Genomic DNA, 112006 nt, shown 5'->3' with positions numbered 1-112006 from the left:
GATCATCACCTTCGGTACGCTGCAGGCGCGCGGTGTGCTGCGCGACGTCGGCCGCGTCCTCGAAATGCCCTACGGGCAGGTCGACAAGCTGACGAAGCTGGTGCCGCAGAACCCGGCCAACCCCGTCACCCTGGTCCAGGCCATCGAGGGCGAGCCCAAGCTTCAGGCCGCGATGGAGGAGGAGCCCGTCGTCGCGCGGCTGATGCAGATCGCCAAGAAGCTCGAGGGCCTGCACCGCCACGCCTCGACCCACGCGGCGGGCGTGGTCATCGGCGACCGGCCGCTGGAACAGCTCGTGCCGCTCTACCGCGACCCGAAGACCGGGATGCGGGTGACCCAGTTCAACATGAAATGGGTCGAGGCGGCGGGCCTCGTGAAGTTCGACTTCCTCGGCCTCAAGACCCTGACCATGCTGCGCTGCTGCACCGACCTCCTGGCGCAGCGCGGCATCATCGTCGATCTCGCCTCGCTGCCCCTCGACGACTCGGCGACCTATACGCCGATGAAGCGCGGCGAGACGGTGGGCGTGTTCCAGGTGGAATCCGCCGGCATGCGCAAGGCGCTGGTCGAGATGCAGGCCGACCGGTTCGAGGACATCATCGCCCTCGTGGCGCTCTACCGGCCCGGCCCCATGGCCAACATCCCGGTCTATTGCGAGCGCAAGCTCGGCCGCGATGCCGGCAACGAGGCGAGCTGGTACCCGCACGAGAAGCTGGAGCCGATCCTCAAGGAGACCTTCGGCATCATCGTCTACCAGGAGCAGGTGATGGAGGTGGCCAAGCTTCTGGCCGGCTACTCGCTCGGCGACGCCGACATGCTCCGCCGCGCCATGGGCAAGAAGATCAAGGCCGAGATGGACGCCCAGCGCGACCGTTTCGTGAAGGGCTCGGTGGAGCGCGGCCTCACCGAGGCCAAGGCCAACGAGATCTTCGACCTGCTGGCGAAATTCGCCGATTACGGCTTCAACAAATCGCACGCCGCCGCCTACGCGCTGCTGACCTACCAGACGGCCTATCTCAAGGCGAATTACCCGGTGGAGTTCCTGGCCGCCGCGATGCAGCTCGACATCGACGTCACCGACAAGCTCGCCGAGTTCCGCCAGGACGCCCAGCGCCTCGGCATCCCGGTGGACCCGCCCTCGATCAACACCTCGGGGGTCAATTTCGAGGTCCATGACGGGCGCATCGGCTACGCGCTCGCCGCCATCAAGGGCGTGGGCCGGGCCGCCGTCGAGGCCGTTGTGGAAGCACGCGGCGACACGCCGTTCAAGGACCTCGCCTGCCTGGCGCGCCGGCTCAACCCGCGCCTCATCAACAAGCGTACCCTGGAAAATCTCGTGGCGGCCGGCGCCATGGATTGCATCGAGGTCGACCGCGCGCGGGCCTGCGCCGCCGTCGAGCCGATGATGAAGCTGGCGCAAGGGGCGGCGGAGGCGGCCAATACGGGTATCGTCGACATGTTCGGCGGCATCGCTTCGGCCGACGTGACCCTGCGGGTGCCCACCTACGAGCCCTGGCCCATGGCCGAGAAGCTGAAGAAGGAATACGAGGCCATCGGCTTCTTCCTCTCGGGCCATCCGCTCGACGAATATGCCGGCCTGCTGGAGAAGCTGCGCGTCCAGAGCTGGGCCGAGTTCTGCCGCTCGGTCCGCGCCGGCACGTCGAGCGTCGGCAAGGTCGCCGCTTCCGTCCTCGACCGGTCGGAGCGCCGCACCAAATCCGGCAACAAGCTCGGCATCGTCACGCTCTCGGACCAGACCGGGCATTTCGAGGCGATCATCTTCCAGGAAGGCCTCGGCCAGTACCGCGAGATCCTGGAGCCCGGCCGCCCGCTTGTGCTCCAGATCCAGGCCAATCTCGAAGGCGAGGATGTGCGCGCGCGCATCGTCACCGCCGAGCCTCTCGACGAGGCGGTGGCACGCCACCAGAAGGGCATGCGCGTCTATCTCCGCGACGAGCGCCCCATCGTCAGCGTGCAGCAGCGCCTGCAGGTGCGCGGCGAGGGCGAGGTCTCGCTGATCCTCCTCCTCGACGGCGGCGACCGGGAGGTCGAGGTCAAGCTCCCCGGCCGCTACCAGGCGACGCCGCAGATCGCGGGTGCCCTCCGCGCTGTGCCCGGTGTGGTGCAGGTCGAAGTGAACTGACGGGGTCAGCCTCCCGAGGGGAGGGGCCCGTCGAACGTCTCGCGCGCCGTCTCCACCGCCGCGAGGTTCTGCTCGGCCCAGATCCACACGCCGCAGAAGGCGGCGCCGAGGCTCTGGCCGAGTTCCGTCAGCCGGTACTCCACCTTGGGCGGCACCACCGGATGCACGGTGCGGATCACCAATCCGTCCCGCTCCATGTGGCGGAGAGTCTGAGTCAGCATCTTCTGGCTGATCGTGCCGATCGAGCGGCTGAGTTCGGTGAAACGAAGCTCGCCCCTCTCTTCCAGGATTTCGAGGACCAGCATCGTCCATTTATCGGCGACGCGGCCGATCAGGTCGTGGACCAGCGCCTCGACGCGCGGATCCGCGTCGGCGGGTGGGGGCGGGGCCGCCATGTCACGCTCTCCTTTTGGTAAGTACAAATCTTTTTGGTGCCTTCTACCCATCGGAGAGTAGGCGCGGCATCTGTTTGGGACAACCAGGAGGGATGTCCCATGAAGACGAGCGGCAACACCATTCTCATCACCGGCGGCGCATCGGGGATCGGCCGCGAACTGGCGGAGCGTTTCCAGGCCCAGGGCAACACGGTGATCATCGCCGGCCGCCGCCGTGATCGGCTCGATGCGGTCACGGAGGCCAATCCCGGCATGGTCGGCTATGTGCTCGATGTCGAGGACAAGGCCGGGATAGACGCTTTCGCCGCGACGGTGATCGCCGCCCATCCCGACCTGAACGTCCTGATCAACAATGCCGGGATCATGCTGTTCGAGGATCTCACCCGGTCCCGCGATCTGGCGGATGCCGAGGCGATGGTGACCACCAACCTGCTGGGGCCGATCCGCCTCACCAACGCGCTGATCGACCATCTGGCGACCCGGCCGGACGCGGCGGTCGTCAACGTCTCGTCGGGCCTCGCCTTCGTGCCACTCGTCTCGACCCCGACCTATTCGGCGACGAAGGCGGCGATCCATTCCTACACGGTCAGCCTGCGGGACGCCCTAAAGGGCAGGGTCGAGGTCATCGAGCTCGTGCCGCCCGCCGTGCAGACGGAACTCACGCCCGGCCAGTCGACGCGGGAGGGATATATGCCCCTCGGGGAATTCATGGACGAAGTAATGATGCTCTTCGCGACGCAGCCGACCCCGCCGGAAATCCTGGTGGAACGCGTGGGATTCCTGCGCTTCGCGGAAAGCGAGAAGCGGTTCGAGCAGACCCTGGCTACCCTGAACGACGTCGCCAACACGGCGCGCGCGGAGCAGCACTGACGCTCCGCAGCGGCCATGCGAGCCGGCTTGCCGATCGGAAAGACGCGGCGGGAAACATCCGCCGCGTAACCGCGTCTTAATAATACCTTCAGCATGGTCGAGATCAGGCTGGACCCGGTGCTTGCCCAACAAGACCCGGCATGACGCAAGCTGGCGTTGCGGTTCGGTGGCACGCTTCGATGACGAGAACTCTCTTGCGCCTGTCGGTTTTCGTCATCCTCGCGATCCTGGTCTTCGTGACGCTGTCGCCGATCGGGCTCCGGCCGGTCGTCACCTCGGCGAATGTCGAGCGGATGAGCGCATACGCCCTGTTCGGCTTCCTCTTGATCCTGGCCTATCCCAAGCGCTGGTATCTCGGGCTCATGACCGGAATGGCGGTGGCCGGCCTCCTCGAATTCGGCCAGGAATTGTCGTCGACCCGCCATGCGCGGTTGAGCGATTTCCTCGTGAAGGCAGTCGCAGCCGCGTTCGGCAGCGTCGTCGCTTACCTCGTCCTGGCCGCCTATGCCCGGTTCGAGCGGCCCTCGGCCTCCCGCTGACACAGGTGCCTGACGTGGATGTCTGCAACGATCCCGGTTTCCATACGCTCCTGACCGGGAGTTTCCGCCGTGCCGTCGGCCGGTCGCTGGTGCCCGAGTCTGGGGGCGACGCGGCCTGGCTCCATGCCGAGGCCCCCTTCGCGGTCCTGGCCCATGATGGAGCAGAGGACCCGCGTTTCATCTATGCGAACCTGACCGCTCTGCGCATCTTCGGCTACGAGAAGGACGAGCTCATCGGGTTACCCTCTCGCTTCTCGGCCGAGGCCCCGGAACGCGCCGAGCGTCAGCGCCTGCTCGACGCCGTCACCCGTGACGGGTTCGTCGCCAATTATGCCGGCATCCGCATCCGCAAGGACGGAACCCGCTTCCCGATCCGCGACGCCATCGTCTGGCAACTCGTGGATGAGACCGGTCTGCTGCACGGACAGGCCGCGACCTTTTCTGTCTGAGAGGGTTCCCTTGGTTCGACAGGTATCGACGAGCGGAGACCGTGACGTTTTTCTTCACTTCCACGACCTCGTCCTGAGGCACTGCGATAGCCGCCTCGAAGGAGGGCTCCAGAACCCGCTACGCGAGCCGGGGGCTCCTTCGAGGCCTTCGCTGCGCTTCGGCACTTCAGGATGAGGTGGCGGGCGGGACCGTGATCGCATCGCTATCCTCGCCGAGGGTCATGAGGGCGGCATTGCCGCCTGCCGCCGCGGTGTTGATGCTGACGCTGCGCTCCCGGAGAAGCCATTCCAACGAGTAATCGTCGGCTCCTTTCTCCAGTTCGTCCGGCGACACGGCGAGGACTGGGATGATGGCGCCCGGCAGCGCGGCGGCTCTCCGCGTTGCCGCGAGGGTCGCATCCGCCCCGCCCTCGACCAGGATCGCCGCGCAGCCCATCGCCTCCGCCTTGGCCGAGATGTCGAACTGGCGCCGCAGGGCGCCGGGCAGCATATCGAGCGCAGGTCGCAAGGCGGCAGGCATCTGAAGCCGGATCGCGTTGCCGGTGGCGAGGCAGGCCGCGATCTGTGCGAACAGCCCGGTTCCGCTGGCCGGCAGGCACAGCACCGTGCCGCGCGGATGCAGGCTGTAGCGGTTGCTCTCGCCCACTGGGCTGGGCAGGGCGATGTCGAGCCCGAGGAGGCTCCGTTCGGCATAGGCGTCGCAGCGCGCCGCTTCCCTCTCCCTGCCCGCCGCCGACAGGGCGTCGCGCAGGGACGCCAGCGCCTCGGGCATGGCGGCGGGCCGCCGGACGAGGCCGGTCTTCGCTGGCGCCGAAGCCAGGAGGCGGTGGAGATAGAGCGGTCCGCCGGCCTTCGGTCCCGTCCCCGACAGGCCTTCGCCGCCGAAGGGCTGAAGGCCGACGACGGCCCCGATGAGGTTGCGGTTGACGTAGATGTTGCCCGCATGGACCCGGTCCACGAGGCGCGAGACGGTAGCGTCGATCCGGCTATGGACGCCGAAGGTCAGGCCGTAGCCGGTCCCGGCGATGGCATCGACGATCCGGCCGAGATCGTCGCGCCTGATACGCAGGACGTGGAGGATGGGGCCGAAGACCTCGCCGGACAGGTCGTCGAGACTGTCGATGGCGATCAGGGTCGGGGAAACGAAATGGCCGGTCGCGCGGGAGGGCGGCAGCGCGACCCGATGCACGGCGTGGCCGCGCTCCCGCATCCGCGCCACATGTTCTTCGATCACCTCCCGCGCAGCCTCGCTGATGACCGGCCCGATATCGGTGGCGAGCCGGTCAGGATTGCCGATCGTCAGTTCGGCCATGGCGCCTTCGAGCATGGCGAGGATGCGGTCGGCCACCTCCTCCTGAAGGCAGAGCACGCGAAGCGCCGAGCAGCGCTGGCCGGCGGAATTGAAGGCCGACATCACCACATCGGCGACGACCTGCTCCGGCAGGGCGGAGGAATCGACGACCATGGCGTTCTGGCCACCCGTCTCGGCCACGAACGGAATCGGCCGTCCATCCGGTCCGAGCCGCCTGGCGAGTTCGGCCTGGATCGCCTTGGCGACATCGGTCGAGCCGGTGAAGAGCACGCCGTGGACCCGAGGATCGGCCACGAGGCGCGCGCCGATCGCACCGTCTCCCGGCAAGAGACCGAGCACGCCGTCCGGAATTCCCGCCTCGATCAGGATCTCCACGGCGAGCCCGGCCACCAAGGGCGTTTCCTCGGCTGGCTTGGCGAGGACGGCATTGCCGGCGGCGAGCGCCGCCGCGACCTGACCGATGAAGATGGCGAGGGGGAAGTTCCACGGGCTGATACAGGCGACGACGCCAAGGGGCGGATGAGTCGCGGGATCGAATCCCGCTGCCTGCGCTGCGTAATAGCGCAGGAAATCCACCGCCTCGCGGATCTCGCCGACGGCATCGGCGAGGGTCTTGCCGGCTTCCCGGATCAGCAACCCGAGGAACGCGTCACGCCGCGCCTCGATCCGGTCCGCCGCCGCGTTCAGGATACCGGCCCGCCGCGATGGCGCCGTCGTCTCCCAGGCGCTGAAGGCTGATGTCGCACGTGCGATGGCGGCGTCGACGATCTCCGCCTCCGCCTCGATCACATGGCCGACGATGTCGTTCCGGTCGGCGGGGTTGAGTACGGCGCGTTTCGTGCCGTCATACCCATCCGTCGGAACGGGCCGACACAGGCGGGGTGTCCCCGCACCCGCCCGCAGGCTCGCACCGAGGGACGCGAGCACGTCCTCGTCGGACAGGTCGAGGCCGCGCGCATTCACGCGGCTCGGGCCGAAGAGATCGCGCGGCAGGGCGATCCCCGGATGGCCCGATCCCGGCGGTACGACCCGGCGGGCCAGCTCCAGCGGGTTGGCGACGAGTTTGCCCACCGTCACGGCGGGATCGGCGATCCGGTTGACGAAGGAGGAGTTTGCTCCGTTCTCCAGCAGGCGCCGGACGAGATAGGCGAGCAACGTGTCGTGCGAGCCCACCGGCGCATAGATCCGGCATGGCCGGTCGAGGATCGCGCCGCCGACCACCTCCTCGTAGAGCGCTTCGCCCATGCCGTGCAGGCACTGGAACTCGTAGTCGCCGGGCTGAAAATCTTCCCCCGCCATGGCGACGATGTCGGCGAGCGTGCGGGCATTGTGGGTCGCGAATTGCGGGAATACCGCGTCTCCGGCCGCCAGAAGCCGCCGCGCGCAGGCGAGGTACGACACGTCGGTATGGAGCTTCCGGGTGAAGACCGGGAAACCGTCGAGCCCATCGACCTGGGCGCGCTTGATCTCCGAATCCCAGTATGCGCCCTTGACGAGGCGGACCATGAGGCGGTGTCCGCTCCGCCGTGCGAGATCGATGACGACGTCCAGCACGGGGAGCGCGCGCTTCTGATAGGCCTGTACGACGAAGCCGAGCCCGTCCCAGCCGGCAAGACGCTCGTCCATCGCCAGGGCTTCGAGGAGATCGAGGGAGAGGTCGAGCCGGTCGGCCTCCTCGGCATCGATGTTGAACCCGACATCGTGGCGGCTGGCCGCGAGGGCGAGGTCCGTCAGCCTCGGCAGCAACTCGTCCATCACCCGCTTGCGCTGGGCACGGGCATAGCGCGGGTGCAGCGCTGAGAGCTTGACCGAGATGCCCGGCCCATCGAGAGGACCGCGCCCGGCCGAGGCCATACCGATCGCCGCGATGGCGCCGGCATAATCCGCCCTATAGCGGGCGGCATCCACTGCATTCACCGCCGCCTCGCCGAGCATGTCATAGGAATAGCGGAAGCCTTTCTCCTCCTTCTGCCGGCTATTGCGGAGCGCTTCGGCGATGCTGCGGCCGGTGACGAACTGGCCGCCGAGCATCCGCATCGCCAGATCGACACCCATGCGGATGGCCGGCTGGCCCGCCCGACGCAGGACGCCCGTCAGCGCCGCCGTCAGGCCGGCCTCGTCCTCGACGCCGACCACCCGCCCCGTCAGCGCGAGGCTCCACGCGGCTGCACCGGCGAACAGCGAGGTGGGATGGCCGAGATGCGACCGCCAATCGCCATGTCCGATCTTGTCGCGGATGAGGGCGTCGCGGCTCGCCGTATCCGGAATGCGCAGAAGTGCTTCGGCGAGGCACATCAGGGCGACGCCTTCGGCGCTCGACAGGCTGAACTCGCGCATCAGCTGCTCGACGGGCCCGCGGGCGCCTTTCTCGCGCAAGGCCGCGACGAGGCGCCCGGCCAGATGCGTCGCCGCGGCATCCTCCGACGGACTTTGATGCACTTCCGCCATCAAGGAGGCGACGCATTGGGATTCGGAACGGCGATGGGCGGCGCGGACCCTGGCCCGGAGCGCTCCGAGCGGCGCGGCGGGACCCTCGAATTCAGAGAAAGCCAGCCTACGATCGGGCGGCAGCGGCGTCGGAGGTGGGCATTTGCTCATGGTATGAGGCTCATGGGTCGAAGCCTTCCCGCTGCTGCCCCCGGGCGATCACCGATATCCGGCATCTCCTCGATGGAAGATGCACCGGAATTCGCCCGTGCACACCTGTGCGGAGCGACCTTGCCGATGCAGACCAACGAGGCCGCGCCTGCGTAGTTTCCGGGCGGGTCGCCGGCCCTCTCTTCCACCTCGAAATCAGCGATGCGGGAAGGAGGGACCCGTTACCGCGTGGCGACGCGCAGCTCCGCTTGCTGTCGATACGCGGCCTCCAGGCGCTCGGCCACGAGATGCTGCAAGCGCCAGAGATGGTCGTCGAGAATGCCGGCATCCGCGCAGGCCTGTGCCGTGCGGAACAGATATTCCGCACTCGGGCCGAGATGCCCTGCGCCGGTGGCGATCCGGTCGGCGATCTCCTCCTCCGCGAGGCGCCCGGTATAGCGGTCGCTGGCGCGATTGACGACGAAGGTCAGGGCGCTGACCGGCCCGGTCGGGGTTTCGACGACGACCCAGCGTCCCGCATAGCCTCCGCCGCGCATCTCCCGGCGCCAGACCGGCATCAGGGTCTCGACCGGATCCGATCCCCTCAGGCGAAACACGATTCCGCAGCAGATGCCGCCCCGGTCGAGGGCAAGGACGAGGCCCGGCCGTTCGCGGCTCCCGCGAAACCGCCGCTGCAGCAGGCAAAAGCGCCGGTGATAGCCTCTCACCGTGCCGACGCGCCGCTCGGCCACGGCGAATTCCGGCTGCCAGATCAGCGAACCGTAGCCGAACACCCAGAGCCCTCCATTCTCCGTCGGCCGGTGCCGGAGCATCCTGTCGAGGCCGGGCGCGAGGTCGAGATCGCTGATGAGATGCAGGGCGCTCGCATCGTCGGCGACCGGAGTCGGATGGGCACGGGCGATGAGGTCGAGGGTCAGCGAAAGGGGGCGATGCCGCATGGTTGGTATCGGAGCATCACCGGTCTGTCCGGGCAACCCGTCCGGCGCGGGATGGTCGTCAACCGCTCACATTCCCGATTGCCTCCAATTCCTTGAACGGCTCCGTCCGGTGGCCCTCGCAGACCTCCTCGACATCCTCGAGGATGCTGAGCTTGCCGGCCTCCTCCCGAATGACGACCTTGGCTTTTTCGCCCTTGAGGAAGCGGCGGCCCATCATCCTGGCGGACACACAGTAGAGCGTGCGTCCGTCGTCCTGGAACGGTCCCGCGATGCGGCTGTGCTCGAAACGGACCGGGATCACCGAGATCGAACCGAAGCCGCTCTGGCGAAGTGCCAGGGCGGCCACCCGCTCGCGCATGGTGAAGCTGGCAACGGCAGCGGGAGCCGGTTCACGCCGCCCGCATCCAGCGAGCGTGAGGGCGAGGAATGCCATCGCCGCGACAGTGACCATGGATCGCGGCAGCAACGGGCCGTTACGGGCGATGCCATGTCGGGAGAGTACCATGGGAGGGGAGCACCTAACGGCGGAACCCGAAGCGTAGCGTTTGACACGCTGCGCGGGAATATATGGATCACCACAATCCAGCGCGTTTCTCGATGCCGTCGGCCCGTTTCCAACGCATTCGCCACGCCTTAATGAGAGGGCCATGCAATGGACCGATGACGGCGTGGTGCTGGGGCTGCGCAAGCAGGGCGAGACGGGAATCGTCCTCGAAGTCATGACCGCGTGCCACGGCCGCCATCTCGGCCTCGTCCATGGGGGGCGTTCGCGGCGGATGCAGCCGGTGCTCCAGACCGGCAACCACGTTCGCCTCACCTGGCGCGCGCGTCTCGACGAGAGCCTCGGCGCCTTCGCGGTGGAGCCCCTCGAATCTTCGGCGGCGCGGCTCATGGGCTCGGGGCTCGCCCTCTACGGAGTGACCCATATGGCGGCGCTTCTCCGTCTGCTGCCCGAGCGCGATTCCCATTCCGCTCTCTACGAGGCGGCCCGCGTGCTCATCGCCCATCTCGACGACCGGGTGATCGCCCCCCTCCTGATGGTACGGTTCGAGCTCGCGATCCTGGCCGAGCTCGGCTTCGGCCTCGATCTCACCGCCTGCGCGGCCACGGGCGGCAACGATGCGCTGGTCTACGTCTCGCCGAGGACCGGGCGGGCTGTCAGCGCCTCGGCCGGGGAGCCCTTCCGGGACAGGCTGCTGGCTCTGCCGGGCTTCCTTCTCGAGCGGGAGAAGGGCCGGGGCGGCTCCATCTCGCCGGACGAGAGAGATGTAGCCAATGGATTTACCTTGACGGGGTATTTCCTCGACCAGCACATCTGGGGACCCCGCGCCATCGCCCCTCCGGCAGAGCGGGCGCGATTCGTTGCGTTGGGGACGCAGAGCGATTAAGTTCCGTTCTCGTTATGTTCTGATATGGGCCATGTCCGGCCCGGGAGTTCGTCATGGGCCAGCCCTTCGATCCACCGTCGGGATCCGACGGTATCGAGAGCGTCGAACTGAAGTCGGCGCTCGAAGAGCGTTACTTCGCCTATGCGCTCTCCACCATCATGAACCGCGCGTTGCCCGATGCCCGCGACGGCCTCAAGCCGGTGCATCGGCGCATCCTCTACGGCATGCGGCTGCTCCGGCTCGACCCGAACACCGCCTTCAAGAAATGCGCGAAGATCGTCGGCGACGTGATGGGCGATTTCCATCCCCACGGCGACCAGGCGATCTACGATGCGCTGGTGCGCCTCTCACAGGATTTCGCGCAGCGCTATCCGCTGGTGGATGGCCAGGGCAATTTCGGCAATATCGACGGAGATGGCCCCGCCGCCTATCGCTACACCGAGGCGCGGCTGACGGAGGTGGCGCGCCTGCTCCTCGACGGGATCGACGAGGACACGGTCGATTTCCGGCCGTCCTACAATGGCGAGAAGGACGAGCCCATCGTCCTGCCGGCGGCCTTCCCGAACCTGCTCGCCAACGGCTCCCAGGGCATCGCGGTGGGCATGGCCACCTCGATCCCGCCGCACAACGCGGCCGAACTCTGCGACGCGGCGCTCTATCTCATCGGCCATCGCGAGGCGACGTCGGCCCAGCTCCTCACCTTCGTGAAAGGGCCCGATTTTCCCACCGGCGGTATTCTGATCGACAGTGCCGAGTCGATCGCCGAGGCCTACCGTACCGGGCGCGGCGGTTTTCGCGTGCGGGCTCGCTGGGCGAAGGAGGATACGGGGCGCGGCACCTGGAACATCGTCGTCACCGAGATTCCGTACGGCATTCCCAAGGCCCGGCTCATCGAGAAGCTGGCCGAGCTGCTGCAGGAGAAGAAGCTGCCGCTGCTGGCCGACGTGCGCGATGAATCGGCGGAGGACGTCCGTGTCGTGCTGGAGCCGCGCTCGCGCAGCGTCGACCCGGTGATCCTCATGGAATCCGTGTTCCGGCTCACCGAGCTCGAAGCCCGCATCCCCCTCAACATGAACGTCCTGGTGGGCGGTCTCGTCCCGCGCGTGATCGGGCTCGCCGAGGCCCTGCGCGAATGGCTCGACCATCGCCGCGTCGTCCTCCAACGCCGCTCGCGCCACCGCCTCGGGCAGATCGAACGCCGCCTCGAAATTCTCGGCGGCCTTCTCATCGTCTATCTCGATCTCGACGAGGTGATCCGCATCATCCGTGAGGAGGACGAGCCGAAACCGTCCCTGATGAAGCGGTTCGAACTCACCGAACTCCAGGCCAACGCCATCCTCGACACGCGCCTGCGCTCGTTGCGCAAGCTGGAGGAGATGGAGCTCAAGCGCGAACTCGATACGCTGACCAAGGAGAAGGACGGGATCGAGGAACTGCTCGGCTCCGAAAAGATGCAATGGTCGGACATCACCAAGCAGATCCGGGCGGTGAAGAAGACCTTCGGGCCCGAGACCAAGATCGGAGCTCGTCGCACCACCCTTGAGAACCCGCCCGACACCGCCGGGATCGATTTCACCTCCGCCATGGTGGAGCGCGAGCCGATCACCGTCATCGTCTCGGCCAAGGGCTGGATCCGCGCCCTCAAGGGGCATGTGGCCGATCTGTCGGGCGTCGCCTTCAAGGGCGATGACGCCCTCAAGATCTCGTTCCTCAGCGAGACTACGGCGAAGATCCTGGTCCTGGCCTCCAACGGCAAGGTGTTCACCCTGGAAGCGGCGAAGCTTCCGGGCGGACGCGGCTTCGGTGACCCGATCCGCTTGATGGTGGATTTTGACGACGGCGCCGAGATCGTCGCCGCCTTGCCGTATCAGCCAAGCGGCAAGCTCCTGATCGCGGGCTCGGATGGGCGCGGTTTCCTCGCCCCCGCCGACGCGCTGGTGGCCAATACCCGCAAGGGCAAGGGCATCATGGGGCTCGACGAGCCGGCCCAGGCCATGCTGCTCGTGCCTGCCAGCAGTGGCGATCATGTCGCCGTCTGCAGCGCCGACCGGCTATTGCTGGTCTTCCCGTTGTCGGAATTGCCGGAACTGTCGCGCGGCAAGGGGGTGCGCCTGCAGCGTTGCCGCCAGAGCACGCTCACCGACGCCCATGTCTTCACCCTGGCCGAGGGCCTGCCCTGGCGCGACAGTGCCGGTCAGGAGCGACTCGCCAACGCGGCACTGCTGGAGAAGTGGATGGGCCACCGGGCCGAGGCCGGCACTCTGATGACCCGCAGCTTCCCGAAATTCGAGCGGTTCGGGAGGTAGGTGTCCGGGAGGGGCGAGATTCTGTGGGGTCTCGGGTGTTCCGGGACCGCTCAGCGTATCCCCGGGACCAAGACCGCAGGAGCGATCTCGCAAAACGAGACGGCACCTTCGGGGAGATAGCTTTGCCTACGGGTGGCCCGGCATATTCGAAGCAGGGGCCGCCTTTTTCGTAAGGCTCAGCGGCGGCGGAACTGGCCGCGGATCGGCGGGCGCGGACCGGAGGAACGCTCGTCCTTGTGACGGAACACGAGGCGGCCCTTCTCGAGATCGTAGGGCGACATCTCGACGGTGACACGGTCGCCCGCCAGAGTCTTGATGCGGTTCTTCTTCATCTTGCCGGCCGTGTAGGCCACGATCTCGTGGCCCTGGTCGAGCTGCACGCGGTAGCGTGCGTCCGGCAGGATCTCGATCACGAGACCGTCGAACTGCATCAACTCTTCTTTCGCCATCCACACTCTCCAGCCGGAACGCCAGAACGGGGCATTCCGGGACACCAAAAACATAGCCGTTCGGCAAAACGCTGCGGGCGGCGGGTCCGATCCCATCGGATGCGCAACACCGGCGAGCGTCGGCGAGACATAATGTTCGCGCGTTCCGTAAGCAAGCTTTTACCGCCGTGAACGGTATCCCGTCGACAGAAAAGCACATCCTGTCCTGAGACCGGGAAATCTTCGTTGGTGCTTCAACTGCCCGGTCATCCTCTCGGCTCGTCCCAATCCGAGGCGACAGCTGCCTCATCGGGTTGGCGGCAAGGCGCCACTTTTCGCCCGGATCAGGGCGTCACGACATTGCCGGCGTAGTCGATACGGCCGTCGGGGGTCTTCCTCCAGACCTGCAGCTGGTAGCCGGGCGCTTTGGTCTGGCCTTTGTCGTCGAATGCGACTTCGCCAAGGGCGGTCTTCAGCGGCGCACCGCCATGGAGGAACGCCGCGACTTTGCGGCCCTCATTCGATTTGGCTTGCTCGACGGCCTGTCTGAGGAGCTCGACGGCGGCATAGCCCTGCGCCGCGACCATGTCGGCCTCCGGACTCCTCGGCTTGGCCGCCGCTCCCTTGGGCTCCGGCAGCTTTCGCGGTTCGGGGGCAAGGGTCATCACGGTCCCCTCGGCGCCGGGACCGGCCCCGGCGGCGAACTCCTTGTCGAGCAGTCCATCGCTGCCGACGAGGGGAATGGCCAGACCCGCTTCCCGCAGGGAACGGATCAGCAGCCCCGCTTCCGGCGCAAGGCCACCGAAATAAACGACCTCGATCCGGGCGCGCTTCAGGCGGGCGACGAGGGCGGAGAGATCCTTGTCGCCGCGGCCGAGGCTTTCGAAAGCGCTCTCCGCCTGTCCATTCGTTTTGAGACTGCGAGCGACGTCGTCGACGAGACCCCGACCGAACGTGCTCCTGTCATGGACGAGGCCGATACGCCGCCCTCTGAAACGCTCGAGGAGATAGCCCGCCGCGATCGGCCCCTGCTCTGCATCGCTGCCGCCGAGGCGAAAGACGTTCCAGGCTCCACGCGTGGTCAAGGCGGGCCAGGCGATGCCGACCGTCACGGCGACGATCCCCGCTTCCTCGTAGACCGGCAGCGCCGATGCGGCCACGGCGGCATTCAGCGGCCCGATAACGAGGGGCACGCGATCGGCGGCGAATTTCCGCGCGACGGCCAGCCCCTGCTTGCCGTCGCCGGCATCGTCGGCAACGACGAGAGCAAGCTTCCGGCCCGAGGCTCCCGTCGCGCGGTTGAGATCCGCCACCGCTTGTTCGGCCCCTGCCCGGAGGCCCTGCCCGAAGGCGGCGTCAGGCCCGGTCAGGGGAAGCGAGAGCCCGATCCGGATCGGCGCCTGCGCGGCGTTCTGCGCCACGGCGCCGGACGGTGAGAGGGCAAGCACAGCGAGTGCGGCCGAGGGGAGAAAGGGTCTCATGGAACGGGGCCCGGAGGATTGGCGAGTAGAGGGCCCGATCTTCATAGCGCGCGCCAGCGGATTTGGCGCGGCCTGAAGCGCGCGTGCGCCCCGGCGACGAGACGCCTCCTCCGTGCTCGTCCGCACGTTTCGGAGATGGGACGTCCGGCAGGCATGGCATGGGCTTCGCCTCCGCATTGTGCCATCCGCGCCGGAGCTTATCTCCCCGAGGCGGCGTTGCGTGAGTGCCGTCATGCTCGAAGACGCGCAGCGCGCGGAGTGTCCCATGCTCTCCACCGAAACCGATATCCTCAACGCGGCCGAGTCGTGGCGCCGTAGCGGGCGCGGCGTGGCGCTTGCCACCGTCGTCGAGACCTGGGGCTCCGCGCCTCGCCCGGTCGGCAGCCACCTCGTCGTCGACGAGGGCGGAAACTTCCTCGGCTCGGTCTCTGGCGGCTGCGTCGAGGGGGCCGTCATCACCGAGGCACTGGATGCCATCTCCGATGGACGGCCGCGGGTGATCGAGTTCGGCGTTGCCGACGAGACCGCCTGGCGGGTGGGATTGTCCTGCGGCGGGCGCATCCGCGTCTTCGTCGAACGCATCGACTGAAGCGGCGCCATGCAACTCGATTCTCTCCGTGCCCTCAATGCCGAGCGCGCCGCGCGCCGCGCCGCGCTGCTCGTCACCGACCTCGATGACGGCAGCCAGCGTGTGGTCCGCGAGGCCGAGATCCCGGCCGATCCCCTCGCCGACATCCTGGCGCGGCGCCTCGCCTCGGGAAAGAGCGGCCTCGTCGAGGTGGAGGGGCGGCAGCTCTTCCTCACCGTCCAGGCTCCCAAGGTCCGGCTCGTCCTCATCGGGGCAGTGCATATCAGTCAGGCTTTGTGCCCGATGGCGGCGGCGATCGACCTTTCGGTAAGCGTCATCGACCCGCGAACGGCCTTCGCCACGCCCGAGCGTTTTCCTGAGGTTTCCCTCGTGCCGCTCTGGCCGGACGAAGCCCTCGCAGGCCCCGTGCCGCCCCTCGACCGCTATTGTGCCGTCGCCGCCCTGACCCACGATCCGAAGATCGACGATCCCGCGCTGATCGCGGCCCTGAAGGCCGAGTGCTTCTATGTGGGCGCCCTCGGCTCGCGAAAGACCCATGCCGCGCGGGTCGAACGCTTGTCGCAGGCGGGGTTCTCGTCGGAACAGATCGGGCGGATCGAGGCGCCGATCGGCCTCGATATCGGTGCCGTGAGCCCGGCCGAGATCGCCGTCTCCATCCTGGCGCAGGTCGTCTCCACCCTGCGCGGCGCCGATCCGCGCGCTACCAAACCCGGAGTTCCCGCGTGAAGTTCGGTTCGGTCGCGATCTCGCAAGCCGCGGGGCTCATCGCGGCCCATACTCTGCGGGCCGACGATGTGATCGTCCGCAAGGGGCGGCCGATCGGGAGTGAGGATGCGCGCCGTCTCGGTGAGGCCGGCCTCGACAGTGTGGTGGCGGTGACCCTGGAGGCGGGCGATGTCGGCGAGGACGAGGCCGCCGCCCGCCTCGCCGGCCGGGTCGCGGGGGCTGGCCTTTCGGCAAGTCCCGCTTTCACGGGACGCTGCAATCTCCACGCGGAGGTGCCGGGCCTTCTGATGATCGACCGCGCCGTCATCGACGCCGTGAACGGGGTGGACGAGGCGATCACGCTAGCGACCCTGTTGCCTTTCCGGCCTGTCATCCCCGGCGAGATGGTGGCGACCGTCAAGATCATCCCCTACGCCGTCTCGGCTTCCGCCCTTGAGCGCGCGTGTGGGATCGCGACGCCCGAGGCACTGACGGTCATCCCCTATCGCCGCCGCCGGGTCGGCGTCGTCTCGACCCTGTTGCCGGGGCTGAAGGAGACCACCATCGCCAAGACCCTGCGCAACCTCGAGCGCCGGCTGGCGCCGACCGGGGCCGGGATCGTCTCGGATATCCGGGTGTCGCACGAGGCCGGTGCCATGGCCGCCGCCCTTCGCCAGACCATCGCCCCCGACGAGGCCGATCTCGTCGTTGTGTTCGGCGCTTCGGCCATCGCCGACCGGCGCGACGTCATCCCCGCCGGTATCGAGGCGGCGGGCGGTGAGGTGGAGCATTTCGGCATGCCCGTCGATCCCGGCAACCTGCTTCTGGTCGGCCGTATCGGCGACGTCCCGGTCATCGGTGCGCCGGGATGCGCGCGCTCGCCCGCAGAGAACGGGTTCGACTGGATTCTCCACCGCCTTCTCGCCGGCCTCGTCGTCAGCCGGGCCGATATCGTCGGGCTCGGTGTCGGAGGCCTGCTCATGGAGATCGTGTCCCGTCCGCAGCCTAGATCAGGCGAGGAAAGCGCGCTGGACGAGGGTATGGCGGACGATGCCTGATCGGATCGGCATCGTCCTCCTCGCCGCCGGGCGGGGGACGCGTTTCGGCCAAGCGTCGAAGATGCTCGGCACCCTCGACGGCAAGCCACTCGTGCGCCACGCGGCCGAGTCAGCGGTCGCGGCGAAACTCGGGCCCGTGGCGGTCGTAATTGGCGCGCATGGCGCAGCAATCCGGCAGGCACTCGCCGGCCTCGACCTGCGGTTCATCGACAACCCGGCCTATGCGGACGGGCTGTCGACCTCCCTGCGGTGCGGGCTCGACGCCCTGCCGGAGCCCGCCGGACTCATCGTGATGCTGGGGGACATGCCGCGTGTCCGGCCGTCCCACCTCGCCACCCTGGCCGCCGCCTTCCTGGCTGCCGATCCGGTGCCCGCCGCCATCGTCCCGGTCCATCTCGGCGTGCGCGGAAACCCGGTTCTCCTGAATCGCGCGCTCCTCGCGCCCGACCTCGCCTCGCTCACCGGTGACCAGGGTGCCGGCCGTCTCCTCGCGGCGCGGACGGACATCGCCGAATGGGAGATGGATGCCGCCGTCACCTTCGACATCGACACGCAGGCCGCCCTGATCGCTGCCGCCGGTGCTTGATCAGGAGGCCTTGCCCGACCGCTTCGCCTCGTTCCGGCACCGGTCGGAACAGTAGCGGACCTCGTCCCAGACACGTTCCCATTTCTTGCGCCAAGCGAAGGGCTTGCCGCAGGCGGCGCAGACCTTGGTGGGCAAATCCGCCTTCTTGCGCATGCGTGGCATAGGATTTTTGTCCTATCGCCCGAGCTGCCCGACATCCGCGACGGCGACCGGGCTCCAGCGGGTGATCTGGATGAAGCCGTCGCGCGCGGCGATCACCACGTGGCGGCGGTAGCGGTGGACGATCGTTCCCGGCGCATGGCGGTGCGGCTCGCGCCAGCCCTCCGCCGCCGCCACGAAGATGGAGTTGTCGCCCAGCCGCGCAATGGTCTCGATGGTGCCGAAGGCCCGCATCCGCCGCAGGATCGCCTCGACGTCGGTACGGAAATCGAGGGTCCTGTCCGCATCGGTGGCACGGGCCCAGTAGGAGCCTTCGCCCTGGGGCTGGGCCGCCTGCCAGCGCGCCGGCAGGTCACGCGCGATCGGTCCCGAGGCGAGCCGCCGGGCGGCGATCTGGCATCGGGCCAACAGGGTCTCATGGGTCTCCTGCGGCGCCATCGCGAAGGTCTCCTGCGCGAGGATGTCGCCTGTATCGAACCCCTCCTCGGCCAGCACATGCGCAGTCACGCCCCAGCTGTCGCGTGCATCGGTGATCGCCTTGAACAGGGGATAGGGGCCGCGCCCCACCGGCAGGGGCGAGGGATGGAAGTTCAGGGCGTAAGCGGCCCGGTTGCGCCAGCCCTTGATAAGCCAGGGGTAACCGGCCACCACCAAGGCCCAGTCCGTCCCGTGGGTCTGCGTCAGGGCATCGAGATCCGCGAGCTTGATCCGGGAAAGCTGCATCGGGATGCGATGTCGGCGGCTCTGGGCCACGACCGCCTCGTTGTGATCGTAGAGCCCGTCGCAGGGCCGGGTGAACAGCTTGATCGGAGTCCATCCGGCTTCCACCAGCGCTTCGAAAACGCCTCCGAGGAAATCGATGCCGGCGAAGGCAAACTTCATGAACATCCCCGGGGCGTGGTTGCGAGACGTGCGACTCTACGGATGGGGCCTCACAGGCTCCACGGCAGCATGATCCGCCTTACCTAACCGATCCGGCAGGGAATGGGAGCGGTCATGAACCGGGTTGTGATCTACGGCGGAACCGGCGGCATCGGCATGGCCACGGCGCAGGCCCTGCGTAAGCGCGGTATCCCGCTCCATCTCGCGGCACGGGATCCCCAGCGCCTCGAAGACGCCGCCGCCCGTCTGGGAGACACGACCTTCACGGCCGGCGACGTCACTGACCCCGCCCATTTCACCACGGTGACGCAGGAAGCGGGCGGTTTGCTCGCAGGCCTCGTCTACGCGGTCGGGACGATCAACCTGAAGCCGCTGGCCAAGCTGACCGCCGACGACGCGGTGACGGATTTCAAGCTCAACGCCCTCGGCGCACTTCTCGCTCTCCAGGCCGCGGCGCCGGCGCTGAAAGCTGGTGCAGGCGAGGCAGGGGCGGGCGTCGTCCTGTTCTCCACCGTGGCGGTGGCACAGGGCTTTCCGGCCCATGCCTCTGTCGCCATGGCGAAGGGAGCGGTCGAGGGTCTCGCCCTGTCCCTCGCCGCCGAACTCAGCCCTCAGATCCGGATCAACGTCGTCGCCCCCTCGCTGACGCGCACGCCGCTCGCCGCCCCGATCACCGGCAACGAGACGCTGGCCGCCGGGATCGCATCCATGCACGCCCTCCAGCGCCTGGGCACGCCGGACGATATCGGCGCGCTCGCCGCCTTCCTCGTCTCGGCGGAAGCCGGGTGGATCACCGGCCAGATCATCGGCGCGGATGGCGGCCGCTCGGCCCTGCGTACGAAGGGGTGACCCACCAACGCACGCTCCGCTTCGTTCTCGGCGATCAGCTTCACCGCCGCGTTTCCTCGCTCACCGATCTCGACCCGCACTCCGACATCGTTCTCATGGTCGAGGTGTGGGAGGAGGCGACCTATGTCCGCCACCACAAGCAGAAGATCGCTTTCCTGTTCTCGGCGATGCGCCATTTCGCGGCCGATCTGGAGGCCGAGGGCATCACCGTCGACTATGTGCGCCTCGATGCGCCGGGCACTACCGGCTCGTTCACCGGAGAACTCCAGCGAGCGGTCGCGCGGCACGAACCCGACAGGATCGTCGTCACCGAGCCCGGCGAGTGGCGCGTCTGGGAGATGATGCAGGGCTGGCGTGATGACCTGCCGATGCCCGTGGAGCTTCGCGAAGACAACCGTTTCCTCTGCCCGCGCGCGGATTTCGCACGCTGGGCCGAGGGACGGCACGCTTTGCGGATGGAGACGTTCTATCGCGGCATGAGAAAGCGCACCGGCCTCCTGATGAAGGACGGTGAGCCGATCGGCGGTCAGTGGAACTTCGACCACGACAACCGGAAGAAATTGCCACGCGGGCACCGCCCCCCGGAACGCCCGGGCTTCGCGCCCGATGCGATCACGTCCGAGGTCATCGCCCTGGTCGCGGACAGGTTCGCCGGGCATTTCGGCGATCTCGATGCCTTCCGCTGGCCCGTCACCCGCGCCGACGCCATCGTCGCTCTGAAGCACTTCCTGGCCGAGTGTCTTCCGCGTTTCGGCGATTACCAGGATGCGATGAAGTCGGGCGCGCCGTTTCTCTACCATGCGCTGATCTCGCCGGCATTGAATGCGGGCCTGCTCACGGCGGGGGAGGTCTGCCGGGAAGCGGCCCGCGCCTATGACGAGGGAGCAGCGCCGCTCAACTGCGTCGAGGGCTTCATCCGCCAGATCCTCGGATGGCGCGAATACGTCCGGGGGCTCTACTGGGCCAGGATGCCGGCCTATGCCGAGACCAACACCCTCGGCGCCAAGCGTGATCTGCCCTGGTTCTACTGGTCGGGCAAGACGCGCATGAACTGCCTTGCGCAATGCGTCGCCGATACGCGGGCCCATGCCTACGCCCATCACATCCAGCGGCTGATGGTGACGGGCAATTTCGCCCTGCTGGCCGGTATCGAACCGGCGCAGGTGGAGGAATGGTATCTCGTGGTCTATGCCGATGCCTACGAATGGGTGGAGTTGCCCAATGTCCACGGCATGGTCCTGTGGGCCGATGGCGGCGTCATGGGCTCGAAACCGTATGCGGCCTCGGGCGCCTACATCAACCGGATGTCGGATTACTGCCGGGGCTGCACCTACGACGTCGCTGCCAAGTCCGGCGAAAGTGCCTGCCCGTTCAACTACCTCTACTGGAACTTCCTCATCGAGAACGCGGATCGCCTAGCGGGGAACCCGAGGATGGCGATGCCCTACCGTACCCTCGACGGATTGGGCGAGCAGCGACGGGAGGAGATCACGACTGACGCGGCCCGCTTCCTGGCCGGCCCGGAGATGCGTCCCGCCCCGCCCTGAATCTCACCAGGGCTGCCAGACGGCCAGGGTGACATAGGGGCTTCCCCCGCCATCGGCTTCGGTCTGGTAGCCGAGCGAGGCGCGGAAACTCACGTCGCCGATGCGAAAGTCGGTGGCGTGGACACCGATCCCGAACTTCGAGTAGCCGCTTCCATCCAGATAGAAGGTAGCCTCCGGGCCGAGATAGGTCCCCCACAGGCCATGACCCCAGGCGAGCCGGCCCCAGGCGCTCTGGCGTGTCGAGCCGAGGATCGCAGTGGCGGTGAGAAGAGTGGTTTGCGTCGGCCGCGCCCAGACCTCCCCGTGCAGCCTGATGCCGTAGCGGTCGGGCAGAACCAGCGTGCCGACGACGTTCCGCTCCACTTCGATGCTTCCCTCCGGACCAGCGAAAGCGGCGACCACGCCCCAATCGCGGAACCATTGGTATCCGGCAAGCACAGCTCCGAGCGCCGTAAGGCGGGTCTGATCCGTGGAAATGCCCCGTATCGTCGGGCCGCGTTCGGCCCTCGCCCCTGCGCCGCCGCTCGCGAGGATAGCGAAGCCGTCCCGATCGCGCCCGTCGAACGTGATCTTCGCGCCCGCCGTGATGAAGGGGGATGCTCCGGCATCGAGGCTGCCGAAGATCAGTGCCGAGATCGAGCCATCTTCCGCTTGAGCCGGGTTCGAGACAAGGCCACAGCAGAGTGCGGCGCAGCACATGAGCATCGGATGAGCCGAATGCAGTGATCGTCTCGTCGATCTGGCCGGTCGTCCCACGTCCCTTCTCGCTCCGTATTACCGGAGGGCAAATGTACGACATCCTATGAGAAGTTGTACTGGTTCGTGAATATTGGACTGTGGGTCGTGCGCGTAGGCCACCCAAGCCGATTTGCGAACAAGCGCCGTTTTGCTTTTGTTCTATTTGATAAAACTTCAGGATGTATTTTCTTAATTTTAGGTTGCGGGGTGTCCGTGGTCGATCTGCCGGTATGTTCGGTCCGCCTCGGCAATGGTGGACCCGCGATGCCGCATGGAGGTCAAAGCTGATTCGGTTGGCGTCGGGCGGGGACTAGGATAGAGCCCGCGGCAGGACCGTCGCCAAAGGCCGAGTTTCTTGTCACCAGCTGCTCGAACGTCCGAAGTTCTCACGGTGCTCGCGGCACAGGAGACGGATCGCTTGACCATCGGCGACATCGTCGCGGTGCTGAAGGACCGTGCCTTCGCCCTGCTCATCGTCATCCTCGGCCTGCCAAATTGCCTGCCGATGCCCCCGCCGATCCCCTTGGTCTGCGGCCTGCTGCTGTTGCTCGTGGCCGTTCAGATCACGGCGGGGATGTCGTCGCCTTGGCTGCCCCGCGCGCTCCTAAGCCGCTCGATCGCCCGGAGCGACGTTGAGCGGGCCGCCAAGCGAGCGGTGCCGCTGCTCCGGCGCCTGGAACGCTGGTCGCGTCCGCGCATGAGCCTGTTCGAGACCGGCCTCGGCATGCGGACGGTAGGGCTGATCCTCCTCACCCTGTCGCTCGCCCTCGTGGTGGCGGCGCCTCTTGTGGGACAGATCCCCCTCGGTCTGGCCATTTGCCTCGTCGGCCTTGGCCTCGTCGAGCGGGATGGCCTGCTGGTCGTCATGGGTCTCGGCGTCGGTGCCGTCGGCGTGCTTCTGAACGCCGGCTTCGTCTACGCCATCGTCTCGGGCCTCATGAGCCTCTTCAGCGTGTAGACTTTTATCAGGTATCCCTGACCCCGACCCATGGTCGGGATCAGGGAGGTCCGGCGGACGGCCGCCGCCGCGCAGTCGCGCGGGCGGACCTCGATGAGTCGGGCTCATCGAGGTCCGGTGCTAGCCTTCGAGGTGGCGCGGCTTGAACAGGCGCCAGACGAGGCCGCCTCTCGGTCCGAACAGGAGCGAGGCGAGGTAGAGGCTTCCCGCCGCCAGGACGATCGCCGGGCCGGTCGGAAGGTCGGCGCGATACGAGGCGGTGAGGCCCGCGAAGCTCGACACCATCGCCACCAGCATCGCCATGGGGATCAGGCCCGACAGGTCGGCGGCCCAGAACCGCGCGGTGATGGCGGGCAGCAGCATCAGCCCCACCGCGAGCAATGTCCCAAGCGCCTGGAAGCCTCCCACGAGGTTCATCACCACGAGGCCGAGGAAGGCGTAATGCACCGGCCCGCCGGCACGGCTGACCGTGCGCAGGAACAGCGGGTCGACACATTCCATGACGAGGGGGCGGTAGAGCGCAGCGAGGGCGAACAGCGTCACCGTAGCGATCCCGCCCAGAAGCAGCAGCGCCGGGTCGTCGAGGGCCAGAACCGTCCCGAACAGGATGTGCAGGAGATCGATCTGCGAGCCGCGCAGGGAGACGAGCAATACGCCGGCCGCCAGGGAGATCAGGTAGAAGGCGGCGAGACTCGCATCTTCCTTGATCGAGGTCGTCCGGGTGACGATGCCGGCGAGCAGTGCCACGAACAGACCGGCGGCGAGGCCCCCGATGGTCATGGCCGGCAGGGACAGGCCGGCAACGAGGAAGCCCACCGCCGCCCCCGGCAGGATCGCGTGGCTCATGGCGTCGCTCATCAGGCTCATGCGCCGCAGCATGAGGAAAACCCCGACCGGCGGGGCCGACAGAGAGAGGGCGAAGCAGCCGGCCAGCGCCCGGCGCATGAAGCCGAACTCGATGAAGGGACCAAACAGGAGATCGATCACGCGGCGTGTCCGTGGTCGTGACGATGATCGTGCGCGTGACCATGGGGATGATCGTGAGAGTGATCATGCAGGTCCCCGCCTTCGGAAGGGGGTGGTGCGTGGTGATGCCCGTCGCCGCGCCCGCATATGGCGGCGTCCTCGTCCCAGGCCTCGGACAGGGCCTGCGCGCGCGCGAGGTTCTCCCGGGTCAGCACCGTCTCCGTGGCGCCCCAGGCCACCGGCTCGCGGGCCAGTAGCAGCGTCGTTGGAAAATGTGCCTTGACCTGATGCAGGTCGTGCAGGGCCGCGACGATGGTGCGTCCCTCCCCATGCCATCCGCGGATCAGGGCGATCAGATCGGCCGTGGTGCGCCCGTCGATCCCGGTGAACGGCTCGTCGAGGAGGATGATGCGAGCGTCTTGGACGATGAGCCGCGCGAACAGGGCGCGCTGGAACTGACCGCCGGACAGGGTGCCGATCAGCCGGTCCTCGAAGCCGAGGAGGCCCACGGCCGAGAGGGCGCTGACCAGCGTCCGGCGGTCAGGGAGCGCGCTGCGCCAGAAGCCGAGGCGCCGCCAGCGTCCCATCGCCACCAGATCGAGGACGCTCAACGGAAAGCTGCGGTCGATCTCGCCGGCCTGGGGCAGGTAGGCGATGGCATCGGCACCACCGGGCCGGTCGATCCGTCCGTCGAGGCAGCGGATTTCACCGACGATCCCCTTGAGCAGGGTCGATTTTCCCGCGCCGTTGGGACCGACAAGCGCGAGAAGGGCTCCGGCGGGAATAATCCCGTCCAGATGATGCACGGCGGGATGGCGATCGTAGCCGAGCGTCAAACCACGCAAGGCGATGGCGCCGGGCGGAGCGGGGGCGTGTGTCATCGTTATCCCATGGCCCAGACGATCGCCCCCCAGACCAGCCCGGACAGGATCGCGGCGAGGACCAGTCGCGAGGCGGCCCCGGCCTGGAACAGGGAACGACGGGGGGAGGGTTTGATCTGGGGAGGACGCGTCACAGCGGTTCGGGTACCAGGAAAGGGCCAGATTTGTCCGAACGGGGGCGGCGAACTATCTCTGGTGCTGATACACTGTAACATCGCATCAGTTCAACGTGCCGGACCATATCGACCGGCGATCAGGGGAGGATGGCGTGCACGACCATAGTGCCGTCCACGAGCATGCCGCCTGCTGCGGCAATGCCACAGACACGCTCGCACGGGCGGAGCGTCTCTGCGCCGAGCGCGACCTGCAATTCACGCGGCTGCGGCGGGACGTCCTCGAGGCGGTGGCGTCCGAGGCGAAGCCGCTCGGTGCCTATGACATCGCGGAGCGTCTCAGCGGGCAGGGGCGCCGGGTCGCCGCGGTCTCGGTGTACCGTGCCCTCGATTTCCTCACCGAGAACGGCCTCGTCCACCGCATCGCCAGCCGCAACGCTTTCGTCTCCTGCGGCCACCAGCACGGGGACGGTGCCGGGCTCGTCTTCCTGATCTGCCGGACCTGCGGCAGCATCGACGAGACGACCTCGCCGGAAGTGGACGACCAGCTCGACAGGACTTTGGCGAAGGCCGGCTTCAAGCCCTCGAGCCGGATTCTCGAAGTCGAGGGCGAATGCGGTTCCTGCTCCGGTCGTGAGCCGAGCCCATAGCGACCCGATGCATGGGGCTCAGCGGGCGTTGCGATAGGCCCTGCGCGAGACGACCGTCTGGATCATGATCTGGATGTCGAGCCAGACCGACCAATTGTCGATGTAATGCAGATCGTGGTTCACGCGCCGCTCCATGTCGAGATCGGTCAGGGTCTCGCCGCGCAGACCGTTCACCTGTGCCCAGCCGGTGATGCCGGGCATCACGTTGTGGCGACGGGCATATTGGGCGATCCGCCGTTCGAAGCTGCGATCGTGGGCGAGGGCGTGAGGACGCGGACCCACCAGGGACATCTCCCCCATTAGGACATTGATGAGCTGGGGCAATTCATCGAGGTTCGTCCGGCGTAGGATGGCGCCGATCCGGGTGATCCGTGAATCGTGGCGGGTCGCCTGTCGGAAGACGGCGTTCTGCTCCGTCTTCATGCTGCGGAACTTGAACACGCCGAACGCCTGCTGGTTGAAGCCGTAACGGCGCTGGCGGAAGAAGACCGGCCCGGGGCTGTCGAGCTTGATCAGCAGGGCAATGGACGCCAGCAGCGGTGCGAGCAGGAGCAGCGCGATGGCGGCGAGGACCATGTCGAGGCCGCGCTTCAAAGCGATCTCGGTGAAGCTGAGCGGCCGGCGCCCGATATTGATGCCCGACAGCCGCCCGACCCGCGCGAGCTTGAGATCAGGGAAACGGTCCATCACCGAGCCGGGACGTAGGTGGAGGGCGGCCGGCACGCGCAGGAACGCCTCGGTGCAACGCTCGATATCCGCCGCATCCGTCCAGGGAACCAGAATGAAGACGTCGTCGGGCCGCAGGAAGCGCACCACCGACACCGCGAGGTCGAGATCCTCCGCCATCTGGCTCTGGCGCACCGAGGCGTCCTCGCGTGGATCGACCCGCCGCAGGTAGCTGGTTCCGACCACGCGCAGGTTCAGGGCTTCTGCGTCGTTATTGGCGTGGAAGCTGGCGATGTCATCTTCGAACCCGACGAGATGGATGCGATTGATCGACGGCGAGCTCGGGCTTGTGGTCTGCCGGATCAGGCCCACGACGACGAGACGGGACAGGTAGAGGGCCGGCAGACCGGCCAGGAAGAAACCGATGGCCGTGGCGCGCGAGAACTCGGTCGTGGTCTTGGTCGCGAAGCCGACGACGAGAACGATCGCCCAGGCGGCCAGCCAGAGGCTCGCCATGCGGCGGCGATGGGGGCCTTGGGTGAGCTGGGTCTCGATCCTGTACTCGTCGCGAACGAGATTGGTCAGAAGTACGAAGACGGCCACCAGGGCCCCCAGCTGGAAGCTCCCGGTCATTCCCGTGGTGATCTGCTGGTCGAACGCGAACTCGTAGTAGATCGCCTCTACCAGATAGGCGGTGACGATGATCGCCGCGAGGTCGGAGGCGGCTAACGCCATGGACAGGCCGAACCGGAGCGTACCTCCCCACCGTCGCGGAAGGACCGCCGCCCAGGCATCACGCCGAGCGCTCTGAGCCGAGGGCAGGCTCTCGTAGATTTCGGGAAGACGTTGCTGGAACATCTGGGACGCCGTGTACCGAAGGGAGACCAGGATCGTGCCAGAACGGGTCAGTATCCCGTCCGGCCAACCTTATCTCTGCCAGGTCCGCAAAGCTCGGACCCGGTGGCGCCGTGCCGGAACTGCCGCCTCGCCCGGAGGGGCGGTCACTTGAGGAATTGTCGTGCGCCCGAGGCTCGCTCGGCCTCGATATCTCCCTCGCGCCGACTCGGCATTTGGGTGGTCTCATCGACCTGAACGGCGGCTTCCAAGTAAAAAACTCATCCTGCGAAGCCGGAAGACCGCTTTGTCGACGGCAGGACCAACTCGCGCAGCCCCGCAAGCGGATTGCCGCCGATACAGATGGGCCGGCAGGCGATTGCAGCGCCTGCCGCGCGGTGCAGCTTTACCTTGGCCAAGCGAAGGAGGTGCATGCAAGGTCTGGCGGACCTACCCGTCGTGTGCTGGTGCACCATATACTTCAGACCGCGTGAGCCGGAGGATGCAGCAGCGAGGGAGGGCGATCAGGCGACGGTTTCGGGATGTGTCCGGGACGAGGATCCGTCCTCCGTCTTGGCCAAGGTCTGGATGGGCTCGAAGCCCTCGAATTGGGGATGGCCGAGATAGAGAGGTTTCGTCGAGGGTGCCCGGCTATGCGCCTTTCGAAACTGCTCTGACCGGGTCCAGGCTTCAAAAGCCGATTTGGAGGCCCAAACGGTATGGGATGCATAAAGGACATGGTCTTCATAGGCTGGGCCGCGAAGCAGCTGGAACTCTACGAAGCCTTCCATTTCGCCAAGTTGGCTATCACGACCGAGCCAGACCTGTTCGAACTCTTCCGTTGCGTCGGGGACGACCTTGAATCGATTCATAGCGATGAACATTGAGGACCTTCTTCGTCAGGCCAGTCCGAGGGTCGACCGGCCGCCTGGGGTGCTATCCTAGGCCTTAAGAGGCGGATTAAAAAATAATATGAAAACGATTAATTTTCATCTAAATAGTGCTTTTTGCGTCATTGGCATCATGAGTTAGAAGAGCGGCTTCATTTCATTTGCGTCGGGGCTTCACTGGGCGACCGTCGTTTGCATGGGCAAATTTGTGGTCACTCTTGCCATCCTTGCCTCATTTGTGGTCAAGCTGTTTTCGCGCATGCTTGATCCTATCGTACCGATGGTGTTCTTTGGATGTTCCAGGACATTGCCGGCCCTCCCGGGGCGGACCGTGAAGATGATAGACTCACATTCGTGTGACCCTTAACCCTTCCGAATGAGTCGCGTGGCAGATGGCGACTTGGTTGGGGATCGAAACAGCCGGCCAAGACCGTATTGAGCACTGAAACGAGTGATGATGCCCAAGCAAACCACCGACGTCGACCGCCTAGTTGGGTTGCGAATCACCGCCTTGCGTAAGGCCCGCGGCCTGAGCCAGACCGCGCTCGGAACCGCCGTTGGCGTAACGTTCCAACAGGTCCAGAAGTACGAAAAGGGGCAGAACCGGGTCGGTGCCGGGCGTCTCCGCGAGATTTCCCGCCTTTTGGAGGTTCCGGTCTCGGCGTTCTTCGAGGAAGACGATGCGGGCGGAACGCAATCCGAAGTGTTCGGCTTCCTGAGCGCTCATGGGGCGATCGAGCTTCTTCAAGCCTACGCGTCCATTGAGGACGACCAGCTTCGGCGTGATGTTCTGGCACTCGTCCGGACCGCAGCAAAGATGGGAAAACGTTCAGAGCTCCCCGTCGCTGTTTGAACGTTTTTCCATCATCCAATGAGATGGAAGAAACTTCCGGACACGTGACCGCATCGGTGGCCGGCCATCCCTTGCGAAACGCCTTCCGCGTCGGTCACCGCCGCTAAGGCGATGTCTTCGCCCGGTGGAGGTGTGAGCTCGCTCGCATAGTGAAACTCGTGGCCGACGAGGCGTGAACCCGCTCTTCCGAGGGCGCCGTCGCCGACGAGCGTCGCCACGCGGTAGCCCAGATGCAGTCGCCGCACCTTGTAGGAGGTCGCGACCGGAAGCAGATCCGCCATCGCATGCGTGACGCCGGCCGCGTCTTCCAGGCTGCGTCCAAGGACCATGTAGCCGCCGCACTCGCCATGAACGGGATTGTGTTCGGCAAAGCTCCGGAGGCCGATCAGGAACCGGCCCGCCGCTGCCAGTTTCCCGGCATGAAGCTCAGGATATCCGCCCGGTAGCCAACAGGCGTCACAGCCCTCCGGGGGCGCCTCGTTGGAAAGGGGTGAGAAGGCGACCAGTTCGGCGCCGGCGGCGCGCCAGCCCGCCTCCATATGCGGATAGAGAAACGAGAAGGCCTCATCCGATGCGATGGCGATGCGCTGTCCCGGAGGAGGGGGCAAGGCGGCATCCGACACGTCCGGCAGGCGTCCCGACGCGGCCGCGAAGATGGCGTCGAGGTCGAGACCGGCCTCCGCCAGATCGGCGAGGCGGTCCAGCCGCGCGGCGAGGTCGCCCGTCTCGCGAGCCTGGACCAGACCGAGATGACGCTCGGGCAGGGAGAGGGTCGCGTCGCGCATGAGCACTCCGAGGACCGGGATGCCGACCCGCGCGAGACCGGCCTCGACCAGACGCCGATGGCGGGCGCTGGCGACCTTGTTCAGCACGACGCCGGCGATGCGGATGCGGGGATCGTAGCGGGCGCAGCCGAGTGCCACGGCGGCGGCCGATTGGGCGGCCCCCGAGACGTCCACGACTAGCAACACCGGCCAGCCATAGCGGGCTGCGATGTCGGCATTGGCGCCGGTTCGCCCTTCGCTGGCGACGATGCCGTCGAACAGGCCCATGGAGCCTTCGGCGATGACGATATCGGCGCCATGGCCCGCCATCGCCGCCACCGAATCGAGCATGGCATCCGGCATGGCGAAGCTGTCGAGATTGACGCTGGGATAGCCCGTGGCGGCCTGGTGAAAGGCCGGGTCGATATAGTCCGGCCCGCATTTGGCGCCGCGCACGGCGAGACCGCGCCGGGCGAGCGCCCGCATCAATGCCAGCGTCACGGTGGTCTTGCCCGAGCTCGACCGTGGGGCGGCAACGAGAAGGCCGGGCGGATGCGATCGGTCCGTCTTCGTCATGACTCGACTCCGGGAGCCGGCTGCCCCGTGGGACGGAATCGCCGGTCGTAATCGGTGGAGTAGAGCGCGCTCTCGCGGAACTCGCTGGCCGCGAGGGCCGGGCCGACGAGGATCAGCGCCGTCCGATCGAGACCGGCGGCGCGAGCATCCTCCGCGATGGTGGTGAGGGTACCTGAGATGACGCGTTCGTCCGGCCAAGTGGCCCGGAACACCACGGCGGCGGCGCAATCCGCCCCGTAGAACGGCACGAGCTCGGTCACCACGGTCTCGATCACGTGGATGGAGAGGTGCAGGGCCAGGGTCGCGCCGGTGGCGGCGAAGGCTTGGAGCGTTTCGCGCTCAGGCATGGCGCTGGCGCGGCCGGAGGTCCGGGTGAGGACCACCGACTGGGCTAGGCCCGGCACGGTGAGTTCGCGCCGGAGCAGGGCGGCGGCGGCGGCGAAGGAGGGCACGCCCGGGGTCACCGTGTAGGGAATGCCGAGGCGGTCGAGGCGGCGGGTCTGTTCGGCCAGCGCGCTCCAGATCGAGAGGTCGCCCGAATGCAGCCGCGCCACATCTTGCCCGGCTTCGTGCGCGGCGGTGATCTCGGCCACGATCGCGTCGAGGTCGAGGGGGGCGGTGTCGACGATGCGGGCGTCGGACGGGCACCAGGACAGGATCTCCGGCGCCACCAGCGAACCGGCATAGAGGCAGACGGGGCAGCGCGCGATGAGATCGCGCCCGCGGATCGTGATGAGGTCGGCCGCACCGGGGCCGGCGCCGATGAAATGTACGGTCATTCCGCCTGAGTGGCGAAATACGCGGGAAGCGCAAGGGCACATGTCACCGCTGGTGAAGCGATGCGCGGCAGAATGAGGGTTCCGCCCTCGCCGGCCACGGCCAGAGCGGCGGCTTCCGCCACCGATCCGACTTGCCGGCTCGCCTCGATCCGGCCCGAGCGAGTCGGTACACGCGCATCGACGGCGATCATCTCGGCGGGTGACCTTCCGACGGGTACGAGGCCGAACACAGCGGCGGCCTCGACGATCGACGGTTCATTCGCGCGGTCTTCAGCGGTGGCGATCACGCCGAGCCGGTCCGGCTCATGGCCGCTTTCGGCAAGCGCGCGCTGGATCAGGGCGACGATCTCGTCGGGCATGGCCCCGTGCCGGAAGCCGATGCCGGCTACGATGAGACGGGTTGCCCACGTATCTCGAAGGGCCGTATCATCGTCAGACAAGTCGCGGGCCCCTCCTCCCCACAAGGGGGAGGGGAAGCGCGTCAGGCACCGCCAAGCCGCCCGTCACCGCTTCGTCCACACCCATTGCGTCACCGGCATTGCCGCGCGCCAGCCGTGGAGATGGCCGACCGGATCGGCATGGGCCACCGACAGTCGCTTCAGCTGCCCGCCGAGACGGGCGAAGGCGCCGAGCAGAACCGCCTCGCCCTCGAGGGTGACGACGTTGGCGACCAGACGGCCCCCAGGCCCGAGGGCGTCGAGGGCGCGGTCGAGCACGCCAGGACGCGCGACCCCGCCGCCGATGAAGATCGCGTCCGGCCGCTCGAGGCTTTCCAGGGCGGCGGGCGCCTCGCCCTCGACGACGCGCAGATCCGGTACACCGAGGCGGGCGGCGTTGCGGGCGATCCGCGCCGCACGGGCCGGGTTCGCCTCGATGGCCAGCGAGCGCAGGCTGGAACCGCGCAGCATCCACTCGATGGAGATGGAGCCGGCTCCGGCGCCGATGTCCCAGAGGCGCTGGCCGGCGCGGGGGCGCAGGGCGGCGAGGGTCACGGCGCGAATATCGGCCTTGGTGAGCTGGCCGTCATTCTCGAACCAGGTATCGTCGAGGCCGGGGCTCAGGCTGACGACGCGCGCATCGGCATCGGCCACGACCTCCACCGCCAGGGTGTTGAGCGGATCGATCCCGGTGAGGGTGAAGGCGTTGGCCTGCGCTTCCAGCCTGCGCTCGCGCGGGCCGCCCATGGCTTCGAGGACGACGAGGCGCGAGCCACCGAAGCCGCGCTCCGTCAGCAGATCTGCGACTGCCTCCGGCGTCGTCTCGTCCCAGGTCAGGGTGAGGAGGCGGGCGCCGGGCTGGAGGTGGGGTACGATCCGCTCCAGCGCCCGCCCGTGCAGGGTGAGGCAGGTACTCTCTGCGAGCGGCCAGCCGAGGCACGCCGCCGCGAGACTGAAGGCCGAGGGGTGGGGGAACACGCACATCTCGGCCGCCGGCAGCAGCCGCGCGATCTCTGCGCCGATGCCGTAATGGAACGGGTCGCCGGTAGCGAGAATGCAGGTCGGGCGTCCGCGTCTGGCGAGGAGACCGGGATAAGCGTCGGAGATCGGGCGCGGCCAGACCCGCGTCTCGGCCCTCAACGGTGCCCCGAGGGCGAAATGGCGGGCTCCGCCATAGACCACCTCCGCCCCGTCGAGGGCGGCTGTGGCGGCGGGGCTCAGGCCCGCGCGCCCGTCCTCGCCGATCCCAACGATGGTGAGCCAGGGGGCGGTGCTCGACACGGGGGCGGCGCTCATGGACAAGGTTGCCGGATAGGGAGAGGGCGACGATGCGAGTTCTGATCCTCGGCGGCACCACCGAGGCGAGCGCCCTGGTGAAGGGACTCGATCCGGCGATCAACGCGATCCTGTCTCTCGCCGGCCGTACCAGCGCGCCGAAGCGCGAACCGGTCCCCACCCGCATCGGCGGTTTCGGCGGACCCGAGGGCCTGGCCGCGTGGATCGCCGAGAACCGGATAGAGGCGGTAATCGACGCCACGCATCCGTTCGCGGCGCGGATCGGCCGCAACGCGGCGCTCGCCTGCGAGCGGACCGGTGTGGCGCTCCTCGCCATCCGCCGCCCGGCCTGGGAGCGTATTCATGGGGATCGCTGGACCGAGGTCGAGACCATGGCGGAGGCCGCGCTCGCCATCGGCGAGATGCCCCGGCGGGTGTTCCTGACGATCGGCCGTCTCGAAGTCGGCGCCTTCGCGACTGCTCCGCAGCACGATTACGTGGTCCGCGCCATTGAACCGATCGGCGATGCTCTGCCCGTGCCGCGCCTCACCGAGATCGCCGCGCGCGGTCCGTTCGACGAGGCGGCCGAAGCGGCCTTCCTCGCGGAGCGGCAAATCGAGGTCTTGGTCACCAAGAATTCCGGCGGTCCCGCCACCTACGGCAAGATCGCCGCCGCTCGCGCGCTCGACGTGCCAGTGGTGATCGTACGCCCGCCCGATAAGCCGGATGTCGACAGCGTCCCGGATGCCGAGGGCGCGTTGGCGTGGCTGCGGGAGCGCCTGGAAGCCTGAGCGACCTTTGGCGCGCATCTCCTTCCCCCCTCCGCGGGGGAAGGTGGCCCGCGTAGCGGGTCGGATGAGGGGAAATCCATTTCCGGAGAGGTCGCACCCTCTCCCGCCTGCTTCGCAGGCACCCTCCCCCGCAAAGGGGGGAGGGTCTCCGTGTGGCCGACGTCCCGCCCTCACGCCGGCACGCTGCGCGGGGTGTAGACGAAGGGCGTCGCGTCACCGCGCGGGATCAGCCGGGTGCCGGAAGCGCCGATGATGACCATCGTCGCCATATCCGCCTTCGTCTCCCGCGCCTGCGCCAGGGTGAGGATCCGGATCGCCTCGTCCGGGCGGGAGACCGCGCGGGCGAAGATGACCGGCGTCTCCGGTGCGCGGTGCTCGGCCGCCAGACCGAGCGCGGCCCCGAGCTGCCAGGGTCGGGCCGACGAGATCGGGTTGTAGAGGGAGATCACGAAATCAGCCCGCAGCACCGCCTCGAGCCGCGCGGTGATGACCTCCCAGGGCTTGAGGTTGTCGGACAGCGACATCGCGCAGAAATCGCCGCCGAGGGGCGCGCCGAGGCGGGCGGCGGCTGCCAGCATCGCCGTGATACCGGGCTCGACGGTGATGGCGAGGTGACGCCAGGCCGGGTCGCCGGTCTCCACCGCTTCGAAGATCGCCGCCGCCATGGCGAAGACCCCCGGATCGCCGCCGGACACCACCGCGACCCGGCGGCCGGAAGCGGCGAGCCGGAGCGCATGGCCGGCCCGGTCGATCTCGACGCGGTTATCGGTGGCGTGTTTCGTCAGCCCCGGACGATCGGGCACGCGGGCGACGTAGGGGATATAGCCGATGAGGTCCTGCGCCTGCGCCAGGGCCTCGCTCGCCGCCTGGGTGAGGAGACGCGGATCGCCCGGCCCGAGGCCGACGACCGTGACGGAGCCGGTCACGGGCGGCGCCCCTCGCCGGGGACCAGGACCATCGAGAAGTAGGGGGCGTCGTCGTCCGGCTTCTCGGCCAGCGCGATCACTTTCTCGCCGGCCATGGTGCCGCGTTCCACATAGACCGCGCGGTCGAGGAGGCCGGTCTCGGCCAAAGCACGGCGCACCTTCGGCAGGTGGCGGCCGAGCTTCATGATGACGGCGGCGTCGGTGATGCGCAGGCGCTCCACCAGGGCGTCATGGCCCAGCGTCGCGGGCAGAATGGTCAGCACGTCGTCGCCCCAGGTGATCGGGGTTCCGGCCCTCGTCCAGCAGCCGGACATGCCGGTGACGCCGGGTACGACTTCCACCGGGAAACGGTCCTTCAGGCGCCGCCACAGATGCATGAACGAGCCGTAGAAGAACGGGTCGCCCTCCGACAGGATCGCGACGTCGCGCCCGGCCCCGAGATGGTCGGCGATCCGCGTCGCCGCATCGTCGTAGAAGGACGCGAGGGCGGAGACGTACTCGCCATGTTCGGGGGGAAGCTCAGTGGTGTAGGGATAGACCAGCGGCATCTCGCGGGCCGGGTCCCGCATCACAGCATCGGCGATGGTGCGGGAATTCCCGCGCCGGCCCTTCTTGCAGAAATGCACCAGGACCGGCGCCTCGGCCAGGAGCTTCATGGCGCGGACGGTGAGATAATCCGGGTCGCCCGGCCCCATCCCGACGCCGTAGAGCGTGCCGGTGGTGATCTGTCGCGGGATCTCGGTGACGTCCGCCGGCTCGGCGGGGGGAAGCCGCTCGCTCGAATCCATCACTCGATCTCGTTGGCGAGGGCGTTGATCGCGGAGGCGGTCATGGCGCTGCCGCCGCGCCTTCCATGAACGACGATGAAGGGCACCCGACCGTCGCGGGCAAGGGCCTCCTTCGATTCGGCGGCACCCACGAAGCCGACGGGGATACCGATGACCGCCGCCGGTGGGGCGACGCCTTCATCGAGCAGTTCGAGCAGCCGGAACAGGGCGGTCGGCGCGTTGCCGACGGCGACGATGCTGCCGGGAAGATACTCGCGCCACAGTTCCATGGCGGCGGCCGTGCGGGTCGTGTTCATCTCGGCGGCGAGGCCGGGCACGCGCGGGTCGGTCAGGGTGCAGATCACCCGGTTGTCGGCGGGAAGGCGCGAGCGGGTGACACCGTCGGCCACCATGCGCACATCGCACAGGATCGGTGCTCCGGCCTTCAGCGCGGCCTCGCCGCTGGCGGCGAAATCCTCGGAGGCTTCCACGTCTTTGGGCAGGTCGGTCATGCCGCAGGCATGGATCATCCGCACGACGACGCGTTCGGCGGTGCCGGAGAAGCGGGCGAGGTCGGCCTCGGCGCGGATCATGGCGAAGGAGCGGGCGTAGATCGCCTGTCCGTCGCGCAGATAGTCGAGGCGCGAACTCATGTCGGTGTCCTGAAAGCGTGGGCGAGGGTGCCGGGATAGGCCGGATCGGCCCTCCTTACGCGCTCCAGCGCCGCGTCGAAAGTGAGGAGGGTCGCCGGCAATGCATCGGGCCGGCCGTCGAGGACGATGCCGTAGAGGCCATCGCGCCCGACCAGGGTGAGCGAGGTGGCGGCAGGATGGGCGCAGCCCTTGGCGCAGCCGGAGACATGAGCCGACAGGCCTCGCGTCGAGAAGGCCTCGAAGGCGTCGGCCAGCCGTGCCGCGTCGATGAGCGTCGTCGTCGAGCCGGAAGCGCAGGCCGGCGCTCCCGGACAGGCGGCAATCGCCCGTCTCGGATCGCCCGGCTCCGTCAAGAAGCCTGCCGGCGCGAGGATGGGTCGCACCGCCTCCGCCGCCGCCGCGTTGGGGGCAACGAGCAGAAACCCCCTCGTCGGCGAGAGCCGCAGGGGCTCCGTCCCGAGAATTTCGGTTGCATCGGCGAGGGAATCCAGGGCGTCCGCCGTGCAGCGGCCGAAGGGCGCGTCGAGGAGGATGCCGACGGGCGAAGCTTCGCTCGGGGGCGATTCGTGCTGCCCGCGAGCGATGGCAAGATGTGAGTTCAGGGCAAGTAGGCCAGGACGCGGCAGCGATGCGCCGGGAGGAGGCGTTGCGGAGCGCAGGCCGAGGCCGAGCGCCAGGCCGCTCCTGTCCAAAGAGGATAGATCCCGCATCCGGCGCTGACCGCTCCCGGCGAGCCGGCGCAAGGCGGCGTCGAGGACAGAATGCACGCCGTCGGCCGGGACATGCCACCAAGCCGCGTCGCCTGCGAGTTGCAACACCAAGCCCTCCGCCGTGGCGACGAGATGGCAATCCGGCTGGGCCCCGCCGAGGCTGGCGCCGCACTCCGCCGCCTCGACGGCGACCAGCGCCTTAGGCGGCAGGCCCGGGATCGCCAACCCGATTGCCTCGATCGCCCCGGCCAGGGTCGGAATGTCGATGGCCGTCGCTTCGAGGCCGGCGAGCGGCGCGGTCAGGGTGAGCCGCTGTGGCCCACCGTCGCTACGCACATCGTCGAGCGCGGCCACGCCGAGGGCCTCCGCGAGGCCGCAGCGGGTTGCCTCGGTGACGCCCCGGATCTGCAAATTAGCCCGCGCCGTCACGTCGATATGGCCGTTGCCGAAGCGGCGCGCACCTTCCGCCACCGCCCGCGCCTGCGCCGGCGTGAGGATGCCCAGTGGTGGATGCACGCGGGCAAGCAGCCCGTCCCCCGTCGGCATCGGCCGGGCGAGGCTCGGGCACCAGCCCCGGCGTGCAGGCTCCGGAGAGACGCGGCGCGGCGCGCTCATTCGGCCGCCTCCGGCATCAGCTCGTCGGCGGCCATGGCGTTGCGGCGGGTGGTCCAGAGGCCGCGCCGGCGCGCTTCGTCGAACCGTTCGAGGATGGCGCGGGCGGCATCGGGATTGGCCGCGCGCAGGGCATTGAAAGTATCGAGATCGGCGATCATCGCCCCGTAGAGCCGGTCGAGATCGGAGTCGGAGATGGCGTCCGTGGCGGCGGCGAGGACGAACACCGCGTCGATCCCCTGTGCCAGTTCCTGGGCGCCGCGATAGCCGTGGCGCAGCTGCGCCGCGATCCAGCGCGGGTTCGCGAGCTTGGCACGGATGAGGCGCGCCGCATCCTCGCGGGCGGTGCGCGCCTTGGGCTTTTCCGGGTCGGCAACGTCGAGGCTGTAGAGTGCCGGAGCGCGCCCGCCGAGCGCGGCGGCGGCGGAGAACCCTCCCATGGCATCGGCCGCGGCGTCGCCGTCGAGGAGGTCCCGTTCGGCGACATCGAAGGCGTGGACATAGGCGTCCGCCTGCGCGACGCGGGTGGCGAAGCCCGCATCGGCCATGTCCTCGGTCCCGCCATAGGCATGCGAGGTGGCGTCGAGATAGGCTTGGCCGAGATCGTCGCGGCTCTGCCATTGTCCGTCGAGGGCGAGTTCGCCGGCACCGGCGCCGTAGCGGCCGGGTGCTGCGCCGTAGACACGGGCGGAGGCCTCGCCCCGGCGGCGCGCGGCGGCAAGGGGGTTCTCGTCGTCCTCCTCGTCGCGCTCGGCGACGGCAGATGCCGCGCGGGCGAGGAGGGAGAGGGTCTCGGGAAAGGTGTCGCGGAACGCGCCCGAGACACGCAGGGTCACGTCGATGCGCGGCCGGTCGAGGAGGGCGAGCGGCATCACCTCGAATCCGGTGACGCGGGTCGAGGCATGGTCCCAGGTCGGGCGCACGCCCATGAGCGCGAGAGCATGCGCCACGTCCTCGCCGCCGGTGCGAAGGGTCGGAGAGGCCCAGAGATCCATGACGATGCGGGCCGGGTAGTCGCCCTCGTCCTGCAGGTAGCGCCGGACCACCGCATCGGCGGCTTTCGAGCCGAGCAGCGTGGCGGCCCGCGTCGGCAGGCTGCGCGGATCCAGCGTGGTGAGGTTGCGCCCCGTGGGCATCACGTCGGTCCGCCCGCGAGAGGGCGAACCGGCGGGGCCTGGGGGAACGAAGCGTCCGTCGAGGGCCGCCAGCAGTCCCTCGCGCTCGGCGGCCGCGCAGGCTTTCACAGGGTCCGGCGCGTCGTCCGGTGCCGATCCGAACACGTGGAGCCCGTCGCGGGTAGTGACCTCACCGAGGTCGCACAGATGCGCGTCGAGGGCGGTGAGCGCGTCGGCCATGGGAGTGTCGGCGTCGATCCCGGCGCCCGAGAGAAGGCCGGCATCGGCCGCATCGTCGAGGATCGCGCGGGCGATGATGTCTGCCCGTCGCGGATCGAGCACGCTGGCCGAGGAATATTCCTCCACGAGTTCACGCAGCCGTGCGGCCTCCGGGGTCAGGCCGGCGCATTCGGTCTGGGGCGTGAGGTGGCCAAGGGCGATGCCGCCGAGCCGGCGTTTCACGGGGGCCGCCTCGCCGGGATCGTCGACGATGAAGGGGTAGATCACGGGCAGATGCCCGATCGCCCGCGCCGGCCAGCAGGCCGGCGACAAGGCCACCGCCTTGCCCGGCAACCATTCGGTGGTGCCGTGGGTGCCGAGATGGATCAGGGCATCGAACCCCTCCCGCAATCCGAGATGGAAGGCGAGATAGGCATGGGTCGGCGGCTCGTCGGGGTCGTGATAGCCCGCCTTGCGATCCGCCGACCGGCCACGATCGGGCTGAAGGAAGACGGCGAGACCGGCGCTTCGTTCTTGGTCGTCCCCACCGCCGGCCTCATCCTGAGGTGCCAGCGCATAGCGCTGGCCTCGAAGGAGGCCTCCAGGACCCTTTACGGAGACTAGAGGTCTCCTTCGAGACCGCTGACGCGGCGCCTCAGGATGAGGTCGAGGGTTGGACGGAGAACTCTCGAGCACCATCGGAAAGCGGAACGCCCCGTCGGTGCAGACCGGGTCGGCTTCCGGCTTGCCCCACCGTCGATCGAGCGTGCCGCGCTCGTCCGGCGATAGTGTGGAGAGCCAGTCGCGATAGGCCGCGAGCGGCACCGCGAAGGTCGGAGCCTCCTTCGTGAGCGCGCGCATCAGAGCGTCCGGCTCCGGCAGGTCGCCCACCGAATAGCCGACACGCCGCAGCGTTTCCGCGATGATTCCTGCGCTCGCTGGCGTGTCGAGCCCCACGGCGAAGCCGGCCCGGCCGCCTCTGGCAGGGTAGTCGGACAGGACCAGGGCGAGGCGACGCGCTGCACGCGGCCGATGCTTCAGCGCCACCCAGGCGGAGGCGCGGTCGGCCAAGGCCGCGATTCCAGCCGGGAAGGACACGGCGCGGCGCTCGCTGAACCCATCGAGTTCCGGCCCGTCCTCCTTGAACGAAATCGGGAAACCGGAGAGCCGTCCGTCGAATTCGGGAAGCGCCACCTGCATGGCGAGGTCGGCGGCGTTCATCCCCCGTCCCGAGGCCTCCCAGGCCTCCCCTGAGGCCCCGATCGTGTAGGCCTGCAGAATGGGCGCGTCGGCGCCATCGAGGACGAATCCGGCATCCTCCCGCGCGGAGAAGGCCGTCGCCGCGATGACGATGTCCGGGCTGCGCGCGGCCAGAGCCTCCCGCACGGCATCGAGGGCGAGCGCGTCCTTGAGGCTTGCGACCGCAACGGTGGCGGCTCCGATGCCGCGCTCACCCAACGCGCTGATGAGTTCGGCCACGGGCCGGGTGTCGCCGCCGAGCACGGCCGAGCGATAGACCAGGATCAGCGCGAGGGGGCGGTTCTGCCCAGCTGCGGCGAGGGCGGTCTCGTGTGCGACCGGTCCGCAACCCGGACACCAGGCGAAGCCGCGCGGCAGGGCGACCGGCGGCAGCGCTTCGACCGCGTTCCCGATCTCGCGGGAGAGGCGCCGGATCATCCGGCGCAGGTTGTCGGACCCGCCCGCGCGGCAATAGCCCTCGAGTGTCTCCACCAGTTCGGGAGCCACCGTCGAGAAGGCGGTGAGGCGGGGATCGGGCTTGTCGCAGCCCGGAATGACGGCGAGCTTCACGCCGTTCGCGTGGGCGGCGGCGGCGGCGCGCTCGATGCCGTAGCGCCAGTAATCGAGGCCACCGAGGCAGCGGATGACCACGAATTTCGACCGCGCGATCACGCCGTCCACGTAGAGATCGACGGACATCGGATGGCGCAGCCGCGCCAGCTTGGCGAGGCGGAGCGTCGGGACGTCGACCGCCGACGAGTCCCGTGCCGCCGCCTCCCGCTCGGCCGCATGCGCGCCGGCCATGCCGGAGAGATCCGAATCCGTGAAGGACAGGAACACGATGTCGCCGGGCGCCTGGCCCAGATCGATGGCGGCTTCGCCCTCGTCGAGGGAGACCGTGTCGATTCGGATCAGATGCATGGGCGGCGCGCCGTCATGGCTGTGCCCTGGAGGACGTCCGCTCGGTCACGGCGCTTTGGCGACCGCGCCGGCGCCACAGCGCGCGAAGGAGAAGCACGCCGATCAGCACCAGCGGTAACCATGGCAGGCCGGCGACGACGAAGCGCAGGGCCGATCCGGCGCTCATGCCGAAGGTCTGGCCCGCCTGAGCCCAGGCTTCCTCCACGGGGGCGAGAGGCCCGGCCCTCGCCTCGTCGGAGCGTAGGGCGATGGAGACGAGCTCCGTGTCGACGCGCTGATTCAGGCCGCGTTGCTTGGCATCGGCTTCCTCGATCTGCGACTGAACCTGCGCCAATTCCTGCGCGATGCGGATCAGATCCTCCACGCGCGGGTCGGGCCGTGCGGCGATCGCGTCGAGCCGGGCGCGATAGGCGGTGAGTTGGGCCAAGCGCCGGCCGCCATCCTCGATGGCGTCCGTCAGGTCGTCGGCACGCGTCGACTGGCTCCGGAGCACGACGTCACCCGCCGCCTCGCTGGGGAGGGGCGCCGTGACGAAGGCCATGAAGGGGGCGACGGATTCATGCGGCAGTCGGACCTGGACCTGCGCCTGCGGACGGCCCGCAGGCCTCCGGCCATCGTCGACGGACGCAGCGACGAGGACACATTTCAGGGCCGCCTCGTTCAAGCAGCGGTCGCGCGCCGCCTCGAAATGCGCGTTCACCCGCTGGGGCGGTAATCCGATGGTCAGGTCGTGGGTATAGGCGAGCTTCGCATCGCTCGTCTGGGCCAGTGGGCGGGCGACCGGAGCGAGGCGTGCCATCGTCCGGCTGTCCGAGGCCTGAAACTCCGGTGTGGGTGGGCGTGAATCCGAGCAGCCAGCTATCGCCGCGAGAGCCGCCAGGCCGGACGCGGCCACGAGGCCGCGGCACCCGTGAGCCAGGATCCGTCGGGCGGTCAACGCGCTCACCCCGCCAGGGCGGCTGCCACCGCCCCCTGGTCGAAACCCTTCAGCCCGATGACCACGAGCCGGCCGTCGCGGTTCTCGCTCGCCCGCCAGGGGCGGTCGTAATGATGGGCGATACGGGCACCGACGCCCTGGACCACGAGGCGCATCGGCTTGCCGGTGACCTCGGCGAAGCCCTTGATCCGCAGGACGCCGCTGGTCTCGGCGGCGCGGGCGACGCGGGAGGCCAGATCCTCGGCGCTCGCCGTGGCAGGCACGGCAATGGCCACGGAGTCGAAATCGTCGTGATCGTGGTCCTCGCCCTCGCCGTGATGCGAGGGGCGGGCGTCGAGATCGTCCTCGGCGGCGGCACCGAGACCGAGGATCACGCGCGGATCGAGGCGGCCATGCTCGGCCTCGACCATCTTCACCGCGCGCGGCAGCTGGCGCTCCACCTCGGCGCGGACCTTGGCCTTGCCGGCGTCGTCGAGGAGGTCGGCCTTGTTCATCACCACGAGGTCGGCGCACAGGAGCTGGTCCTCGAACACCTCTTCCAGCGGGTTGTCGTGATCGACGCTGGCATCGTCGGCACGCTGGGCGGCGAGAGCCGCCGGATCGTCGGCGAAGAAGCCGGCAGCGACGGCGGGGCCGTCGATGACCGCGATCACCCCGTCCACTGTCACCCGCGAGCGGATCGCCGGCCAGTGGAAAGCCTGGACCAGGGGCTTCGGCAGAGCGAGACCGGACGTCTCGATGAGGATGTGCTCCGGCGGGTCAGCGCGGTCGAGGAGCTTGTTCAGGGCCGGGACGAAATCGTCCGCCACGGTGCAGCAGATGCAGCCGTTGGCCAGCTCGACGATGTCTTCGTCCTGGCAGCCCTCGATACCGCAGGCGGCCAGGAACGATCCGTCGAAGCCGATATCGCCGAACTCGTTGACGATGATGGCGAGCCGACGACCGCCGGCATTCTCCACGAGGTGACGCACGAGGGTCGTCTTGCCGGCTCCGAGGAAGCCGGTGACGATGGTGCAGGGGATCTTCTCGACGATGCTCATTCGGCTGCGTCCGGAATTCTGTCCGCGCGGGGCGGAGGAAACGGGGGAATGCGGGCGACGACGCCTTTGCGGAACGCCTCCGGCCGCGCCTTCCAGGGCACGATGCCGTCGGGCGTCTCCGCGTACAGGCCGATGCCCGCGAGGATGGTTCTGGCGGATTCGACCGGGTCGAGATCGCCGTAGACGTAGGTCCAGCGGCCTTCGGAGGCCACGGCGACGGTGCAGGGGCGCTTGCAGACGGAGAGGCACTCCACGCTTTCGACCGCGATGCCCTCGATGGCGGCTTCCGTCACCGCATCGCGCAGCGCCGAGACGAGGCGGGCCCCGGCGCGGGGCTCGGACGTGTCGCCGGCCGTGCGACAGGTGGCGCAGACGTAGAGTACGACCGGGCTGCCGGCCTGGATGTCCTCGTCAGGCATGCGACGTCGCCGGGCTCTTGCGCCCGACGCTGTTCCAGGCCCAGCCGAAGGCGAGGCCGATCACCGCCCAGAACACGAAGGCGATGCCCAGCGACCGAGCGGCGAATTGGGCCGCGTAGCCCGGCGGCAGGGCGGAGGCGGTGTGGCTCGTCTCCGGCGCCCCGGCCAGATGCGGTGCGACGATAAGCACGAGCCCTCCAGCGACGGCGATGGAGGAGCGGCGAATCGCGATGAGGTAGAGTCCCATGGCGGTGGCGGCTGCGGTCATGACCCACCAGAACTGGCGTTCGGCGAGCGGCGCCGCCTCCATGCCGGGCAGTTCCGGCGGTAGGCCGAGGGCCGGGGCGAGGGCCACGGCGAGGAACCCCGCGATGGCGAATCGCAGGCCGGTTTCCGGGCTCGGCTCGCGCCCACAGGCAATGAGAGCCGCGCCCAGTAACAGGGCGTAGCCGACGCCGCCGACCAGGGTCGCGAGGGCGGTGAAGACCATCCGGGGCAGGCCGGGGCCGGGCTGCCAGGCCGGTGCGACCTCGCCGCCTTCGACACCGTCCGTCTTGCCACCATGGTCGTGGCCCGAATGGACGGGCACGATGAGGGAGGCCGGGGAGGCGCCGCGCGGCATCGATAGCGCGGCCGGCGCCGTGGCTTCACCGCTCTCGTAACGCTCGGCCGCGATGATCAGCGGCGAGGTGAGGGCGAGCTGCAAGCCCGTGGCGACGACAGCCGCCAGGAAGCCGGCGACCAGGGCCGCCGACACGAGTCGGATCATCATGAAATCAGGTCCTGGCTGAGCGCGAGGCGGTCAGTGGCAGGGGAAATTCTGGGCGTGCCGGAAATCGTGGGCCGCGTTGTGCAGCGCCATCGCCGGTGCGAAGCCGGCCATGAAGACGAGCCCGAGGCCGAGGAAAGCGGCCATAAGTACCGCGCCGAGACGCTCGTTGCTGCGGGTGCCGGTGAGGGCGAGAGTGTTCGTGGTCATCGTGTCAGGTCTCCGGCCGCCCCGCCGGCGGCGTTCGAGGATAGAGCGGGAGGACAATGTCCCCTTCGGAAGGCAGGTCTCCTGGCTCGCGGGTCATCCGGTCCTGCCGCCTTCCCGGATCGCTCCGGTGGCCGATGGCAGGCCCGTCTCCGCTCACAGTTGCGGGGGCAGCTGCGGTTTCAGGCGCGAGCCCTCACCGCATTCCCTTTTCACCCCGTCGCCGGGGCACCGTCCAAACTTCGCTTCTACGCGCTCACGCGACCGCTGACAACGCGCCGCCAAAGCGTTTTACCGGCTTTGACGGGGCAGGGCGGTTTCGCGCTAAAGGGAGCCATGCGGCAGCCTTCCCCAAGAATGACACTGGTCCTCGGAGGCGCGCGCTCGGGCAAGAGCCTGCACGCGGAGCGCCTCGTGGAAGCCCACCCGGCGCCGTGGCTCTACCTCGCCACCGCGCAGGCCTGGGACGACGAGATGCGGGAGCGCGTCGCCCTTCACCGGTCGCGCCGCTCGGCGGATTGGATCACCCGGGACGTGCCGATCGATCTGGCCGAGGCCGTCGCCGCGGCGACCGGGCCGGTGCTGGTCGATTGCCTGACCCTGTGGCTCACCAACCTGATCCTGTCCGAGGCCGATATCGAGGCGGCGAGCGCCGCGCTGATCGAGGCCTGCGGTCGCGCGCCGGGGCCGGTGGTGCTGGTGGGCAACGAGGTCGGTCTCGGCATCGTGCCGGACAACGCGCTCGCCCGCCGCTTCCGCGACGCGGCCGGGCGACTGCACCAGCGCCTCGCCGCGCGGGCCGACCATGTGGTGTTCATGGTGGCGGGACTGCCGATGATCGTGAAACCCCAACCCGGAGCGAGCGCATGAGCGTTTCAGACACGAGCGACCCGGAGGCCGAACGGCACCGTGAGAAGATGGAGAAGCGCAAGGCCGTCCAGGACGCCGAGGTCGCGGCCAAGACGATCGAGAAGGGCCTGCTCATCGTCAATACCGGCCCTGGCAAGGGTAAGACCACGGCCGGGCTCGGCCTCGTCCTGCGGGCGCTCGGCCATGGCTGGCGGGTCGGCGTGGTCCAGTTCATCAAGGGTGGGTGGGATACGGGCGAGAAGCACGCGCTGAAGGCTTTCGGCGCGCAGATCGAATGGCATACGCTCGGCGAGGGCTTCACCTGGGAGACGCAGGACAAGGCCCGCGACATCGCGGCGGCCGAGCATGCCTGGGCCAAGGCCGAGGAGCTGATGGCCGACCCGACCATCCGCCTCGTTCTCCTCGACGAACTCAACATCGCCCTGCGCTACGACTATCTGCCCATCGATCCCGTGGTGGCGGCTTTCCGGGCGCGCCGGCCCGACCTCCACGTCATCGTCACCGGCCGCAACGCCAAGCCGGCCCTCATCCAGGCCGCCGACCTCGTCACCGAGATGGGCAGCGTGAAGCACCATTTCTCGGCCGGCGTGAAGGCGCAGGAGGGGATCGAGTTCTGACTGCTGGGCGCGGTCAGGCCACGCCGCCGACCGGCTGATTCTCGTGGAGGACGAGCTTCAGCGTAGCGACGAAATCCTCCAGGGCGGCGGGATCAAGGTCTCGCTGCAGGGCCCCGTGGGCGACGGCGTTGCGCAGGCTCGCCATGGGGCGAAGCCGATCCGCCTCGTCGGGCGTTACGATGCCTTCGCCCGCGAGCTGTTCGATCAGCCGTGCGGACGATTGAGATTGCGACAGGCGGTCCGGAATCAAGGCCCGCCCGATGGCTTCGAAGGTCGACCAGCCGAGCAGCAGAGCGGCCTCCATCTGGCCGGCTGCGATGAGAGCCTCGACCTTCGCGATCGTGCGGTCAATGATGTCGGGCGTCACGCCGTCGATGGCGGGTACGCCGCCGCCGGAGCGAGCGTAGTAGATCCGAAGTTCCCAATCGGCGACACCGAGGAACCGGTCAGCGACTCTTTCCTGGCTTCCCGATCGCGAGCCATCCCGCACGATCTCGATCGCGAGATTCTTGGGTTTTCCGAGCGCAATCGCGTCGGGAACGTAGTCGCCCATGAAGGATGGCAGAAGCTGGCGGGAAGGGTGAGTATAGACCTCGTAGCCGGCATCCATGAGTGTCGGGATGATGAGGTCGAGGACCGGCCGTTCTAGTTCCATGCCGCTCATGCCAGTTCCTCGAATGGATCGTCCGAGAGCCTTACGTATAGAATCGGCTTCTGTGCCGACAGGGCCGCCGCCAGGACGGGGCTCGGCTGCGTGAACGAAAACACCCGCTGCGGTTCGAACTTCTGGATGACCACCCGTTCGATCTGAGAATCATCCATGTAGATGTGCTGGTTGAGGGCATCGAGAACCAGTTTGACGATATTGTCCACATCGCCCTGCACGGAGCCGACGGGGAAGTAGAACAGCGTCACGGCGAGTTTACCCTCGCAGGCGAAGTGATTCTCGGGCAAGGAGCCGTCGCTTGCCGCTCGGACCTTCTGCTTCCATTGCGATTTGGAACTCGATCGGGCCGATTGGAACGAGACCGGTGTGCCGCTGACGAGGAACTCGATGGGAAAGATGAGCTCCACGAGAGATCGCCTAGCGTCGCGGGCTTCGGTCCCGCAACTTATGCACGGCTTCGTCAACGTGTATAGGGTATCGCGGAATCTCCCTTGGGTTGTGTTCCGTCGCGGCTTCCGATGCTGCCTCGTTCCGCTCACGCTTCTTCTATCCGGTGCCGGTGCGGCCTCCGCGGAGTCCATCACATCCTGGCCGGACACCTATCTCGCCCGCGTCGAGGCGCTGGCGGTGATGGAGGGGCTTAACGCGCGGCTCCTGGCGAGCCGCAGCGCCACGGCGACCCTCGAAGGCTGGTGCTCCGAGCACGGTATGGCGGCGGACCCGCGGCTCACGGCGACCCTCCTGCGCGATGTGGACAAGCCCGCCTCGGAAGAGACGCGCCGCCGCCTCGCCGCCGGACCCGAAACTGTCCTGAAATATCGCCGTGTCCGGCTCGCCTGCGGCGATCACGTCCTGTCGGAGGCGGACAATTGGTACGTGCCGGAGCGACTGAACCCGGTGATGAACCGCCTGCTGGAGACGACCGACACGCCCTTTGGCAGGGCGGTCCAGGCGTTGGGCACCACCCGCCAGACCATCGGGTCAGACCGTCTCTGGCAGCCCCTGCCGCCCGGTTGGGACCAGGCGGCCCCGCCCGATCCCGCCTGCGCGCCGCTCGTGATTCCGGAGCGCCTGTTCAGCCACCGCGCCGTGCTGTTCACGGCCGAGCGGGTGCCGTTCTCGGAGGTCGTCGAGACCTACGCCTCCGCCATCCTCGATTTCCGCCGGGCCGCGCGGCCTCTCGATACCGCCTGCGTCGCCGGCCCGCCGTCGCGGCCCTGACGCGGCCGTGCTAGGGCACGCCAACGCCCTCGGCACACCGGACGAGACCCGATCGCATGACTGCCCGCGCCTTCATGATCCAGGGCACCGGCTCGGATGTCGGTAAGTCGCTGATCGTGGCCGGCCTGTGCCGCGCCTTCACGCGGCGCGGCCTCGCCGTGCGGCCGTTCAAGCCGCAGAACATGTCCAACAACGCGGCCGTCACCGCCGATGGCGGCGAGATCGGCCGGGCCCAGGCGCTGCAGGCGCGGGCCTGCGGGGTGGCGCCCTCCATCCACATGAACCCGGTCCTGCTGAAGCCCCAGAGCGAGACCGGCTCCCAGGTGGTGGTGCAGGGCCGGATGGTCGGCAACGCGAAGGCGCGAGATTATCAGGCCTGGAAGCCGCGCCTCCTGGCCTCCGTGCTGGAGAGCTTCGATCAACTGAAGGGTCAGGCCGACCTCGTCATCGTCGAGGGGGCCGGCTCGGCCTCCGAGGTCAACCTGCGGCGGGGCGACATCGCCAATATGGGCTTCGCGCGGGCCACCGACACGCCCGTGATCCTGCTCGGCGACATCGACCGGGGCGGCGTCATCGCCAGCCTCGTCGGCACCAAGGCGGTGATCGCGCCCGAGGATGCGGCGATGATCGTGGGCTTCCTCGTCAACCGCTTTCGCGGCGACCCGAGCCTGTTCGCCGACGGCATGGAGATCGTCGCCACGGCGACCGGCTGGCCCGCCCTCGGCCTCGTGCCGCATTTCCCCGAGGCCGCGCGCCTGCCCGCCGAGGATGCGCTTGGCCTCGCCGGTTCCGCCTCATCCGGCCGGACGCGCATCCGCGTCGCCGTGCCGGTCCTGCCGCGCATCGCCAATTTCGACGACCTCGATCCGCTACGGGCGGAGCCGGAGGTAGAGGTCGTGCTGGTCCGGCCCGGCGAGGCGATTCCGGGCGACGTCGCCCTCGTCCTGCTGCCGGGCTCAAAGACCACGATCGACGATCTCGACGCCCTCCGTCGCGAGGGATGGGACATCGACATCCGCGCGCATCTGCGCCGGGGCGGCCACGTGCTCGGGCTCTGCGGCGGCTACCAGATGCTGGGCCGGACGTTGAGCGACCCGCACGGGATCGAGGGCGAGCCGCGCAGCGTCGCCGGGCTCGGCCTGCTCGACGTCGAGACGGTGATGACGCCGCTGAAGCGGCTCGAGGCGGTGAGCGGGCGGAGCCTCGCCGACGACCTGCCGTTCAGCGGCTACGAGATGCATGTGGGCGACACGGCCGGTGCGGACACGGTGACACCGCTGCTACGCTTCGCCGACGGACGGGTGGACGGTGCGGTCTCTGGCGACGGGCGGGTCTGCGGCACCTACGTTCACGGCCTCTTCGCCGACGACCGGCAGCGGGCCGCCTGGCTCGCGCGCCTGGGAGCGGCCTCCGACGGTCATTCCTACGAAGGCGAGGTCGAGCGTGTCCTCGATGCCCTCGCGCGACATGTCGAGGCGCATGTCGATTGCGACCGACTGTTCGCCTTGGCGCGCTAGCAGTTCCCCAACATAGGCTCGACCGATCGGGCTCCCGCGCAAGGCACGAGCCATGAGGAAGTAGCCCGAGACGCCGTCGCCGCCGGAGGTCGACGCGCATCTCTCGTGAGACGGGGCCGAGCTCCTGGCTGCCCACCGTGGTGCTGCCTGGGCCCGCGCTCAAACTCGCCTGTGGGGCGAGCTCGATAGTCGCGGTTGTGTCCGCACTGCGCCGGGACGCCGTCCGCCGCAGCGTCGCCGCGCCGGTCGTCGCCCCACGCGCCGCCTGAACGACAGAGGCTGTCAGGGGAGCTTGTATTCGAGTGGTCCGCCATCCTTGACGCTGTCGAACATCACCAGGATTCGCTTGTCGCCCAGCACGGCGACGCCCTCCGCCTTGGCGCCCTTTTCCGCCCCGGTGAGATGGCCGATCGGCTCTAGCTTCGCGTTGGTGGAGGCCCCGGCCGCGAACAGGCTGTAGGGCACGTCGGTCTGCCCTTGAGCCGGCCCGGTGAGGACGAGGAGCCGCCCGTCGGGCAGGATGGCGAGATCGCGGATCCCGGCCCCACGCCCGACCGTGAGGGGGATCACCTGAGGGGCGGCCTTGAGCGGCTCGTGCCCCTGCGCGAAGAGAGCCCCGACATCCGCCTCGACGATGAAGGTCTTGCCGTCATGGGACGGCGCACGCAGCCCGGCGAACAGGCGTGTTCCATCGACGGCGACGCCCTCGATATTGAGGCCGTTGGGCGTCGCGTCGCCGTCATCGGTCTGGAGATCCTGCGTGTAGTAGGCGCTGACGGTCTCTGCCAGGCCGAGGGCGTCACCGAGGCGGTAGGTGGTCTCCACCGCACTCGGTCCCACCGGCTCGCCGGCCGCGTCGACCCTGATGCGCGCCAGCACGAAGGTGGAGAGCTTGAACTTCGCCTTGCCGCGCGAGCAGCCATGCGAACCGACCACGTAGAAATACGGGGCGGCATAGGCGACGCCTTCGCCGTCGAGATCGTCGAACTTGCCCTCGCCGCCCGAGCATCCGTTCTTCGAGGGCGGGGTTCCCAGCGTGTTCGGGCTCGGTCCGCCGCCGACGAGGTCGATATCGGCACCGGGCGTAATCGTGTGCCCGTCGATGGTGATGAATTGCGCGCCGGTATTCTCGTCGTTGACCACGAGGCACCGGCGTTTGCCCTCCCGTGGGGGCATGCAGGCAATGCCGCTGATGTCCTTGGCGGGCTTGCCGTCCTTGCCTTTCAGGCCGGACGTCATCGTGTAGGGCGGATCGACGGGCACGAGGTCGTGCTGGGCTCCCCCCGCTGCCAAGGCCGGCGCGGCGGCTCCGTGAAGGAGGAGCATCGCCAGAAGACCAGTCCGTGTCATTGCCGCGTGCCCCTTCGAATGTCGGTGATCGGAATTACGGAAAAACAGCTTTGAGTATCGATGCGCCAAGGACGACACATCCGAAAAGCAGCGCGCAGGCGATGCGATACAGGGCCAGCGCTCGCTCCACATCATGAGGGCCCGCCTTCGCCCGTCCGTCGCCCATCCAGGAATCGTCGACGATCTCGGAGCCGTACATGCGCGGCCCCGCCAGCCTCAGGCCGAGCGCGCCCGCCATTGCGGCCTCGGGCCAGCCGGCATTGGGCGAGCGGTGCTTGCCCGCATCGCGCCGGACGGCCCGGTACGCACCCGCCGCGGAGGCGCCGGGATGGAGGAGGGCGGCCGCCGCGATCAGCCCCGCCGAGAGCCGAGAGGCCGGGAGGTTGACGAGGTCATCGAGGCGGGCCGAGGCCCAGCCGTAGGATTCGTGGCGGGGCGTGCGATGGCCGACCATGCTGTCGGCAGTGTTGATCGCCTTGTAGAGCGCGCCCCCCGGCAGGCCGCCGATCCCGATCCAGAATGCGGGGGCCACGATCCCGTCGGAGAAGTTTTCCGATAGGCTTTCGATGGCGGCGCGGCAGATGCCGGCTTCGTCGAGGCTCTCCGGGTTGCGCCCCACAATCATCGCGACTTCGCGCCGCCCGCCAGCCAGCCCCTCGGAGCGGAGCGCCGAAGAGACACGGCTGACATGATCGTGGAGGCTGCGCTGCGCCGGCAGGGACGCGCAGACGAGGCCGAGCAGGATCAGGGCAGGCAGGTGACCGGCCGCGGCGGCCAGAGTCGTCGCCCCGATCGATACCGCCCCGACGACCGCCAGGAGGGCGAGAAGGCCGACGATTCCGGCCGCGCGCCGTCTCGCCTCGCTGCCCGTATTGAGGGACCGGTCGAGCCGGGCGATCACCCAGCCGATCCAGGTGACAGGATGGCCCAGCGCCCTGTAGAGCCGGTCCGGATAGCCGGCCACCGCCTCGGTGGCGAGGGCGAGGCCCAACACCACGAGCGTATCCGGCGGATGGAAGAGAGTGGTCCAGATCATCGGTTCGCGGAGGGGATCCAGGCTGGTGGGCGGGAGCGCGACGGAGGCCCGATGAGCGGAAGCGAGGAGGCGGGCGAGGGGATTCGGCCCATCGCCCATGGCGGCGATCTCGATGCCGCCGGGGCGCTGTTCCCGCACGCCGAACAACCCTGGATCGACCTCTCCACCGGGATCAATCCGGTCCCGTATCCTTGTCCGCCGTTGGATGCCAGCACGTTCCGGCGGCTTCCTTCCCGTGCCGACCTCCACGCTCTGCTCGCCGCCGCCGCCCGCGCCTATGGCGTTGTCGATCCGGACCATCTGGTCGCGGCGCCCGGCACGCAGATCCTCATCGAGACGCTGCCTCGACTGAGGCCCCCTTCGCGGGTGGCCGTCATCGGCCCGACCTATGCCGAGCACGAGGCTGCCTGGCTCCGGGGCGGCCACGCAGTGGCGACCGTGACCGATCCGGCGCAGGCCGAGGAGGCGGACGTCGTCGTCGTGGTCAACCCCAACAATCCCGATGGTCGGACCTGGGAGGCCTCCGCCCTCCTCGATCTCGCGGGACGCCTCGTACGGCGCGGCGGGTGGCTCGTCGTGGACGAGGCCTTCATCGATCTCGAAGAGGTCGAATCCGTTGCGCCCCGTGTGGGGCCGGGGCTGATCGTGCTGCGCTCCTTCGGTAAGACCTATGGCCTCGCCGGCATCCGTCTCGGCTTCGCCCTCACCGAATCTTTGCTCGCCCGGCGGATCGCGCAGGCGCTGGGACCCTGGGCGGTGCCGGGGCCGGCGCTCGCCATCGGCCGCACTGCCTTGGCCGATACGGCCTGGCTGCGCGAGGCCGCCCTTGCCCGCCATGCCGATTCATTGCGTCTCGACCGGCTTCTGGCCTGCCGGGGAGGGCGTGTCGTCGGCGGCACCTGCCTGTTCCGCACGGCCGCGTTCGACGATGCGCCGGGCCTGTTCCGACGTCTCGGCGAGGCGGGCATCTATGTCCGCCGGTTCGAGGCCAACCCGCGATGGCTGCGTTTCGGCCTGCCGGCGGACAAGGGCGAATGGTGCCGCCTGTCCCGCGTGCTCAAACCCGCCTGATCAGGCGGGCTTCGACCGCGACCGGTCGCCGATCGACACGAGAAGGCCCGCCCCCGAGAGGAGGGCGCCCACCGCGCAGACACCGGGCCACCCCGCCATGAGGAAGGCCTGCGAGCCGGCGAAGGCGCCCAGCGCACCGAACACGAACATCACCGTGAACAGCACGGTGTTGATCCGGCCCCTGGCGCCCGGGACGAGGGCATAGGCCCGGGTCTGGTTGGCAATGAGCGCGCCGTTGATGCCGATATCGATGAGGAGCACGCCGATGGCGACTGCTACCAGCGAAACCTCTCCTCCCAGCCACAGAACCAGGAACGACGCGAGGACGAGCGCACCACCGGTGACGACCACCGGCCGGGCGCCCTTCCGGTCCGTGTAGCGTCCGGAGAGCGGGGCGACGAAGGCGCCGCAGACCCCGATCACCCCGAACAGGCCGGCGCCGGCAGCGGTGAGATCGAAGGGCGGGGCTTCCACCAGCAGGGCCAGGGTCGCCCAGAACGCGTTGAAACTGGCGAACAACAATCCCTGCGAGAGGCTGGCGTTGCGCAGGATCGGCTGCGTCTTCACCAGATGCAGGATCGACAGCATCAGCGCGCGGTAGCGCAGGGGCTTCGTCTGTTTGACCTTCGGGAGGGTCGTCGCCGCCACGAATGCGATGGCCAGGGCAACGACAGCGGCGGCGAAGAACACCGCGCGCCAGCCGAAATGCGCGCCGACGAAGCCGCTCACCGTCCGGGCGAGGAGAATGCCGGTGAGGAGGCCCGTCATCACCTGCCCGACCATCCGGCCGCGACTCTCATCCGGGGCGAGTTCGGCGGCGAAGGGGACCGCCTGCTGTGCTGCCGAGGAGAGGAATCCGATGAGGAGGCAGGCGACCGTCAGGAAGGCGAGGTTCGTTGCCAGGGCGGCGCCGAGGAGCGCCACGCTCAGGCCGAGCAACTGCGCCATGATGAGGGTCCGCCTCGGCCAGGCATCGCCCAGCGGGACGAGGCCGAGAATGCCGAGGCCGTAGCCCACGAGGCACGCGGTGGGAACGAGGAGGGCGGCGCGCTCGCCGAACTCGCTCACCAGAACTGCGAGGAGAGGCTGGTTGTAGTAGATGTTGGCGACGGCGCCCCCGGCGATCAGGGTCAGGCCGAAGCGCGCCTTGGCGGTGAAGCCGTGGCTGGAAGCGGTCTCGGGTTGCATGGTCAGGCGTGCACCGGAACGGTGCCGCCCGTCGCGCCAAGTCGATGAAAAAGCGATGGATTGTACGTCATTCGGTGGGCGGGTCCGTGAGCGACGGGAGAGCCGTGCCCTCGGTTAGGGGTGGCGGCGCGCGGGGGCAACCCGCGGCCGCGCGAAATGGTCCCAGCCGCGTCGGACGGCCGACGCGGGCCCCGACCTTCCATCGGATGCACCGATCCCCATATACGAATTGTTACCGGACAATGACTTGGTGCGTCGTTCCGGTGGAGTCCCACTTGGCAGGAGCCAAGTCGTTCTGCCACAGTCTCGACTGTCGAGACGAGTCGGTCCCAAGTCCCGCTGACAAGCATCGCGTGTCGACAACGGAGTTTGGAATGCCGAATTACCGCGTCAGTTTCGCAAAGCAAATCCTCGGCGTGCCGTTCACCATCGGATCGGTCGAGATCTCTCGCGCGCGCGATCCGCGTCGTGCTCAGCGTGCGGCGGAACTTCGTTTCGCGCGCCAGCACGGTGTCGAGGATTGGCGCGAGCGGGCGGATCGTGTCGCCATCGAGGCCGCACAAGCCTGACACATGGAATGTCGTCTTGATCCGTCTTTGCATAGTCTCGAGCAGGACGATGCCACAGCCATGGTCTCGATCACAGGTCGGCCTGCGTCTGCGGCATGGTCCCGCCTTCAAGACCCTGGCCCTCGGTCGCCCCACATCATAGACTGACGGCCATGCACGGCTGCGTTCCGCGGGGCCGGCATCACCCTAGCCGGGTGACAGGGATTTTGGGGCAGGCGGCGAGCCATGGCGGCGATTTCGTTTTTCGGCGACCTGCTTCAAACCATCAGCGACCGTGGTCGCGATCTCATCGGCATCGGTCGTGGCGACCTCGCCGCGAGGGCCAACGCGCAGGAACTGATCAAGCTCTGCGAAGACCTGATCTCCAGGCGCGGCGAAGCCTCCGGCGTGGCGCTCGCCCGCCTGATCCTGGAGCGCTATTCGAGCTTGGCAAAGCCCGAGCGTCTCGTCTTTCTCCAGGGCGTCGCCACCGTGTTCGGGGCCGACCATGAAGCGGTGGACGACGCCATCGCCGCCTATCGCCGGGACCCGACCCGCGCCGCGCTCGGCGTCCTGCACGTGGCGGCCGAGCCGCGCAGCCAGGAACTCATCCGCCGCCTCAACCTCGCCCGCAACGGCACCCTCGCTCTGGTGCGGATGCGCGAGGACCTGTTCGCCCTGCGCAAGGAGTTGCGGGGCAGCGAGGCGGATCACGACCTCATCGACGCCGTTGACAGTCTCGACAGCGATTTCGAGCATCTCTTCGCCTCATGGTTCAACCGGGGCTTCTTGGTTCTGCGCCATATCGACTGGACCACGCCGGCCCATATCCTGGAGAAGATCATCCGTTACGAGGCGGTGCACGAGATCGCCGGCTGGGACGAGCTGCGCCGGCGGATCGAGCCGTCGGATAGACGCTGTTTCGCTTTCTTCCATCCGGCCCTGCAGGACGAGCCGCTGATCTTCGTCGAAGTGGCGCTCACCGGCGGCATTGCCCCGGCCATCGCGCCGATCCTGGCGCATGAGCGCGAGCTGCTTCCGACGCGTGCCGCCACCACGGCCATCTTCTACTCGATCTCGAACTGTCAGAAGGGTTTGGCTGGAATCACCTTCGGCAATTTCCTGATCAAGCAGGTGGTTGAGGATCTCGCCCGCGAAATCCCGAGCCTCAAGACCTTCGTGACCCTATCGCCGGTGCCTGGCTTCTCCGCCTGGCTCGACCGCGAGCGCCGCTCGGATTCGCCGCAGGGGCTGACGCGCGACGATATCGAGGCGTTGCGGGCCATCGACGAGCCGGGGTGGCACGCCGACAAGGCCAGGGCCGATGCGGTGAAGAAGGCCCTCATCCCGGCGGCCGCCGCCTATTTCCTGCGGGCCAAGAACGAGCGCGGCAAGCCCCTCGACCCGGTGGCGCGCTTCCATCTCGGCAATGGCGCGCGGCTGGAGCGGCTGAACTTCCTCGGCGACGTTTCGCCCAAGGGGCTGAGCCAGTCGCGCGGGCTGATGGTCAATTACCTCTACGATCTCTCGGCCATCGAGAAGAACCACGAAACCTATGCCAATCTCGGCACGGTGGCGGCATCGAGCACCGTCAGCCGCGAACTGAGGTCCAACCTACCACCGATTCGCGCCGTCGCCCTGGCCGAGGCTTGATTTCGGGGCGTCGTCCGGCCACGGCTGTCGGTTCGATCACGGTTGGACGACGTCATGCGTAACCATCTCTTCGACCTCATCTGGGCGAGCCTGCCCGCCGATCCCGCCTCCCGGACCTTCATCGAGACCGGCGACGGCGCGCGGATCACCTATGCGGACATGCTCGAGCGTTCGGCCGCCTATGCTTCGGCCCTCAAGGCACTCGGGGTGAAGACGGGCGACCGGGTCGCCGTGCAGGTCGAGAAGAGTGCTGAAGTGGTGTTCCTCTATCTCGGCGCGGTTCGGGCGGGCGCCGTCTTCCTGCCGCTCAACACTGCCTACACGGCCCCCGAGATCGCGTATTTCCTCTCGGATGCCGAGGCGTCCCTGTTCGTCTGCGATCCCGCCCGGCTCGCTGCCCTGGAACCCGTCGCCTCCGACGCGAAGGTCTCAGCGCTGCGTACCCTCGACGGGGCGGGACGCGGCACCATGGCGGAGGCGGCGGACGCGGCCGGCACCGACTTCGCGGATGTGGAACGCGGGCCCGACGATCTAGCGGCGATCCTCTACACCTCGGGCACGACCGGGCGCTCGAAGGGCGCCATGCTCAGCCACGACAACCTCGCCTCCAACGCCGTCACCCTGGTGGAGGCCTGGCGCTTCACCGCCGACGATGTGCTGATCCACGCCCTGCCGGTATTCCACACCCACGGCCTGTTCGTGGCTACCAACATCGTGCTGCTGGCTGGGGCCACGGCGATCTTCCTGCCGAAATTCGACCCGAAGCAGGTGCTCGCCTTGATGGGCCGAGCGACCTCGATGATGGGCGTGCCGACTTTCTATACGCGCCTCCTCAAGGAGCCGGGCCTGACCTCCGAGGCGGCGGCGACAATCCGCCTGTTCGTCTCCGGCTCGGCCCCGCTTCTCGCCGAGACGCACCGGGACTGGCAGGCCCGCACCGGCCACGCCATCCTCGAACGCTACGGCATGACCGAGACCAACATGAACACCTCGAACCCCTACGAGGGCGAACGCATCGCCGGCACGGTGGGCCTGCCCCTGCCGGGCGTTTCGCTCAGGGTGGTCGATCCCGAGACGGGACGGGCCTTGCCCGCCGATACGGTGGGGATGATCGAGGTGAAGGGCCCGAACGTGTTCCAGGGCTATTGGCGCATGCCCGAGAAGACGGCCTCCGAGTTCAAGGCGGACGGGTTCTTCATCACCGGCGATCTCGGCAAGGTCGACGAGCGCGGCTACGTCCACATCGTCGGGCGCGGCAAGGATCTCATCATCACCGGTGGCTACAACGTCTATCCGAAGGAAGTCGAGAACGAGATCGATGCGCTTCCGGGCGTGGTCGAATCCGCCGTGATCGGCCTCGCTCATGCGGATTTCGGCGAGGGCGTGACTGCCATCGTCGTCGCCCGCCCGGACGCGCCGGGAGAGCAGGAGATCCTCCGCATCCTCGAAGGGCGCCTCGCTCGGTTCAAATGCCCCAAGCGTGTGCTCTTCGCCGACGAATTGCCGCGCAATGCCATGGGCAAGGTGCAGAAGAACCTGCTGCGCGAAGCGCATGCGGATCTCTACCGCCGCTGAGGGGCAAGACGGCGGAACGCTTTGGCGGGCCGGCGGTTCTCGTCATCGAACGGCCAAGCTCGCGCCGTCTCCGTACCGGTTGCCGTCATGTCTTCGTCTCAGCCTCACCGTCCCGAGCCTACGGAGCCGGGCTCCACCCATTCGATGGTCTGGACTCTGGCGATGGGAGCGGCGCTCGTCGCCCTGTCGCTGGCACCGCGGTCGCGCGGCGCCAGGCGGGAGGCCGAACCGCCCGAGCCGCGCCGCGAAGAAGGTGCCCGTTCACATAGCGGGCGCAGCGCCGAATGGGTGGCGGCGACACAGGTCCATCGCGGTCGTGCCGCAGACAGCCCGACCGAGATCACCCGCGCCGGCTGGAAGGACATCGCCGTCCGCGTCTATCTGGAATTCAACAAGGACAGGGTGCTCGCGGTCGCCGCCGGGGTCACGTTCTTCACCCTGCTGTCGCTGTTCCCGGCCATCGCCGCCCTGGTCTCCTGCTACGGCCTCGTGGCCGATGTCGGCGCCATCAACGAGCACCTCTCCAGCATGCAGGGCGTGCTGCCCTCCAGCGCCATCGACATCATCGGCGAGCAGGTGAAGCGGATCGCCGCCAAGGATAACGGCACGCTGGGACTGACGTTCTTCTCCAGCCTCGTCCTGTCGCTCTGGAGCGCGAACGCCGCCATGAAGGCGATGTTCGATGCCCTGAACGTGGTCTACGAGGAAGACGAGAAGCGCTCCTTCGTGATGCTGAACCTGCGCTCCCTGACCTTCACCGTCGGGGCGCTCCTCTTCACCATCCTCGCGCTCACCAGCATCGTCGTGCTGCCGGTAATCTTCAACTTCTTCGGGTTCGGGCAGGGGGCGAGGCTCATCGCCCTGCTGCGCTGGCCCTTCCTGCTCGTCGTCCTACTCGGCGGCCTCTCGCTGCTCTATCGCTATGGCCCGAGCCGCGAGCGGCCGCGCTGGCGATGGGTCGGCACCGGTGGCGCTGTGGCGGGCATCCTCTGGCTCGCCGCCTCCATCCTGTTCTCGTGGTATGTCGGCAGCTTCGGCAATTACAACGAGACCTACGGTTCGCTCGGCGCCGCCATCGGCTTCATGACCTGGATCTGGATCTCGACGACGATCGTGCTCCTCGGTGCCGAGATCAATGCCGAAATGGAGCATCAGACCGCTCGGGACACGACGACGGGCCCGGAAAAGCCCATGGGCGACCGCGAGGCACGGATGGCGGACACGGTCGGCGCGGCTGCGTGACAGGGTGCGGGACGGCCTCGGGAGTCCTATTTCTCCAGCCTATCCCGAGGAACCGGAGGCCATCATGAGCGAGACCCAGTCAGGCACCGTCCAGCGCAGCGAGGCCGAGTGGCGCGAGATCCTGACGCCGGACCAGTACCGTGTCCTGCGCGAGCACGGCACGGAGCGGGCGGGCACGAGCTGCCTCAATGCCGAGAAGCGTCCCGGCACGTTCCACTGCGCCGGCTGTGATGCCCCGTTATTCGAGAACAGCACGAAATTCGAATCCGGCACCGGTTGGCCGAGCTTCTTCGATCCCATCGACGGCGCGGTGGAGACGACGACCGACCGGAGCCACTGGATGGTGAGGACCGAAGTGCACTGCGCCCGCTGCAAAGGTCATCTCGGCCACGTCTTCGATGATGGCCCGGCGCCGACGGGGCTGCGTTATTGCATGAACGGCATTTCACTGCGTTTCGAGCCGAATGCGTGAGCTCATTGGTATAAAAGGATAAAAATCGGGGCCGGGCTTACGAGAGCGGCCTTGATTTAGTCCCATTTTTTCTTAGTCGAAGGGAAGTGGTCTTCCCCTTTGTGTGCCGTCGGCGGTGCGAGGCGGGAAAACGATCGAATTCGGACGGTTCGTGCCGGCCGGTTTCCACAGGCCGGGCATTCCGTCGCTGCCGAAACAGGGTATGGCTTCGAACGGCGCTGACGTTGCGCCCGTGGCGCGGCGCTCCGGAGGAGTGCTTGCCATGATGAGCCGATCCGGGGGGAGAGAATACATGAGTGTCGTTCGTCGGTTTCTGGTCGCGCCTTCGCTCGTCCGCCTGATCCGCAAGGAGCGCGGCGGTTCGAAGATCACCGAGGGCTATTTCGCTCCCCAGGCCGGTCGCACCTCCTATGTCCGCGTCGATGGTCAGAATTGCCATCTCGTCCTCGTCACCACGGCGCCGGACGGAACGTCGAGCGAGGAGCGGACAGACGTTCCCCGCGCCCACGGCGATGCCCTTCTGGATGTCTGCTCCGGCAAGGCGATCTACGACCGTGCCGTGCTCGCGCTCGGCAACGGCCGCGAGGCGCTCGTCGACCGCTACGCGACACCGGGCGCCCTCGACCTGCTCAGCGTCGTGTTCGACGACCCCGCCCAGGCCGCCGCTTTCGTGCCCCCGGCCTGGTTCGGCGACGACGTCACCGAGAATTCCGCCTATGACCGCCATTCCGTGGCGATCCAGGGTGTGCCGCAAACCGGCGAGGTTCCCCTGAACAACGCCGCCCTCGAAGCGATCCTCGATCTGCTCGAACCGCGCTTCGGCTTCGGCCGCTTCAATGCCCCGCCGCCGAAGGCCGGTGAGGACGAGGCGACCCTTCGGGCGAACCGCCGCGCTGCAGCCCTGGCTGCCAAGGCGGCCGCTCCTGCGGCCATCCCGGTGGAAGAGCCCGCACCGCAACCCGTCGTTGAGGAACGGAGCGAGGAGCGTCGGGAAGAGCCCGCCGCGGCGGAGGAGACCGCGACGGACACTCCGATCCGCACCGATGCCCGCATCGACGACGTCATCGAAAGCCTGTCGCAGGCTCTGGGCGCGTCTCAACCGTCCCGCGCTCCTGCACGCGACGACGATCCGGCCGCCGAATTCGAGCGCTGGACCGTGCGTCCCCGCCGTACTCCGCAGACCTGAACCCTGGGACCGGAGGTGGGTCATGCCCATCTCCGGGCTCCTCGCGAGGAGCCAGCGGCACCGGGCAGATCCGGCAAAGTGGATGACCAACGATTGTATGCAGTAGCGCGACAGAAGCTCGGCGCGTTACAGAAGCAGCCCATCCTCACGGTTTCGGCGAGAAACAAAGATTATCTCTCATAGCCGCGTTGAGGCGAGGGATTAAACTCGCTAGCGTCTCGCCAAGACAGACGAGCGTGCGCCCAACGAGGCGCCTGTGAGGGAACATGGTTCAGACCACCGTCCATGCCGGAGGCAGCGCGCCGGCAGCACCGACACCTCACGAACCTTGGTACAAGGTCCTCTACATCCAGGTGCTGATCGCCATCGCGCTCGGCATCCTGCTGGGATATCTGCACCCCGAATGGGGCAAGTCCGTCAAGTGGTTGGGCGACGCCTTCATCGCCCTGATCAAGATGATGATCGCGCCGATCATCTTTTGTACCATCGTCCACGGCATCGCCTCTATCGGCGACCTGAAGAAGGTAGGCCGCGTAGGCTTGAAGGCGCTGGTCTATTTCGAGGTGGTCTCGACCATTGCGCTCCTCATCGGCGTGCTCGTGGGTGAGGTGGTGAAGCCAGGCGCCGGTTTCAATGCCGATGTGAGCAAGCTCGACGGTAAATCGGTTGAGAAATACGCCAAGATCGCCGCCGACGATTCCGTCACCGGCCACATCATGGCTCTGATCCCGAAGAGCTTCTTCGACGCTTTCGCCACGGGTGACCTGCTCCAGGTCCTTCTCATCTCGATCCTCACCGGCGTCGTGGTGACCGGCATGGGCAAGCGCGGCGAGGCGATCACGCACGCCATCGACACGGCCGGCCAGATCTTCTTCCGCATCATCGGCCTCGTGGTGAAGCTCGCGCCCATCGGTGCCTTCGGCGCCATGGCCTTCACCATCGGCCAGTACGGCATCGGCAAGGTGATCGATCTCGCCTGGCTCGTCGGCACCTTCTACGTCACCGCCTTTCTGTTCGTGGTTCTGGTTCTGGGCGGCATCGCCCGGGTGGCCGGCTTCTCGATCTTCAAGTTCCTGGCCTACATCAAGGACGAACTCCTCATCGTGCTCGGCACCTCGTCCTCCGAGACGGTGCTGCCGCACATGATGACGAAGATGCGCCGCCTGGGCGCCTCGGATTCCGTCGTGGGCCTGGTGATCCCCACCGGCTACTCGTTCAACCTCGACGGCACCAACATCTATATGACGCTGGCGTCGCTGTTCCTGGCTCAGGCCGTGGGTGCGGACCTGTCGTTCGGCCAGTACGCCACCATCATCCTGGTCGCGATGCTGACCTCGAAGGGAGCCTCCGGCGTCACGGGCGCCGGCTTCATCACTCTTGCGGCCACGCTCAGCGCCATCCCGAACAATCCGGTGCCGGTTGCTGCCATGACCCTGATCCTGGGTGTCGACAAGTTCATGTCGGAGTGCCGGGCCATCACCAACCTGATCGGCAACGGCGTCGCCACGGTGGTGGTCAGCCGCTGGGAGGGTGAACTCGATCAGGAGAAGCTGAACCAAGTCATGGCGCATCCCTTCTCCATCGGCACCGACATTTCCGACCACGCGCCGAACATGGACCAGGAGCCTGCTCCCCGTCCGGCGGTCGCCGCGCAATAGGGCGAGGACATGGACCCGGCGCATCTCCGCATCGGGATCGACCTCGGCGGCACCAAGATCGCCGGCATCGTTCTCGATGCCGGCGGAGCCGTTCGCGCCGAGAGCCGGATCCCGACCCCGAGGGACGATTACGAAGCGACCCTCGACGCGATCGTGTCGCTCGTCCTGCGGATGGAGCGCGAGGCAGGCGGCATCGGCAGTGTCGGCATTGGTATGCCTGGCGCGGTCTCGCCACGCAGCGGCCTCGTGAAGAACGCCAACTCGGTCTGGCTGAACGGCAGGCCCTTCGTCATCGATCTCGAGGCGCGGCTTGGCCGGCCGGTCCGAGCGGAGAACGATGCCAATTGCCTCGCGGTCTCCGAGGCGGTGGATGGCGCGGGTGCCGGGGCGCGGGTCGTCTGGGCGATCATCCTAGGGACCGGCGTCGGTTCCGGCATCGCCATCGATGGTGTGGCCCTGTCGGGCGCCAACCGCATCGCGGGCGAATGGGGGCACAATCCACTCCCCGCGCCTCGCGACGACGAACGGCCCGGTCCCGCCTGCTATTGCGGTCGGAAGGGCTGTATCGAGACGTGGCTCTCCGGGCCGGGGTTCGCCGCCGACCATGGCAGGCGGACCGGAGCGGCCGCCCCGATGGGCGAATCCGTCATTGCCGCCGCGCGGGCGGGCGATGCAGCCGCATGCGAAAGCGTCGCTCGCTATCGGGAAAGGCTCGCCCGCGCGATGGCCGGCGTGATCAACGTCCTCGACCCCGATGTGGTGGTTCTCGGTGGTGGGCTGTCGACCGTGCCGGAACTGACCGCCGACCTGACCGGACTGATCCGTCCGCATGTCTTCTCGGGAGAATGCGAGACGCCGATCCGGGTGAGCCGCCACGGCGACGCTTCCGGCGTGCGGGGTGCAGCCTGGTTATGGGGCCTCCACGCCTGAACCTCTCCCCATCGTTCCCCGCAGCCGGTATGGACGGGGCATCGCATAACGACGTGAGCGTATTCCCATGACGAGTCTGGCTTCCCTCGATCCCGCCGCCCGCGACGCACTTCACGCAGAGGCCCGCGACGCCTACGAGGCCTTCAAGGCCCGTGGCCTGAAGCTCGACATGACCCGCGGCAAGCCGTCGCCCGAGCAGCTCGACCTGTCCAGCGCGATGATGTCCCTTCCGGGGAACGGCGACCACTTCGCCGAGGCCGGCGACGATGCGCGTAATTACGGCGGCCTCCAAGGCCTGCCAGAGGCGCGCGCCCTGTTCGCGCCGATGGTGCAGGCGCCGGCCGGCCAGATCGTCATCGGTGACAATTCCAGCCTCGCGCTCATGCACGATTGCATCGCCTGGGCTCTGCTGAAGGGCGTGCCCGGCTCGGAGAAGCCCTGGTCGAAGGAAGAGGAGCCGGTCTTCCTTTGTCCCGTCCCGGGCTATGACCGCCACTTCGCCATCTGCGAGGCCCTGGGCATCCGCATGCTGCCCGTCCCCATGACCGGCGAAGGGCCGGACATGGACGTGGTCGAGAAGCTTGCCGCCGATCCCGCGGTCAAGGGCATGTGGTGCGTGCCGAAATACGCCAATCCGAGCGGCGAGACCTATTCCGACGAGACAGTCCGGCGCCTCGCTTCCATGAAGACCGGCGCTCCCGACTTCCGCCTTTTCTGGGACAACGCGTACACGGTCCATCACCTCACCGCGACGCGCCACCCCCTCGCCGACATCCTCACCCTCTGCGAGGAAGCCGGCCATCCCGACCGGCCCTTCATCTTCGCCTCGACCTCCAAGATCACCCTGGCGGGAGCAGGCATCGCCGTGTTCGCCTCCTCGCCGGAAAACGTGCGCTGGTTCCTCGGCCGCTCGTTCTTCCGCACTATCGGGCCGGACAAGCTCAACCAGCTGCGCCACGTTCGCTTCCTCAAGGACATGGCCGGCATCGAGGGGCATATGGAGAAGCAGCGTGCGCTCATCGCGCCGAAGTTTGAGGCCGTTCTCGACGCGCTGGAGGCCCGGCTCGGCGGGACCGGCGCAGCCACCTGGACGAAGCCCGAAGGCGGCTACTTTATCACCGTCGATACGGTGGACGGCGCGGCGCAGCGGACCGTTGCCCTCGCCAAGGAAGCCGGCATCGCCCTGACGCCCGCCGGTGCGACCTCGCCCTATGGACGCGACCCGCATGACCGCACCCTGCGCCTCGCCCCTACCTTCCCTTCACTCTCGGACGTGAAGGCGGCGGCGGAGGGGATCGCGCTCTGCATCCTCCTCGCCGGACTGGAGACACAGCAGGCGGCCTGACCAAGCCGGCCGCCATCGTTCCCCTCGGCGAGAGGGGGGGGCGATGGCGGCCGACGATGAGGCACAGGGTGTGGACGGATCCTTATCGCTCTCTTTGCCCGTGATGGGGACGGAGGGCGGACCCGGCATCGCTCGATAAGCGACCGGCGCGTGATCGGCTGGCCGGCATGTGAGCGTGAAGCGCGATAGGCGAGACCAAGTACGGCGTCGCCCCCGGAGGCGACGGTGATGCGGCCGAACCTAGTCGTTCAGCGGAATCCGCCGACGCGACGATCCCGCTTACGCTCGGCGGCCGGTTGATACGCGATCTGAGCGTGGTGAGTGCAATAGGGCAGGCCGGTGATCGAGCGGTCGCCGCAATAGTGGAAATCCGGCGAGGTCGGATCGCCCAGCGGCCAGCGGCACATGGATTCGCGTAGATCCATGATCGTCACGCGCTTGGACACGGCCAGCGGCGTGGCCTGAGGCATGACCAAGGCGGTTGTCTCGGGAAATGCCAAGCTCGGCGTGGCGACGGGATCGGCCACGGGCGCGAATTCCACGACCGTGTCGGCCTCGGTCTCGGGTGCCCGTGCCGCGGGCTTCTTCCGGCCATTACCAGGCGAATCCGCTGCCTTCACGCGGCCCGAAAGGCCGAGCCTGTGGACCTTGCCGATGACCGCATTGCGGGTGACTCCGCCGAGCTGGGCCGCGATCTGGCTCGCGCTCAGGCCCTCGTCCCAGAGACGCCGCAGTAGCTCGACACGCTCGTCCGTCCAGCCAGCACCGGTATCCGTCATCGCCCCCTCCGACATCCGCTCGATTCCCCCGACCGGCACCGAACGAACCCTGCGAAAACCCGCATGGCCTGTCCGTCCAATACCATACAGATGGTGGTCGCCCAGGGCACCCTTACGACGACGATCGGAACCGTACAGGACGCTTCGATGCCGATGCAAGGCCGCCTGAAAGCCGGGACGGACTTTCCACCGGCAAACCGTCGGGGGCGTCTCGGCTGTATTCTGAAGGGGCGGCGGCGATGCGGCTCCACCATGAGTGCGACGGCATAATCCTCCTCCGCATCCGACCGCATCGCCCGCCGGCCCAGCTTTCCCTTGACCTGACGCGGGATCGGGCGAGAAGCGCGTGTTTCACCAAGAGCCGAGAAGTGAAGGACAGGTCATGGTCGCGCCCGATCCGACCGAGGGACGCCGCTCCGGCGAGGTGCCGACACGCCTCGAAACACGCGGCCTGCGTGTCGATTTCGGTCGCAAGCTCGCCCTCGACGACGTCTCCCTCGCCGTTCGCGTGGGCGAGATCATCGCCCTTCTGGGTGATTCCGGCTGCGGCAAGAGCACCCTGCTACGTGCGGTGGCGGGGCTTGAACAGCCAAGCGGCGGCCTCGTCCTTCTCGATGGGCAGATCATGGGCCCGAGGGTGCCGCCGGAGGAGCGGGGCGTCGGATTGATGTTCCAGGACTACGCCCTGTTCCCCCACCTCACCGTCATGCAGAACGTTCGCTTCGGCCTTCACCGGCTGCGCGCCGATGAGGCCGATGCCGTGGCGAGGGCGCGGCTGGAACAGGTCGGCCTCGCCGACCGGGCCGCGAGTTATCCCGGTGACCTGTCCGGCGGCGAGAGCCAGCGCGTGGCGCTCGCCCGCGCCTTGGCGCCGGGGCCACGCGTGCTGCTCCTCGACGAGCCCTTCTCCAATCTCGACCGGCGTAACCGCGATCGGGTACGGGCCGACACGATCTCGGTGCTGCGCGCCACGGGCGCGACGGCGCTCCTGGTGACGCACGACCCGGAGGAGGCCTTGCTGGTGAGTGACCGGATCGTCCTGATGCGGAGCGGACGCATCGTCCAGATCGGCACCGGTGCGGATCTCTACCGGCGTCCCGTCTCGCATTTCGCCGCGAGCTTCTTCGGTGATCTCATCGCTTTCCCCACGCGCTGCATCGACGGCGCGGCAACGACGCCGCTCGGCAAGTTTCCGGCGCCGGGAATCGCCAGCGGCGCAAGGGTGGCCGCCTGCGTCAGGCCCGAGGCGATTCTGCTATCCGGCGCGGAAACCGGTCATCCGGCGCGGGTCATCCGCCGGCGCTTCCTCGGACCCGTCGCGGAATTGACCCTGGCGGCGGAGGGGTTCTCCGACACGTTCCGCCTCACCGTCGCGGAAGAGACATCGGCGGGGGAGGGCGATTGCGTCGGCCTGAAGCTCGCGAACGGCGCGGGGTTGGTTTTTCCGCTCGAGACGGATTAATTCCGCTTGGTTGCTCGTGCTTGGCAATATCCAGAAGTATAGTTTTTAACGATAATAAACTGAAGACATAAGTCTTGCTTTTCTCGTGAAGATGCGGCCCAGAACCGTTCGCCACGGGAAGAGGAATGGACGTCATGGTCGGTTGGGTCTCGAAATGTCTGGTCGGCGGCGCGACGGCTTTCGCCTGGATCTCCGGAGCGACGGCCGCCGAGGTCAACATCTACACCACGCGCGAGCCCGGCCTGATCAAGCCCTTGCTCGATGCCTACACGGCCAAGAGCGGCGTCACCGTCAACACCGTTTTCGTCGAGAAGGGCCTCGCTGAGCGTGTGGCCTCCGAGGGCGAGCGGTCTAAGGCAGACGTGCTCATGACCGTCGATATCGGCAATCTCATCGAACTCGTGGATCGCGGCTTGGCGCAGCCGGTTCGTACGGAGACCCTGGAAGCCGCCGTCCCGGCCCCCCTGCGCGATGCCGGTGGTCTCTGGTACGCCCTCTCCATGCGCGCCCGTGTCGCCTATGCCGACAAGGACCTCGCGGAGAAGGCCCTGACCTACGAGGATCTCGCCGACCCGAAATGGAAGGGCAAGCTCTGCCTGCGCGCGGGCCAGCACCCTTACAACACGGCGCTCATCGCCCATTACATCGTCAAGCACGGGCCGGATAAGGCGAAGGAATGGCTGACCGGCGTGAAGGCCAACCTCGCGCGCAAGCCGGCCGGTGGCGACCGTGACGTAGCCCGCGATATCCTGGCCGGAACCTGCACCGTCGGTCTCGGCAACTCGTACTATGTCGGGCTGATGCGCTCGGGCAAGGGTGGCCCGGACCAGCAGAAATGGGGCGACGGGATCAAGGTCGTGCTGCCGGTCTTCACGAGCGGTGGCACCCACGTGAACGTCTCCGGCGCCGTCGTCGCGAAAGGCGCGCCGAACCGCGACGAAGCGGTCAAGCTTCTCGAATACCTCGTCTCGGACGAGGGCCAGGGCCTCTATGCGAAGGCCAATTTCGAGTATCCGGTGAAGGTCGGCGCGCCGATCGACCCCCAGCTCACCGCGCTGGGCCCGCTGACCATCGATACCGTGCCCCTGGCCGAGATCGCCCGTAACCGGAAGGCCGCGAGCCTGCTGGTGGATACGGTCGGCTTCGACAACTGAAGCCCAGGCCGATGCGGGTGGCTGCCGAACTGGCCGGATCGGAGGCCGCGCTCGGCACGGACGTCGTTCCGCGCCCCGCGTCGCGCCTGCGCGCCGGGCCTCTCGCCTGGGCGGCGGGAGCGCTGGCGCTCGCCGCCCTGATCCTGAGCCCGGTCGTATCCCTGGCGCTGACGGCGGCGGGGGGATCGAGCGAGGTCTGGCCGCATCTTCTGGCGCATGTCCTGCCGCAAGCGACGCTCACCACGGCGTTCCTCCTCGGCGGCGTCGGGCTCCTCGTCGTCATGCTCGGGGTCGGCTCCGCCTGGCTTGTCTCAGCCTACGAGTTCCGGGGCCGACGCCTCCTGGAAATCGGGTTGCTGCTGCCCTTGGCGGTGCCGACCTACATCGTTGCCTTCGCCTATCTCGATCTGCTTCATCCGATAGGCCCGGTCCAGACCGCGCTTCGCGATGCTCTCGGCGTCGCGCGGCCGAAGGATCTGCTGCTGCCCGAGATCAGGTCCCTGCCGGGCTGCATCCTGCTTCTCGGCTTCGTGCTCTATCCATACGTCTACCTGCCGACGCGGGCGCTGTTCCTGATGCAGGCAGGCACGCTCATCGAGGCGGCGCGCATTCTCGGACGGTCGCCGATGGCGGTCTTCTTCCACGTCGCCTTGCCGCTGGCGCGCCCCGCCATCGCCCTCGGCACCAGCCTCGCCCTGATGGAGACGCTCAACGATATCGGCGCTGCCGAATTTCTCGGCGTAAGGACGCTCACGGTTCAGGTCTACGCCACCTGGATCAACCGCTCCGACCTGCCCGGCGCGGCGCAGATCGCCCTGGTCATGCTGGCGATGGTGCTCCTGCTGCTGGCGGCCGAACGCTGGGGCCGGCGCGGGCGCGGCTATTCCGGCACGGCACAGCGCCAGCGCGGCATGGCCCGCCATCGCCTGTCCGGCACGTCGGTCCTGGCCGCCTTGTGTCTCGGCACTCTTCCCATCGCCATCGGTTTCCTGATTCCGGCGGCCTATCTCGTCCATTCCGCCATCGCCCGCGTGACCCGGCTGGGATTTCCCCGGGGAGTCATCGCCGAGGCGGGAAACACCCTCCTTTATGCCGGCCTCGCCACCCTGCTGGCGGCGATATGCGGCTTCCTCGTCGCCGCCGGCCCGCGCCTCGTCGCGCGACGTTTCGGGCAGGGGCTGATCCGCATCGCCGCCCTCGGCTACGCGCTTCCCGGCGCGATCCTGGCGATCGGGCTCCTCGGCCCGCTGGCTCTCGCCGATGCATACCTGTCCCGTGTCACGACGGCGCTCTTCGGCGTCGCTCCGGCCATCATCGGAGTCGGTGCGGGTGGCGCCCTCGTCGTCGCCTATCTCGTGCGCTTCCTCGCGGTCGGTGTCGGCGCCTGCGAGGCCGGCCTGTCGAAAGTGCCGGTCTCCCTCGGGGAAGCCGGGCGCATGCTCGGCCGGGGGGCTGTCGGCACGCTGATGCGCGTCCACCTGCCGATGACGTGGCCGGCTTTGCTGAGCGGAGCGCTCCTCGTTTTCGTCGACTGCGTCAAGGAACTGCCCGCGACCCTGCTCCTGCGCCCCCTCAACGTCGAGACCCTCGCGACCCATCTCTACGGGGAGGCGGTGCGCGGTACTTACGAGGACGGCGCGGTGGCGGCCCTCCTCATCGTCGTCGTCGGCCTGATCCCGGTGGCTTTGCTCCTCCGCTTCGGCTCGCCGGAGCGGACCCCGAGGGGCGGTTGAGGTTCGGGATCGAGGCCGTTCGCCGGGCTTCCGAACCTTATCGTATGCCGGCTCGGCATGGTCGCTGCCGACCAACGCGACAGAGGCCCTTGACGGGCGCGTGGGCCTCGCCCTAGAAGGCCCTCGGTCCGGGTGCGTAGCTCAGCGGGAGAGCATTCGCTTCACACGCGAAGGGTCACAGGTTCGATCCCTGTCGCGCCCACCATTCCCCTCAAGCCGCAGCGATAGCCGGCACGAGGGTCTCGACCGCATCCACCAAGTCATCGAAATGCTGGATCACCCGCGTGGGGCCGAGTTGCTCTACCGGCAGGTCGGTATAGCCGAACGGCACTGCGATCACCGGAATGCCGGCAGCCTTCGCGGCATCGATATCGGCGCGGGAATCACCCACCATCACCGCGCGCGAGACGTCGCCCTTCGCCTGCTCCACCGTGAGGGTGATATGGGCCGGATTGGGCTTGTAGACCGGGAACGTGTCGCGGCCGCAGATGGCGGCGAAGCGGCCGGCGACACCGAGCTCCTCAAGCAGTTGCTTGGCATGGGCCTCGACCTTGTTGGTGCAGACCGCCAGCAGGAAGCCGCGGGCGCTCAGCATCTCGAGCGCCGTCTCGACGCCGGGGAACAGGTAGGAATGCTCGCTGAGATGGCGGCCGTAATGGTCGAGGAAATCGACGAAGAGGGTCTGCAGCCTTGTGTCGTCGAGCGTTTCCCCCGCCGCCTCGAAGCCACGCTGGATCAGCGCCTTCGCGCCGGCGCCGATCATGTCGCGGGCTTGATCCAGGGGCAGTGTCGGCAGGCCTTCGCGGGTGAGGATCGCGTTGAGGGTGCCGACGAGGTCGCCCGCGGTCTCGGCAAGGGTTCCGTCGAGGTCGAACACGACGATTGGCGGCAGGCTTGGCATGGTGGCTCGCTGGGTTCTGTGGGTCGGTAAAGGGCGCGATGGTGAAGAACCGGTTTGCGCGGCGGTCCCCGCCCGATAAAGCGGCATGGCCCATTGGGAAAAGCCGGTTAGGGGACAAGGACTTACGCGATCGACCCGGATCCGGTATCCGATTCCACCCTCTAGAATCGTGACGTGGTGCGATCAAGGCATTCGCGAGCGGGTCACGGTTGCGCCGCAAGGCCGCTATAGGGGAGCGGCCGTGAGATTCCCTTGTCTTCATCCAGACACGAAGGCGACCATGCGTTCGACCCTGCCGACCGATCCCGCGTTCACACTCATGGTTCCGGCCGCTTCCGCGCGTTCGCGGGGACGGCGCTGGAGCAATTTTGGATGCCGGGTAGCGATTACCCTCAGCGTTCTCGCCGGCACCGTTGGCGCCGCGTCCGCCGCCTCCTTCGAGTTCGTGCCCGCGCCGCAGATCGACCTCAACAGGGTCTATCGCGTGGACAAGGTCACCGGCGAGGTCACGTCCTGTCAGTACGGTCTGCGCGAGGGTGCGGTGGGCAGCGTCGGCCTCACCGTGTGCTACGGTTCAGGGGAGGGCGCCAGCGCCCAGGCCCCGTCCGAATATGGCCTCGTCGCCTCCCGCCACACCCGGGAGGCCGGGGTGTTCCGCGTCAACTACCGCACGGGTGAGATGAGCATCTGCTACGTCCAGCTCCAGAAGGAAGCGGTGGTGTGCACGGCCCAGGCGAACCCGGCCACCAGCGGTCCCGAAGAGGCCGTGGCCACGGGGCAGGCGCCCGGCCGAGCGGGGCCGAGTGCCACGCCGCCCCAGAACACCCGGCCCTGACGACAATCGCTGCGTGTTCTCGGCAAGTGCCGCGTTCGGCAAGTGCTACGTTGGACGCCGTTGCCAGCCGTGCTAGGGCCACGGGACTTTCAGCGGCCCAGCCCGTAGCCCGAGAGCCCATCCATGCATCTGGTCCCCGCCCTCCCGACGAACCGGTCTCCCTCGTGAGCGGACCCGATCTGCGTCGTGCCGCCGCCGCCCGCGCCCTCGACCTCGTCGAAGATGGGATGCGACTCGGCATCGGTACCGGCAGCACCGCCAACGTGTTCGTGGAGCTTCTCGGCGCCAGGGTGCGCGAGGGACTCAAGGTGACGGGTGTGCCGACCTCGGAGGCGACGCGAATCGCCGCCGAGCGCGTCGGCATTCCCCTCGCCACCCTCGAAGACCTGCCCGAACTCGACCTCACCATCGATGGCGCTGATGAGATCGATGCCGCGATGCGTCTGGTGAAGGGCGGCGGCGGCGCACTCCTACGCGAAAAGATCGTGGCTTTCGCGAGCCGCCGTATGGTGGTGATCGCCGACGCGGCGAAATCCGTGACCACCCTCGGAGCGTTTCCGCTGCCGGTGGAGGTCAATTCGTTCGGCCTCGGCGCGACCCGCATCGCCGTGGGAAGGGCCATCGAGAGTGCTGGCTCCGCGGGCGATCTCGTGTTGCGCTCCGGACCCGGCGGCTCGCCCTTCGTGACAGATGGCGGCCATCTCATCCTCGATGCCCATCTGAAGGTCATCGCCGATCCCGAACGCCTGTCCGCCGCGCTCTGGGCGGTGCCCGGCGTGGTCGAGCACGGTCTGTTCATCGGGCTCGCCACGGGCGCTATCCTGGCGGAGGCCCGTGACGGGCAGGCGCATGTCACCTGTCTCGGCGCGGTCTGACGCGCTTCCCCATCCGCTTGATTTCTCGACACGTCTTTCCGGAGCGCTCGCATGTCCCGCCGCCCCCTCTTTTTCGTCCTGACCGCCTCGGTCCTCGCCGGAATCCTCTCCGTCTCGGCTCCGACCGCCGGCCTGGCTCAGGCGCAGAAGCCTGCCGCGCCGGCCAAGCCCGGGGCCAAGCCCGCCGCACCTGCGCCCGCCACGCCCGCGGCCCAGCAGCCGACCTACACGCCGAACCATCTGGCCCTGGCCCGCGAAGTCACCCTCAGCTCCGGCATCGCCCGGTCGTTCGACTCAATTCTTCCGGCCTTTGGCCAGCAGATCAAACAGGCGGCCATCACCCGCCCGGACCTGACCAAGGATCTCGATGAGGTTCTCACCTCCCTGGCGCCCGAGATGGAACTGCAAAAGCAGATGATGATCGAGACGGCGGCCAAGATCTACGCGAGCCGCCTGTCCGAGGCGGAGCTCACCGAGATCGTCGCCTTCTTCCATTCGGCGGCGGGCAAGCGCTACGTCGAGACCCAGCCGCAGGTGCTCGACGAGATCGTCCAGGCCATGCAGAACTGGACCCAGGGTGTGTCCGAATACATGATGGTCCGTGTGCGTGCCGAGATGGGCAAGCGCGGCCACGAACTCCAGTAACCTTCCAGTCCGCCCGTCTCCAATGATCTCTTTCCCGCCCCGATCGGAGACGGTCGCGCGCCTGCGTGCCACCGGTGCCATCACACTCGCCATCCTTCCGGTGGCCATGGCGCTGGCCAATCGGTCGAGCCCGACCGTCGTCGGCCTCTCCGCCTCGTTCTTCCTCATCGCCGGGCTGATCGAGGATGCGCGCGGTACGGTGCGGTTCGTGGCGAGGCCGCTCGCCACGCCGATCGGTCTCGCAGTCCTCGGCTTCGTCGTCTGGTCGCTGGCGAGCGTCTCCTGGAGCCCGGTGGAGGATCTGTCCTGGCGCAACATGCAGGAATTCCTGCCGACCGTCGTGGGGGCCTATCTCCTCGCGCGCCTCGCGCCCGGAAACATGCCGGCCTTCACGCCCCGGCTCGCCGCCTGGTCCATCGCGATCGCCGGGCTCTACATCGTCGTGGCCCTGGCCAACCACCTTCCCCTCCATCGGGCGATGGGCTCACGGGTGGCGCTGTTCGTCTTCAATCGCCCAGCCCTGACGATCGCGCCCGTAATGGGGCCCCTGGCTTATCTTCTCTACCGGCGCGGGCATGGGATCGCGGCGCTTTTGGTGATCGTGATCAGTACCGGGGCCATCCTGCGATCGATCAGCGGCGCCGCCGCCATGGGTCTCGCAGCCGGTGCCATCACGGCCCTCATCGCCGTCCTGACCCCTCGCCGGGTCGGGCTCGCCATCGTGGGCGCTGCCCTGGCTCTCGCCCTCGTCCTCTCGCCGATCGAGGGGGATATTCTTCAGAAAGTCATGCCCGATGCCATCCACGAGCGTCTGGTCCAGAGCAGTTCGCGCGCACGGGTCGCCATCGCTCGCAGCTTCGGCGCGGCCGTAGCCCTCGATCCCTGGCAAGGCGCCGGGTTCGGGACCTCGGCGCGATTCATCGATACGCCCGTTGCCGCACGGATCGAGCCCGGCCTGCGCCCGATGCTGGCGGTGGGCCATCCGCACAACATCTTCCTGCAGATCTGGGCTGAGCTCGGTATCGTCGGCGCAACCCTGGCCGGGGCGATCCTGATGATGATGGTGGCGCTCATCGGACGCCTGCCGCGCGGGGAAAGCGTCATCGCCCTCGGCCTCGTGGGGTCATGCACGGCCGTCGCCTTCGTGGAGCACGGGGCCTGGCAGGGCTGGTGGATCGCGGCTGTCGGTGCCGCCGTCGCCTGGACGCGCGAGGCTGGCAAGGAGCCGGCATGAAACCCGGCCCGTCCTGGCCGCTTCAGGCGGCCTCGGCCTCGACGCGGTTACGGCCGGAGGATTTGGCGCGGTAGAGCGCGAGGTCCGCCCGCTTCAGCATATCGGCCGGTCCCGAATCATCGGCATGGCGGCACGCTACCCCGATGGAGACGGTGACGTGGATGTCCCGCGTTTCCCGCTGGATCAGGAACGGCACCGCTTCGATGCGTTCGCGGATGCGCTCGGCGATGTGATGGGCGGCGTCCGGCTCCGCATCGGGCAGGATGATGACCACCTCTTCGCCGCCATAGCGGGCGACGATATCGATCTCGCGGGTATGCAGGCGGATGCGGTTGGCAAAGGAGCGGAGCACCTCGTCACCGGCATCGTGACCATAGGTGTCGTTGATCGTTTTGAACCGGTCGATATCGAGCATCAGCATCGAGACGGCGCGGTGACGCGGGGCGGCATCGGCGAACAGCACCGCGAGATGGCTATCGAGGTAGCGCCGGTTGTGGAGCCCGGTGAGGCCATCCGTGACGGCCATCTCCATGGATGCCTGCACGGCGCCGCGCAGGGTTTCCGAAAAGCGGCTGCGACGCAGCTGGGTGCGTACGCGGGCGACGAGTTCGTTCCGGTCGACCGGGCGCAGCAGATAATCGTGCACGCCGAATTCGAGGCCGCGGATGACCCGCGCCCTTTCGTTCTCCTCGGCGATCATCATCACCGGCATGTTGCGGATGCGGTCGAGGGACAGGATCTGGCTGCAGAGGCGCAGGCCGTCGAACCCCTGAAGGTCGAGGCTCACGAGAGCCAGCTCGAAATCGCCTTCGATGGCCAGGACCAGGGCGTCGTGCGGATCGGCGACCACGGTGACCCGATGGTGCTGGCTGAGGGCCGCCGATAGCCGCTCGGCCGAGCTCGCCCGATCCTCGACCAGCAGGATCGAGGCATTCTGGCCGTCCTCGGCGGTGGCGAGGGCGAGGGGGTCGCCCATGCCGAATTCCCGGGAGGCGAGCGCCCTTTGGCGCAGCTCGTCGGTGACCGCCTTGAGGCGGACGAGGTTGCGTACCCGCGCGAACAGGGCAGTGTCGTCGATGGGCTTCGTCAGGAAATCGTCGGCCCCCGCATCGAGGCCGCGCAACCTGTCAGCCGGCTGGTCGAGGGCCGTCACCATCACGACCGGAAGGTGGGCGGTGGTCGGACTGCTCTTGAGGCGGCGGCAGACCTCGAACCCGTCCATGCCCGGCATCATCACGTCGAGCAGGACGAGATCGCACAGGCCCTTCTCACAGATCGAGATCGCATCCGGCCCGTTCATGGCCGCCAGAACGTCGAAATACTCGAGCGACAGCTTGGTCTCGAGCAGCTTCACATTCGGAAAGAGATCATCGACGATCAGGATGCGGGCCGACATCGTTCCTCGCTCAAGTTAACGGGCTCGACGGGACGACCCTGTCGACGGTGTGCTCCTCAACGGGCTCCGTCGCCGAGGTAGAGGCGGACGGTGGCAAGAAACTTGGCAACCGAGATCGGCTTCGACAGATAGGCTTCGCAGCCCCCCTCGCGGATGCGCTCCTCATCGCCCTTCATGGCGAAGGCCGTGATGGCGATGACGGGGATATGCTTGAGGTCGTCGTCTTCCTTCAACCATTTCGTGACTTCGAGGCCGGAAACCTCGGGAAGCTGGATGTCCATCAGAATCAGGTCGGGACGGTGGGCGCGGGCGAGTTCGATCGCCTCGATCCCGTTGGCCGTCTTGAGAGTCGCGTAGCCATGCCCTTCCAACAGATCGTTGAAGAGCTTCATGTTCAGCTCGTTGTCCTCGACGATGAGCACTGTTTTCGGCATGGCTCATTGTTCCCGGCAGGCTGGCGGCGCATTTTGGAAGGACCGGCGTCCCGCTCGATGAGAACCTAAGGGATACATGTTGACGAAACGCAAATCCGACCGCCCCGATCAATCCGCGGAGCAGGTCGCCATCTCGGTGCTCGGATGGATCGCGGAGGACGGCGACAGGCTCTTGCCGTTCATGGCCTCCTCCGGCCTGACACCCGATACGTTGCGTGAGAGTGCTGCCGATCCCGCCTTTCTCTCGGCGGTCCTGGACCATGTCATGGGCGACGAAGCCGTGCTGATCGCCTGTGCCACTGCACTCGATATGAAACCGGAGCGCATTGCCGACGCGTGGCGCCGTCTCGGCCCCCCCGATCCCGATGCCGATTTCGGCTGACGCCTCGGTCTCACGGCCGACAACGTAAGGCTGCGCGCCGCTCCTCCCGTATGGGGGCGACACGAAACGAGTGGTCTCGAGCCTAGGCCCGCCCGCCTCGACGAGGCGGCGGGGCGCCAGGCGTCAGGGCTTGCACTCGGCCTCGGTCTTGGCCTCGGCCTTGTGCAGGTCGAGACGGCTGAGGTCGCCCGCGATGGTGAAATCACCGTAGTTGAGGCTGAGTCCGCCGCTCACACCATTCTCGTAGAGGAGAAAGGAGAGGACGTAGACCGGGGTGCGCTCGCCCTGTCCGGCGGTGAAGTAGCTGAGGGTCACAGGCCAGCGCCGCATCCCCGCCATCTCGCCCTCCCGCAGGGGCTTGTCGCGGTCGGCCGCGCCATTCTTGGCGGACTCTTCGGTGGTGACCGGCTTGCCGATCACCGCGAGGGTGTCGAAGATCTTGCGCCCGTCGTCCGACCCGTCGAACACCTTGGCTGATATCGTCGTCTCGCCGGCCTGTGCCGCTTCGATCATGCGGCGCATGTGGAAGGTCGGAAACAATACGGGGCCGGTCTCGGTGTATTGGTCGCGCTTGGGCTCCTTGAGCTTGACCTTCAGCGCCTCGGCGCCGCTTTCGGCCGTCCCATCCACCGCCGTGGATGCGCTGCCGTTGAGCACCGTGTTGGTCTTGAAGCGGAAATGATGGCCGTCACCGCCCTCGAAGGTGGTGTTGCGCAGATCGGAAAGACGCTTGCCGGTCTCGCCGCTGTCGAGCTCCGTCACCTGCCGGGTCTGCATCGTGTAGCCCTTGCAGGCATCGCCGCTGAACTCGAGGACGATGCGACCCCGCGCACTCTCCACCGCACGCGCGCCCCGGCTCTCGGCCAGCGACAGGTCGTAGACCGCGCGGTGGCCGGCCAGTCGCATCGGCGCGGCCTCGGCGATGGCCGTGAAGGCGGCAAATGCGCCGAACGCGATGGCGAGGGTGGAACTTGGCAACCGCATGAGGTCTCCCGATGGACGCGCCGGTCGAAGGGAACGGCGAGCCGATGCGTCGACACAGATAGGGGGTCGATGCCGGAGCGGCAACGGCGGCGTATTCTCGTGCGGTGGGGCGGGCCTCGAAGGCGGCCGGGCATCGGCCTCACCCACCGAGAAGCGCCACACCTGATTCCTCGCCGGTTCGGTTCTCGCGGAAGCGTCCTTGCCGGATGAAGCGCAGGGAGGCCGCGATCGCAGCCCGGTTCAGGATCAGCAGGTCATGGGTGGAATGGATCGTCAGATGGTCGGTCATGCCGGCCACGCGGGTTCGCGCCACGCTGACACGGCCGTCATTGGGGCGAGGCAGGATCAGGAAGGATTCGATCAGCCAGATCGAGCGGTCCGCCGCGATGATCCCGAGGGGAAAATCGACCTCGCCGAGGAGCGCGACGAGGTCCTGGTCGCGAAAGGTGGTGAGCTGCACCCCCGCCGGGCCGAAGAACAGGCGGTAGGGTAGCATCCGGTGGAGGAAATCGGCGACTTCGCTGCCGCCATTCGGCGTTCCCAGCATCACCACGCGGCCGAGATTGGCCGGGCGATGCCGGTTGATGAGCCCGCGCGCGACGAGACCGCCCATGGAATGGGTGACGAAATGCACCCGCGCGACCCCGGCGGCGAAACCCGCCACCTGTGGCGCCACCTCGGCGACGATGCTGGCGAGGTCTGCCTTCCGCCCCGGATAATTCAAGTTGAGGGTGTGGAATCCCTCGGCCCTGAAGGCGCGCTCCATCCGCCCGAGGGAGGCCGAGCGGCGCGCGATGCCATGAAGCAGTACGACGCCTTCCTGGGCGCGGGCTTCCCCTGGCCGATCGTCCGGGCCAAGGAAGGTGAGCGGCAAAGCCGTCATCGGGTGACTCCCCGCAGCGCATCGCCCGATCATCGGGCTGCCGAAGGGGTAGAGCCCGCCACGGCCATGACGCAAGCGAGGAAACGTCCGATGCCGGCCACACTCGCGTGAGCGCCAGCGCCAAGGATCGCCGAAGCCTGTTCGGCCATCTCGCGCTGTTCACGGCGCTTAATGGCGGGTACGGCGCGCTGTCGCCGTTCCTGCCGCTGTTCCTCGAACAGCGCGGATTGTCGGCGCAAGAGATCGCCTGGCTCCTGGCGATGGCGATGCTGGTACGGATGGGTGCCGGGCCGGTGGCCGGACGGATCGCCGACCGATGGGGGATCGTCGGCCCGGTCTTCGCTCTTACCGCCGCCCTGACGGGAGTGGCGGCCTCGGCCCATCTGGCGGTTGCGGGATTTGCCGGTCTCTTCATCGTCGCTCTCGCCTATGCGGTCTTCACCGCGCCCCTGGCCCCGTTCGCCGATGCCCTCGCCCTCTCGGCCTCGGAAGGTGGGCGACGCTTCGCCTATGGCTGGGTGAGGGGGGCCGGTTCGGCCGCCTTCATCCTGGCCACCAGCCTCGCCGGCATGGTGGTGGTGACCGTCGGAATCAGAGGCGCGATCCTCCTCGGGGCGGGGCTCTTCATCGCCGCCGGCTTCGCCGCCTGGACGCTGCCGACCCAGTCGATCGCTGGGTCGGCGAGACCGGCCGCAGGGCGAGGCATGATGATCGTCCTGGCGAACCGGCGGTTCGGGCTCGTTGTTCTCGCCGCTTCCCTGATCCTCGGCGCCCATGCCTTGCACGACGCTTTCGCGATGATCCTGTGGAGCCGCCATGGCATCACGCCGGATGTCGCCGGGTTGCTCTGGGGGGAGGCGGTGGCGTCGGAAATCGTGGTCTTCCTCGTCGCCGGCCCATGGATCCTGGCGCGGCTGGATCCGGGTCGGGCGATCGGGCTCGCCGCCCTCGTCGGGGCGCTGCGATGGGGGATCAGTGCCGAGATTGTGTCGCTGGCCGCGCTCATGGCGATCCAATGCCTGCATGGGCTCACCTTCGCGCTCCTGCATCTCGCCTGTTTGAAGGAGATCGGCCGCTGCGTGCCGCAGGACCTCACCGCCACGGCGCTGACCCTCTATGGTCCCCTCGGCCTTGGCCTGTCCTCTGCCCTGTTCACGCTTGCGGCCGGTCCGCTCTTCGCCGCTTACGGGGCGTCGGGGTTCTGGGTCATGAGCGGGGTCAGTCTCGCGGCCCTTCCGGTGGCAGTCCTTCTGGCACGCGGCGAGCGGTCGCGATCGGGCGAGAGAGTACATAGATAGAACATGGTTCCCATGCAGAAGAGCCCATGCCCAGCGTCGCCGATATCCTAATCCCGCTCGCGCTCGACAACGCCTATAGCTACGCCGTGCCCGCAGGGCTGGTCCTGTCGCCGGGCGATGTCGTGCAGGTGCCGCTCGGGCCGCGTGAGACGGTGGGTGTGGTCTGGCAGGTGGCGGAGAGCCCCGGCGGCTCGAACCTGCGGCAGGTGACGGGGCGAATCGAAGCGCCGCCCCTGTCCGACCCGTTGCGCGAACTCGTGGACTGGCTCGCTCGTTACACCCTGGCGCCGAAGGGCTCGGCTCTGGCCATGGCCCTGCGCCTGCCCGACGAGGCGGCGCGCGGCGAGACCTCGCGGATCGGCGTCCGCGGTTCGGGCAAGCCGCCCGCCCGGCCGACCGCGGCGCGGATGAAGGTGCTGGCGGTCACCGCCGATGGGACGATGCGCGGCAAGAGCGCGCTCGCCAAGGAGGCGGGCGTCTCGCTCAGCGTGGTCGACGGCCTCATCGATGATGGCGCCCTCGAAGCCGTGGCTCTGGCACCGGAGCCGGTGGCGCTCCCGCCCGATCCGGACCACGAGCGCGTCCCCCTGTCGGAGGCGCAAGACCAGGCGGCCCGTGACCTCATCGGCCTGGCCTTTCCCGCGCCGGAGGATGCGAAGGCGCCGACGATCCTCCTCGAAGGCGTGACCGGCTCGGGCAAGACCGAGGTCTATTTCGAAGCCGTGGCCGAAGCCGTCCGGCGCGGGCACCAGGCCCTCATCCTGATGCCGGAAATCGCCCTGACCGCGCAGTTCCTCGACCGGTTCGCCGAGCGGTTCGGCGTCCGCCCGGCGACCTGGCATTCCGGCATCGGCTCGAAGCGCCGCGAGCGCCTGCGCGCCGGCGTGGCGGCGGGCGAGGTCTCGGTGGTGGTCGGTGCGCGCTCCGCCCTGTTCCTGCCCTTCACCGATCTCGGCCTCGTCGTCGTCGATGAGGAGCACGAGGCGGCCTACAAGCAGGAAGACGGGGTGCATTACCATGCCCGCGACATGGCGGTGGTGCGTGGCCGGCTGGAAAACTGCCCGGTGGTCCTCGCCTCGGCGACGCCCTCAATCGAGACCAAGGTCAATGCCGAGAAAGGGCGCTACGCCCATATCGTCCTGCCCGAACGCTTCGGCGGGCGGCGGCTGCCGGATATCCACGCCATCGACATGCGCCTGGACAAGCCGGAGAAGGGCCGCTTCATCGCCCCGCCCCTGGTCAATGCCGTCCGTGCCACGATCGAGGCCGGCGATCAGGCGCTTCTGTTCCTCAACCGGCGGGGCTATGCGCCGCTCACCCTGTGCCGTGCCTGCGGCCACCGCTACCAGTGCCGCAACTGCTCGACCTGGCTGGTGGAGCACCGCTTCCGCAAGGCCCTGGTCTGCCACCAATGCGGCTATGCCGAGCGCCGGCCCGATGCCTGCACCGAATGCGGCACGTTCGACAACCTCACCCCCTGCGGGCCGGGGGTCGAACGCATCGCCGAGGAGGTGACGGAGCTGTTCCCCGACAAGCGCATCATCGTGCTCTCCTCCGACTTTCCCGGCGGCGCCGAGCGCCTGCGCGCCGAGTTGCAGAGCGTGGCCGACGGGGAATGCGACATCGTCATCGGCACGCAATTGGTCGCCAAGGGCCATAACTTTCCGCACCTGACCCTGGTGGGCGTGCTCGATGCCGATATCGGCCTGACTTCGGGGGATCCGCGCGCGGCGGAGCGGACCTTCCAGTTGCTGCAGCAGGTGACGGGCCGTGCCGGTCGCGGCGAGAAGCCGGGGCGTGCCCTGGTCCAGACCTACCAGCCCGACCATCCGGTCATCGCGGCCCTGCTGTCAGGCGACGCGACGCGGTTCTACGAGGAGGAAATCGCCGCTCGGGAAGCGGCGGGACTGCCGCCCTTCGGGCGTCTCGCCGCCCTCATCGTCTCGGCCAATGAGCGCGAGACCGCCGAGGCGCATGGACAGGCCCTGGCCCGTGCCGCCGATCCGCCCGATGGTGTGATGGTGCTGGGTCCGGCGGAAGCGCCGCTCGCGCTGATCCGGGGGCGCTACCGGTTTCGCCTGCTGGTCAAGACCGAACGGGCCGTCGATCTGCAGTCGTATCTGCGCGATTGGCTGAAGCGGGGACCGAAGGTTCGCGGCAACGTGAAGGTCGCCATCGACGTAGACCCTCAGAGTTTCCTATAACCCTGGCCTGACGTTCGCTTGGGTAGCGTTCGACCTGAAGACCTAACGCCCTGAAGATCTTCGACCCCACGAGGAGTGCTGCACGTGCTGACCTACACCAAGAACCCGGATTCGACCGTCGCGGAAATCGTCGTGGATGGGCAGATCACCGACCAGGACATGAACACCGTGATCGCAGCCATGCAGGCCGACCTCGACAAGGGCGGCAAGCTCAAGCTTCTGGAGGATGTGCGCGAGTTCAAGGGCATGGAGCCCGCGGCCTTCTTCAAGGACGTCCGCTTCGGTCTCGCCATGATGAAGGGCGTCAGCCACGTCGCGCTCGTCACCGACGCATCCTGGCTGCGGATGATCGCCGATACGTTCGGCAAGGTATCCCCGGCGCAGATCAAGTCCTTCGACCGCGCCCATATCGATGAAGCACGGAGCTGGCTCGCCGCCGCTTAACGCACCCTACTCGGCCTGGGCGGTGCGCGTGGTCTGACGCCGCGCCGTCCAGCGCCCCGAGCAGAGCGGGGAAACCTTCCAGGTGCCGCTGCCCGAACGGGCGTCGAGCCGGCCGGAAGCCGCACCGCTTGCGCCGCCATTCGAGACATTGAGCCCCACCGTTCCGTCGGTGCCGACGCGGCCGGTCATCGTCGCGCGGTCGGCCGACGAGATGAGCCGAACCTGACCGTCCTGGACCGAGACCGAGTAGCTGTAGCGGCTGTCGCAGATGCCACTCTCGGTCACGAGCTCGACGGACCACGCGCCGTTGAAATTGCCGCCCTCGCGGCTGACGGCCGGTTGAAGATGAGCGGATGAGAGTCCGGCTCCGAGCGCCAGCACAGCCACGAGTTTCGACATGTTTCCCCCTGAGTTGAGATAGTTCACAGATTCCCACGGGCAGCCTTTCGGCGCTCTTGAGAGGAATCCTGCGTTCTGTGAGTTGTTGGATTGTATAGATCTAGGATGCTCAGGGCAAATTTATGGCATCGGCCAAGGTAAGCTTCGCCGTTCTCGTATGCAGATGGTGTCGAATGCTGAAGCGAAATGTCGAGCGGGAGCCGACAAAACAGGCGCGGCGTGACATGGCGCGCAAACTATAGCCAAGCCGGGATCGCTTCGATGTTGGCAATGCTTCGGTGCCGAGCGACGGCACCTCAGATGAACGCTCGTTTCAACGATCGAAATAGGCCTGCAACGCGTCGCGGTCCCGCGTGATCGGGAGCGCGAGGAGGGCCAACACGCGGGCCTTGTCCGGTGACAGGTCATCGGCGAAGACGGCGCCCTCCGCCTTCAGGGTGCTTCCGCCGCCTGGGAAGCCGTAGACCGGCAGGGCGCGGCCGTTTTCCAGCTTGGTGGCGATGACGATGCCGACACCCTGGGCGATGGCGCTCCTGATCGCATCGAGGAGCGCGGCATTGACGTTGCCCATGCCGAGGGCGGCCACCACGATCCCTTCCGCGCCGCTCTCCACGGCATGGCGGATCTGGCTGCCATCGGCACCGGCATACATCGCCACGATGGCGATTCTGGCGAGCCGTTCGGGCAGCGGCAGGGTCTGCCGTCGAAGGGGCGTCCGGCGGATCACCACGCGATCCTCGTCGACGGTGCCGAGATAGCCGGTCTCGCCCGAATGGAAGGTCTCCACATTGTGGGTGTGGGTCTTCCTCACCTCACGCGCGGCGTTGATCGCGTGGTTGAGCGTCACCGTCACGCCAAGGGATGCGGCGGCGGGCGTGAGGATCTGGCGAACTGCATTGAGGAGGTTGCGGGCCCCGTCACTGTCGGGGTCGGAGGCGTTGCGCTGCGCGCCGATGACCACGACCGGCTTGTCGCTGCGCAGCGTCAGATCGAGGAAATAGGCTGTGGTGTCGAGGGTGTCGGTCCCGTGCAGGACCACGACTCCGGCGATCTCCGGATCGGCGAGCAATCCCTCGACGGTCCGTGTCAGCGAGGGCCACAGGTCCGGGCCCATCTCCGCGCTCGGGATGTTGGAGAACTCCGTCACGGTGATCCGCGCGAGCTTCTCCAGGCCCGGCGCGGCGGCGACGAGGTCGGCTCCGGACAAAGCCGGCACCGGTGCATGGGTCACCGGGTCGGTTTTCATCGCGATGGTGCCGCCTGTGGCGACGATGGCGACGGTGGGGAGAACAACGTCCGTCACCTTTTGCCTCAGTCGTTCAGGGGCCGCGCTTCCTCGGGCAGCATGATCGGGATGCCGTCACGGATCGGATAGGCGAGCTTGGCCGAACGGCTGATCAGTTCCTGGCGCGCGGAATCGTACTCGAGCGACTGCTTGGTCAGGGGGCAGACCAGGAGTTCGAGGAGCTTGGGGTCGACGCGCGTGGCTTCCACGGCGTTGGGGATCTCGTCTGCCATCGTGTCCTATCCTCGGGTCAACGGAGTCACTGCAGGGTCGGTTCGGACCCCGATCCGCGCACCAACTCCATCTCGGTCACCGCAATCAAGACCTCGGCGCGGGTCTTGAGGTCGGCCGCCTCCAGCATCGCCTGTTTTTCTCGCGAGCCGAACGGGCTCATCATGCAGAGGGCGTTGACGAGGGCTTCGTTCGGCGCCTCGTCGATCCCGGCCCAATCGACCTTGAGGTCGTTGACCTCGACGAAGTCCCGAAGCGCCTTCAGCACGCCCTCGCGGTCCACTGCCTCTTCGCCGGCCCTCGGTTCGAAATCGCTGAGGAAATCGTCGTAGGAGACCTGGCAGCGGCGGTAGCGGGTGGTGGTGGCGAGCTCGCTCTCCACACGAAACCGGCTGATCCCGGTGAGCGAGATCAGGTAGCGCCCATCACCGGTCTCGGCGAACTGGGTGATCCGGCCGAGGCAGCCGACGCGGAACAACTTCGGCGTCATCGGCGACGATCCGCTCTCCACGTCGGGCTGGATCATGCCGATGACCCGATCTGTCCTCAGCGCGTCGTCCACCATGGCGAGGTAGCGCGGTTCGAAGATGTTCAGCGGCATCTGTCCGCGAGGCAGCAGCAAAGCGCCGGGCAGAGGAAAGACGGGGATGACGCCGGGGCAATCGCCCGGTCCTTTATAGCCCGAATGGGTGCTCATCGCCTGTCTCCGCCCTGGCGTTTCTGCGTCACGCGAAGACCAGCGTCGAAAGTCGTCGCCGGCCGCGGATCGAGGCCTTGTCCATCAAGCCCCAGGCCTCGAAGAAGGTCAGCAGCTGCTTGCGCGCCGCGCCATCGTTCCAGGTCTTGTCGCGGCGCTCGATCTCGATCAGTTCGTCCACAGCCTCGTCGCGCTTGCCGAGCCCGTTGAGCCCGAGGGCGAAGTCGAACCGGGCCTGGAAATCGGCCGGGTCGGCGGCGATGCGCTTCTGGAAGACGCCGAGATCGCCGAGGGACGCCGCCTGTTCGGCGAGCTCCACCACCGCGCGGATGCCGGCGAGGGCCGGGTCACCGGTTTTCTCCGGCGGCGCCATGTCGAGGATCTGACGGGCGTTGGCGATCTCGCCGGCATCGAGCTGGATCTTCGCGAGCGCCGCCAGGGCCACCAGATTTCCCGGCTCCTCGCCCAAAACTGCGGCATAGAGCTCGGACGCACCGGCGAAATCGCCTTCACCGAGCGCGACCTCCGCCTCGGCCATCATCGCCTCCACCGGCGTCGGGCCGGCGGGGCCGGCGAGGCGACCGATGAATTCCTTGATCTCACTCTCCGGCAGCGCGCCGACGAAACCATCGACGGGACGCCCCTTGTCGATGGCGATGACGGCGGGGATCGATTGCAGCCCGAGCTGCTGGCTGATCTGGCTCCAGATCGCCGGATTCTCGTCGATGTTCACCTTGGCGAGGATGACCCCGCCCTTGGCGGCGGTCACCGCCTTCTCGAGCAGCGGCGTCAGCTGCTTGCACGGGCCGCACCACGTGGCCCAGAAATCCACCAGCACCGGCTGTGTCATCGATGCGGTGATCACCTCCTCGCGGAAGGTCGCGGAGGTGACATCCTTGATGAGGTTCTGGGGGCCGCCGGCGGGGGTCGCCCCGGCGGTGGAAACGTCGTTCAGCATGCCATCCTCAACTCTAGCGGCCCGATCGTCGGCACGAGGCCGGTCTCGCCGATCACATATCACCGAGCCCTAGATGGGCGCGATGTCGCAGCGAGACCAGAGCGCCTTCGCGTCTATCCCGCTTCTCCATGCAAGACCCGGACGGCTCGTCCGCCTCAGGGCTTGGGTGCGGTCGGCGGGGCCTTCGCGTCGGTCACGAACCGCGCCTCGTACCGACCCTTGGCGGCATTCGCCTCGCAGGTGATCGCGGTCTTTCCCTCGGATGGCGTGCTGAAGCTGCAGGAGCCGACGGCGACGAGCGGCCCACGGACCACCCCTTCGCTGGTCGTCTCGCTCGGCACGACGAGGTTGATCGGCTGAAGCGCGTCGGTCTCCTCGGTGCGCTCCTGTTGGGCGCCGCTGCCGCTGAAGCTCAGGCCGCGCCCATCCCATGCCGAGAAATCGAAGCTCGCCCGGTTGCGGGACACGGTGTTCATCATCGTGTCCTTGCAGTTCTGGGTGATGTCCAACCCGGCGATGATCAGCTTTTCGCAAGAGCCTTCGAGCTTGATCGCCGTCTGGGCCGATGCAGGAACCGCCATCGCAAGCGCCAGACAGAGGCCGGGCAGGCTCGAGCGGGTCGCGGGCCGAAGAAAGGAGGATCGTGTCGTCATCACGCAGATGTATGTCCCCCATTCGATCTGTCGAGGGCCGATCGCGTCGAACCGCGTCATCTCAGGCTCCGAAGCGCGAGGCGCGATCATTGGGCGCGTCGAGATCGAGTTCGGGGCCTTTCGGCACGATGCCGGTCGGGTTGATGGTCGGATGGCTCTCGTAATAGTGGCGCTTGATGTGGGTGAGATCGACGGTCCCGGCGACGCCCGGCAGGGCGTAGAGGTCGCGCAGGTAGTGCGACAGGTTCGGGTAGTCGGCGATCCGGCGCAGGTTGCACTTGAAGTGGCCGACATAGACCGGGTCGAACCGCACCAGGGTCGTGAACAGACGGATATCGGCCTCGGTGAGCGCCGAGCCACAGAGGTAGCGCGTCCGGCCCAGGCGCTCGTCGAGGGAATCGAGTTCCGCGAACAGGGCGTCGAAGGCTTCCTCGTAGGCCTCCTGCTTCGTCGCGAAGCCGGCCTTGTACACGCCGTTATTCACAGCGTCGTAGACCCGTGCGTTGATTGCATCGATCTCGCCGCGCAGCGCCTCCGGATAGAGATCGGGTCCAGTCCCGCCGAAGGCGTCGTTCAGCATCCTGATGATTTCGGAGGATTCGTTGGACACGATGGTGCGGCGCTGCTTGTCCCATAGGATCGGCACCGTGACCCGGCCGGTGAAGTCGGGCACGGCCGCGAGGTAGACCTCATAGAGGCGGCTCGCGCCGTTCACCGTATCGGGCGTCGCCCCCGGCGTGTCTCCGAAGACCCAGCCGTCCGGCCCCATCAGTGGATCGACCACCGAAACGGAGATGGCGTCCTCGAGACCTTTCAGTGCGCGGACGATCAGCGTGCGATGGGCCCAAGGGCAGGCGAGCGAGACGTAGAGGTGATAGCGCCCGGCCTCACCCGGAAAGCCGCCTTCGCCGGATGGGCCCGGCTTGCCGTCGGTTGTGACCCAGTTGCGGAACTTCGCGTCGGTTCGCTTGAAGCGGCCGCCGGTCTCCTTGGTGTCGTACCATTTGTCCTGCCAGACGCCGTCGACCAGAAGTCCCATGCCCAATCCCTCTCCCGTGCTTGGCTCGATTCAGATGGGCCACGCATCTTCGCCGAGTAGGGCGGGACGACTGGATTGCGCGTCGTCCCGCTCCATCTGGCGGGAATGAACGAATCCCCCGGCGGCCCTACATCCGATCCCCTTATCCTCACGCTGGAGATGGACAAGGCGGCCTTCGCGCATTTCGACGGGTTGAGGCGGCGGCATTTCCCGGAAAAGCTCAACCATATCCCGGCCCATGCCACCCTGTTCCATCATCTGCCGGGACCCGAGGAGGAGAGCATTTCGAGGACGCTCGCCGAACTGACGGCCGCCGAGCCGCCGGTCGTCGTCGAGGTGACCGGTCTGCGCTTCCTCGGGCGCGGCGTCGCCTTCACGCTTGCCTCCGACGTCCTCGCCTCGGTCAGGGACGGCATCGCCCGGCGCTACGGCGATGCATTGACCGCGCAGGATCGACAGGGCTGGAGGCCCCACGTCACCATCCAGAACAAGGTCTGGCCGGAGGCCGCGCGCGCGCTGCATCGGGCGCTGGAACGGGATTTCGAGCCGTTCCGTTTCACCGCGACGGGGCTTCTGCTCTGGCGTTACCTTGGCGGACCATGGCAACAGCAGGGACGCTTCGCCTTCGGGCGGGCAAGTTCGCCTTCGGGCGTGGAAATCGATCGAAGGACGACCGGATGATGAAGACCGCACCATGAAGGCTCCGCTTCCGACCTATCTCAACCATCCGCTCTTCGACCGGGCCACCGCCCTGTGGCTGCGTCTTCGCCTCAACGAGGTCGGCCCCCTGGTGGCCCTGCTCGGCGTGAGTTGTCTCGGCTACGGCTTCTTCTATCTCGCCGACGAGGTGGGGGAGGGATCCACGGCCGCCCTCGACCGCAAGATCCTCCTGGCCCTGCGCAACCCGGCCGACCTGTCCGACCCGATCGGACCGCGATGGCTGGAGGAGACCATGCGCGACATCACCGGCCTGGGAAGCGTCTTCACCATCACCTTCGTCACGCTGAGCGCGGTGGCCTATCTCGCCACCACCCGGCGGCACCGTATTGCCGTCTTCGTTCTGGGCGCCATCGGCGGGGGGCTCCTCGTCTCCACCGTGCTCAAGATGTTCTACCACCGGCCTCGGCCGGATCTCGTCCCCCACGGCATGGACGTGTTCACCGCGAGCTTCCCCAGCGGCCACGCGATGATGTCGGCGATCGCCTACCTCACCCTGGCGTCGCTTCTCGCCCGCGTCGATCCGAACCGGTCCGTGAAGGTGCTGGTCCTCATCGTCGGCGTCGGGATGACGCTCCTGGTCGGCGCCAGCCGGATCTATCTCGGCGTTCACTGGCCGAGCGATGTGCTTGCCGGCTGGTGCATCGGCGCGGCATGGGCCTCGCTCTGCTGGTTCGTCGCGCTCATTCTCCAGCGCAAGGGAGAGGTCGAGGCCCCCGATCCGCCTCCGGGATGACAGCATTCCGCGCTTTGACGCGTCGAACGACGGCGTGGCGCATTGCGGCCCATCGATCCCCTGACCTATGGTCCCGCGCATGAACCTTCCAGCCCCCGACCTCGCGCTCGACCTGCCGTACCGGCCCTGCGTCGGGATCATGCTGATCGCCCCGAAAGGCGGCGTCTTCGTCGGCCGTCGTCGCAAGGAGGCGGGGCCGGAACATGTCGACGGCGACCTCGCCTGGCAGATGCCGCAGGGAGGGATCGACGAGGGCGAGGCCCCACTGGCGGCTGCCCTGCGTGAGCTTCACGAGGAGACCAACGTCTCGCCCGGTTCCGTCACGCTTCTGGGCGAATCGTCGGGCTGGCTCGCCTACGACCTGCCGCCGGCCGTGCTGAAACAGGCCTGGAAGGGCCGTTATCGCGGACAGACGCAGAAGTGGTTCGCCTTCGGTCTCGTCGGGCCGGAGACCGAGATCGACGTGATTTCACCTGGCGGCGGTCTCCACAAATCGGAATTCGATGCCTGGCGCTGGGAGCCCATGGCCGGACTGCCCGATCTCATCGTGCCGTTCAAACGCCCGGTCTACGAGGCCGTGATCGCGGAATTCGCGGGCCACGCCGGTTGGAGCGAACAGGCACAGAGGGTCGCTCCGTCGCAATGACGCGATTGTGGTGGATCCCGGTTTCCCTGGTTCTGGCGTGGTTCGTCTATACGCTGACGCCGTTCTGGATGCTCTACGACCTTGCCCGGGCCGTGCAGGCGCGCGACGTGGGCTATGTCGAGCGGCACGTCAATTTCCGCACCCTGCGCCAGTCCATGATCCGGCAGGTCTCCGCAGCGGCCGCTCAGCCGCGCGGCGAGGCCAGTGCCGAGGTCCCACTCTCCTCGGACAAGCAGCGACTGATCGAGGCCGCTGCGGCCCTCGCCGAACCCTTGACCGAATCCCTGGTCACGGCACAGTCGGTCATCGACCTTCTCGATGACGGCATTCCGCAATCCCTCGATCTCGGCCCCCTCGGTGGGGATGGGGCGTGGTCGAAGGCCGAGCACGCAAGCAGCGCCGCCGGGTTGAAGATCGAGACGATCTTCCGGCTGGTCCCGTACTACTTCGCCTCCGACATGCGGGGGTTTCGTGCCCTGGTCATCGCCGTACCCCCCGAAGCGCCACGGGCGCAGCGGTTCCGCCTGCGCCTTCGCCTGCGTGGATGGTCGTGGCGGCTGGTCGAGATCGAACTACCGAGCGAGCTGCGGAACCGCATCGCCAGCAAGGTCGCCCGTGCCCGGAACCGGCCCGACCAGGATGCCGCGCCAGCTCCTTCTCCCTAGGGCATCGCTTTCTCCCTGGGGCATCCTTCGATCTTTGATCGGGGCCGGACCGGTCCGTCTCTTCTCAATGCACCGTGTCGGGAAGCCGGCGGTTGGTGAAGCGGGCATTGCCGAGGCCGGTACCGATGGTGAGGACGCCCCACCGCGCGACGTCGGTCATGTCCGACATGGCCGACAGGCCCTGCATCACGGCGTCGTTGTGCATGAGCACCATGGTGTCATGATCGCCGATGGTGGGGATCGCCTCGACGAGCCGCTCGGTAAGGTTGAAGCGGCTGCTCTCCCAATTTCCGGGAAGGTTCTGACCGCCGCGTTCGATGGTTCCATCGGCGGCGATGACGCCGGGGCACCCTACGCCGATGAACGGCGCGAGCTTCAGGCGCGACCGCTCCGCCCGTGAGATCAGGTCGTTCAGCATCGCGATCAGCCGGTCCACCGCCTCGTCACGGCTGGGAGCCGGATCCTCGTCGCGGTGACGCCAGAGCTCCGAGCGCCAGATTTCGGCGCGTGACAGGTCGGAGGCCTTCTTCAGGTTCGTGGAGACGACTCCGGCCCTGATGTTGCTCCCGCCGATATCGACGGCCAGGAGGCTGTCGTAGCCCGAGAAGATCCAGGATGGCGCGAGGTGCACGGCTCCGATCAGCCCCGCCTCGTCGGGATGATGGCGAATCGGTTCGAGCTTCAGGTTGAGGCCGCCGGCCCGGAGGATCACGCTCGCCCGGTCGATGGCCAGACGTCCCGCGAGACTGTCGCTGAAACCTCCACCCACGACGATGCTCTGCGTGTCGCGCCACCCCTTCTGGCGGAGGAAGCGCCGCACCACGGTGGCGAGCTCCTGCGCGAATTCCTCGACCGCGCCGAAAACCACACCGGCGGCGAGCGGAGGGCCGTCGATCAGCAGATCGTCGAGACGCCGCTTGCTGAAATCGCGGCTCGCTTTCGCCCCCAGCGGATCGGGGCCGAGCTTGCGCAGCTTTTCCCGCCAATCCTCGATGAGATCCCGGAACGCCGCCTTCGACACGCGATCGCCGACGAAACCCTCTCCGTTCTTCAGTTCGATATTGTAATCGTCGAGGACGACCGAGGGCAGATCGTTCGACGCGTGAGAGATGCTCGATCCGCGCGTTGCCGTGTCGGTGCCCATTCTCGATCGATCCTTTTCACCAAAGACGAAGGAAACGTACGGGGGCTCGAGATAGCCTTTGTGGAGACCCGGCCACCGCTGGTCCGCCGCATCGAAGCGGAATGACCAGCAATGCAAGCATTCTTGTCGCAGGTCCGTTCCCTCGCGGGCCCTGGCACAGAGGTTCTACCTGCGGGAACGGCCCCTACGAGGGAAGGCGGTCATTTGGGCTTGGTGGGCGCGGCCTCACCGGCCGGCGCCTTCGGCTGGCGGGCCTCCATCAGGTCCTCCGCCTTCTCCTCGTCCGTATCGCCGCTCTGCTCGATCGCCTTCTCGGGATTGGCGGCCAGCGCCTTGATGATCGTGACGAGACGATCGCATTCGCTCTCGTACTTGTACGTTTCCAGGATGATCGCGGCGTCGCGCAGGGTGCGCAGGTCGCGCACGGCCTGTTTGTTGGCCGTCTCGCGGAGCTCGGTCTTGCCCGCGATGGCCTCTTCCAGCTTCGCTCCCTTCACGTCGCACGCGGCCTTCGCGTTCCCCGTCGTGTAGGCGCTGAGCGTCGTGCCGAAGAGGACGAGGGCGGTGGCGAGAAGGGTGCGCATGGGGAATGGGGCTCCAAGTAGGCGGGCGCGGAAGGCGCTCAGGCGTAGTGTGGGAAACGGCGCAGCAGGCCGTTGGCGAGGGCAATGAGTTGGCTCGGCCGATAGGGCTTCGGCACGAAGATTGATTCCGCTACCGCATCCGCCTGCGACAGGCTTCCGCGACCACCCGAGGTGTAGATGACCGGAAGGTTCGGGCGCAGGCGCCGCGCATGACGGGCCAGGGTGAGGCCGTTGGTGTTGCGGGCCAAATCGATATCGGTGAAGAGCAGGTCGATGCGTTCACGCGCCAGGATGTCCTCGGCCTCTTCGGCATCGGCGGCACTCAGAACGCGATAGCCTTCGTCGATAAGGGCCTCGACGGCCAGTTCGCACACCATGGCTTCATCCTCCACCACGAGGACGGTTTCGGCTCCGCGGACGGAGGCGAAGTTCGGCACCGCAAAGGCAGCGTAAGCGACAGGGATCATGACGCAACTCCAACTCACCCGGCTTGGAATGACCATTCCGACGCCGGATCGTCACACCAACGGGGCTCACGGCTTCGATGTTCGATCCCGTTCATTCGAATTGCGCGGACTTGGTAAGCAATGCCTTAACCCTACCGGACCGGTACCGGTCGTCCCGGGACGGAACGGGGCACCGGGCAGGCGCGCGCTGCCATGAGCCGGTCTCGGAAATGAGCCGGTCCCTGTCATGAGCCGTTCCTGGCATCTGGGCTTCGGCCTCATCCTCACGGCCCTGGCCGGCTACGTGGACGCGCTCGGGTTCATCCGGCTCGGCGGCTTCTACACGTCGTTCATGAGCGGCAACACGACCCAGTTCGCCGTGGCGCTGGGGCGCGACACGCCGTTTCTGGCGATCCTGCCGGGTCTCCTGATCGCTGCCTTCGTCCTCGGCGCCCTGTGCGGCGGCGGGCTCTCGGCGTTGACCCCGGCGCGGTGGAGCACGCCGGTCCTCCTCGGCTTCGAGACCGTCCTCGTGTCCGGCGCCTATCTGACGGCGGTGGAGGATCCCGGTCCCGGCCACGCCTCGCTGCTTCTCGCCCTGGCCATGGGCGCGCAGAATGCCGTCCTCGCCCATGTCCAGGGGTTCCGGGCCGGCACCACCTTCGTCACCGGGGCGCTGTTCAGCACCGGGCAGAAACTCGCCACCGCCCTGGCGGGGCGCGGCCCGCGCTTCGGCTGGGTCGGTGACGGGCTCGTCTGGCTCTCGCTGCTCTGCGGTTCGCTGGCCGGAACGGTCGCCTATGGCCGCTTCGCGTTGTATGCCCTCGCCATTCCCGCCGGTATCGCCGGTTGTCTCGCCCTGGTCGCGACGGTCATGACCGTCGTGAGATCGGCGCCGGACGCCGCATCCGCGACCTGAGAGGTTTTCACCGATGAGCGTGAGCGCTCCGACACTCTTCGATCATGTCGTCCCGCTGGAGGCCGGCGCCCATGTCACGGGAGCGGTCTGGCTGAAGGATGTGCTGGCGCTGGCGCTGGGTGACGGGGCCGTGCTGCTGGTCGGCCCAGAGACGACCCGGCGCGTCGAGGCCCATCCCGAGGCCGGCATCCTCGTGGCGTCCGGCGATGGCCGCCGGATCGTGACGGGTGGTGACGATGGCCGCATCGTGGCCACGGCGGCGGACGGTGACATGACGCAAGTCGCGGTCGCCAAGGGCGGCGCCTGGATCGACGCCCTGGCGCTTCATCCCGACGGGGCGATCGCCTACGCGGCCGGTCGCAACGTCGTCGCCCGCGATGCCAAGGGCCGCGAGAAGATCTTCGCGGCGCCATCCACCGCACGCGGCCTCGCCTTCGCGCCCAAGGGCTACCGCCTCGCCGTGGCGCATTACAACGGCGCGACGCTCTGGTACCCGAACCTCGAAACCACGCCCGATTTCGTGGAATGGAAGGGCTCCCATATCGACGTGACCTGGTCGCCCGACGGCCGCTTCGTCGTGACCACGATGCAGGAGAATTCGCTCCACGGCTGGCGTCTCCAGCCCGATCGCGGCCACATGCGGATGTCGGGCTATCCCGGCAAGGTCCGCTCGGTGAGCTGGTCCGGGGACGGCAACTGGCTCGCCACCAGCGGAGCGGAGGCGGCCATCATCTGGCCGTTCGACTCGAAGGAGGGCCCCACCGGCAAGGCGCCGCGCGAATGCGGGATCCGCCCGGCCCGGGTGACGCGGGTCGCGTTCCACCCCAAGGCCCTCGTCCTCGCCATCGGCTACGAGGATGGCTGCGTCATGCTCGTGCGCTTCGCCGATGCCTCCGAACTCCTGGTCCGGCCCGCCACCAAGGGCGGGGCGATCTCGGCTTTGGTCTGGGACGGGCGCGGCGGCCGGCTCGCTTTCGGCTGCGCGGACGGCATGGCCGGCATCCTGACGCTGCCGGGTTGAGGCGATGGCACTTCTCGGCTTCGGCCGTCGGCGTGACCCGCCCGACGATACCGCCCGGCGCAACGTCGAATCGTGGGTCCGCGCCCTCGTCGAGCCGGAGAGCGTGGTGAAGGTGAACGAGATCCTATGCCCGGACCCCTCCTGTCCCGGCCTGGAAACGATCATCCTCGTCCTGCGGCCGGGGCGGAAGACCCAGGCGGCGAAGGTGGAGAAGCCCCTGGGCGAGGTGACGCGCGCCGAGGTCGAGACCGCCCTGGCGGGTGTGCTCTGATCGTCCGGGAACCGCCGCGCGGCTCGGCCTTTTGTCTGAACGACGTCATGAGGGATGAATCGTGCTTCGTGTGATCCGGACCCTCGGCCTCGCCCTCGGCCTCCTCGGCGGCATCGTCGCCGCGCAGGGGCCGGAATTCGCCCAGCAATACGCGCAGCGGCTCGGTGGCACCCTCGATGAGTTGCGGCGTTCCCTCGCCGCGCTCGACGCCGACGCGGCGGCGAGTGGGACCGACCGGCAGGGCGCCGTCGACCGCCTGCGCGGCAACGGCGACACCCTGGTGGCCCGCCGCGGCGAAGCCGCCCGCGCGGATATCGAGCGCCTCGCGCATCTTGATGCGCAGAAGCGGGCCCTGACGGAGGCAAGCGGGCCCCTGGGACGCTTCGCGGCGCTGCTGCGCGACCCGGACATGTCCCTGGTCCGCGCCACCTACCAGGATTACGTGCCGGCCGTTCCGGCGAGCGCCGACGGGATCATCGCCGGCCTCCTCGGATTTCTGGCGACCTGGGCGGGCTGGCGCGTGCTCACGGATGTCGGACGGCGGCTCAGTCCGGCGCGGCGACAACCCAGGACCGCCTGAATACACGCGGCGGAGGAAGCGCGTGTGTTGCATGGCATCTACAGCGAATGTCCGCGCCGTGGACTACGACTCGACCGGTAGCGCACGGATGGACTCGTGGCGCCGTTGAACGGCTGCAATCGCACCATGCCTCCCCGCGCGACCACGTCACGACCCCCGATCGACCCGGCCCTCGACGCCGCGGCCCTGCTGCGGCGGGTGGGCTTCTTCGGCCTGTTCGTGCTGCTTCCGGTGGCCGCGCAGGTGGCCCGCCGCGCCACCGTGATCCTGGCACCCATCGCCATCGCACTCATCGTCATCGCCAGCGCCATCGACGGGAAACAGCGGCCGCTGCGGCTGACGGCGACGCGGATGCTGACATCCCCGACGTTCCTCGCCGGTGGGCTGGTCATCCTGTGGTCGGCCCTGTCCCTCGTCTGGACGCCGTTCCTCGGACCGGCGACGGAGCGCCTGCTCAATGTCATCGCCACCATCCTGATGACCCTGGCCGCCTATCTCGCGCTGCCGGACCGGATGCGCTCGGCCAACCTCTATCTGCTGCCCCTGGGCGTCATCGCCGCATCCATCGTCTCCATCCTGTTCGGCCTGTTCGGGGATACGCTCCTGCGCAACATGCCCGAAGATCAGAGCTCGGTGGATCGCGGCCTCACGCTCCTCGCTCTGCTGGTCTGGCCCTCCGTGGCATGGCTGCGCTCGCGTGGGCGTGACCTCGAAGCCCTCGGCACGGCCATCCTCGTGGCGGTCGCCCTCTCGTTCTCCTCCAATGTCACGCAGATCCTGGCCCTCGCCGTCGGCGCGGTGGCGTTTCTGCTCACCACCTACCGTCCGCTCGTCGGCGTGCGGGCCGTGGCCCTGATCTGCGGTGGCCTGCTGGTGAGCGCCCCTTTCCTGCCGTTCATCGCCCGGCCCATCGGGATCGTCGCCTTCGGTCCGACGGCCCCCGGCGTCCTAACCATCAAGGCGTGGCAGAAGGTCGTGACCACCGAGCCGGTCCGCCTCGTGACCGGGCACGGGTTCGAGACAGCCTCGCGCGGCCGGTTCGTGAACCTGCTTCCGAGCAATGCCCCGACGACGATGCTGTTCGAACTCTGGTACGAACTCGGGATCGTGGGCGCCTTCGCCGCCGCCTTCGCCCTCCACGCGGCGATCCGGCATAGCGGGCGCTCGGCCACCGCCGCCGCGCCCGGCGCCATCGCACCGGGTGCGATGGCCATCTTCGCCAGCGCCTTCACCATCGCCTGTATCGGCGTCGGCCTGACGGCGATCTGGTGGATCACGACGCTGACGATCACGGTGCTGGTCTTCATCGCCGTGGAGCGCGGGCAGTTCCGCACGCGTCGTCCCAAGGCCAGCCTGCTCAGGCCGCGCGCCGCGAGCCCGCGCCCCGCCAACGACGATTGACCGGAGCGGCCGACCGCAGGATCCGGGCCTCAGCCTTCCACCGCCGCCTCGATGGCGGCCATGTCGTCGTCGGACAGGCCCATATGGTGCCCGATCTCGTGGACGAGGACATGGGTGACGAGGTGACCGAGGGTCTCCTCGTGCTCGGCCCAGTAATCGAGCAGCGGCCTGCGGTAGAGCCAGACCCGGTTGTGCATCTGCCCGGTCACCGTCTCGCCGCTCTGGGCGAGACCGATTCCCCGGAACAGGCCGAGCAGGTCGAATTCGCTCTCGCACTGCATCTCGCTCAGGGTCTCGTCGTCGGGGAAATCCTCGACATGGACCGTCACGCCTTCGCACAGGGCAAGGAACGTCGCGGGCAGGCGGGCGAGGGCGTCCCGCGCCAGGATCTCCACATCGTCGAGGGAGGGCGACCTGACCTCTGACCAGTCCTGAACGGCTTCGCTCATCGGATCGCCGGGAGGACCCGCTCGTTCAGGAAGGCGGCGAGATCGTTGGTGATGTGGTCGATATGCGGCTCCTTCACCGCCTCCTGCTCGAACGCCTCGCGGAACGGATCGATGGTGCGGGGAACGACGAGGACCGTCGCCATCCCGAGATCGTGGGGCACGACGAGGTTGCGGGCGATGTCCTCGAACAAGGCCGACCGGTGCGGATCGACCCCGTGCCGGTCGAGGAACCGCTCATAGGTGGAGCGCTCGGGCTTCGGGATGAAATCGGCGGCGGCGATGTCGAACACGTCCTCGAAATGGTCGAGGATGCCGAGCTTCGCCGCCACGTTCTCGGCATGGCGCCGGGAGCCGTTGGTGAGGATCAGCTTGCGGCCCGGCAATTGCTCGATGGCGTCGCCCAAGGCCGCGTCGAGGCGGATCGTCGAATGGTCGATGTCGTGGGCGAAATCGAGGAAATGGTAGGGGTCGACCTTCTCCTCCACCATCAGGGCTTTCAGCGTGGTGCCGTAGCGATGGTAGAAATGCTTCTGCAGCGCCCGCGCCGAGATCCCGTCGAGCCCATAGAGCTGCATGACGTAGAGCGTGATCCGCTCGTCGACCTGCGGCCAGACCCGCGCGTCGCTCGGATAGAGCGTGTTGTCGAGATCGAACACCCAGGTGTCGATGGTCGAGAAGCCGCGGGAGCCCGCGCTGGAGAGATGGCTTTCACCGGGAAGGAACAAGGGGACTGAACGGGGTTCGAGACGGGGGACGGTGGTGACCGATGACGATCGTCCCTGGTTACGATGAAATTGTGCCTTGCGAAAGGAAGCGCTGCCATTCGGCCACGTGCGGCAGCGGGATGGCCGAGTTGCTTGTCGCTCCTGAATTGGCTGAATAACGAATGCGGAGCGAAGGAAACGGTAGGAATGTTGCAACGTTGATTTGCGCAACATGCCTCTGAAAGCCTCCGTCATGCATGGTCGATCACGGTCACGGGCAGGATGGGTAGCTTCGGATTGCTTCCCGGGATGGCGCGACGTGCAAGATCAGGCACAGGACCGAGACGATGAAGAAGGCGTGGACGCTGTCGGACCGGATTCCACATCATGGATCGACCGTGACCCCGAGTTTCATCTCGACGCCGTGTGCCGTATTGCGGCCGCTCTATTTCGTGTTCCGATCGTCCTCGTTCCCCTCGCCGATACCGACTTTCTCCCCCTGAAGGCCGGACCGGGGACCGGGGAAGCCGAGCCGGATCGAGACGATGCGGTCTCCTCGCACCACATCGCCGGCGAGGCCGACGGGCCGGTCGTGATCCGCGATCTCCTCGCCGATCCTCGTTTTGCCGATCATCCCCTGGCGAAGGGGGAGTTCCAGGCCCGGTTCTATGCCGGCATGCCTCTGGCGCATCGTCCCGGGCACCGGGCCGGTACGCTCTGCCTGATCGATACCGTGCCGCGTCCGGATTTCACCGAGGAGCAACTGCTCCAGTTGCGGGACCTCGCTCTCATCGTCACCGGGCATCTGCGTCTCCATGATGCCAATGTGGAGCGCGAGGCCGAGCTGTGCGAGCGCCAGCGCGTGACGTCCATCCTCACGCGCCGTGAAGCGCTTCTCCGGGCCGCCTTGGACTCCCAGCGCATGGCCGAGGAGATCGCAGGGTTCGGACATTGGCGTATCCACATCCCCGAAGGGCGGGTCGAATGGTCCGAGGGAATGGCGCGGATCCACGGTCGCGCGCCCGTCGACCCTGCCTGGATTCCCCTCGACGAGCATCTGGCCTTCTACCATCCGGAGGACAGGGAGCGTGTGCGCTGGCATCTCGACGAAGCCGTGGCGGGGGTGGGCGCCTTCGCGCGCGACGATTACGAGCACCGGTCGCGCATCATCCGCCCGGGCGGGGAATGCAGGGTCGTCACCGAACGGGGAATCGTCGAGCGCGACCCGACCGGAGCCATCCGTGCCATTTCCGGAATCTGCCTCGACGTCACCGAACTGGCCCGATCCGACCAGCATTTGCGCGAAACCACGAACCTTCTGCGCATCACCCTGGAAAGCATCGACGAGGGCCTCGTCATGGTCGACATGGACGACCGGGTCCGGGTTCATAACGAGCGGCTGAACCTGCTGCTCGACCTGCCGCCGGGAATGCTCCACGACGGCGCGCCGTTCGACGATGTCCGCCACTTCATCGCCGAGCGGGACGGGACGATTCCCGCAGTTCTGGACAGGGGCGTCCGCGAGGCGAGACGCGAACGCGGCGAAGCGGGCGCCACCGGCGAGCACCGGCAGCGGGACGAGACCCTCCTCGAACTCTGCGGTGTGCCGCTGGCCGACGGCAGCACCGTCTACACCTTCGCCGACGTCACCGCCCGCCAGATGGCCGAACGCTCATTGCGCGAGAGCGAGGCGTCCTACCGCCTGCTCGCCGATTTCCTGCCTCAGATGGTCTGGATCACGAACGATCGGGACGACACCACCTACTGCAACCGCCATTGCGACCGCTATTACGGACGGCCCCTCGTTTCGCTGCTGGAGCGTGTCGAATCCTACCACCCCGACGATCGCGATCGCGTCTATGGCGATGTGTGCGACCGTCACAAAGCGTGGCAGGACTACGATTTCGAGATCCGCATCCGCCGCGCCGACGGCGTCTATCGCTGGCACAAGGTCAGCAAGCGTCCGATCCGCCTCCTCGACGGTGCGCCCGGATGGCTCGCCACGGCCCTCGATATCGACGACATCATCACCGCCAGGATCGCCCTGGAGCGGACGGGCGACCTGCTGCGTCTGGCGCAGGACGCGGCGGAGGCAGGGGTCTGGGAGTGGGACCTGGTCACGGGTCGGGTCTGGCAATCCCAGGAAAGCGCGCGGATGCAGGGATTGCCCCTCAACGAGGCCGATCCGGCCGCCGGCCTTTCGATGACCATGGACGAGTGGGAGCGCAACGTACCGGACGAGGACGTGATCCGGGTTCGGAACGAGGCCCGCCGGGCCATCGCCACGCGCACAAATCACAGGGTGGAGTTCCGCGCCCTCCACCCGTCGACCGGTGAATGCCGCTGGTTCCAGGGGTTCGGCCGCGCCGTCCTCGATCCGCGGACGGGCGAGGTCTGCCGCTTCGTCGGCATGAATCTCGACATTACGGCCCGCAAGGAGACCGAGGAGGCGTTCCGGGCCAGCGATGCCCGCCTGCGCGTGAGCGAGGAACGGCTCGCTCTCGCCCTCGACAGCGGCAGGGACGGGTTGTGGGACGCCGATCTCCAGACCGGCGCGGTCTGGTTTTCCGACCGCTCCCAGAGCATGCTCGGCTACGAGCCCGGTGAATTCGGCAAGTCTTTCAGCTACGTCCAGTCCCTGATCCACCCGGACGACATGGCGGCTTGCCACGTCGCCGCGACCGCTCATTTCGAAGGCCGCCTACCGGCTTTCGAAATCGAGGTCCGGGTTCGCAACAAGGTCGGCGGCCATAGCTGGCTCCTCGCCCGCGGCAAGGTCGTCACCCGCGCCGCCGACGGTGCCCCGATCCGTTTCGTGGGAACCTATATCGACATCACGGCGCGCAAGGAGGCCGACCAGCGGATCGCCCATCTCGCCCGCCACGACGCCCTGACGGGCCTGCCCAACAGATCGGTGTTCCACGATCGTCTGAAGCAGGTACTCGCGACGGTTCGGAACGGCGGCTGCGCGACGGCGGTGCTCTGTCTCGACCTCGACCGGTTCAAGGCCATCAACGACACGCTCGGGCATCTGGCGGGCGATACGCTCCTGAAGGTCGTCGCCGAGCGCCTGACCGACGTGGTGAAGCCCGGCGACATGGTCTCCCGCCTCGGAGGCGACGAATTCGGCATCATTCTGGTCGATCTGGACCGGAGTGACCAACCCACCGAGATCGCCCGCAGGGTGATCGATTCCATTGCCCAGCCGATCAAGCTGGACGGTCAACTCGCCAATATCGGGATCAGCATCGGCATCGCCCACGCGCCGGCCGACGGGCTCGAGGCCGACCCTCTCCTGCGGCATGCCGATCTCGCGCTCTATCGCGCCAAGGCCGGCGGTCGGAACACGTTCCGCATCTATGAAGCCGGCATGGACGCGGCGATCGAGGAGCGGCTTCAGCTCGAGGTCGATCTTCGCCAGGCCGTGCTGCGCGGCGACCTCATTCTGCATTACCAGCCCGTGGTCGATCTCGAGACGGACACTGTGAGCGGCGTCGAAGCGCTGATGCGCTGGCCGCATCCCACCCGTGGGATGATCCCGCCCGCCACCTTCATCGAGATCGCCGAGGAGACGGGTCTGATCATCGATCTGGGAAACTGGGCCCTGCGCGAGGCCTGCCGGGAAGCCGCCTCATGGACCCATTCCGCCCGGATCGCGGTCAACGTCTCGGCGATGCAGTTTCGCGAGCCGGGCCTCGAACAATGCGTGATCATGGCCCTCTCGGCCTCGGGCCTCGCGGCGGACAGGCTGGAACTGGAAATCACCGAAAGCGTCCTGATCCAGGATACCGAGGCGGTGATCGGCTGCCTGCACCGCCTGCGCTACCTCGGCGTCCGGATCGCTCTCGATGATTTCGGGACAGGCTATTCGTCCCTCAGCTATCTGCGGCAATTCCCCTTCGACAAGATCAAGATCGACCGTTCCTTCATCCGCGAGATCGCCGATGCGGACACGGCCGCCATTGTTCGCGCCATCGTCGGGCTCGGCGAGCGTCGGGGGACCACGATCACGGCGGAGGGCGTGGAGACCCGTGCCCAGCTCGATCTGGTGCGGGCGGAGGGATGCGGCGAGGTCCAGGGCTACTTCTTCAGCAAGGCCGTTCCGGCGCGGGACCTGCCGGGCGTCATCGCGAGGCTGTCCTGCGCCGAGAGGGCCGCCTGACGCGGAAACACCGAGGGATCAGGCGCCGAGACTGGCGAGATAACCCGGCGCGAGCCGAAGGCCGAGGGGCAGGGTGGTGACCGGCGGCGGGGTTCGGATACATTCCTCGAGAAAGATCATCGTGTCCCCGATGACGGCTTCCGAGAACGGCTTGGCGATCACCGCCACCGCACCGGCGAAGTCGTCGTGAAAGCGGCTGGCATTCGCGGTGAGGAAGACCAGGGTCATCGTGGGCTCGTCGGCCAGATTCCTGGCCACGTCGAGACCGGACGAGCCGCCCTTGAGTTGCAGGTCGATGAGGACGATGTCGGGCCGCGTCCGGCGGGCCACCGCGATGGCGTCGCTCGCGGAGACCGCCGTGCCCACGACCTCGTGTCCGGCTTCTTCCAGCAGCATTTCGAGCTGCATCACGATCAGGGCTTCGTCTTCGACGACGACGATCCGCAGAGGTTCACTCACGGTGCGTTCCTGTTGCCGGTCCCGTCGCGGGGGAGGCGGATCTCGATCCGCGTCCCGGGCTCGGCCTGATGCCAAGCGATAGCGGCATTCAGCTGGCGCACAAGGCTCTCGATCAGGCGTTTCCCGAAAGTCCGGTCTCGAGCCACGTCCGACGGCATGCCGATCCCGTCATCGGCGATGGTGATGCGGATCATGTCGCCCTCGGGCTTCACCGAAAGCGACAGCTGGCCTGTGGCATCGCGTGGGAACGCGTGTTTCAGTGCGTTGGTGAGCAGCTCGTTCATGACGAGGGCGACCGGCGGCGCCTGTTCGACGGCGACCTCGACGGGAACGAGGTCGAAATCGAGCTCGATCCCCTGTCGCCCGGAGCCACGCACCAGATCGACGGCGAGTTCGCGCGCGAAGGCGGCGACGTCGAAACGCTGGACGTCGTTGGACTGGTAGAGCCGCTTGTGCACCGTGCCGAGGGCTTCGACGCGGGCCAGCATGGATTTGAGCGACGCCTTCGCATCGGGGTCGGTGATCGTCCGCGTCTGCAGGGTGAGCAGCGAGGCGATCATCTGGAGGTTGTTCTTCACCCGGTGGTCCACCTCGTGGACCAGCATCGTCTTGGCGGCCAGCGCTTCGGTCAGCTCTTTCGTCCGCTTCTGCACCTCGCGCTCGAAATGCAGTCTTTCGTTGCGCGTCTGCATGAGCGTGTCGATCCGGTCCGAGACGTCGAGTTGCGAGGCGAAGAAATACACCGTCTCGCCGTCGTCGTTGATCACCGGGCTGACATACAGCGCGTTCCAGAACTGGGTGCCGTCCTTGCGATAATTGAGGATGTCGACGGCGATGTCGCGTTTGGCCGTGACCGCGTCACGGATCTTGCGCACGGTGCCGGGATCCGTCTGCTCGCCCTGCAGGAAGCGGCAATTCTGGCCCATGATCTCGGGCCGGCTGTAGCCGGTCATCTTGAGAAACGCATCGTTGACGAAGACGATGGGATTGTCATCCTGCCGAGGGTCGGTGATCAGCATCGCCATACGCGTCGCGCGGATGGCCGCCGCGAAAGGATCGCCCCTGCCGTGCTCGGCCCCCAATCGGTCGGTGAGGTGCCAGGCGTCGTCCGGTTCCATTTTGCCTTCCTGTGCTGACCGGCGCGTCTCGCGGCCAGAGCAAATGTCGTCAGTCACGACAAGGTTGCCTTCAGTATCACGAGGATCCGCATCGATCCGTCATGACGCGCGAAAGTTTGGCGACAAAGCCGTTATGAGCTGAGATCAACGACATAGAGTACGTCTTTCAATCGACAAGCTTCGTCTTTTGGTTCTGTTTCCCCTCTTTTGATGCATTTCTTGCGGAGCGTGTGCCTGAACACGGCGGGATAACCGTTGCTGTTCCATCACGCGCTCAACGTTTCGGCACGACCGGGGGAGCGATGATTGCCCGCCGAACCCCGGAACGGTAGAATGGTCAAGCTCGTTATGGTCGAGCTTGACTGCTCCGTTGCCGGTCGAACGCCAGGATCATCCCGTCATGTCGACATCTCGCCGGTTCGGATGGGTCAAGGGCGCGGCCGCGCTCGCGGTGGCCGCGCAATTGGCCGCCTGCGGATCGATCCCGCGCGTGGCCTACACCGCCGATCAAGCCGCCGCCGCGGTTCCTTCCGGCATGGATCTCAGCGTGCGCGCCTATGCCGACGCGTCGGAGAGCACCTTCACCGAAATGGTGGCGCGGCCGGAGCGCTCGAAGCGCGCCTTCGCCTACCTCGCCCTGTCGGGCGGCGGCGGTGACGGAGCCTACGGCGCCGGTATCCTCAACGGCTGGTCGGAATCCGGCAAGCGGCCCGAATTCGCCCTCGTCTCCGGTGTCAGCACCGGCGCGCTGATCGCGCCCTTCGCCTTCCTCGGGCCGGCCTACGATTCCACCCTCACCGACATCTATACGAGCGGCGTCGCCTCGACCCTGGTCCAATCGCCGAGCGTGGCCAACATCGTGTTCGGATCGGGCCTGTTCGGGGATGGCCGCCTGCGCGATCTCGTGCGCCGCTACGTGACGCCCGACCTGCTCGCCGCCATCGCGGAGCAGCACGCCAAGGGCCGCCGCCTCCTCGTGGTGACGACGAACCTCGATTCCCAGCGCGCCGTCATCTGGAACATGGGCGCCATCGCGGCCAATGGCGGTCCCAATGCCGTCTCGCTGTTCACGGATGTGCTCACGGCCTCCGCCAGCATCCCGGCCGTGTTCCCGCCCCAGCTCCTCGACGTGCAGGCCGAGGGCAGGGCCTTCCAGGAGATGCATGTGGACGGGTCGGTGGTGACGCCGGTCTTCACCCTCCCGCAATCGTTCCTGCTGCGGGACAACCGCCTGCGGACGGCGGGCAAGACCGACATCTACGTCATCATCAACGGACGTCTCGAGCCGGAATTCGACGTGGCGCAGAACAACACGCTGTCCATCGTCGAGCGCTCCTTCACCACCGCGAGCCGGGCGCGCAGCCGCGCCACCCTGGCCGCCACCTACGCCTTCACCCGCGGCAGCGGCATGGGCTTCAACCTCACCTATATCGACGAGGCTGCGCCGAACACGACCACGGCGCGGGGCTTCGACACCGGCTACATGCGCCAGCTCTACGAGAGAGGGCGCGAGACCGGACGGACCGGAAGCTTCTGGCAGAAGAACGTCCCCACCGCTCCCCTCGTCAAGGCGATCGCCGCCGGCGCCGCGCGGAACTGACCGGCCGGCACCATCCCCCGGTGGGGTGGTGCCCTGCGCGGCCCGCTCTCGCGCTCGTTGCTGCACTGCGATAGGAGGATGGACATCCTCCCGTGTGGCCACCGGCCCGCATCTCCCCTGCGTTTGGCCGCTGATTCATGATCCAGATCGAAGACCTCACTTTCAGCGCCTGGGGCCGGCGCTTCTTCGACCGCGCGAGCGTGGCCGTCCCGCCCGGATCGAAGGTCGGGCTCGTCGGCCGTAACGGTGTCGGCAAGTCGACCCTGTTCAAGATCATCCTCGGCGAGTTCCAGCCCGATAGCGGCGTGATCCTGCTGCCGAAGAATGCCCGCGTCGCCTCCGTCGACCAGGAGCATCCGGCGACACCCGTCACCCTCATCGACACCATCCTGGCCGCGGATATCGAGCGCGAGGCCCTGAACCTCGAACTCGAAACCGCCGAGCCCGAGCGCATGGGCGAGATCTATGGCCGACTCATTGAGATCGACGCCGACCGGGCGCCGGCCCGGGCGGGCGAAATTCTCGCCGGCCTCGGCTTCTCGGTGGAGGACCTGACCCGGCCGATGTCGGAATTCTCCGGCGGCTGGCGCATGCGCGTGGCGCTGGCCGCCGCGCTCTTCGCCGAGCCGGACATGCTGCTCCTCGACGAGCCCACCAACTACCTCGATCTGGAGGGCGCGCTGTGGCTGGAGGCGCGGCTGAAGCGCTATCCGCATTCGGCGCTGATCATCAGCCACGACCGCGAGCTTCTGAACAACTCGGTGGACGCGATCCTTCACGTCGCCAACGGCAAGCTCGAACTCTATACCGGCGGTTACGACGATTTCGAGAAGCGCCGGGCCGAGAAGGCGCGGCTGCAGGCCTCGACCAAGATGAAGCAGGACGCCGAGCGCGCTCATTTGCAGAGCTTCGTCGACCGGTTCAAGGCGTCGGCCTCCAAGGCGGCGCAGGCCCAGTCGCGCATGAAGCGTCTCGCCAAGATGGAACCGATCTCCACCACCATCGAGGAGCATGTGGCCCCGTTCCACCTGCCTTCGCCGAAGCGCCCGCTTGCTCCGCCGCTGATGCATCTCACCGATGCCACCATCGGTTATGGCAATGACGAGCCGGTGCTGCGCGACCTCAACCTGACCCTCGACGTCGATGATCGGATCGGATTGCTGGGCGTGAATGGTGCCGGCAAGTCGACCTTCGCCAAGATGGCAGCCGGCGCCCTGAAGGTGCGGGACGGGCGCATGGTGCGCGAAGGCCGGGTGCAGGTCGGCTGGTTTCACCAGCACCAGATCGAAGCCCTCGACCCGAAGGACACGCCCCTCGACATCATCCGCCGCGAGCGGCCGGACGACAGCGAATCCGGGCGCCGCGCCAAGCTCGCCAGTTTCGGACTCGCCTTCGACAAGCAGGAGACCACGGTCGACGCGCTCTCGGGCGGTGAACGCGCCCGGCTCCTGCTCAACCTCGTGGCGATGCAGGCACCCCACCTGCTCATCCTGGACGAGCCGACGAACCATCTCGACATCGACAGCCGCCGGGCGCTGCTCGACGCGCTGAACGATTACGGCGGCGCCGTCATCCTCATCACCCACGACCGCTCGCTGATGGAACTGGTGGCCGACCGTCTCTGGCTCGCCGCCGACCGGACGGTGAAGCCCTTCGCCGGCGACATGGACGATTACGCCCGCTTCGTCCTCGACCGCTCGAAAACCGGCAAGACCGCGCCGGGGCAGGGCCGGGAGAAGAAGGGAAAACGCAAGGCGGCGTGAGGACGAAATTTTTTCGTGTTGCCGTGGAGGCGGCCCATATCGCCTTCACGCCCGAGGTCGCTCCTCTCCCCACGCTTCCTGGGATTCACACAACTGCTTTTCCCAAGCAGAGCGCGTCCCTCTCCCCCTTGTGGGGAGAGGTTAGGAGTGGGGGTGGCTCCGCCTGCCTCCGAAGCAGCAGGAGGGTCGCCCAACCACCCCCACCTCCAACTCCTCCCCACAAGGGGGAGGAGAGCCGCGCAGCCCTCGAACCATGTGAACTTCGTAGCCCCTCTCCCTGCGTGCGGGGAGAGTGATTGTTCGTCGAGCTTACTTCCGCAGGATCTTCGTCACGAGGCGACCGATCGGGTTGCTCGAATCGTAGTTGCGGTCGTCGCGGACGACGGGGCGGTTGTCGTTGCCGAGAAGCTTGGTGACGAGGCGTCCGATGAGGCTCATGGCTGTATCCCTTCAAACCGGTTATGCGCCGCATTACGGCGCAGCTTGACGGTCAACACGCCGGACGTCCTCCCGTTCCGGATGAACCCCCACATGACGTGTGCCCGTCCCGGCATCGCCCTTGCTCCTCTCGGGCCGAAAGAGGGGACACGATGACCGAGCGACTGCTCCATGCCGGCGCGAGCCTGGCGCTGCTCCTCGCGATCGCGATCCTGTTCTCCACCAACCGCCGGGCGATCCGACCCCGGACCGTCATCTCGGCCCTCGCCCTGCAGATCGCGATCGGCGCCGTCGTGCTGTTCGTGCCCGTGGGGCGGCAGGTCCTCGACGCGGCCTCCACCCTCGTCCAGACAATTCTGGCGTATGGCGATCGCGGGGTCCTGTTCCTGTTCGGCGGCCTCGTCGAGCCGCGCATGTTCGAACTCTTCGGCGGCAGTGGCTTCATCCTGGCCCTGCGGGTGCTGCCGCAGATCCTTTACGTCTCTGCGCTGATCGCGATCCTGTATCATCTGCGGGTGATGCAGACCCTGGCCCGCCTCATCGGGGCCGGACTCCAGCGGGTGCTCGGCACCTCGCCCATCGAGACCTTCTCGGCCGTCATCACCATCGTCATCGGCCAGAGCGAGATCGCCGTGGCCCTGCGGCCGTTCCTGATCCTGCTGACCGGGGCCGAATTGTTCGCCGTCATGTCGAGCGGGGCCGCCTCCACCGCCGGATCGATTCTGGCCGGCTACGCCGCCTTGGGTGTGCCGATGGAGTATCTCCTCGCCGCCGGTGTCATGGCGATTCCCGGCGGGCTTCTCTACGCCAAGATCCTGATGCCCTCGACGGAGCCGACGCGGGTGACGACGATGCGGGTGGAATTCGCCGAGACGCGGGCGGTGAACCTCATCGAGGCGGCGGCCGACGGCACGCAGAAGGGCCTCGTCATCGCGGTCTCGGTGGGCGCCATGCTGATCGCCTTCACCGGGCTCATCGCCCTTCTCAACGGCATTGCCGGATGGGGCGGCGGACTGGTCGGCTATCCGTCTCTCAGTATCGAGGGCGTGCTCGGGCTCGCCTTCGCGCCGCTGGCCTGGCTCATGGGCGTGCCCTGGAGCGAGGCGGGTCTGGTCGGCGGCGCCATCGGGCAGAAGATCGCCTTCAACGAGTTCCTGGCCTATGCGCAACTCTCGCCGGTGCTCAAGGCCGGCACGCTCGATGCCCGGACGACGGCCATCCTGTGCTTCGCCCTGTGCGGCTTCGCCAATCTGGCCTCCATCGCGATCCAGCTCGCGAGTCTGGCGAGCCTCGTTCCCGAGAGGAGGTCCGAGATCGCACGCTATGGAATGCGCGCGATCCTGGCTGGTACGTTGTCGAACCTGACGAGTGCGACCATCGCCGGCCTGTTCATCGGCTGACGGCGGACCCTCACGCGGCGGCGCGCTTGGCCTTGGACGGCTTGGCCGCTGCCGGGGCGGCCTTGGCCGGAGCCGTGACCGGAAGTTCGATGTCGACGCCGAGGGTCGACATGTCCTGGCCCCGTTCCAGGCGGATCTGGACCTTGTCCCGCTCCACCGTCACGTGTTTGGCGATGACGGCGAGGATCTCCTCCCGCAGAAGCATCACCAGATCGGAGCCGCCTGCCCCGGCCCGTTCATGGGCCAGGATCAGCTGGAGACGGTCGCGGGCCGTGGGGGCCGAGGCGCGTTTGCTGAAGAGGTTGCGCAGGCTCATGCCGCCCTCCGGGTGAACAGCTTGTTGAGGAGAGACTTCTTGTCGGACGGCACGGTCATCGGCACGGTATCGCCCTTGAGGCGGCGGACGGCATCGATATAGGCCCGGGCCGGGGCGCTGAGCGGGTTGTTCATCGTCACCGGGCAGCCGACATTGGAGGCGCGCAGCACTTCCAGGCTCTCGGGGATGATGGCGAGCAGCGGGATCGAGAGGATCTCGAGCACGTCGTCGACCTTCAGCATGTCGCCGCGATCGGCGCGGGCGGGGTCGTAGCGGGTGAGGATGAGGTGTTTCTCCATCACCTCGCCGCGCTCGGCCTTCAGCGTCTTGGAATCCAGGAGACCGATGATCCGGTCGGAATCGCGGACCGAAGAGACTTCCGGGTTCGTGACGACGACGGCGAGGTCGGCGTGACGCATGGCCAGGGTGGCTCCGCGCTCGATGCCGGCCGGGGAATCGCAGATCACCCAGTCGAACTTCTCGCGCAGCTCTTCCATCACCTTGGCGACGCCCTCGTCGGTGAGGGCGTCCTTGTCGCGGGTCTGCGAGGCGGGCAGCAGCGACAGGTTCTCGAGCCGCTTGTCGCGGATCAGCGCCTGGTTAAGCTTGGCGTCGCCGTTGACCACGTTGATGAGGTCGTAGACCACGCGCCGCTCGGCGCCCATCACGAGGTCGAGGTTACGCAGGCCGACGTCGAAATCGACGACGGCGACGCTCTGTCCGGCCTGCGCGAGTGCTGCGCCGAGAGCCGCTGTGGTGGTCGTCTTGCCGACGCCGCCCTTGCCCGAAGTAACGACCAGAACCTTGGCCATGTTCGTATCTCTCCTTAATCCAAGGTTGCCATTTTGATGGAGCCGCTATCGAGCCAGATCTGCACGGGTTTCCCGCGCAGGGTCGTGCCCATGTCCTCGGCCGTGCGGACGAGGCGATCGATCCCGAGCAATTCGGGCTCGAACTTGCGGCAGTAGATGCGGGCGCGGGGGTTGCGGGCGGCGCCGGCGATGGCGCGCCCCCGCAATGCGCCGTAGACGTGGATCGAGCCGCCGGCGAGGATCTCGGCGCCGGAGGCGACCGAACCCATGACGGTGACGTCCCCGGTCGGATGCACGATGGACTGGCCGGAACGGACCGACCCTTCGATCATGAGGGAGGTCGTCTCGGGCTCGGCATCGCCCGGGATCTCGATGCTGGTCGCCGGCCGTCCCGCCACCAGAAGCGGGGGGAGGGCGATGCCGTCGAGCAGGGTCTTGCCCGAGAGCGTGGCTTCCGCGCCCTCGATGCCGAGGATGCGGATGCGGCGGGTGCCGAGATCGGCCAGCAGCTTGCCCACCACGTCCGGGTCAGACCCGAGCGCCGCGATGTCGAGGATGAGGGGGCGGCCGTCGAACAGGGTCGGCGACCGCTTCAGCGAGGCGTCCAGATCGGCGAACCAATCGGGAAGCGGAGCTTCCGGAGCCAGGACGAGTGCCTTGAAGGCACGGCCTCGTAGCGTCACGGATCGGCGGGATGGAGGGGCGTGTGTCACGGGCTCTCGCGATTCCTTACCGAACCATTGACGGTCCTTATGGTTACCGCTTGGTTAACGAGCCGGCTTTCTGTGATCCTGTGACCCTATAATCCTGCGATCCCGGGTTCCTGTGTCGGCGCTACTCCAGCGCGGCGACCTTGATCGCATCGCCTTCCAGGCGGATCTGCGCTGGCTGGCCCCGGCGGTCCGGCCCGAGATCGTCGGCCGTCCGGTAGAGACCGTCGATGGCGAGCAGTTCCGGCTCGAACTTGCGGCAGGTGATGCGGGCATCGGGATTGCCGGATGCGCCCGCGATGGCCCGCCCTCGCAGCGCTCCATAGATATGGATGGAGCCGCCGGCGATCACTTCCGCGCCGGAGGCCACCGATCCCATGATGGTGATGTCGCCTTCGAGATGCAGGATCGTCTGGCCCGACCGGACCGGCTGGTCGAGGATCAGCGAGCGGGCGGGGCGCGGCGCCTCCACCTGCGTCGGCGCGGGCGCGTCCGGGGTGGCGACCTCGTCCGCCGGCCGTCCGCCGGCCGGGGCGGGGGGCAGTCCCTCGCCGAGGCTGCCGGATTTGGCTCCCTCGATCCCCATCACGGTGACGTCGCGGGCCTTGAGCTCGGAGACCAGGGCGGTGAGGTCCGCGCGGTCGAGGCCAAGGCCGGACACGTCGAGGATCACCGGGCGCCCCACGAAGAAGGCGGGGGAGCGCCGGGCCAGCGCGTCGAGGTCTTCGAGCCAGTCATGCACCGGTGCCGAGGGGGCCAGCACCAGGGCCATGAAGGAGCGGCCACGGAAACGGATCGGGGGACGAGAATTCGGCTGGGTCACGAGGGGGCGTTTCTGTTGTTCCGGAATCGAAAAGGGACTTCTTGAGCCGACCATATCGGCAGATCGCCCGGAACGCTCCCCTCCCGGCATCGTCGCCCACGCCTGTTTCTCTCATGCCTCCGGCCAGCCGCCGTTTCCCCTTGCCATGCGTCCTAATCGAACATAAAGATATCTTTATGTCTCAAGAGAGCGCCAAGGCGACATTTGTCCTTCCTTTCTCCGATGCCCTCGGTGTGCTGCGCGCCACCGCGGAAGAGACGCGCCTGCGCATCCTCGCTTTGCTGATGCAGGGGGAATTGTCGGTCTCCGATCTCACCGACATCCTCGGCCAGTCACAGCCCCGCATCTCGCGCCATCTCAAGCTTCTGGTCGAGGCGGGTCTGGTGGAGCGGCATCGCGAGGGAGCCTGGGCGTTCTTCCGTCTCATCGAGGCGAGGACGGGGCTGGTGGAGCCCCTGGTCGGCGGTCTCGACCGGTCGAGCCCGCCCCTGTCCGAGGATCGGGCCCGGTTGGAGGGCGTGCGGGCCCAGCGCGCGGATGCCGCGCAGAGCTTCTTCGCCCGCCTCGCCCCGAAATGGGACCAGCTCCGCTCCCTCCACGTGCCGGAGGCGATTGTGGAGGCAGCGGTGATCGACGCCCTCGGATCGCGCCCGGTGCGGAGCCTGATCGATCTCGGCACCGGCACGGGGCGGATGCTCGGACTTCTCGCCCCCAGGGCCTCCCGCGCCACGGGGCTCGATTCGAGCCATGCCATGCTCTCCGTCGCCCGCGCCAATCTGGAGCGGGCCGGCCTGTCGGGCGTGGACCTGCGCCAGGGTGACATCCATGCACCGCCCTTCGGCCGTGGCAGCTTCGACCTCGTCGTGGTGCATCAGGTCCTGCATTATCTCGACGACCCCGCCCGTGCGCTCCGCGAGGCGGCACGGCTCGTGGCCCCCGGAGGCCGGCTTCTCGTGGTGGATTTCGCGCCGCACGATCTCGAATTCTTGCGCGAGGAGCAGGCCCATCGCCGCCTCGGCTTCGCCGCCGAGCAGGTGACGGGCTGGCTCGCCGATGCCGGGCTCGGCATGGTGGCGACACGCCATCTCGCCCCGGCCGACGAGAGCGGGCACCAGCTCACCGTGACCCTCTGGCTCGCCGCCTC

General features: G+C 67.7%; 113 protein-coding genes, 1 tRNA gene and 1 riboswitch (2 of these 115 cut by a window edge). Of the genes, 56 read left to right on the top strand and 58 right to left on the bottom strand.

Annotated elements, in window-relative coordinates:
* A protein-coding gene (dnaE, locus tag ACYQOP_RS02965; RefSeq protein ID WP_461221080.1) for a DNA polymerase III subunit alpha crosses the window boundary here: on the top strand, positions 1-2143 show its 3' portion. 1367 nt of this gene lie to the left of the window's left edge; the window shows 2143 of its 3510 coding nt (coding positions 1368-3510); its start codon lies off the left edge, out of view; the stop codon is at positions 2141-2143.
* A 5-nt stretch (positions 2144-2148) separates the two neighbouring features.
* Here dnaE and ACYQOP_RS02960 read toward each other — a convergent pair whose 3' ends face one another.
* Positions 2149-2538, bottom strand: coding sequence for a winged helix-turn-helix transcriptional regulator (locus ACYQOP_RS02960; protein ID WP_207410098.1), 390 nt, complete (start codon positions 2536-2538; stop codon positions 2149-2151).
* Between the two features lie 99 nt (positions 2539-2637).
* Here ACYQOP_RS02960 and ACYQOP_RS02955 point away from each other — a divergent pair, with 99 nt between their 5' ends.
* From ACYQOP_RS02955 to ACYQOP_RS02945, 3 genes are all read left to right on the top strand, one after another.
* The gene (locus ACYQOP_RS02955) at positions 2638-3408 is read left to right on the top strand and encodes an SDR family oxidoreductase (protein ID WP_461221079.1); all 771 of its coding nucleotides are present in this window, start codon (positions 2638-2640) and stop codon (positions 3406-3408) included.
* Between the two features lie 194 nt (positions 3409-3602).
* Positions 3603-3947 carry a hypothetical protein gene (locus ACYQOP_RS02950; protein ID WP_461221078.1) on the top strand — a complete coding sequence of 115 codons (345 nt, stop codon included), beginning with the start codon at positions 3603-3605 and terminating at the stop codon, positions 3945-3947.
* A 14-nt stretch (positions 3948-3961) separates the two neighbouring features.
* Positions 3962-4396, top strand: coding sequence for an MEKHLA domain-containing protein (locus tag ACYQOP_RS02945; protein ID WP_056431803.1), 435 nt, complete (start codon positions 3962-3964; stop codon positions 4394-4396).
* Positions 4397-4562: 166 nt separating this feature from the next.
* Here ACYQOP_RS02945 and putA read toward each other — a convergent pair whose 3' ends face one another.
* The 3 genes from putA to ACYQOP_RS02930 form a co-directional block, all read right to left on the bottom strand.
* Complete coding sequence (gene putA, locus ACYQOP_RS02940; RefSeq protein ID WP_461221077.1) at positions 4563-8306, bottom strand: bifunctional proline dehydrogenase/L-glutamate gamma-semialdehyde dehydrogenase PutA; 3744 nt, start codon at positions 8304-8306, stop codon at positions 4563-4565.
* 221 nt (positions 8307-8527) lie between these two features.
* On the bottom strand, positions 8528-9244 hold the full coding sequence (locus ACYQOP_RS02935) for a gamma-glutamylcyclotransferase (protein ID WP_461221076.1): 717 nt from the start codon (positions 9242-9244) through the stop codon (positions 8528-8530).
* A gap of 58 nt (positions 9245-9302) precedes the next feature.
* A complete protein-coding gene (locus ACYQOP_RS02930; protein WP_461225173.1) occupies positions 9303-9695 on the bottom strand; it encodes a hypothetical protein in 393 nt (130 codons plus the stop codon).
* A gap of 196 nt (positions 9696-9891) precedes the next feature.
* On the opposite strand from ACYQOP_RS02930, the gene recO reads away from it, so the two are divergent.
* Together recO and parC are read left to right on the top strand one after the other, a co-directional pair.
* A complete protein-coding gene (recO, locus tag ACYQOP_RS02925; RefSeq protein WP_461221075.1) occupies positions 9892-10632 on the top strand; it encodes a DNA repair protein RecO in 741 nt (246 codons plus the stop codon).
* A 53-nt stretch (positions 10633-10685) separates the two neighbouring features.
* A complete protein-coding gene (gene parC / locus ACYQOP_RS02920) occupies positions 10686-12938 on the top strand; it encodes a DNA topoisomerase IV subunit A (RefSeq protein ID WP_461221073.1) in 2253 nt (750 codons plus the stop codon).
* Positions 12939-13114: 176 nt separating this feature from the next.
* Here the strand turns inward: parC and infA are convergent, their stop codons facing one another.
* Together infA and ACYQOP_RS02910 are read right to left on the bottom strand one after the other, a co-directional pair.
* The gene (infA, locus tag ACYQOP_RS02915; RefSeq protein WP_018045296.1) at positions 13115-13387 is read right to left on the bottom strand and encodes a translation initiation factor IF-1; all 273 of its coding nucleotides are present in this window, start codon (positions 13385-13387) and stop codon (positions 13115-13117) included.
* Between the two features lie 323 nt (positions 13388-13710).
* Positions 13711-14847, bottom strand: coding sequence for a branched-chain amino acid ABC transporter substrate-binding protein (locus tag ACYQOP_RS02910; RefSeq protein WP_461221072.1), 1137 nt, complete (start codon positions 14845-14847; stop codon positions 13711-13713).
* A 265-nt stretch (positions 14848-15112) separates the two neighbouring features.
* On the opposite strand from ACYQOP_RS02910, the gene ACYQOP_RS02905 reads away from it, so the two are divergent.
* Genes ACYQOP_RS02905 through ACYQOP_RS02890 form a run of 4 tightly spaced genes read left to right on the top strand, consistent with a single transcriptional unit; the run spans position 15113 to position 17785 of the window.
* A complete protein-coding gene (locus ACYQOP_RS02905) occupies positions 15113-15436 on the top strand; it encodes an XdhC family protein (protein ID WP_056432390.1) in 324 nt (107 codons plus the stop codon).
* Between the two features lie 9 nt (positions 15437-15445).
* The gene (locus ACYQOP_RS02900) at positions 15446-16162 is read left to right on the top strand and encodes an XdhC family protein (protein ID WP_461221071.1); all 717 of its coding nucleotides are present in this window, start codon (positions 15446-15448) and stop codon (positions 16160-16162) included.
* Positions 16159-17199, top strand: a complete 1041-nt coding sequence (locus ACYQOP_RS02895; protein ID WP_461221070.1) for a molybdopterin-binding protein — start codon at positions 16159-16161, stop codon at positions 17197-17199. Before ACYQOP_RS02900 ends, ACYQOP_RS02895 begins: the two co-directional genes overlap by 4 nt.
* Positions 17192-17785, top strand: a complete 594-nt coding sequence (locus tag ACYQOP_RS02890; RefSeq protein WP_461221069.1) for a nucleotidyltransferase family protein — start codon at positions 17192-17194, stop codon at positions 17783-17785. The genes ACYQOP_RS02895 and ACYQOP_RS02890 overlap by 8 nt, the downstream gene beginning before the upstream one ends.
* On the opposite strand, the gene ACYQOP_RS02885 is transcribed toward ACYQOP_RS02890, so the two are convergent.
* The gene (locus tag ACYQOP_RS02885; protein WP_419951096.1) at positions 17786-17947 is read right to left on the bottom strand and encodes a DUF2256 domain-containing protein; all 162 of its coding nucleotides are present in this window, start codon (positions 17945-17947) and stop codon (positions 17786-17788) included.
* A gap of 12 nt (positions 17948-17959) precedes the next feature.
* Positions 17960-18826 (bottom strand): formyltransferase family protein, encoded by an 867-nt coding sequence (locus ACYQOP_RS02880; protein ID WP_056431836.1) that lies wholly within the window; start codon positions 18824-18826, stop codon positions 17960-17962.
* A gap of 114 nt (positions 18827-18940) precedes the next feature.
* Between ACYQOP_RS02880 and ACYQOP_RS02875 the strand changes: the two genes are divergently transcribed.
* Together ACYQOP_RS02875 and ACYQOP_RS02870 are read left to right on the top strand one after the other, a co-directional pair.
* Positions 18941-19675 (top strand): SDR family NAD(P)-dependent oxidoreductase, encoded by a 735-nt coding sequence (locus ACYQOP_RS02875; protein ID WP_461221068.1) that lies wholly within the window; start codon positions 18941-18943, stop codon positions 19673-19675.
* Positions 19672-21222, top strand: coding sequence for a cryptochrome/photolyase family protein (locus ACYQOP_RS02870; RefSeq protein ID WP_461221066.1), 1551 nt, complete (start codon positions 19672-19674; stop codon positions 21220-21222). The genes ACYQOP_RS02875 and ACYQOP_RS02870 overlap by 4 nt, the downstream gene beginning before the upstream one ends.
* A 3-nt stretch (positions 21223-21225) precedes the next feature.
* On the opposite strand, the gene bcsS is transcribed toward ACYQOP_RS02870, so the two are convergent.
* Positions 21226-21927, bottom strand: coding sequence for a cellulose biosynthesis protein BcsS (gene bcsS, locus ACYQOP_RS02865; protein WP_461221064.1), 702 nt, complete (start codon positions 21925-21927; stop codon positions 21226-21228).
* 388 nt (positions 21928-22315) lie between these two features.
* Between bcsS and ACYQOP_RS02860 the strand changes: the two genes are divergently transcribed.
* On the top strand, positions 22316-22918 hold the full coding sequence (locus ACYQOP_RS02860) for an exopolysaccharide biosynthesis protein (RefSeq protein WP_280136572.1): 603 nt from the start codon (positions 22316-22318) through the stop codon (positions 22916-22918).
* Positions 22919-23038: 120 nt separating this feature from the next.
* Here the strand turns inward: ACYQOP_RS02860 and ACYQOP_RS02855 are convergent, their stop codons facing one another.
* Genes ACYQOP_RS02855 through ACYQOP_RS02845 form a run of 3 tightly spaced genes read right to left on the bottom strand, consistent with a single transcriptional unit; the run spans position 23039 to position 24899 of the window.
* A complete protein-coding gene (locus tag ACYQOP_RS02855; protein WP_461225170.1) occupies positions 23039-23863 on the bottom strand; it encodes a metal ABC transporter permease in 825 nt (274 codons plus the stop codon).
* A 38-nt stretch (positions 23864-23901) separates the two neighbouring features.
* Entirely contained in the window at positions 23902-24765 is an 864-nt protein-coding gene (locus ACYQOP_RS02850; protein ID WP_461221063.1) for a metal ABC transporter ATP-binding protein, read from the bottom strand.
* A 2-nt stretch (positions 24766-24767) separates the two neighbouring features.
* Complete coding sequence (locus ACYQOP_RS02845) at positions 24768-24899, bottom strand: hypothetical protein (RefSeq protein ID WP_280136573.1); 132 nt, start codon at positions 24897-24899, stop codon at positions 24768-24770.
* A 134-nt stretch (positions 24900-25033) separates the two neighbouring features.
* On the opposite strand from ACYQOP_RS02845, the gene ACYQOP_RS02840 reads away from it, so the two are divergent.
* Complete coding sequence (locus ACYQOP_RS02840) at positions 25034-25528, top strand: Fur family transcriptional regulator (protein ID WP_056431852.1); 495 nt, start codon at positions 25034-25036, stop codon at positions 25526-25528.
* Between the two features lie 18 nt (positions 25529-25546).
* Here ACYQOP_RS02840 and ACYQOP_RS02835 read toward each other — a convergent pair whose 3' ends face one another.
* Entirely contained in the window at positions 25547-27052 is a 1506-nt protein-coding gene (locus ACYQOP_RS02835; protein WP_246747704.1) for an exopolysaccharide biosynthesis polyprenyl glycosylphosphotransferase, read from the bottom strand.
* 500 nt (positions 27053-27552) lie between these two features.
* Positions 27553-27912, bottom strand: a complete 360-nt coding sequence (locus ACYQOP_RS02830) for an antibiotic biosynthesis monooxygenase family protein (RefSeq protein WP_056431858.1) — start codon at positions 27910-27912, stop codon at positions 27553-27555.
* A 460-nt stretch (positions 27913-28372) separates the two neighbouring features.
* Here ACYQOP_RS02830 and ACYQOP_RS02825 point away from each other — a divergent pair, with 460 nt between their 5' ends.
* Complete coding sequence (locus ACYQOP_RS02825; protein WP_056431861.1) at positions 28373-28771, top strand: helix-turn-helix domain-containing protein; 399 nt, start codon at positions 28373-28375, stop codon at positions 28769-28771.
* An 11-nt stretch (positions 28772-28782) separates the two neighbouring features.
* On the opposite strand, the gene ACYQOP_RS02820 is transcribed toward ACYQOP_RS02825, so the two are convergent.
* From ACYQOP_RS02820 to cbiE, 4 genes are all read right to left on the bottom strand, one after another.
* Complete coding sequence (locus tag ACYQOP_RS02820; protein ID WP_461221062.1) at positions 28783-30111, bottom strand: cobyrinate a,c-diamide synthase; 1329 nt, start codon at positions 30109-30111, stop codon at positions 28783-28785.
* Positions 30108-30890, bottom strand: coding sequence for a precorrin-4 C(11)-methyltransferase (cobM, locus tag ACYQOP_RS02815; protein WP_461221061.1), 783 nt, complete (start codon positions 30888-30890; stop codon positions 30108-30110). Before cobM ends, ACYQOP_RS02820 begins: the two co-directional genes overlap by 4 nt.
* Positions 30887-31330, bottom strand: a complete 444-nt coding sequence (locus tag ACYQOP_RS02810) for a cobalamin biosynthesis protein (protein WP_461221060.1) — start codon at positions 31328-31330, stop codon at positions 30887-30889. The genes cobM and ACYQOP_RS02810 overlap by 4 nt, the downstream gene beginning before the upstream one ends.
* 63 nt (positions 31331-31393) lie before the next feature.
* Complete coding sequence (cbiE, locus tag ACYQOP_RS02805; RefSeq protein ID WP_461221059.1) at positions 31394-32623, bottom strand: precorrin-6y C5,15-methyltransferase (decarboxylating) subunit CbiE; 1230 nt, start codon at positions 32621-32623, stop codon at positions 31394-31396.
* Positions 32624-32655: 32 nt separating this feature from the next.
* Here cbiE and ACYQOP_RS02800 point away from each other — a divergent pair, with 32 nt between their 5' ends.
* Positions 32656-33393: a cobalt-precorrin-6A reductase gene (locus tag ACYQOP_RS02800; RefSeq protein WP_461221058.1), complete on the top strand. Its 738-nt coding sequence runs from the start codon at positions 32656-32658 to the stop codon at positions 33391-33393.
* Positions 33394-33563: 170 nt separating this feature from the next.
* Here the strand turns inward: ACYQOP_RS02800 and cobJ are convergent, their stop codons facing one another.
* From cobJ to ACYQOP_RS02750, 10 genes are all read right to left on the bottom strand, one after another.
* Positions 33564-34319 (bottom strand): precorrin-3B C(17)-methyltransferase, encoded by a 756-nt coding sequence (gene cobJ, locus ACYQOP_RS02795; RefSeq protein ID WP_461221056.1) that lies wholly within the window; start codon positions 34317-34319, stop codon positions 33564-33566.
* Positions 34316-35107, bottom strand: a complete 792-nt coding sequence (locus ACYQOP_RS02790; protein WP_461221055.1) for a precorrin-2 C(20)-methyltransferase — start codon at positions 35105-35107, stop codon at positions 34316-34318. Before ACYQOP_RS02790 ends, cobJ begins: the two co-directional genes overlap by 4 nt.
* Entirely contained in the window at positions 35107-35739 is a 633-nt protein-coding gene (locus ACYQOP_RS02785; RefSeq protein ID WP_461221054.1) for a precorrin-8X methylmutase, read from the bottom strand. The genes ACYQOP_RS02790 and ACYQOP_RS02785 overlap by 1 nt, the downstream gene beginning before the upstream one ends.
* Complete coding sequence (locus ACYQOP_RS02780) at positions 35736-37064, bottom strand: hypothetical protein (RefSeq protein WP_461221052.1); 1329 nt, start codon at positions 37062-37064, stop codon at positions 35736-35738. Before ACYQOP_RS02780 ends, ACYQOP_RS02785 begins: the two co-directional genes overlap by 4 nt.
* Positions 37061-40555 carry a cobaltochelatase subunit CobN gene (gene cobN, locus ACYQOP_RS02775; protein WP_461221051.1) on the bottom strand — a complete coding sequence of 1165 codons (3495 nt, stop codon included), beginning with the start codon at positions 40553-40555 and terminating at the stop codon, positions 37061-37063. The genes ACYQOP_RS02780 and cobN overlap by 4 nt, the downstream gene beginning before the upstream one ends.
* A gap of 13 nt (positions 40556-40568) precedes the next feature.
* Positions 40569-41354, bottom strand: a complete 786-nt coding sequence (locus tag ACYQOP_RS02770) for a DUF4349 domain-containing protein (RefSeq protein WP_461221050.1) — start codon at positions 41352-41354, stop codon at positions 40569-40571.
* Positions 41355-41497: 143 nt separating this feature from the next.
* A complete protein-coding gene (cobW, locus tag ACYQOP_RS02765) occupies positions 41498-42532 on the bottom strand; it encodes a cobalamin biosynthesis protein CobW (RefSeq protein WP_311274222.1) in 1035 nt (344 codons plus the stop codon).
* Positions 42529-42951, bottom strand: coding sequence for a DUF1636 family protein (locus ACYQOP_RS02760; RefSeq protein ID WP_461221049.1), 423 nt, complete (start codon positions 42949-42951; stop codon positions 42529-42531). Before ACYQOP_RS02760 ends, cobW begins: the two co-directional genes overlap by 4 nt.
* Positions 42944-43723 (bottom strand): CbtA family protein, encoded by a 780-nt coding sequence (locus ACYQOP_RS02755; protein WP_461221048.1) that lies wholly within the window; start codon positions 43721-43723, stop codon positions 42944-42946. The genes ACYQOP_RS02760 and ACYQOP_RS02755 overlap by 8 nt, the downstream gene beginning before the upstream one ends.
* A 30-nt stretch (positions 43724-43753) precedes the next feature.
* A complete protein-coding gene (locus ACYQOP_RS02750) occupies positions 43754-43930 on the bottom strand; it encodes a CbtB domain-containing protein (protein ID WP_207410167.1) in 177 nt (58 codons plus the stop codon).
* A 54-nt stretch (positions 43931-43984) separates the two neighbouring features.
* A riboswitch (cobalamin riboswitch) is annotated at positions 43985-44178 on the bottom strand.
* Between the two features lie 106 nt (positions 44179-44284).
* On the opposite strand from ACYQOP_RS02750, the gene cobU reads away from it, so the two are divergent.
* Together cobU and cobO are read left to right on the top strand one after the other, a co-directional pair.
* Positions 44285-44797, top strand: a complete 513-nt coding sequence (gene cobU, locus ACYQOP_RS02745) for a bifunctional adenosylcobinamide kinase/adenosylcobinamide-phosphate guanylyltransferase (protein ID WP_461221047.1) — start codon at positions 44285-44287, stop codon at positions 44795-44797.
* Positions 44794-45414, top strand: coding sequence for a cob(I)yrinic acid a,c-diamide adenosyltransferase (gene cobO / locus ACYQOP_RS02740; protein WP_461221046.1), 621 nt, complete (start codon positions 44794-44796; stop codon positions 45412-45414). Before cobU ends, cobO begins: the two co-directional genes overlap by 4 nt.
* 13 nt (positions 45415-45427) lie before the next feature.
* Here the strand turns inward: cobO and ACYQOP_RS02735 are convergent, their stop codons facing one another.
* A complete protein-coding gene (locus ACYQOP_RS02735) occupies positions 45428-46078 on the bottom strand; it encodes a hypothetical protein (RefSeq protein ID WP_461221045.1) in 651 nt (216 codons plus the stop codon).
* Positions 46075-46488, bottom strand: coding sequence for a RusA family crossover junction endodeoxyribonuclease (locus tag ACYQOP_RS02730; protein WP_311274216.1), 414 nt, complete (start codon positions 46486-46488; stop codon positions 46075-46077). Before ACYQOP_RS02730 ends, ACYQOP_RS02735 begins: the two co-directional genes overlap by 4 nt.
* 91 nt (positions 46489-46579) lie before the next feature.
* On the opposite strand from ACYQOP_RS02730, the gene ACYQOP_RS02725 reads away from it, so the two are divergent.
* Both ACYQOP_RS02725 and ACYQOP_RS02720 read left to right on the top strand, forming a co-directional pair.
* Positions 46580-47302, top strand: a complete 723-nt coding sequence (locus ACYQOP_RS02725) for a hypothetical protein (protein WP_461221044.1) — start codon at positions 46580-46582, stop codon at positions 47300-47302.
* Between the two features lie 56 nt (positions 47303-47358).
* Positions 47359-48819 (top strand): cobyric acid synthase, encoded by a 1461-nt coding sequence (locus tag ACYQOP_RS02720; RefSeq protein ID WP_461221042.1) that lies wholly within the window; start codon positions 47359-47361, stop codon positions 48817-48819.
* Positions 48820-49101: 282 nt separating this feature from the next.
* Here ACYQOP_RS02720 and ACYQOP_RS02715 read toward each other — a convergent pair whose 3' ends face one another.
* Together ACYQOP_RS02715 and cbiB are read right to left on the bottom strand one after the other, a co-directional pair.
* Positions 49102-50145, bottom strand: a complete 1044-nt coding sequence (locus tag ACYQOP_RS02715) for a DUF3616 domain-containing protein (RefSeq protein ID WP_461221041.1) — start codon at positions 50143-50145, stop codon at positions 49102-49104.
* Positions 50146-50203: 58 nt separating this feature from the next.
* Positions 50204-51205 (bottom strand): adenosylcobinamide-phosphate synthase CbiB, encoded by a 1002-nt coding sequence (gene cbiB / locus ACYQOP_RS02710; RefSeq protein WP_461221040.1) that lies wholly within the window; start codon positions 51203-51205, stop codon positions 50204-50206.
* A gap of 51 nt (positions 51206-51256) precedes the next feature.
* On the opposite strand from cbiB, the gene cobD reads away from it, so the two are divergent.
* Positions 51257-52276 carry a threonine-phosphate decarboxylase CobD gene (gene cobD, locus ACYQOP_RS02705; RefSeq protein ID WP_461221039.1) on the top strand — a complete coding sequence of 340 codons (1020 nt, stop codon included), beginning with the start codon at positions 51257-51259 and terminating at the stop codon, positions 52274-52276.
* Here cobD and ACYQOP_RS02700 read toward each other — a convergent pair whose 3' ends face one another.
* Complete coding sequence (locus tag ACYQOP_RS02700; protein ID WP_461221037.1) at positions 52277-53464, bottom strand: MFS transporter; 1188 nt, start codon at positions 53462-53464, stop codon at positions 52277-52279. It lies immediately after the preceding gene.
* A gap of 374 nt (positions 53465-53838) precedes the next feature.
* Between ACYQOP_RS02700 and ACYQOP_RS02695 the strand changes: the two genes are divergently transcribed.
* The 9 genes from ACYQOP_RS02695 to ACYQOP_RS02655 all read left to right on the top strand — a co-directional run bounded on the left by ACYQOP_RS02695 (position 53839) and on the right by ACYQOP_RS02655 (position 64073).
* Complete coding sequence (locus tag ACYQOP_RS02695) at positions 53839-54033, top strand: hypothetical protein (RefSeq protein WP_056431926.1); 195 nt, start codon at positions 53839-53841, stop codon at positions 54031-54033.
* Positions 54034-54258: 225 nt separating this feature from the next.
* Positions 54259-55665 carry a malonyl-CoA decarboxylase gene (locus tag ACYQOP_RS02690; protein ID WP_056431929.1) on the top strand — a complete coding sequence of 469 codons (1407 nt, stop codon included), beginning with the start codon at positions 54259-54261 and terminating at the stop codon, positions 55663-55665.
* A gap of 54 nt (positions 55666-55719) precedes the next feature.
* Complete coding sequence (locus tag ACYQOP_RS02685) at positions 55720-57240, top strand: malonate--CoA ligase (protein WP_461221035.1); 1521 nt, start codon at positions 55720-55722, stop codon at positions 57238-57240.
* A gap of 162 nt (positions 57241-57402) precedes the next feature.
* A complete protein-coding gene (locus tag ACYQOP_RS02680; RefSeq protein ID WP_082469895.1) occupies positions 57403-58482 on the top strand; it encodes a YihY/virulence factor BrkB family protein in 1080 nt (359 codons plus the stop codon).
* A gap of 64 nt (positions 58483-58546) precedes the next feature.
* Positions 58547-58954: a peptide-methionine (R)-S-oxide reductase MsrB gene (gene msrB / locus ACYQOP_RS02675; protein ID WP_056431934.1), complete on the top strand. Its 408-nt coding sequence runs from the start codon at positions 58547-58549 to the stop codon at positions 58952-58954.
* A gap of 292 nt (positions 58955-59246) precedes the next feature.
* Positions 59247-60140, top strand: coding sequence for a CYTH domain-containing protein (locus ACYQOP_RS02670; protein ID WP_311274210.1), 894 nt, complete (start codon positions 59247-59249; stop codon positions 60138-60140).
* 266 nt (positions 60141-60406) lie between these two features.
* Positions 60407-61798, top strand: a complete 1392-nt coding sequence (locus tag ACYQOP_RS02665) for a dicarboxylate/amino acid:cation symporter (RefSeq protein WP_056431940.1) — start codon at positions 60407-60409, stop codon at positions 61796-61798.
* Positions 61799-61807: 9 nt separating this feature from the next.
* The gene (locus ACYQOP_RS02660) at positions 61808-62728 is read left to right on the top strand and encodes an ROK family protein (protein ID WP_461221034.1); all 921 of its coding nucleotides are present in this window, start codon (positions 61808-61810) and stop codon (positions 62726-62728) included.
* 67 nt (positions 62729-62795) lie between these two features.
* A complete protein-coding gene (locus ACYQOP_RS02655; protein ID WP_461221033.1) occupies positions 62796-64073 on the top strand; it encodes a PLP-dependent aminotransferase family protein in 1278 nt (425 codons plus the stop codon).
* A gap of 248 nt (positions 64074-64321) precedes the next feature.
* On the opposite strand, the gene ACYQOP_RS02650 is transcribed toward ACYQOP_RS02655, so the two are convergent.
* A complete protein-coding gene (locus ACYQOP_RS02650) occupies positions 64322-64852 on the bottom strand; it encodes a GcrA family cell cycle regulator (protein WP_246747706.1) in 531 nt (176 codons plus the stop codon).
* Between the two features lie 382 nt (positions 64853-65234).
* Between ACYQOP_RS02650 and ACYQOP_RS02645 the strand changes: the two genes are divergently transcribed.
* From ACYQOP_RS02645 to ACYQOP_RS02630, 4 genes are all read left to right on the top strand, one after another.
* On the top strand, positions 65235-66314 hold the full coding sequence (locus ACYQOP_RS02645; protein ID WP_461221032.1) for an ABC transporter ATP-binding protein: 1080 nt from the start codon (positions 65235-65237) through the stop codon (positions 66312-66314).
* Positions 66315-66439: 125 nt separating this feature from the next.
* Positions 66440-67468 (top strand): extracellular solute-binding protein, encoded by a 1029-nt coding sequence (locus ACYQOP_RS02640; RefSeq protein ID WP_207410196.1) that lies wholly within the window; start codon positions 66440-66442, stop codon positions 67466-67468.
* 11 nt (positions 67469-67479) lie between these two features.
* Positions 67480-69201 (top strand): ABC transporter permease, encoded by a 1722-nt coding sequence (locus tag ACYQOP_RS02635; protein ID WP_461221030.1) that lies wholly within the window; start codon positions 67480-67482, stop codon positions 69199-69201.
* A gap of 130 nt (positions 69202-69331) precedes the next feature.
* Positions 69332-69406 (top strand) — tRNA-Val (locus ACYQOP_RS02630).
* A gap of 6 nt (positions 69407-69412) precedes the next feature.
* Here the strand turns inward: ACYQOP_RS02630 and gph are convergent.
* The gene (gene gph / locus ACYQOP_RS02625) at positions 69413-70102 is read right to left on the bottom strand and encodes a phosphoglycolate phosphatase (RefSeq protein WP_207410205.1); all 690 of its coding nucleotides are present in this window, start codon (positions 70100-70102) and stop codon (positions 69413-69415) included.
* 280 nt (positions 70103-70382) lie between these two features.
* Here gph and ACYQOP_RS02620 point away from each other — a divergent pair, with 280 nt between their 5' ends.
* From ACYQOP_RS02620 to ACYQOP_RS02605, 4 genes are all read left to right on the top strand, one after another.
* Positions 70383-70937 carry a hypothetical protein gene (locus ACYQOP_RS02620; protein WP_244477879.1) on the top strand — a complete coding sequence of 185 codons (555 nt, stop codon included), beginning with the start codon at positions 70383-70385 and terminating at the stop codon, positions 70935-70937.
* 164 nt (positions 70938-71101) lie between these two features.
* Positions 71102-71812, top strand: a complete 711-nt coding sequence (rpiA, locus tag ACYQOP_RS02615; protein WP_461221029.1) for a ribose-5-phosphate isomerase RpiA — start codon at positions 71102-71104, stop codon at positions 71810-71812.
* Between the two features lie 51 nt (positions 71813-71863).
* Complete coding sequence (locus tag ACYQOP_RS02610) at positions 71864-72457, top strand: DUF2059 domain-containing protein (RefSeq protein ID WP_207410209.1); 594 nt, start codon at positions 71864-71866, stop codon at positions 72455-72457.
* Positions 72458-72479: 22 nt separating this feature from the next.
* Positions 72480-73691, top strand: coding sequence for an O-antigen ligase family protein (locus ACYQOP_RS02605; protein ID WP_461221028.1), 1212 nt, complete (start codon positions 72480-72482; stop codon positions 73689-73691).
* Between the two features lie 22 nt (positions 73692-73713).
* Here ACYQOP_RS02605 and ACYQOP_RS02600 read toward each other — a convergent pair whose 3' ends face one another.
* Positions 73714-75087: a PleD family two-component system response regulator gene (locus tag ACYQOP_RS02600; protein ID WP_207410213.1), complete on the bottom strand. Its 1374-nt coding sequence runs from the start codon at positions 75085-75087 to the stop codon at positions 73714-73716.
* Between the two features lie 56 nt (positions 75088-75143).
* On the bottom strand, positions 75144-75521 hold the full coding sequence (locus ACYQOP_RS02595) for a response regulator (RefSeq protein ID WP_018045229.1): 378 nt from the start codon (positions 75519-75521) through the stop codon (positions 75144-75146).
* A 76-nt stretch (positions 75522-75597) separates the two neighbouring features.
* Between ACYQOP_RS02595 and ACYQOP_RS02590 the strand changes: the two genes are divergently transcribed.
* Positions 75598-75903, top strand: coding sequence for a DUF3572 domain-containing protein (locus tag ACYQOP_RS02590; RefSeq protein WP_056431966.1), 306 nt, complete (start codon positions 75598-75600; stop codon positions 75901-75903).
* Between the two features lie 123 nt (positions 75904-76026).
* Here the strand turns inward: ACYQOP_RS02590 and ACYQOP_RS02585 are convergent, their stop codons facing one another.
* Positions 76027-76887: a cell envelope integrity EipB family protein gene (locus tag ACYQOP_RS02585; RefSeq protein WP_461221026.1), complete on the bottom strand. Its 861-nt coding sequence runs from the start codon at positions 76885-76887 to the stop codon at positions 76027-76029.
* Positions 76888-77026: 139 nt separating this feature from the next.
* Complete coding sequence (locus ACYQOP_RS02580; RefSeq protein WP_461221025.1) at positions 77027-77770, bottom strand: alpha/beta hydrolase; 744 nt, start codon at positions 77768-77770, stop codon at positions 77027-77029.
* Between the two features lie 107 nt (positions 77771-77877).
* Between ACYQOP_RS02580 and ACYQOP_RS02575 the strand changes: the two genes are divergently transcribed.
* The 3 genes from ACYQOP_RS02575 (at position 77878) to ACYQOP_RS02565 (ending at position 81716) form a co-directional block, all read left to right on the top strand.
* Entirely contained in the window at positions 77878-79068 is a 1191-nt protein-coding gene (locus ACYQOP_RS02575) for an MFS transporter (protein ID WP_461221024.1), read from the top strand.
* A 26-nt stretch (positions 79069-79094) separates the two neighbouring features.
* On the top strand, positions 79095-81272 hold the full coding sequence (locus ACYQOP_RS02570; RefSeq protein ID WP_419951061.1) for a primosomal protein N': 2178 nt from the start codon (positions 79095-79097) through the stop codon (positions 81270-81272).
* Between the two features lie 84 nt (positions 81273-81356).
* Positions 81357-81716: a SpoIIAA family protein gene (locus ACYQOP_RS02565; RefSeq protein ID WP_461221022.1), complete on the top strand. Its 360-nt coding sequence runs from the start codon at positions 81357-81359 to the stop codon at positions 81714-81716.
* Positions 81717-81722: 6 nt separating this feature from the next.
* Here the strand turns inward: ACYQOP_RS02565 and ACYQOP_RS02560 are convergent, their stop codons facing one another.
* From ACYQOP_RS02560 to ACYQOP_RS02530, 7 genes are all read right to left on the bottom strand, one after another.
* Positions 81723-82115, bottom strand: a complete 393-nt coding sequence (locus ACYQOP_RS02560) for a hypothetical protein (protein ID WP_056431979.1) — start codon at positions 82113-82115, stop codon at positions 81723-81725.
* Between the two features lie 313 nt (positions 82116-82428).
* The gene (locus ACYQOP_RS02555; RefSeq protein ID WP_461221021.1) at positions 82429-83418 is read right to left on the bottom strand and encodes an asparaginase; all 990 of its coding nucleotides are present in this window, start codon (positions 83416-83418) and stop codon (positions 82429-82431) included.
* Between the two features lie 8 nt (positions 83419-83426).
* Positions 83427-83633, bottom strand: coding sequence for a Trm112 family protein (locus tag ACYQOP_RS02550; protein ID WP_056431985.1), 207 nt, complete (start codon positions 83631-83633; stop codon positions 83427-83429).
* A 26-nt stretch (positions 83634-83659) separates the two neighbouring features.
* Positions 83660-84328, bottom strand: a complete 669-nt coding sequence (locus tag ACYQOP_RS02545) for an LON peptidase substrate-binding domain-containing protein (protein ID WP_056431988.1) — start codon at positions 84326-84328, stop codon at positions 83660-83662.
* A 28-nt stretch (positions 84329-84356) separates the two neighbouring features.
* Entirely contained in the window at positions 84357-85286 is a 930-nt protein-coding gene (locus ACYQOP_RS02540; protein WP_461221019.1) for a tetratricopeptide repeat protein, read from the bottom strand.
* Positions 85287-85441: 155 nt separating this feature from the next.
* Positions 85442-85999 carry a hypothetical protein gene (locus ACYQOP_RS02535; protein WP_156467899.1) on the bottom strand — a complete coding sequence of 186 codons (558 nt, stop codon included), beginning with the start codon at positions 85997-85999 and terminating at the stop codon, positions 85442-85444.
* Between the two features lies 1 nt (position 86000).
* A complete protein-coding gene (locus tag ACYQOP_RS02530; RefSeq protein WP_461221017.1) occupies positions 86001-86978 on the bottom strand; it encodes a glutathione S-transferase family protein in 978 nt (325 codons plus the stop codon).
* A gap of 105 nt (positions 86979-87083) precedes the next feature.
* Here ACYQOP_RS02530 and ACYQOP_RS02525 point away from each other — a divergent pair, with 105 nt between their 5' ends.
* From ACYQOP_RS02525 to ACYQOP_RS02510, 4 genes are all read left to right on the top strand, one after another.
* Positions 87084-87659 (top strand): 2'-5' RNA ligase family protein, encoded by a 576-nt coding sequence (locus ACYQOP_RS02525; protein WP_461221016.1) that lies wholly within the window; start codon positions 87084-87086, stop codon positions 87657-87659.
* A gap of 13 nt (positions 87660-87672) precedes the next feature.
* A complete protein-coding gene (locus ACYQOP_RS02520) occupies positions 87673-88431 on the top strand; it encodes a phosphatase PAP2 family protein (protein ID WP_056432001.1) in 759 nt (252 codons plus the stop codon).
* 67 nt (positions 88432-88498) lie between these two features.
* A complete protein-coding gene (locus ACYQOP_RS02515) occupies positions 88499-89077 on the top strand; it encodes an RNA pyrophosphohydrolase (RefSeq protein WP_461221015.1) in 579 nt (192 codons plus the stop codon).
* On the top strand, positions 89074-89742 hold the full coding sequence (locus tag ACYQOP_RS02510; RefSeq protein WP_461221013.1) for a DUF2939 domain-containing protein: 669 nt from the start codon (positions 89074-89076) through the stop codon (positions 89740-89742). The genes ACYQOP_RS02515 and ACYQOP_RS02510 overlap by 4 nt, the downstream gene beginning before the upstream one ends.
* 64 nt (positions 89743-89806) lie before the next feature.
* Here the strand turns inward: ACYQOP_RS02510 and ACYQOP_RS02505 are convergent, their stop codons facing one another.
* The 3 genes from ACYQOP_RS02505 to ACYQOP_RS02495 form a co-directional block, all read right to left on the bottom strand.
* Entirely contained in the window at positions 89807-90886 is a 1080-nt protein-coding gene (locus ACYQOP_RS02505; protein ID WP_461221012.1) for an ROK family protein, read from the bottom strand.
* A 200-nt stretch (positions 90887-91086) separates the two neighbouring features.
* Positions 91087-91470, bottom strand: coding sequence for a photosystem reaction center subunit H (locus ACYQOP_RS02500; RefSeq protein WP_461221011.1), 384 nt, complete (start codon positions 91468-91470; stop codon positions 91087-91089).
* 38 nt (positions 91471-91508) lie between these two features.
* Entirely contained in the window at positions 91509-91937 is a 429-nt protein-coding gene (locus ACYQOP_RS02495; protein WP_056432015.1) for a response regulator, read from the bottom strand.
* Between the two features lie 226 nt (positions 91938-92163).
* Between ACYQOP_RS02495 and ACYQOP_RS02490 the strand changes: the two genes are divergently transcribed.
* The 5 genes from ACYQOP_RS02490 to ACYQOP_RS02470 all read left to right on the top strand — a co-directional run bounded on the left by ACYQOP_RS02490 (position 92164) and on the right by ACYQOP_RS02470 (position 96108).
* Complete coding sequence (locus ACYQOP_RS02490) at positions 92164-92835, top strand: YoaK family protein (RefSeq protein ID WP_056432017.1); 672 nt, start codon at positions 92164-92166, stop codon at positions 92833-92835.
* Positions 92836-92848: 13 nt separating this feature from the next.
* Positions 92849-93856, top strand: coding sequence for a WD40 repeat domain-containing protein (locus tag ACYQOP_RS02485; RefSeq protein WP_311274194.1), 1008 nt, complete (start codon positions 92849-92851; stop codon positions 93854-93856).
* A gap of 4 nt (positions 93857-93860) precedes the next feature.
* Positions 93861-94127: a hypothetical protein gene (locus tag ACYQOP_RS02480; RefSeq protein ID WP_461221010.1), complete on the top strand. Its 267-nt coding sequence runs from the start codon at positions 93861-93863 to the stop codon at positions 94125-94127.
* A gap of 61 nt (positions 94128-94188) precedes the next feature.
* Positions 94189-94707: a DUF2937 family protein gene (locus ACYQOP_RS02475; protein ID WP_461221009.1), complete on the top strand. Its 519-nt coding sequence runs from the start codon at positions 94189-94191 to the stop codon at positions 94705-94707.
* A 126-nt stretch (positions 94708-94833) separates the two neighbouring features.
* Positions 94834-96108 (top strand): hypothetical protein, encoded by a 1275-nt coding sequence (locus ACYQOP_RS02470; RefSeq protein ID WP_056432444.1) that lies wholly within the window; start codon positions 94834-94836, stop codon positions 96106-96108.
* Positions 96109-96137: 29 nt separating this feature from the next.
* Here ACYQOP_RS02470 and ACYQOP_RS02465 read toward each other — a convergent pair whose 3' ends face one another.
* On the bottom strand, positions 96138-96557 hold the full coding sequence (locus tag ACYQOP_RS02465) for a metallopeptidase family protein (RefSeq protein ID WP_461221007.1): 420 nt from the start codon (positions 96555-96557) through the stop codon (positions 96138-96140).
* A complete protein-coding gene (locus tag ACYQOP_RS02460; RefSeq protein ID WP_207410245.1) occupies positions 96554-97282 on the bottom strand; it encodes a pyrimidine 5'-nucleotidase in 729 nt (242 codons plus the stop codon). Before ACYQOP_RS02460 ends, ACYQOP_RS02465 begins: the two co-directional genes overlap by 4 nt.
* A 337-nt stretch (positions 97283-97619) precedes the next feature.
* Here ACYQOP_RS02460 and ACYQOP_RS02455 point away from each other — a divergent pair, with 337 nt between their 5' ends.
* Positions 97620-101423 (top strand): EAL domain-containing protein, encoded by a 3804-nt coding sequence (locus ACYQOP_RS02455; RefSeq protein WP_461221005.1) that lies wholly within the window; start codon positions 97620-97622, stop codon positions 101421-101423.
* An 18-nt stretch (positions 101424-101441) separates the two neighbouring features.
* Here the strand turns inward: ACYQOP_RS02455 and ACYQOP_RS02450 are convergent, their stop codons facing one another.
* The gene (locus ACYQOP_RS02450) at positions 101442-101882 is read right to left on the bottom strand and encodes a response regulator (RefSeq protein WP_056432039.1); all 441 of its coding nucleotides are present in this window, start codon (positions 101880-101882) and stop codon (positions 101442-101444) included.
* Complete coding sequence (locus ACYQOP_RS02445; protein ID WP_461221004.1) at positions 101879-103000, bottom strand: histidine kinase dimerization/phosphoacceptor domain -containing protein; 1122 nt, start codon at positions 102998-103000, stop codon at positions 101879-101881. The genes ACYQOP_RS02450 and ACYQOP_RS02445 overlap by 4 nt, the downstream gene beginning before the upstream one ends.
* 400 nt (positions 103001-103400) lie before the next feature.
* Between ACYQOP_RS02445 and ACYQOP_RS02440 the strand changes: the two genes are divergently transcribed.
* Positions 103401-104600, top strand: coding sequence for a patatin-like phospholipase family protein (locus ACYQOP_RS02440; protein ID WP_200919193.1), 1200 nt, complete (start codon positions 103401-103403; stop codon positions 104598-104600).
* A gap of 137 nt (positions 104601-104737) precedes the next feature.
* Positions 104738-106363 (top strand): ABC-F family ATP-binding cassette domain-containing protein, encoded by a 1626-nt coding sequence (locus ACYQOP_RS02435; RefSeq protein ID WP_056432047.1) that lies wholly within the window; start codon positions 104738-104740, stop codon positions 106361-106363.
* Between the two features lie 309 nt (positions 106364-106672).
* Here ACYQOP_RS02435 and ACYQOP_RS02430 read toward each other — a convergent pair whose 3' ends face one another.
* Complete coding sequence (locus ACYQOP_RS02430; RefSeq protein ID WP_018045197.1) at positions 106673-106801, bottom strand: hypothetical protein; 129 nt, start codon at positions 106799-106801, stop codon at positions 106673-106675.
* A 152-nt stretch (positions 106802-106953) separates the two neighbouring features.
* On the opposite strand from ACYQOP_RS02430, the gene ACYQOP_RS02425 reads away from it, so the two are divergent.
* Entirely contained in the window at positions 106954-108201 is a 1248-nt protein-coding gene (locus ACYQOP_RS02425; RefSeq protein WP_461221002.1) for a NupC/NupG family nucleoside CNT transporter, read from the top strand.
* Positions 108202-108211: 10 nt separating this feature from the next.
* On the opposite strand, the gene minE is transcribed toward ACYQOP_RS02425, so the two are convergent.
* The 4 genes from minE to minC (ACYQOP_RS02405) form a co-directional block, all read right to left on the bottom strand.
* On the bottom strand, positions 108212-108517 hold the full coding sequence (gene minE, locus ACYQOP_RS02420) for a cell division topological specificity factor MinE (protein WP_018045195.1): 306 nt from the start codon (positions 108515-108517) through the stop codon (positions 108212-108214).
* On the bottom strand, positions 108514-109329 hold the full coding sequence (minD, locus tag ACYQOP_RS02415) for a septum site-determining protein MinD (RefSeq protein WP_018045194.1): 816 nt from the start codon (positions 109327-109329) through the stop codon (positions 108514-108516). The genes minE and minD overlap by 4 nt, the downstream gene beginning before the upstream one ends.
* Before the next feature lie 14 nt (positions 109330-109343).
* Positions 109344-110042: a septum site-determining protein MinC gene (gene minC / locus ACYQOP_RS02410; RefSeq protein ID WP_056432051.1), complete on the bottom strand. Its 699-nt coding sequence runs from the start codon at positions 110040-110042 to the stop codon at positions 109344-109346.
* 121 nt (positions 110043-110163) lie between these two features.
* A complete protein-coding gene (gene minC, locus ACYQOP_RS02405; protein WP_461221001.1) occupies positions 110164-110862 on the bottom strand; it encodes a septum site-determining protein MinC in 699 nt (232 codons plus the stop codon).
* A gap of 176 nt (positions 110863-111038) precedes the next feature.
* On the opposite strand from minC (ACYQOP_RS02405), the gene ACYQOP_RS02400 reads away from it, so the two are divergent.
* Positions 111039-112006: the 5' portion of an ArsR/SmtB family transcription factor gene (locus ACYQOP_RS02400; protein WP_461221000.1), read on the top strand. The gene runs 49 nt beyond the window's last position; only the first 968 of its 1017 coding nucleotides appear in the window; it begins with the start codon at positions 111039-111041; the stop codon falls past the right edge of the window.

The organism is Methylobacterium sp. CM6247 (genome assembly GCF_054817925.1).
The sequence above is the reverse complement of the archived record's forward strand: the minus strand, read 5'-3'. Positions and strand labels throughout refer to the sequence as shown.

Bases quoted from the DNA above. Each gene is read 5' to 3' on its own strand.
- ACYQOP_RS02755 (WP_461221048.1), bottom strand. From the start codon at position 43,723: ATGATGATCCGACTCGTGTCGGCGGCCCTGGTCGCCGGCTTCCTGGCG.
- ACYQOP_RS02660 (WP_461221034.1), top strand. From the start codon at position 61,808: ATGGACCCGGCGCATCTCCGCATCGGGATCGACCTCGGCGGCACCAAG.
- ACYQOP_RS02735 (WP_461221045.1), bottom strand. From the start codon at position 46,078: ATGAGCGGCATGGAACTAGAACGGCCGGTCCTCGACCTCATCATCCCG.
- gph (WP_207410205.1), bottom strand. From the start codon at position 70,102: ATGCCAAGCCTGCCGCCAATCGTCGTGTTCGACCTCGACGGAACCCTT.
- ACYQOP_RS02560 (WP_056431979.1), bottom strand. From the start codon at position 82,115: ATGTCGAAACTCGTGGCTGTGCTGGCGCTCGGAGCCGGACTCTCATCC.
- ACYQOP_RS02490 (WP_056432017.1), top strand. From the start codon at position 92,164: ATGAGCCGTTCCTGGCATCTGGGCTTCGGCCTCATCCTCACGGCCCTG.
- ACYQOP_RS02445 (WP_461221004.1), bottom strand. From the start codon at position 103,000: ATGGAACCGGACGACGCCTGGCACCTCACCGACCGATTGGGGGCCGAG.
- ACYQOP_RS02825 (WP_056431861.1), top strand. From the start codon at position 28,373: ATGATGCCCAAGCAAACCACCGACGTCGACCGCCTAGTTGGGTTGCGA.
- cbiB (WP_461221040.1), bottom strand. From the start codon at position 51,205: ATGATCTGGACCACTCTCTTCCATCCGCCGGATACGCTCGTGGTGTTG.
- ACYQOP_RS02545 (WP_056431988.1), bottom strand. From the start codon at position 84,328: ATGAGCACCCATTCGGGCTATAAAGGACCGGGCGATTGCCCCGGCGTC.
- ACYQOP_RS02750 (WP_207410167.1), bottom strand. From the start codon at position 43,930: ATGACCACGAACACTCTCGCCCTCACCGGCACCCGCAGCAACGAGCGT.
- cobN (WP_461221051.1), bottom strand. From the start codon at position 40,555: ATGCATCTGATCCGAATCGACACGGTCTCCCTCGACGAGGGCGAAGCC.
- ACYQOP_RS02640 (WP_207410196.1), top strand. From the start codon at position 66,440: ATGGACGTCATGGTCGGTTGGGTCTCGAAATGTCTGGTCGGCGGCGCG.
- ACYQOP_RS02655 (WP_461221033.1), top strand. From the start codon at position 62,796: ATGACGAGTCTGGCTTCCCTCGATCCCGCCGCCCGCGACGCACTTCAC.
- cobW (WP_311274222.1), bottom strand. From the start codon at position 42,532: ATGAGCATCGTCGAGAAGATCCCCTGCACCATCGTCACCGGCTTCCTC.
- ACYQOP_RS02425 (WP_461221002.1), top strand. From the start codon at position 106,954: ATGACCGAGCGACTGCTCCATGCCGGCGCGAGCCTGGCGCTGCTCCTC.
- ACYQOP_RS02535 (WP_156467899.1), bottom strand. From the start codon at position 85,999: ATGACGCGGTTCGACGCGATCGGCCCTCGACAGATCGAATGGGGGACA.
- ACYQOP_RS02820 (WP_461221062.1), bottom strand. From the start codon at position 30,111: ATGACGAAGACGGACCGATCGCATCCGCCCGGCCTTCTCGTTGCCGCC.
- parC (WP_461221073.1), top strand. From the start codon at position 10,686: ATGGGCCAGCCCTTCGATCCACCGTCGGGATCCGACGGTATCGAGAGC.
- ACYQOP_RS02610 (WP_207410209.1), top strand. From the start codon at position 71,864: ATGTCCCGCCGCCCCCTCTTTTTCGTCCTGACCGCCTCGGTCCTCGCC.
- cobO (WP_461221046.1), top strand. From the start codon at position 44,794: ATGAGCGTTTCAGACACGAGCGACCCGGAGGCCGAACGGCACCGTGAG.
- ACYQOP_RS02760 (WP_461221049.1), bottom strand. From the start codon at position 42,951: ATGCCTGACGAGGACATCCAGGCCGGCAGCCCGGTCGTACTCTACGTC.
- msrB (WP_056431934.1), top strand. From the start codon at position 58,547: ATGAGCGAGACCCAGTCAGGCACCGTCCAGCGCAGCGAGGCCGAGTGG.
- ACYQOP_RS02830 (WP_056431858.1), bottom strand. From the start codon at position 27,912: ATGTTCATCGCTATGAATCGATTCAAGGTCGTCCCCGACGCAACGGAA.
- ACYQOP_RS02700 (WP_461221037.1), bottom strand. From the start codon at position 53,464: ATGCAACCCGAGACCGCTTCCAGCCACGGCTTCACCGCCAAGGCGCGC.
- cbiE (WP_461221059.1), bottom strand. From the start codon at position 32,623: ATGAGCGCCGCCCCCGTGTCGAGCACCGCCCCCTGGCTCACCATCGTT.
- putA (WP_461221077.1), bottom strand. From the start codon at position 8,306: ATGAGCAAATGCCCACCTCCGACGCCGCTGCCGCCCGATCGTAGGCTG.
- ACYQOP_RS02685 (WP_461221035.1), top strand. From the start codon at position 55,720: ATGCGTAACCATCTCTTCGACCTCATCTGGGCGAGCCTGCCCGCCGAT.
- ACYQOP_RS02935 (WP_461221076.1), bottom strand. From the start codon at position 9,244: ATGCGGCATCGCCCCCTTTCGCTGACCCTCGACCTCATCGCCCGTGCC.
- ACYQOP_RS02670 (WP_311274210.1), top strand. From the start codon at position 59,247: ATGAGTGTCGTTCGTCGGTTTCTGGTCGCGCCTTCGCTCGTCCGCCTG.
- ACYQOP_RS02515 (WP_461221015.1), top strand. From the start codon at position 88,499: ATGGTCCCGCGCATGAACCTTCCAGCCCCCGACCTCGCGCTCGACCTG.
- ACYQOP_RS02900 (WP_461221071.1), top strand. From the start codon at position 15,446: ATGCAACTCGATTCTCTCCGTGCCCTCAATGCCGAGCGCGCCGCGCGC.
- ACYQOP_RS02570 (WP_419951061.1), top strand. From the start codon at position 79,095: ATGCCCAGCGTCGCCGATATCCTAATCCCGCTCGCGCTCGACAACGCC.
- ACYQOP_RS02665 (WP_056431940.1), top strand. From the start codon at position 60,407: ATGGTTCAGACCACCGTCCATGCCGGAGGCAGCGCGCCGGCAGCACCG.
- ACYQOP_RS02480 (WP_461221010.1), top strand. From the start codon at position 93,861: ATGGCACTTCTCGGCTTCGGCCGTCGGCGTGACCCGCCCGACGATACC.
- ACYQOP_RS02590 (WP_056431966.1), top strand. From the start codon at position 75,598: ATGTTGACGAAACGCAAATCCGACCGCCCCGATCAATCCGCGGAGCAG.
- ACYQOP_RS02875 (WP_461221068.1), top strand. From the start codon at position 18,941: ATGAACCGGGTTGTGATCTACGGCGGAACCGGCGGCATCGGCATGGCC.
- ACYQOP_RS02790 (WP_461221055.1), bottom strand. From the start codon at position 35,107: ATGGATTCGAGCGAGCGGCTTCCCCCCGCCGAGCCGGCGGACGTCACC.
- ACYQOP_RS02585 (WP_461221026.1), bottom strand. From the start codon at position 76,887: ATGCGGTTGCCAAGTTCCACCCTCGCCATCGCGTTCGGCGCATTTGCC.
- ACYQOP_RS02605 (WP_461221028.1), top strand. From the start codon at position 72,480: ATGATCTCTTTCCCGCCCCGATCGGAGACGGTCGCGCGCCTGCGTGCC.
- bcsS (WP_461221064.1), bottom strand. From the start codon at position 21,927: ATGCTCATGTGCTGCGCCGCACTCTGCTGTGGCCTTGTCTCGAACCCG.
- ACYQOP_RS02785 (WP_461221054.1), bottom strand. From the start codon at position 35,739: ATGAGTTCGCGCCTCGACTATCTGCGCGACGGACAGGCGATCTACGCC.
- ACYQOP_RS02525 (WP_461221016.1), top strand. From the start codon at position 87,084: ATGAACGAATCCCCCGGCGGCCCTACATCCGATCCCCTTATCCTCACG.
- minE (WP_018045195.1), bottom strand. From the start codon at position 108,517: ATGAGCCTGCGCAACCTCTTCAGCAAACGCGCCTCGGCCCCCACGGCC.
- ACYQOP_RS02680 (WP_082469895.1), top strand. From the start codon at position 57,403: ATGGGAGCGGCGCTCGTCGCCCTGTCGCTGGCACCGCGGTCGCGCGGC.
- ACYQOP_RS02485 (WP_311274194.1), top strand. From the start codon at position 92,849: ATGAGCGTGAGCGCTCCGACACTCTTCGATCATGTCGTCCCGCTGGAG.
- ACYQOP_RS02930 (WP_461225173.1), bottom strand. From the start codon at position 9,695: ATGGTCACTGTCGCGGCGATGGCATTCCTCGCCCTCACGCTCGCTGGA.
- ACYQOP_RS02580 (WP_461221025.1), bottom strand. From the start codon at position 77,770: ATGACGGCTTTGCCGCTCACCTTCCTTGGCCCGGACGATCGGCCAGGG.
- ACYQOP_RS02715 (WP_461221041.1), bottom strand. From the start codon at position 50,145: ATGCTCCTCCTTCACGGAGCCGCCGCGCCGGCCTTGGCAGCGGGGGGA.
- ACYQOP_RS02635 (WP_461221030.1), top strand. From the start codon at position 67,480: ATGCGGGTGGCTGCCGAACTGGCCGGATCGGAGGCCGCGCTCGGCACG.
- infA (WP_018045296.1), bottom strand. From the start codon at position 13,387: ATGGCGAAAGAAGAGTTGATGCAGTTCGACGGTCTCGTGATCGAGATC.
- ACYQOP_RS02435 (WP_056432047.1), top strand. From the start codon at position 104,738: ATGATCCAGATCGAAGACCTCACTTTCAGCGCCTGGGGCCGGCGCTTC.
- ACYQOP_RS02470 (WP_056432444.1), top strand. From the start codon at position 94,834: ATGCCTCCCCGCGCGACCACGTCACGACCCCCGATCGACCCGGCCCTC.
- ACYQOP_RS02550 (WP_056431985.1), bottom strand. From the start codon at position 83,633: ATGGCAGACGAGATCCCCAACGCCGTGGAAGCCACGCGCGTCGACCCC.
- ACYQOP_RS02695 (WP_056431926.1), top strand. From the start codon at position 53,839: ATGCCGAATTACCGCGTCAGTTTCGCAAAGCAAATCCTCGGCGTGCCG.
- ACYQOP_RS02430 (WP_018045197.1), bottom strand. From the start codon at position 106,801: ATGAGCCTCATCGGACGCCTCGTCACCAAGCTTCTCGGCAACGACAAC.
- ACYQOP_RS02800 (WP_461221058.1), top strand. From the start codon at position 32,656: ATGCGAGTTCTGATCCTCGGCGGCACCACCGAGGCGAGCGCCCTGGTG.
- ACYQOP_RS02645 (WP_461221032.1), top strand. From the start codon at position 65,235: ATGGTCGCGCCCGATCCGACCGAGGGACGCCGCTCCGGCGAGGTGCCG.
- ACYQOP_RS02890 (WP_461221069.1), top strand. From the start codon at position 17,192: ATGCCTGATCGGATCGGCATCGTCCTCCTCGCCGCCGGGCGGGGGACG.
- ACYQOP_RS02850 (WP_461221063.1), bottom strand. From the start codon at position 24,765: ATGACACACGCCCCCGCTCCGCCCGGCGCCATCGCCTTGCGTGGTTTG.
- ACYQOP_RS02650 (WP_246747706.1), bottom strand. From the start codon at position 64,852: ATGACGGATACCGGTGCTGGCTGGACGGACGAGCGTGTCGAGCTACTG.
- minD (WP_018045194.1), bottom strand. From the start codon at position 109,329: ATGGCCAAGGTTCTGGTCGTTACTTCGGGCAAGGGCGGCGTCGGCAAG.
- ACYQOP_RS02955 (WP_461221079.1), top strand. From the start codon at position 2,638: ATGAAGACGAGCGGCAACACCATTCTCATCACCGGCGGCGCATCGGGG.
- ACYQOP_RS02510 (WP_461221013.1), top strand. From the start codon at position 89,074: ATGACGCGATTGTGGTGGATCCCGGTTTCCCTGGTTCTGGCGTGGTTC.
- ACYQOP_RS02495 (WP_056432015.1), bottom strand. From the start codon at position 91,937: ATGATCCCTGTCGCTTACGCTGCCTTTGCGGTGCCGAACTTCGCCTCC.
- ACYQOP_RS02855 (WP_461225170.1), bottom strand. From the start codon at position 23,863: ATGCGCCGGGCGCTGGCCGGCTGCTTCGCCCTCTCTCTGTCGGCCCCG.
- cobD (WP_461221039.1), top strand. From the start codon at position 51,257: ATGAGCGGAAGCGAGGAGGCGGGCGAGGGGATTCGGCCCATCGCCCAT.
- ACYQOP_RS02530 (WP_461221017.1), bottom strand. From the start codon at position 86,978: ATGGGACTTCTGGTCGACGGCGTCTGGCAGGACAAATGGTACGACACC.
- ACYQOP_RS02780 (WP_461221052.1), bottom strand. From the start codon at position 37,064: ATGAGCGCGCCGCGCCGCGTCTCTCCGGAGCCTGCACGCCGGGGCTGG.
- ACYQOP_RS02600 (WP_207410213.1), bottom strand. From the start codon at position 75,087: ATGTCGGCCCGCATCCTGATCGTCGATGATCTCTTTCCGAATGTGAAG.
- ACYQOP_RS02440 (WP_200919193.1), top strand. From the start codon at position 103,401: ATGTCGACATCTCGCCGGTTCGGATGGGTCAAGGGCGCGGCCGCGCTC.
- ACYQOP_RS02720 (WP_461221042.1), top strand. From the start codon at position 47,359: ATGACTGCCCGCGCCTTCATGATCCAGGGCACCGGCTCGGATGTCGGT.
- ACYQOP_RS02905 (WP_056432390.1), top strand. From the start codon at position 15,113: ATGCTCTCCACCGAAACCGATATCCTCAACGCGGCCGAGTCGTGGCGC.
- recO (WP_461221075.1), top strand. From the start codon at position 9,892: ATGCAATGGACCGATGACGGCGTGGTGCTGGGGCTGCGCAAGCAGGGC.
- ACYQOP_RS02910 (WP_461221072.1), bottom strand. From the start codon at position 14,847: ATGAGACCCTTTCTCCCCTCGGCCGCACTCGCTGTGCTTGCCCTCTCA.
- ACYQOP_RS02835 (WP_246747704.1), bottom strand. From the start codon at position 27,052: ATGTTCCAGCAACGTCTTCCCGAAATCTACGAGAGCCTGCCCTCGGCT.
- ACYQOP_RS02885 (WP_419951096.1), bottom strand. From the start codon at position 17,947: ATGCCACGCATGCGCAAGAAGGCGGATTTGCCCACCAAGGTCTGCGCC.
- ACYQOP_RS02620 (WP_244477879.1), top strand. From the start codon at position 70,383: ATGCGTTCGACCCTGCCGACCGATCCCGCGTTCACACTCATGGTTCCG.
- ACYQOP_RS02880 (WP_056431836.1), bottom strand. From the start codon at position 18,826: ATGAAGTTTGCCTTCGCCGGCATCGATTTCCTCGGAGGCGTTTTCGAA.
- cobM (WP_461221061.1), bottom strand. From the start codon at position 30,890: ATGACCGTACATTTCATCGGCGCCGGCCCCGGTGCGGCCGACCTCATC.
- ACYQOP_RS02505 (WP_461221012.1), bottom strand. From the start codon at position 90,886: ATGGGCACCGACACGGCAACGCGCGGATCGAGCATCTCTCACGCGTCG.
- ACYQOP_RS02690 (WP_056431929.1), top strand. From the start codon at position 54,259: ATGGCGGCGATTTCGTTTTTCGGCGACCTGCTTCAAACCATCAGCGAC.
- ACYQOP_RS02465 (WP_461221007.1), bottom strand. From the start codon at position 96,557: ATGAGCGAAGCCGTTCAGGACTGGTCAGAGGTCAGGTCGCCCTCCCTC.
- ACYQOP_RS02520 (WP_056432001.1), top strand. From the start codon at position 87,673: ATGAAGGCTCCGCTTCCGACCTATCTCAACCATCCGCTCTTCGACCGG.
- ACYQOP_RS02770 (WP_461221050.1), bottom strand. From the start codon at position 41,354: ATGGCACGCCTCGCTCCGGTCGCCCGCCCACTGGCCCAGACGAGCGAT.
- cobU (WP_461221047.1), top strand. From the start codon at position 44,285: ATGACACTGGTCCTCGGAGGCGCGCGCTCGGGCAAGAGCCTGCACGCG.
- ACYQOP_RS02960 (WP_207410098.1), bottom strand. From the start codon at position 2,538: ATGGCGGCCCCGCCCCCACCCGCCGACGCGGATCCGCGCGTCGAGGCG.
- ACYQOP_RS02500 (WP_461221011.1), bottom strand. From the start codon at position 91,470: ATGCGCACCCTTCTCGCCACCGCCCTCGTCCTCTTCGGCACGACGCTC.
- ACYQOP_RS02540 (WP_461221019.1), bottom strand. From the start codon at position 85,286: ATGCTGAACGACGTTTCCACCGCCGGGGCGACCCCCGCCGGCGGCCCC.
- ACYQOP_RS02595 (WP_018045229.1), bottom strand. From the start codon at position 75,521: ATGCCGAAAACAGTGCTCATCGTCGAGGACAACGAGCTGAACATGAAG.